At 67.1% G+C, this 115,343-nt stretch carries 88 protein-coding genes and 4 tRNA genes (1 of these 92 running past the window's edge); 50 read left to right on the forward strand and 42 right to left on the reverse strand.

What is annotated here, in order from left to right:
- Positions 1–136 precede the first annotated feature (136 nt).
- Genes ACEN98_RS16745 through axe2C form a run of 3 tightly spaced genes read left to right on the forward strand, consistent with a single transcriptional unit; the run spans position 137 to position 3,725 of the window.
- Entirely contained in the window at positions 137–1,465 is a 1,329-nt protein-coding gene (locus ACEN98_RS16745; RefSeq protein WP_413386008.1) for a glycoside hydrolase 5 family protein, read from the forward strand.
- A complete protein-coding gene (locus ACEN98_RS16750; RefSeq protein WP_413386009.1) occupies positions 1,465–2,679 on the forward strand; it encodes a glycoside hydrolase family 27 protein in 1,215 nt (404 codons plus the stop codon). The genes ACEN98_RS16745 and ACEN98_RS16750 overlap by 1 nt, the downstream gene beginning before the upstream one ends.
- Positions 2,679–3,725: a bifunctional acetylxylan esterase/glucomannan deacetylase AxeC2 gene (gene axe2C / locus ACEN98_RS16755; protein ID WP_413386010.1), complete on the forward strand. Its 1,047-nt coding sequence runs from the start codon at positions 2,679–2,681 to the stop codon at positions 3,723–3,725. Before ACEN98_RS16750 ends, axe2C begins: the two co-directional genes overlap by 1 nt.
- 300 nt (positions 3,726–4,025) lie before the next feature.
- Here axe2C and ACEN98_RS16760 read toward each other — a convergent pair whose 3' ends face one another.
- Positions 4,026–4,526 carry an Lrp/AsnC family transcriptional regulator gene (locus tag ACEN98_RS16760; RefSeq protein ID WP_036230990.1) on the reverse strand — a complete coding sequence of 167 codons (501 nt, stop codon included), beginning with the start codon at positions 4,524–4,526 and terminating at the stop codon, positions 4,026–4,028.
- A 304-nt stretch (positions 4,527–4,830) separates the two neighbouring features.
- Here ACEN98_RS16760 and ACEN98_RS16765 point away from each other — a divergent pair, with 304 nt between their 5' ends.
- The 3 genes from ACEN98_RS16765 (at position 4,831) to ACEN98_RS16775 (ending at position 11,300) form a co-directional block, all read left to right on the forward strand.
- Positions 4,831–8,379 carry an indolepyruvate ferredoxin oxidoreductase family protein gene (locus ACEN98_RS16765; RefSeq protein WP_413386011.1) on the forward strand — a complete coding sequence of 1,183 codons (3,549 nt, stop codon included), beginning with the start codon at positions 4,831–4,833 and terminating at the stop codon, positions 8,377–8,379.
- Between the two features lie 99 nt (positions 8,380–8,478).
- Positions 8,479–10,056 carry a S41 family peptidase gene (locus ACEN98_RS16770; protein ID WP_413386012.1) on the forward strand — a complete coding sequence of 526 codons (1,578 nt, stop codon included), beginning with the start codon at positions 8,479–8,481 and terminating at the stop codon, positions 10,054–10,056.
- 455 nt (positions 10,057–10,511) lie between these two features.
- Positions 10,512–11,300 (forward strand): glycosyltransferase family 2 protein, encoded by a 789-nt coding sequence (locus ACEN98_RS16775; RefSeq protein ID WP_413386013.1) that lies wholly within the window; start codon positions 10,512–10,514, stop codon positions 11,298–11,300.
- Positions 11,301–11,303: 3 nt separating this feature from the next.
- Here ACEN98_RS16775 and ACEN98_RS16780 read toward each other — a convergent pair whose 3' ends face one another.
- The 4 genes from ACEN98_RS16780 to ACEN98_RS16795 form a co-directional block, all read right to left on the reverse strand.
- Positions 11,304–11,456 (reverse strand): hypothetical protein, encoded by a 153-nt coding sequence (locus tag ACEN98_RS16780; protein WP_413386014.1) that lies wholly within the window; start codon positions 11,454–11,456, stop codon positions 11,304–11,306.
- 63 nt (positions 11,457–11,519) lie between these two features.
- The gene (gene ttcA / locus ACEN98_RS16785) at positions 11,520–12,443 is read right to left on the reverse strand and encodes a tRNA 2-thiocytidine(32) synthetase TtcA (protein WP_413386015.1); all 924 of its coding nucleotides are present in this window, start codon (positions 12,441–12,443) and stop codon (positions 11,520–11,522) included.
- Positions 12,440–12,838, reverse strand: coding sequence for a dihydroneopterin aldolase (locus ACEN98_RS16790; RefSeq protein WP_056134732.1), 399 nt, complete (start codon positions 12,836–12,838; stop codon positions 12,440–12,442). The genes ttcA and ACEN98_RS16790 overlap by 4 nt, the downstream gene beginning before the upstream one ends.
- Positions 12,839–12,873: 35 nt before the next feature.
- Positions 12,874–13,695 (reverse strand): SDR family oxidoreductase, encoded by an 822-nt coding sequence (locus ACEN98_RS16795; RefSeq protein ID WP_413386016.1) that lies wholly within the window; start codon positions 13,693–13,695, stop codon positions 12,874–12,876.
- A gap of 42 nt (positions 13,696–13,737) precedes the next feature.
- On the opposite strand from ACEN98_RS16795, the gene ACEN98_RS16800 reads away from it, so the two are divergent.
- The 4 genes from ACEN98_RS16800 to ACEN98_RS16815 all read left to right on the forward strand — a co-directional run bounded on the left by ACEN98_RS16800 (position 13,738) and on the right by ACEN98_RS16815 (position 19,432).
- The gene (locus ACEN98_RS16800) at positions 13,738–14,886 is read left to right on the forward strand and encodes a class I SAM-dependent methyltransferase (protein WP_413386017.1); all 1,149 of its coding nucleotides are present in this window, start codon (positions 13,738–13,740) and stop codon (positions 14,884–14,886) included.
- A 142-nt stretch (positions 14,887–15,028) separates the two neighbouring features.
- Positions 15,029–16,051 (forward strand): J domain-containing protein, encoded by a 1,023-nt coding sequence (locus ACEN98_RS16805; RefSeq protein ID WP_413386018.1) that lies wholly within the window; start codon positions 15,029–15,031, stop codon positions 16,049–16,051.
- Positions 16,052–16,201: 150 nt separating this feature from the next.
- On the forward strand, positions 16,202–17,836 hold the full coding sequence (locus ACEN98_RS16810) for a tetratricopeptide repeat protein (RefSeq protein WP_413386019.1): 1,635 nt from the start codon (positions 16,202–16,204) through the stop codon (positions 17,834–17,836).
- A 6-nt stretch (positions 17,837–17,842) separates the two neighbouring features.
- A complete protein-coding gene (locus ACEN98_RS16815) occupies positions 17,843–19,432 on the forward strand; it encodes an HDOD domain-containing protein (RefSeq protein WP_413386020.1) in 1,590 nt (529 codons plus the stop codon).
- Here ACEN98_RS16815 and ACEN98_RS16820 read toward each other — a convergent pair.
- The gene (locus ACEN98_RS16820; RefSeq protein WP_413386021.1) at positions 19,398–22,637 is read right to left on the reverse strand and encodes an EAL domain-containing protein; all 3,240 of its coding nucleotides are present in this window, start codon (positions 22,635–22,637) and stop codon (positions 19,398–19,400) included. The two genes, ACEN98_RS16815 and ACEN98_RS16820, sit on opposite strands and share 35 nt — an antisense overlap.
- A gap of 203 nt (positions 22,638–22,840) precedes the next feature.
- On the opposite strand from ACEN98_RS16820, the gene ACEN98_RS16825 reads away from it, so the two are divergent.
- The 13 genes from ACEN98_RS16825 to rpoC all read left to right on the forward strand — a co-directional run bounded on the left by ACEN98_RS16825 (position 22,841) and on the right by rpoC (position 37,213).
- Positions 22,841–22,925, forward strand: a tRNA-Tyr gene (locus tag ACEN98_RS16825).
- A 40-nt stretch (positions 22,926–22,965) separates the two neighbouring features.
- Positions 22,966–23,039, forward strand: a tRNA-Gly gene (locus ACEN98_RS16830).
- Positions 23,040–23,050: 11 nt separating this feature from the next.
- Positions 23,051–23,125 (forward strand) — tRNA-Thr (locus ACEN98_RS16835).
- A gap of 81 nt (positions 23,126–23,206) precedes the next feature.
- Positions 23,207–24,397 carry an elongation factor Tu gene (tuf, locus tag ACEN98_RS16840; RefSeq protein WP_160406738.1) on the forward strand — a complete coding sequence of 397 codons (1,191 nt, stop codon included), beginning with the start codon at positions 23,207–23,209 and terminating at the stop codon, positions 24,395–24,397.
- Between the two features lie 176 nt (positions 24,398–24,573).
- Positions 24,574–24,649 (forward strand) — tRNA-Trp (locus ACEN98_RS16845).
- Positions 24,650–24,686: 37 nt separating this feature from the next.
- Positions 24,687–25,073: a preprotein translocase subunit SecE gene (secE, locus tag ACEN98_RS16850; protein ID WP_056128720.1), complete on the forward strand. Its 387-nt coding sequence runs from the start codon at positions 24,687–24,689 to the stop codon at positions 25,071–25,073.
- A gap of 2 nt (positions 25,074–25,075) precedes the next feature.
- Complete coding sequence (gene nusG, locus ACEN98_RS16855; RefSeq protein WP_413339960.1) at positions 25,076–25,690, forward strand: transcription termination/antitermination protein NusG; 615 nt, start codon at positions 25,076–25,078, stop codon at positions 25,688–25,690.
- Positions 25,691–25,931: 241 nt separating this feature from the next.
- On the forward strand, positions 25,932–26,363 hold the full coding sequence (gene rplK, locus ACEN98_RS16860; RefSeq protein ID WP_036239070.1) for a 50S ribosomal protein L11: 432 nt from the start codon (positions 25,932–25,934) through the stop codon (positions 26,361–26,363).
- 1 nt (position 26,364) lies between these two features.
- Entirely contained in the window at positions 26,365–27,060 is a 696-nt protein-coding gene (gene rplA, locus ACEN98_RS16865; protein WP_056128713.1) for a 50S ribosomal protein L1, read from the forward strand.
- 340 nt (positions 27,061–27,400) lie between these two features.
- A complete protein-coding gene (gene rplJ, locus ACEN98_RS16870) occupies positions 27,401–27,925 on the forward strand; it encodes a 50S ribosomal protein L10 (RefSeq protein WP_056128711.1) in 525 nt (174 codons plus the stop codon).
- A 51-nt stretch (positions 27,926–27,976) separates the two neighbouring features.
- Positions 27,977–28,351, forward strand: a complete 375-nt coding sequence (rplL, locus tag ACEN98_RS16875; RefSeq protein ID WP_056128709.1) for a 50S ribosomal protein L7/L12 — start codon at positions 27,977–27,979, stop codon at positions 28,349–28,351.
- 283 nt (positions 28,352–28,634) lie between these two features.
- Positions 28,635–32,744 carry a DNA-directed RNA polymerase subunit beta gene (gene rpoB, locus ACEN98_RS16880; RefSeq protein ID WP_413386022.1) on the forward strand — a complete coding sequence of 1,370 codons (4,110 nt, stop codon included), beginning with the start codon at positions 28,635–28,637 and terminating at the stop codon, positions 32,742–32,744.
- A gap of 221 nt (positions 32,745–32,965) precedes the next feature.
- Positions 32,966–37,213: a DNA-directed RNA polymerase subunit beta' gene (gene rpoC, locus ACEN98_RS16885; protein ID WP_413386023.1), complete on the forward strand. Its 4,248-nt coding sequence runs from the start codon at positions 32,966–32,968 to the stop codon at positions 37,211–37,213.
- Between the two features lie 81 nt (positions 37,214–37,294).
- On the opposite strand, the gene ACEN98_RS16890 is transcribed toward rpoC, so the two are convergent.
- The 7 genes from ACEN98_RS16890 to ACEN98_RS16920 form a co-directional block, all read right to left on the reverse strand.
- Entirely contained in the window at positions 37,295–38,230 is a 936-nt protein-coding gene (locus tag ACEN98_RS16890; RefSeq protein ID WP_413386024.1) for a hypothetical protein, read from the reverse strand.
- A gap of 52 nt (positions 38,231–38,282) precedes the next feature.
- Positions 38,283–38,681 (reverse strand): hypothetical protein, encoded by a 399-nt coding sequence (locus tag ACEN98_RS16895; protein ID WP_413386025.1) that lies wholly within the window; start codon positions 38,679–38,681, stop codon positions 38,283–38,285.
- Positions 38,678–39,508: a CsgG/HfaB family protein gene (locus ACEN98_RS16900; protein ID WP_413386026.1), complete on the reverse strand. Its 831-nt coding sequence runs from the start codon at positions 39,506–39,508 to the stop codon at positions 38,678–38,680. Before ACEN98_RS16900 ends, ACEN98_RS16895 begins: the two co-directional genes overlap by 4 nt.
- Entirely contained in the window at positions 39,505–39,930 is a 426-nt protein-coding gene (locus ACEN98_RS16905; protein WP_413386027.1) for a curli assembly protein CsgF, read from the reverse strand. The genes ACEN98_RS16900 and ACEN98_RS16905 overlap by 4 nt, the downstream gene beginning before the upstream one ends.
- 21 nt (positions 39,931–39,951) lie before the next feature.
- Positions 39,952–40,359, reverse strand: a complete 408-nt coding sequence (locus ACEN98_RS16910) for a CsgE family curli-type amyloid fiber assembly protein (protein WP_413386028.1) — start codon at positions 40,357–40,359, stop codon at positions 39,952–39,954.
- 119 nt (positions 40,360–40,478) lie between these two features.
- Entirely contained in the window at positions 40,479–41,096 is a 618-nt protein-coding gene (gene yfcF, locus ACEN98_RS16915; protein WP_413386029.1) for a glutathione transferase, read from the reverse strand.
- A gap of 120 nt (positions 41,097–41,216) precedes the next feature.
- Positions 41,217–42,221 (reverse strand): zinc-dependent alcohol dehydrogenase family protein, encoded by a 1,005-nt coding sequence (locus ACEN98_RS16920; RefSeq protein ID WP_413386030.1) that lies wholly within the window; start codon positions 42,219–42,221, stop codon positions 41,217–41,219.
- 97 nt (positions 42,222–42,318) lie between these two features.
- On the opposite strand from ACEN98_RS16920, the gene ACEN98_RS16925 reads away from it, so the two are divergent.
- Together ACEN98_RS16925 and ACEN98_RS16930 are read left to right on the forward strand one after the other, a co-directional pair.
- Positions 42,319–43,212 carry a LysR family transcriptional regulator gene (locus ACEN98_RS16925; RefSeq protein WP_413386031.1) on the forward strand — a complete coding sequence of 298 codons (894 nt, stop codon included), beginning with the start codon at positions 42,319–42,321 and terminating at the stop codon, positions 43,210–43,212.
- Positions 43,209–43,754, forward strand: a complete 546-nt coding sequence (locus tag ACEN98_RS16930) for a cysteine hydrolase family protein (RefSeq protein ID WP_413386032.1) — start codon at positions 43,209–43,211, stop codon at positions 43,752–43,754. Before ACEN98_RS16925 ends, ACEN98_RS16930 begins: the two co-directional genes overlap by 4 nt.
- Here the strand turns inward: ACEN98_RS16930 and ACEN98_RS16935 are convergent.
- From ACEN98_RS16935 to ACEN98_RS16960, 6 genes are all read right to left on the reverse strand, one after another.
- A complete protein-coding gene (locus tag ACEN98_RS16935; RefSeq protein ID WP_413386033.1) occupies positions 43,751–44,482 on the reverse strand; it encodes an Imm52 family immunity protein in 732 nt (243 codons plus the stop codon). The genes ACEN98_RS16930 and ACEN98_RS16935 overlap by 4 nt on opposite strands.
- Positions 44,479–45,072, reverse strand: coding sequence for a restriction endonuclease fold toxin 5 domain-containing protein (locus ACEN98_RS16940; protein ID WP_413386034.1), 594 nt, complete (start codon positions 45,070–45,072; stop codon positions 44,479–44,481). Before ACEN98_RS16940 ends, ACEN98_RS16935 begins: the two co-directional genes overlap by 4 nt.
- Positions 45,072–45,407: a hypothetical protein gene (locus ACEN98_RS16945; protein WP_413386035.1), complete on the reverse strand. Its 336-nt coding sequence runs from the start codon at positions 45,405–45,407 to the stop codon at positions 45,072–45,074. Before ACEN98_RS16945 ends, ACEN98_RS16940 begins: the two co-directional genes overlap by 1 nt.
- The gene (locus ACEN98_RS16950) at positions 45,400–45,891 is read right to left on the reverse strand and encodes a DUF4123 domain-containing protein (RefSeq protein WP_413386036.1); all 492 of its coding nucleotides are present in this window, start codon (positions 45,889–45,891) and stop codon (positions 45,400–45,402) included. The genes ACEN98_RS16945 and ACEN98_RS16950 overlap by 8 nt, the downstream gene beginning before the upstream one ends.
- A gap of 1 nt (position 45,892) precedes the next feature.
- A complete protein-coding gene (locus ACEN98_RS16955) occupies positions 45,893–46,303 on the reverse strand; it encodes a PAAR domain-containing protein (RefSeq protein WP_413386037.1) in 411 nt (136 codons plus the stop codon).
- A gap of 65 nt (positions 46,304–46,368) precedes the next feature.
- Positions 46,369–46,659 (reverse strand): hypothetical protein, encoded by a 291-nt coding sequence (locus tag ACEN98_RS16960; protein ID WP_413386038.1) that lies wholly within the window; start codon positions 46,657–46,659, stop codon positions 46,369–46,371.
- Positions 46,660–46,779: 120 nt separating this feature from the next.
- Between ACEN98_RS16960 and sodC the strand changes: the two genes are divergently transcribed.
- Positions 46,780–47,310, forward strand: coding sequence for a superoxide dismutase [Cu-Zn] SodC (gene sodC / locus ACEN98_RS16965; protein ID WP_413386039.1), 531 nt, complete (start codon positions 46,780–46,782; stop codon positions 47,308–47,310).
- A 4-nt stretch (positions 47,311–47,314) separates the two neighbouring features.
- Here the strand turns inward: sodC and ACEN98_RS16970 are convergent, their stop codons facing one another.
- Positions 47,315–47,791, reverse strand: coding sequence for a DUF1348 family protein (locus ACEN98_RS16970; RefSeq protein ID WP_413386040.1), 477 nt, complete (start codon positions 47,789–47,791; stop codon positions 47,315–47,317).
- A gap of 141 nt (positions 47,792–47,932) precedes the next feature.
- Here ACEN98_RS16970 and ACEN98_RS16975 point away from each other — a divergent pair, with 141 nt between their 5' ends.
- The 4 genes from ACEN98_RS16975 to ACEN98_RS16990 all read left to right on the forward strand — a co-directional run bounded on the left by ACEN98_RS16975 (position 47,933) and on the right by ACEN98_RS16990 (position 53,178).
- Entirely contained in the window at positions 47,933–48,493 is a 561-nt protein-coding gene (locus tag ACEN98_RS16975; protein ID WP_413386041.1) for a TetR/AcrR family transcriptional regulator, read from the forward strand.
- Positions 48,494–48,664: 171 nt separating this feature from the next.
- On the forward strand, positions 48,665–51,280 hold the full coding sequence (locus ACEN98_RS16980; RefSeq protein WP_413386042.1) for an ATP-binding protein: 2,616 nt from the start codon (positions 48,665–48,667) through the stop codon (positions 51,278–51,280).
- Between the two features lie 64 nt (positions 51,281–51,344).
- Complete coding sequence (locus tag ACEN98_RS16985; protein ID WP_413386043.1) at positions 51,345–52,349, forward strand: hypothetical protein; 1,005 nt, start codon at positions 51,345–51,347, stop codon at positions 52,347–52,349.
- A 130-nt stretch (positions 52,350–52,479) separates the two neighbouring features.
- On the forward strand, positions 52,480–53,178 hold the full coding sequence (locus ACEN98_RS16990; protein ID WP_413386044.1) for a LamG-like jellyroll fold domain-containing protein: 699 nt from the start codon (positions 52,480–52,482) through the stop codon (positions 53,176–53,178).
- 8 nt (positions 53,179–53,186) lie between these two features.
- Here ACEN98_RS16990 and ACEN98_RS16995 read toward each other — a convergent pair whose 3' ends face one another.
- Both ACEN98_RS16995 and ACEN98_RS17000 read right to left on the reverse strand, forming a co-directional pair.
- Complete coding sequence (locus tag ACEN98_RS16995; protein ID WP_413386045.1) at positions 53,187–55,463, reverse strand: M28 family peptidase; 2,277 nt, start codon at positions 55,461–55,463, stop codon at positions 53,187–53,189.
- Between the two features lie 27 nt (positions 55,464–55,490).
- Entirely contained in the window at positions 55,491–56,159 is a 669-nt protein-coding gene (locus ACEN98_RS17000; protein WP_413386046.1) for an energy transducer TonB, read from the reverse strand.
- 260 nt (positions 56,160–56,419) lie between these two features.
- Here ACEN98_RS17000 and ACEN98_RS17005 point away from each other — a divergent pair, with 260 nt between their 5' ends.
- From ACEN98_RS17005 to ACEN98_RS17030, 6 genes are read left to right on the forward strand one after another with little or no spacing between them, the layout of a single operon-like run.
- Entirely contained in the window at positions 56,420–57,070 is a 651-nt protein-coding gene (locus ACEN98_RS17005; RefSeq protein ID WP_229412145.1) for a response regulator, read from the forward strand.
- Between the two features lie 44 nt (positions 57,071–57,114).
- Positions 57,115–58,074: a hypothetical protein gene (locus ACEN98_RS17010; RefSeq protein ID WP_413386047.1), complete on the forward strand. Its 960-nt coding sequence runs from the start codon at positions 57,115–57,117 to the stop codon at positions 58,072–58,074.
- Entirely contained in the window at positions 58,071–59,654 is a 1,584-nt protein-coding gene (locus ACEN98_RS17015; RefSeq protein ID WP_413386048.1) for an ATP-binding protein, read from the forward strand. The genes ACEN98_RS17010 and ACEN98_RS17015 overlap by 4 nt, the downstream gene beginning before the upstream one ends.
- Positions 59,655–59,714: 60 nt before the next feature.
- Positions 59,715–61,403: a M14 family zinc carboxypeptidase gene (locus tag ACEN98_RS17020; RefSeq protein WP_413386049.1), complete on the forward strand. Its 1,689-nt coding sequence runs from the start codon at positions 59,715–59,717 to the stop codon at positions 61,401–61,403.
- 18 nt (positions 61,404–61,421) lie between these two features.
- A complete protein-coding gene (locus ACEN98_RS17025) occupies positions 61,422–63,098 on the forward strand; it encodes a PQQ-dependent sugar dehydrogenase (protein ID WP_413386050.1) in 1,677 nt (558 codons plus the stop codon).
- On the forward strand, positions 63,068–63,235 hold the full coding sequence (locus tag ACEN98_RS17030) for a hypothetical protein (protein ID WP_413386051.1): 168 nt from the start codon (positions 63,068–63,070) through the stop codon (positions 63,233–63,235). The genes ACEN98_RS17025 and ACEN98_RS17030 overlap by 31 nt, the downstream gene beginning before the upstream one ends.
- Before the next feature lie 187 nt (positions 63,236–63,422).
- On the opposite strand, the gene ACEN98_RS17035 is transcribed toward ACEN98_RS17030, so the two are convergent.
- The 3 genes from ACEN98_RS17035 to ACEN98_RS17045 all read right to left on the reverse strand — a co-directional run bounded on the left by ACEN98_RS17035 (position 63,423) and on the right by ACEN98_RS17045 (position 67,153).
- Entirely contained in the window at positions 63,423–65,231 is a 1,809-nt protein-coding gene (locus ACEN98_RS17035; protein WP_413386052.1) for a DUF885 domain-containing protein, read from the reverse strand.
- A 108-nt stretch (positions 65,232–65,339) separates the two neighbouring features.
- Positions 65,340–66,473 carry a branched-chain amino acid ABC transporter substrate-binding protein gene (locus ACEN98_RS17040; RefSeq protein WP_413386053.1) on the reverse strand — a complete coding sequence of 378 codons (1,134 nt, stop codon included), beginning with the start codon at positions 66,471–66,473 and terminating at the stop codon, positions 65,340–65,342.
- Positions 66,474–66,667: 194 nt separating this feature from the next.
- On the reverse strand, positions 66,668–67,153 hold the full coding sequence (locus ACEN98_RS17045) for an Lrp/AsnC family transcriptional regulator (RefSeq protein WP_413343381.1): 486 nt from the start codon (positions 67,151–67,153) through the stop codon (positions 66,668–66,670).
- A 152-nt stretch (positions 67,154–67,305) separates the two neighbouring features.
- Between ACEN98_RS17045 and ACEN98_RS17050 the strand changes: the two genes are divergently transcribed.
- The 3 genes from ACEN98_RS17050 to ACEN98_RS17060 all read left to right on the forward strand — a co-directional run bounded on the left by ACEN98_RS17050 (position 67,306) and on the right by ACEN98_RS17060 (position 79,277).
- Positions 67,306–69,228, forward strand: a complete 1,923-nt coding sequence (locus tag ACEN98_RS17050) for an aminotransferase class V-fold PLP-dependent enzyme (protein ID WP_413386054.1) — start codon at positions 67,306–67,308, stop codon at positions 69,226–69,228.
- 159 nt (positions 69,229–69,387) lie between these two features.
- A complete protein-coding gene (locus ACEN98_RS17055) occupies positions 69,388–77,583 on the forward strand; it encodes a GH36-type glycosyl hydrolase domain-containing protein (protein WP_413386055.1) in 8,196 nt (2,731 codons plus the stop codon).
- Positions 77,584–77,639: 56 nt separating this feature from the next.
- Complete coding sequence (locus ACEN98_RS17060; RefSeq protein WP_413386056.1) at positions 77,640–79,277, forward strand: CehA/McbA family metallohydrolase; 1,638 nt, start codon at positions 77,640–77,642, stop codon at positions 79,275–79,277.
- Here ACEN98_RS17060 and ACEN98_RS17065 read toward each other — a convergent pair.
- Entirely contained in the window at positions 79,274–79,849 is a 576-nt protein-coding gene (locus ACEN98_RS17065) for a TMEM165/GDT1 family protein (RefSeq protein ID WP_413339035.1), read from the reverse strand. The two genes, ACEN98_RS17060 and ACEN98_RS17065, sit on opposite strands and share 4 nt — an antisense overlap.
- Before the next feature lie 93 nt (positions 79,850–79,942).
- On the opposite strand from ACEN98_RS17065, the gene ACEN98_RS17070 reads away from it, so the two are divergent.
- Complete coding sequence (locus ACEN98_RS17070; protein WP_413386057.1) at positions 79,943–81,565, forward strand: serine hydrolase; 1,623 nt, start codon at positions 79,943–79,945, stop codon at positions 81,563–81,565.
- A 113-nt stretch (positions 81,566–81,678) separates the two neighbouring features.
- Here the strand turns inward: ACEN98_RS17070 and ACEN98_RS17075 are convergent, their stop codons facing one another.
- Both ACEN98_RS17075 and ACEN98_RS17080 read right to left on the reverse strand, forming a co-directional pair.
- Positions 81,679–82,593, reverse strand: coding sequence for a hypothetical protein (locus tag ACEN98_RS17075; RefSeq protein WP_413386059.1), 915 nt, complete (start codon positions 82,591–82,593; stop codon positions 81,679–81,681).
- Complete coding sequence (locus tag ACEN98_RS17080; RefSeq protein ID WP_413386060.1) at positions 82,593–84,158, reverse strand: trypsin-like peptidase domain-containing protein; 1,566 nt, start codon at positions 84,156–84,158, stop codon at positions 82,593–82,595. Before ACEN98_RS17080 ends, ACEN98_RS17075 begins: the two co-directional genes overlap by 1 nt.
- A 373-nt stretch (positions 84,159–84,531) precedes the next feature.
- Between ACEN98_RS17080 and ACEN98_RS17085 the strand changes: the two genes are divergently transcribed.
- The 10 genes from ACEN98_RS17085 to ACEN98_RS17130 all read left to right on the forward strand — a co-directional run bounded on the left by ACEN98_RS17085 (position 84,532) and on the right by ACEN98_RS17130 (position 97,283).
- Complete coding sequence (locus tag ACEN98_RS17085) at positions 84,532–86,169, forward strand: TldD/PmbA family protein (protein WP_413386061.1); 1,638 nt, start codon at positions 84,532–84,534, stop codon at positions 86,167–86,169.
- A 17-nt stretch (positions 86,170–86,186) separates the two neighbouring features.
- Positions 86,187–87,524, forward strand: coding sequence for a TldD/PmbA family protein (locus tag ACEN98_RS17090; protein WP_413386062.1), 1,338 nt, complete (start codon positions 86,187–86,189; stop codon positions 87,522–87,524).
- Between the two features lie 152 nt (positions 87,525–87,676).
- Positions 87,677–89,314 carry a TldD/PmbA family protein gene (locus tag ACEN98_RS17095; protein WP_413386063.1) on the forward strand — a complete coding sequence of 546 codons (1,638 nt, stop codon included), beginning with the start codon at positions 87,677–87,679 and terminating at the stop codon, positions 89,312–89,314.
- Between the two features lie 5 nt (positions 89,315–89,319).
- On the forward strand, positions 89,320–89,940 hold the full coding sequence (locus ACEN98_RS17100) for a DUF4159 domain-containing protein (RefSeq protein WP_413386064.1): 621 nt from the start codon (positions 89,320–89,322) through the stop codon (positions 89,938–89,940).
- A gap of 75 nt (positions 89,941–90,015) precedes the next feature.
- Positions 90,016–90,939, forward strand: coding sequence for an AAA family ATPase (locus ACEN98_RS17105; RefSeq protein ID WP_413389053.1), 924 nt, complete (start codon positions 90,016–90,018; stop codon positions 90,937–90,939).
- A gap of 3 nt (positions 90,940–90,942) precedes the next feature.
- Entirely contained in the window at positions 90,943–91,827 is an 885-nt protein-coding gene (locus ACEN98_RS17110; RefSeq protein ID WP_413386065.1) for a DUF58 domain-containing protein, read from the forward strand.
- A complete protein-coding gene (locus ACEN98_RS17115) occupies positions 91,824–92,693 on the forward strand; it encodes a hypothetical protein (protein ID WP_413386066.1) in 870 nt (289 codons plus the stop codon). The genes ACEN98_RS17110 and ACEN98_RS17115 overlap by 4 nt, the downstream gene beginning before the upstream one ends.
- The gene (locus ACEN98_RS17120) at positions 92,677–94,671 is read left to right on the forward strand and encodes a hypothetical protein (RefSeq protein ID WP_413386067.1); all 1,995 of its coding nucleotides are present in this window, start codon (positions 92,677–92,679) and stop codon (positions 94,669–94,671) included. The genes ACEN98_RS17115 and ACEN98_RS17120 overlap by 17 nt, the downstream gene beginning before the upstream one ends.
- Positions 94,668–96,182 carry a hypothetical protein gene (locus ACEN98_RS17125; RefSeq protein WP_413386068.1) on the forward strand — a complete coding sequence of 505 codons (1,515 nt, stop codon included), beginning with the start codon at positions 94,668–94,670 and terminating at the stop codon, positions 96,180–96,182. The genes ACEN98_RS17120 and ACEN98_RS17125 overlap by 4 nt, the downstream gene beginning before the upstream one ends.
- Positions 96,183–96,254: 72 nt before the next feature.
- On the forward strand, positions 96,255–97,283 hold the full coding sequence (locus tag ACEN98_RS17130; protein ID WP_413386069.1) for an MBL fold metallo-hydrolase: 1,029 nt from the start codon (positions 96,255–96,257) through the stop codon (positions 97,281–97,283).
- On the opposite strand, the gene ACEN98_RS17135 is transcribed toward ACEN98_RS17130, so the two are convergent.
- The 14 genes from ACEN98_RS17135 to uca all read right to left on the reverse strand — a co-directional run.
- Positions 97,264–98,583 (reverse strand): hypothetical protein, encoded by a 1,320-nt coding sequence (locus tag ACEN98_RS17135; protein ID WP_413386070.1) that lies wholly within the window; start codon positions 98,581–98,583, stop codon positions 97,264–97,266. The genes ACEN98_RS17130 and ACEN98_RS17135 overlap by 20 nt on opposite strands.
- Positions 98,576–99,673, reverse strand: a complete 1,098-nt coding sequence (locus ACEN98_RS17140) for an NAD/NADP octopine/nopaline dehydrogenase family protein (RefSeq protein WP_413386071.1) — start codon at positions 99,671–99,673, stop codon at positions 98,576–98,578. Before ACEN98_RS17140 ends, ACEN98_RS17135 begins: the two co-directional genes overlap by 8 nt.
- Before the next feature lie 102 nt (positions 99,674–99,775).
- Positions 99,776–100,288, reverse strand: a complete 513-nt coding sequence (locus ACEN98_RS17145) for a GNAT family N-acetyltransferase (RefSeq protein WP_056329139.1) — start codon at positions 100,286–100,288, stop codon at positions 99,776–99,778.
- Between the two features lie 40 nt (positions 100,289–100,328).
- Positions 100,329–101,099: a methyltransferase domain-containing protein gene (locus ACEN98_RS17150; protein WP_413386072.1), complete on the reverse strand. Its 771-nt coding sequence runs from the start codon at positions 101,097–101,099 to the stop codon at positions 100,329–100,331.
- Entirely contained in the window at positions 101,099–101,479 is a 381-nt protein-coding gene (locus tag ACEN98_RS17155; RefSeq protein ID WP_413386073.1) for an energy transducer TonB, read from the reverse strand. The genes ACEN98_RS17150 and ACEN98_RS17155 overlap by 1 nt, the downstream gene beginning before the upstream one ends.
- A 231-nt stretch (positions 101,480–101,710) precedes the next feature.
- Positions 101,711–103,042: a sensor histidine kinase gene (locus ACEN98_RS17160; RefSeq protein WP_413386074.1), complete on the reverse strand. Its 1,332-nt coding sequence runs from the start codon at positions 103,040–103,042 to the stop codon at positions 101,711–101,713.
- Positions 103,039–104,373 carry a sigma-54-dependent transcriptional regulator gene (locus ACEN98_RS17165; protein WP_413386075.1) on the reverse strand — a complete coding sequence of 445 codons (1,335 nt, stop codon included), beginning with the start codon at positions 104,371–104,373 and terminating at the stop codon, positions 103,039–103,041. Before ACEN98_RS17165 ends, ACEN98_RS17160 begins: the two co-directional genes overlap by 4 nt.
- 24 nt (positions 104,374–104,397) lie before the next feature.
- Entirely contained in the window at positions 104,398–105,633 is a 1,236-nt protein-coding gene (locus ACEN98_RS17170; RefSeq protein WP_413386076.1) for an ABC transporter permease, read from the reverse strand.
- A 12-nt stretch (positions 105,634–105,645) separates the two neighbouring features.
- Entirely contained in the window at positions 105,646–106,956 is a 1,311-nt protein-coding gene (locus tag ACEN98_RS17175; protein ID WP_413386077.1) for an ABC transporter permease, read from the reverse strand.
- 10 nt (positions 106,957–106,966) lie between these two features.
- A complete protein-coding gene (locus ACEN98_RS17180; protein ID WP_413386078.1) occupies positions 106,967–107,683 on the reverse strand; it encodes an ABC transporter ATP-binding protein in 717 nt (238 codons plus the stop codon).
- Positions 107,684–107,703: 20 nt separating this feature from the next.
- Positions 107,704–109,011 (reverse strand): efflux RND transporter periplasmic adaptor subunit, encoded by a 1,308-nt coding sequence (locus ACEN98_RS17185; protein ID WP_413386079.1) that lies wholly within the window; start codon positions 109,009–109,011, stop codon positions 107,704–107,706.
- A gap of 304 nt (positions 109,012–109,315) precedes the next feature.
- A complete protein-coding gene (gene atzF, locus ACEN98_RS17190; RefSeq protein WP_413386081.1) occupies positions 109,316–111,088 on the reverse strand; it encodes an allophanate hydrolase in 1,773 nt (590 codons plus the stop codon).
- Positions 111,089–111,107: 19 nt separating this feature from the next.
- On the reverse strand, positions 111,108–111,977 hold the full coding sequence (locus ACEN98_RS17195) for a TorF family putative porin (protein WP_413386082.1): 870 nt from the start codon (positions 111,975–111,977) through the stop codon (positions 111,108–111,110).
- A 32-nt stretch (positions 111,978–112,009) separates the two neighbouring features.
- On the reverse strand, positions 112,010–115,343 hold the 3' portion of the coding sequence (uca, locus tag ACEN98_RS17200) for an urea carboxylase (protein ID WP_413386083.1). Its footprint extends 275 nt past the window's final position; the window shows 3,334 of its 3,609 coding nt (coding positions 276–3,609); its start codon lies off the right edge, out of view; the stop codon is at positions 112,010–112,012.

Consider the following 115,343-nt stretch of genomic DNA (forward strand, 5'->3'; position numbering starts at 1 on the left):
GACCTGCCGGCGTCCACGCTGGACGTGCGCGGCCGCCAGCGCAAGTAAGCATCACCCCCCTGCCGCCCACCGCCCGGTGGGCGGCGCATGATCCCACACAATGACGTTCCCCAAGGAGCGCGAGGAGACTACGACCATGCAACGCAAGTTCGGCAACATCGCTTTGGCCGCCACCCTGCTGATGGCGGGTGCGACCCAAGCGGCACAAGCGGCAGACAACAGCGGCTTCGTGGCCGTCAAGGACAGCCATTTCGAACGCAACGGCCAGCGCTACATGATCGCCGGTGCGAACTTCTGGTATGGCGGCTACCTCGGCGCGCCGGCGGGCGTGGGCCAGCGGGCCCGCCTCGTCAAGGAGCTGGACCGCATGAAGGCGCTCGGCATCAACAACGTGCGCGTGCTGGCCGTGTCGGAGAAGACGGCAATGAAAAGCGCCGTCAGCCCCGCCACGACGAGCGCGCCCGGGCAGTACGACGAGCAGCTGCTGCAAGGCCTCGACTTCATGATGGCCGAACTGGCAAAGCGTGACATGACGGCCGTGCTCTACCTGAATAATTTCTGGCAGTGGTCCGGCGGGATGACCCAGTACTTGAACTGGTTCACCGGCTCGCCCGCGCACGATCCCAACGTGAGCAAGGACTACGAACGCTACATGGCCGAAAACGCGACGTTCTACACGAACGCCCGCGCCCAGGCCGAATACCGCAACGTGATCGCGAAGATCGTCCAGCGCACGAACACGGTGACGAAGAAGGCTTACCGCGACGACCCGACGATCCTGTCGTGGCAGCTCGCGAACGAGCCGCGCCCCGGCAACAGCAAGTCGACGCCGCGCGAAAAGGCGACGTACGTGAAGTGGATCGCCGAGACCGCCCACTACATCCGCTCGCTCGATGGCCGCCACATGGTCAGCACGGGCAGCGAGGGCCTGGCCGGCTCCGCGCAGGATGCGCAGCTGTACCTGGACGCGCACCGCACGCCGGACATCGCCTACCTGACGTACCACCTGTGGCCGACGAACTGGGGCTGGTTCGATCCGAAGAAGCCCGACGCCACGTGGGACGGCATGATGGAGAAGGCCAGCCACTACCTGAACGTGCATGTCGACTACGCGAAGAAGCTCGGCAAGCCGATCGTGCTGGAGGAGTTCGGCCTGAACCGCGACGGCGGCTCGTTCGACATCAAGGCGTCGACCAAGGTGCGCGACCGCTTCTATGACGCAGTCTTCACGACGCTGGAGAAGCGCGCGGCAGCGGGCGATCCGGTCGCCGGCTGGAACTTCTGGGCGTGGGGCGGTGCGGGGCGTGCGGCCAATGCGGATTACTGGTGGAAGCCGGGTAACGATTTCGTCGGCGATCCGCCGCAGGAAGAGCAGGGCCTTTATTCCGTGTTCGACAGCGATGCCAGCTCGCTCAAGTTGATCGCGGAGCACGATAAACGCCTGAAGACGATTGGAGCAAAATAGTGAAACGTAGTGCCTCCCTGATCCTTGCCGCCACCATCGCGGCGTCCCCGGCCGCGGCCTGGGCGCAGAAATTCGACGGCCTCGCGGCCACCCCGCAGATGGGCTGGAACAGCTGGAATAAATTCGCCTGCGACATCGACGAAAAACTGATCCGCGAGACCGCCGATGCCATGGTCAAGCTGGGCCTGAAGGATGCCGGCTACCAGTACATCAACATCGACGACTGCTGGCACGGCGCGCGCGACGCGCACGGCGACATCCAGGCGGACCCGCAGCGCTTCCCATCCGGGATGAAGGCGCTGTCCGACTACGTGCATGCGCGTGGCCTGAAGCTGGGCATCTACTCGGACGCCGGCGACAAGACGTGCGGCGGCCGTCCCGGCAGCCGCGGCCACGAATACCAGGATGCGAAGACGTATGCCGCCTGGGGCATCGACTACCTGAAATACGACTGGTGCGAGACCAAGGGCCTGAACGCGGTCGGCGCCTACACGACGATGCGCGACGCGATCCGCGCGGCCAACCGCCCGATTCTCTTCAGCATCTGCGAATGGGGCGACAACAAGCCGTGGGAATGGGCGGCCGACGTCGGCCACTCGTGGCGCACGACGGGCGACATCTATCCGTGCTGGGATTGCGAAAAGAGCGCCGGCTCGTGGTCCGCATGGGGCGTGATGCGCATCCTCGACATGCAGGCGGGCCTGCGCAAGCACGCGGGGCCGGGCCACTGGAACGACATGGACATGCTGGAAGTCGGCATGGGCATGACGGAAGACGAGGACCGCGCGCACTTCTCGATCTGGGCCATGATGAATTCGCCGCTCATCCTCGGCAACGACCTGCGTTCGATGCCGGACTCGGTCAAGAAGATCATCGGCCGCCGCGAAGTCATCGCCCTCAACCAGGACCCGCTGGGCGTGCCGGCGCTGCGCTTCTGGAAGCAGGGTCCCGTCGAACTGTGGGCCAAGCCGCTTGCCAACGACGAGTGGGCGTTCATGGTGCTGAACCGCGGCGAGTCCGCGCTGCCGCTGCACTATGACTGGAAGCAGAACGCCATCGCCGACGACCTGTCCAAGCGCGAAGTCGACTTCAAGAAGGCGACCTGGCACTGGACGGATGCGTGGACCGGCAAGACGGGCGACACGAGCAAGCGTCTCGACGCGACCGTGCCGTCGCACGGCGTGCTGCTGCTGCGCCTGAAGAAGGGGGCCTGATGCGCCGGCCGCTGGTTGCCGCGCTGCTGGCTGTGTGCGCGGCTGCGGCGGCCGCCGGGCAGACGATACCCGCCGCCGATACGCATGTCGCGCGCATGGGCCGCACGGTGGCGGAAGCCGATGGCACCGTGCGCTTCGGCTATCCCGGCGTGACGTTGTCCCTGGTCGTCGACGGCACCCGGCTTGCCGTCGATGCGGCGGGCACTGCCAGCAGCCTCGTCGACGTCATCGTGGACGGTAAACCCGCCGGCACGTTGCATCTGGCGCCGCAGGTGCAGTCCTATGACGTCTTCAAGGGCGCGGCGCCCGGCTCGCATCGCGTCGAACTCGTGCACCGCAGCGAGACTTGGCTGGGCGTGGTGTCCATCGCGCGTTTCACGGCCGATGGCCGGTTCCTGGCCGCCCCCACGCTGCCCAGGCGGCGCCTGCTCGTGCTGGGCGATTCCGTCACGTGCGGCGCCGACATGGAGCGGGGCGCCGGCGACAAGGACACGCCCGGTTGGTGGAATCCACGCCTGTCCTACGGCATGCTGGCCGCGCGTGCGCTCGACGCGCAGGTGCAGCTGGTCTGCTATGGCGGCCGGGGTCTCGTGCGCAGCTGGAACGACCGGACCGACGAGTTCCAGCTGCCGGCGTTCTACGACCTCGCCATCGCCGATGCCGCGCATCCGGTGCGATGGAACCAGGCCGATTACGCTCCGGACCTGATCGTCATCGCGATCGGCACCAATGACTTCAATCCCGGCATTCCGGAGCGCGCGGCGTATGTCGATACGTACGCGGCCTTGTTGCGCCGCGTGCTGCGCGACCATCCGCACGCCCAGATCGCGCTGACGGAAGGCGTGCTGCTGAATGGCGACAAGAAGGCGGCGCTGATCGGCTATCTGAAGGAAGCGATGGGCCGCGTGGGCGACAGGCGCGTGCACCTGCTCGCACCGGTGGCGTACCAGCCCGGTGACGCCGTCAATGGCCACCCGACGACGGCCCAGCATGCGGCCATGGCGGCGGAGATCCTGCCGCAACTGCGGCGCATCGCCGGCTGGTAGGCCCAAAAAAAATCCGACGGACCGGGACAACACCCGGTGCATCGGAAAGAGAGCCGGACCACACCGGCTGGAGACGAACCGGCCGCCCCTGAAGCGACGGCCGGGCCGAGACCAGATCGAGATTACCGACGACGTGCGGCAGGGTCAAACGCGTCGGCGCAGGAAGCCTCGAGTTTCGCGCTTATTACTAAACAGAAGGCTTGCCGACGTTATGCCCGAAGCACCCGTTGGGTGGGCGGCCTCCGCCCACGCGTGACGCTCGCGGTGCGTTGGCGTCGCGCGTGGGCACGAGCAGGCCCGTCAAACGATGGGCAGCGCCGTCGTTTCCTTGATGCGCTGCAGGGCGAAGCTCGACTTGACGTCCAGCACGGCCGGGTGGCGCAGCAAGGTGCTCATCATGAAGCGCGAGAAGTGGTCCATGTCTTCCACGTGCACGCGCAGCAGGAAATCCATCTCCCCCGTCATCGCATAGCAGGCCACCACTTCCGGCCAGGTCGACACGGCCTGGGCGAATTCGAAGCGCGGCGACGTGGCCGGCACGCGCGCGTTCGCCGCGCCTTCGCTGTGCTTTTCCAGGCGGACATTCACATAGGCCAACAGGCCCAGGCCCAGCTTGTCGGGATCGAGCAGGGCGACATATTGCCGGATGACGCCGGCCTCTTCCAGCCGCTTGATGCGCCGCAGGCAGGGCGACGGCGACAGGCTGACGCGCTCGGCCACGTCCTGGTTCGACAGGCGGCCATCCGACTGCAGGATTGCCAGGATTTTGCGATCGGTTTTATCCAGCTCGATTTTTGACATGAATTCTCCACGGGACTCGCGTACGTCGCAATTTTATTGCGCAAATCGTCCGGCGGGGGGAATTCATTGAAATTTAATGCTGGGGGTGCGGGTCTATACTGGCCCGACACGACGCGGGGCCGTTATTTGACGCCGCGCGCACGACAACCATGTAGGGTGGGCACCCCTGTGCCCACGCGAACGCCGGCATGACGCAAACGTCACTGTGCCCACGCGAACGCCGGCATGACGCAAACGTCACGCGTGGGCACAGGGTGCCCACCCTACGCTGCAGCGACATATAAAACAAACGTTGGAGACACGCATGAACGCCCCCCTGGACCGCAGCCAGCTGGAACCGCTATCCCCGCACGAGATCACGCTCGACGACAAATGGACGCTCGAGCGCGGCCGCGCCTTCATGACCGGCACCCAGGCGCTGATCCGTCTGCCGATGCTGCAGCGCGAACGCGACCTGAAGGCCGGCCTGAACACGGCGGGCTATATCACCGGCTACCGGGGCTCGCCCGTCACCCAGGTCGACCAGACCGCGTGGAAGGCGAAGAAACACCTGGAATCGCACCACGTCCAATTCCACCCCGGCATGAACGAAGACCTCGCGGCCACCGCCGTCTGGGGCACGCAGCAGACCAATCTGTTCAAGGATGCGAAGTACGACGGCGTGTTCGCCATGTGGTACGGCAAGGGCCCGGGCGTGGACCGCTGCGGCGACGTCTTTAAACACGGCAACAACGCGGGCTCCGCGAAGAACGGCGGCGTGCTCGTGCTGGCGGGCGACGACCACGCGGCGAAATCGTCGTCCACGGCGCACCAGTCCGACCACATCCTGCATCACTGCGGCATCCCCGTGCTGTACCCGTCGTCCGTGCAGGAATACATCGACTACGGCCTGCATGCGTGGGCGATGAGCCGCTACAGCGGGCTGTGGGTATCGATGAAATGCGTGACCGACATCATCGAATCGGGTGCCGTCGTCGACCTCGACCCGGACCGCGTGCAAACCATCCTGCCGACCGACTTCGAGATGCCGCCGGGCGGCCTGAACATCCGCTGGCCGGACGCCGTGCTGGACCAGGAAGTGCGCATGAACCACTACAAGTGGTATGCCGCGCTGGCCTATGCGCGAGCCAATAAACTCAACCAGATCATCTGGGACAGCCCCCAGCCCAGGATCGGCATCATCACCGCGGGCAAAAGCTACCTCGACACGCGCCAGGCGCTGGCGGATCTCGGCATCGACGAGCAGGCCGCGCGCGACATCGGCCTGCGCGTGTATAAAGTCGGCATGACGTGGCCGCTGGACTCGGTCGGCGTGCACGAATTCGCGCGCGGCCTGGACGAGATCCTCGTCGTCGAGGAAAAGCGGCAGGTGCTGGAATACGCGCTGAAGGAAGAGCTGTACAACCTGCCGGACGGCGAGCGTCCGCGCGTCGTCGGCAAGTTCGACGACGCCGGCGAGTGGAGCGTCAAGAACCGCTCCGGCCAGGGCGACTGGCTGCTGTCGGCGAACTACGAGCTGAATCCGGCCCAGGTCGCGCGCGCGATCGCGTCGCGCATCTCGCACTACTGCGCCGGCCATCCGGTCGCGGAGCGCGTAAAGGAACGCATCGCCTTCCTCGAAGCGAAGGAACTGATCCTCAAGAACATCCCGAAGGCGAACCCGGAAACGGACCGCATCCCGTACTTCTGCTCCGGCTGCCCGCACAACAGCTCGACGAAGGTGCCGGAAGGCTCGCGCGCGATGGCGGGCATCGGCTGCCACTACATGGTGCTGTGGATGGACCGCGAGACGTCCACGTTCACGCACATGGGCGGCGAAGGCGTCACGTGGATCGGCCAGGCCCCGTTCACGGGCGAGAAGCACGTGTTCGCGAACCTCGGCGACGGCACCTATTTCCACTCGGGCGTGCTGGCGATCCGCGCCTCGGTCGCGGCCAAGGTCAACATCACGTACAAGATTCTCTACAACGACGCCGTCGCGATGACGGGCGGCCAGGTCGTCGACGGTCCGCTCGACCCGGCCAGGATCAGCCGCCAGCTCGCGGCCGAAGGCGTGACGCCGATCATCGTCGTCACCGACGAACCGGACAAATACCCGGACGATTATCCGTGGGCCGAAGGCGTCACCGTGCGCCACCGTGCGGAACTGATGGACGTGCAGCGCGAACTGCGCGAGATGCCGGGCGTGTCGGCCATGATCTACGACCAGACCTGCGCGTCGGAAAAGCGCCGCCGCCGCAAGAAAGGCACCTACCCGGACCCGGCCAAGCGCGCGGTGATCAACGAAGCCGTGTGCGAAGGCTGCGGCGACTGCTCGAAGCAGTCGAACTGCCTGTCCGTCGAACCGCTGGAGACGGAACTGGGCCGCAAGCGCCAGATCAACCAATCGTCGTGCAACAAGGATTTCTCGTGCGTCACCGGGTTCTGCCCGAGCTTCGTCACGGTCGAAGGCGGCGGACTCAAAAAGCCGAAGAAGACCGCTGCCGAAGCGGCGCCGCCGTCGCTGCCGATGCCGAAGATTCCTGCGACGACGAACCCGTTCGGCATCCTCGTCACCGGCGTCGGCGGCACGGGTGTCGTGACGGTCGGCCAGATCCTCGCGGTGGCCGCCCACGTCGAAGGCAAGGGTGCCCTCGTGCTGGACATGAGCGGCCTCGCGCAGAAGGGCGGTCCGGTGATGTCGCACGTGCGCCTGGCGGACCGCCAGGGCGATTTGTACTCGACGCGCGTCGGCACCGGTAACGCGGACCTCGTGATAGGCTGCGACCAGATCGTGACGGCCAGCCGCGACGCGCTGTCGCGCATGGGCGAAGGCCGCACGTGGGCCGCCGTCAACGGCACCGGCGCCACGACCGCCGCGTTCATCAAGAACCCGGACTGGCAATTCCCGGCCGAAGGTTCGCGCGGCGCCATCGTGCAGGCTTGCGGCGAAGGCAACGTCGACTTCATCGACGCCGGCCACATCGCGACGACCTTGATGGGCGACGCCATCGCCACCAACATGTTCATGCTGGGCTACGCGTTCCAGAAGGGCCACGTGCCGCTGCAGGAAGCGTCGATCGTGAAGGCGATCGAGTTGAACGGCGTGTCGGTCGCCTTCAACAAGGCCGCCTTCAACTGGGGCCGCACGGCGGCGCATGACCTGCCGTCCGTGCAGAAGCTCGTCGCGCCCGCGAAGGTGATCGAGTTCAAGCGCGCGCAGACGCTCGACGAGCTCGTCAAGCGCCGCGTCGAACTCTTGACCGCGTACCAGAATGCCGACTATGCGGCGCAGTACAAGGCCTTCGTCGACCGCGTCCGCGCCGCCGAGGAAAAGCTGGGCAAGGGCACGCGCCTGACGGAAGCCGTCGCGCGCTACCTGCACAAGCTGATGGCGTACAAGGACGAGTACGAAGTCGCGCGCCTGTACACGGATCCCGCGTTCATGGCCAGGATCGACGGCATGTTCGAAGGCGACGTCACACTGAAATTCCACCTGGCGCCGCCGCTGTTCGCGAAGAAGGACAAGGACGGCCACCTGGTAAAACAGGAATTCGGCCCGTGGATGATGAAGGCGTTCGGCGTGCTGGCGAAGCTGAAGGGTTTGCGTGGCACCGCATTCGATCCGTTCGGCCACACGGCCGAGCGCCGGATGGAACGCGCATTGATCGGCGAATACCGCGCCACCATCGAGGGCCTGCTGCCCAGGCTGACGGCCGACAACCTGGCGCAGGCCGTGGCCATCGCGAGTATCCCGGAGGACATCCGCGGCTTCGGCCACGTCAAGGAGCGCAACCTCAAGGTAGCCAAGCGCAAGGAAGCGGAACTGGTATCTGCCTTCCACGCGGGCGGCACCGTCACCCGCGCCGCCTGATGCTGTTCTTTTGACACGACGCCGCCTGCCGGATTCGGCAGGCGGCGTTGTTACAGTTGGATGTATTTGCGCGTAGCGGCCGGGTCTATAATCGGACGCATGAAATCGCTTTCTACCGCTGCTTCGCCGACCCGTTTTTCCCGTCTGTTCGCTTGCGCTTTTGCCACGCTCGTCACGCTGTCCGGCTGTGGCGGCGGCGGGGGAAGTCCAGGCATCGGCGCCTCGACGCCCGTCGCCGGCAATCCCGGCACCGGGACGACCACGCCGCCGACCACGACGCCCACGCCACCGGCCGTGACCCCGGACCCGATCCCGTCCGACTACATCAGTTACCAAGACCTGTGCGCCGCGCCACGCACGGGCGTCGACGCCGAGGGCCATGCGTTCCCGGACCGCCAGGGCACGCTGCAGGACGAGATGAAATTCCTGCGCGGCTGGACCGACGCGACTTATCTCTGGTACAGCGAGATCCCGTCGACGGTCCGCATGGCCGACTACACGAACACGCTCGACTATTTCGCAGCGCTCAAGACGCCCGCGCTGACCGCGTCGGGCAAGGACAAGGACCGTTTCCACTTCACCTACACGACGGCGGAATGGGATGCGCTGACCAATGCGAGCCAGGATACGGGCTATGGCCTGACGTGGTCCGTCAACTCCACGACGGCACCGCGCACGTGGATCGCGGCGATCATCGAGCCGGGGTCGCCCGCGGCCGCCGCCGGCATCCAGCGGGGCGACCTGCTGACGGCCGTCGACGGCATCGACTTCATCAACACCGCCGACGAGGCGCAGATCGAACGGCTGAACGAGGGCCTGTCGCCGGACACCGCGGGCGAGCGCCACACGCTCACGATACGCCGCGGCGACACCACGATGGACATCGCGCTGACGTCCGCCGTCGTCACGACGACGCCCGTGAAAAACGTGAAAGTGATCGACACGCCGAGCGGCAAGGTGGGCTACCTGAGCTTCGAGGACCACAATGCCGTCTCCGAACTGCAGCTCGTGAATGCGTTCACGAGCCTGAAGAACCAGGGCGCGGCGGACCTCGTGCTCGACATGCGCTACAACGGCGGCGGCTTGCTGTACGTCGCCAGCGAACTGGCGTACATGATCGCGGGACCGGCCACGGCCGGGAAGACGTTCGAGCGCGCGCTGTACAACGACAAGACGGCGCCCGATGCCCCGATCCCGTTCCGCAACACGGCCTACGGCTTTTCCGCGCCGCGCAATATGGCGTTGCCCTACCTGGGCCTGAAGCGCGTGACCGTGCTGACGACGTCCGACACGTGCTCGGCCAGCGAAGCCGTCATCAACGGCCTGCGCGGGGTGGACGTCCAGGTCGATATCATCGGCGCCACGACCTGCGGCAAGCCCTACGGCTTCCTGCCGGCGGACAACTGCGGCACGACGTATTTCACGATCCAGTTCCAGGGCGTGAACGCGAAGGGCTTCGGCGATTTCGCCGACGGCTTTGCGCCGACCTGCGCCGTGTCCGACGACATGGCGCACGCGCTGGGCGATCCCGCCGAGGGCATGCTGGCCGCCGCGCTCGCGTACCGCGCCACCAATGCCTGCCCGGCGGCGTCGACGGCGCGGGCGCGTCGCGTGCCGATGCACATCGCGCGGTCGCAGTTGAAGGAGATCGCGATTTATCCGCCGCGCACACGCTAAACACCTTGACTCATCAATGACAGGATCGTAGGGCGGGCACTCCTGTGCCCACGCGTGACGTACGCATCATGTTGGCGCGACGCGTGGGCACGGGGTGCCCATGGCGCTGTAACCGTTCGACCTCTTTCATATCCATTTGTCGGCGGCAGATGCTTGCAGTCTGATCCTGCGCAAGCGCCGCCGATTCCGCTGCAACCGTCGCGCACGGCGCCACTCTGAACCCATGTGTTTCGTTCGCTGGAGGGCGCCATGGACAAGGAATTCAGTTTTGCAACTAACCGGCGTGCCGCGCATGCACCGCGCGCCCGGCGAACGCGCGCGCGCGGCGGGGGCTGAGCATGGGCGCCACGGTCGTCCGGGCCAGCTGCTGCCTCGTCTGCGGCGGGGCGGCACCGGACCGGATCGAACATCTGCTGCTCAGCCTCACGACGGCCTGTCCGCACCTGCGGATCTACGTGGTCGACGATGATCAACAGCCTGCGCTGGCCGCGCTGGCCGGACGCTACGGGGCGCACTACCGCCCGCAACGGGACTGGCCCCGCCAGGCGCGCGCCCATAACCGCATCCTGCGTGAGGCCGCGGCGGCGGGCAGTGTCTATCACCTGCTGCTTGCACCCGACATCGGCTTGCCGCTCGACGCGGTGGCCCGGATGGTCGCCTATATGGAGCAGCATCCCGACGTGGGCCTGCTGGCGCCGCGGGTGCAGGATGTGGACGGGCGCCTGCAGCCGCTGTGCAGCCTGCTGCCGGGGCCGCTGGAACTGCTGCTGGGACGCTGCTTTCCGCTGCTGCGCCGCTCCAGCGGCAGGCTGGCGCGCTACCAGCTGCACGCGGGCGGCTACAGCCGGGTGATGGAGGTGCCGGTGCCGCCGGGCTGCTGCCTGCTGATGCGCGTCGAGACCGTGCTGCGCGCCGGCATGTTCGACGAACGCTTCCTGCAGCGGTTCGACACCGTCGACCTGGCGCGCCGCACCGCATGCATCGCGCGCACCGTGTTCGTGCCGCATGTCACGGTGTTGCGTCACCCTGCGCGCGACCCGGCCCAGGCAAGCGCGCGCGGCTGGCGCAGGCGGTCGGCTGCGCTCTGGTGGCGGTGCGTGTCGGCGTGGCGCTACTTCGACAAGTGGGGCTGGCTGCGCGATACCGAGCGCGACCGCATCAACGCCCGCGCGCTGCGCCAGCTCGGCCAGGCGCGCAGGCAGCCGGACGGCGCGAGCCCGGCGGGCACCGATGTCGCGGGTTGACGCTCAGCCGTGCTGCAGCGGCCGGCGCGCGTACCAGCCGAACGCGAGGATCAGCAGGTAGCACAGCGCGGGCACGGCCAGTGCGAGGCGCAGGCCGGCGGCGTCGGCGGCGTAGCCCGTGATCAAGGGCACGATGGCACCGCCGACGATGGCCACGCAGATCAGGCCCGAGCCTTCGGCCGCGCGCTCGTCCAGGCCTTCCGACGCCGGCGTGCAGTATTACAGCGGCTGCAGCGGAATGGTCCCCGTCGCCGGCGTCGAGCACGGTTCCTCGTCGAACGCGATGTCGCCGGCCGGATTCGCCACGCCGTCCGCCTTCAGGTCCGTGAAGCCGAACATCTCGCGGTCCATCAGGTGCGACGGCACGACGGTCGACAGCGACGAGAAGATGTTTTCCACACGGCCCGGATATTTCTTCTCCCAGTCGCGCAACATCGCCTTGATCTGTTTTCTCTGCAGGTTTTCCTGCGAGCCGCACAGGTCGCACGGGATGATCGGGAACGCCTTCACTTCCGCATAGCGTTCGGTGTCCGCTTCCTTCACATAGGCCAGCGGGCGGATCACGACGTGCTTGCCGTCGTCCGAGACGAGCTTGGCCGGCATGCCCTTGATCTTCGCGCCGAAGAACATGTTCAGGAAGAAGGTCTCGAGGATGTCGTCGCGGTGGTGGCCCAGGGCGATCTTCGTGCAGCCCAGCTCGTCCGCCACGCGGTACAGGATGCCGCGCCGCAGGCGCGAGCACAGCGAGCACGTCGTCTTGCCTTCCGGGATCAGGCGCTTGACGATGCTGTACGTGTCCTGGTTCTCGATGTGGTACGGGATGCCCAGCTTTTCCAGATAGGCCGGGAGCACGTCGGCCGGGAAGTTCGGCTGTTTCTGGTCGAGGTTGACGGCGACGATGTCGAAGTGGATCGGGGCACGCTCGCGCAAGGTCATCAGGATGTCCAGCAGCGCATAGCTGTCCTTGCCGCCGGACAGGCAGACCATGACCTTGTCGCCGTCCTCGATCATGTTGAAATCGCCGATCGCCTGGCCGACGAGCCGGCACAGCCGCTTGTGCAGCTTGTTGTTCTCGTAGGCCTGCTTCTCGGCCTTTTTATCAAGCGCGTCCGCCTCGGGACGCGCCAAGGTCACTTCATTCATGCTTCATCCTTGATCTGGAACACTTCGACGCCGACGCCTTCGCAGTCGGGATACACGTCGGGCTTCATCGTCGACACGCGCGCCGCGCGCACGTTCGGGTGCGCCAGCATCGCCTTCACGACGTCGTCGCACAGGGTTTCCTGCAGGTGCACGTGGCCCTGCGCCATGCGCCTGGCGATGGTCTCGCGCATGAAGTCGTAGTCGACCACTTCGTGCAATTGATCGTCCTTCGGCGTCGACAGGGCGAGCGGGATGTACAGGTCGACATTGATCAGGACGCGTTGCTCGCCCTTCTTTTCGAACTCATGGACACCGATGTTGATCATGACTTCGTAATTGCGCAGGAACAGCCTGCGGCAATCGCGCAGTTGCGGGTAGAACAGGGCGGACAACATAGGAAACCTTCGAAATAAGAGGGGACGGGGTTGATTCAGTCTTCAGTCAAAAACATCACGTCGCGCGCCAGCGGCATCAGGTGCTGGCCGCCGTCGACGAGCAGGGTGGTGCCGGTCAGCGCCTTCGCATTGGCCGCGTAGCACACGGCGTCGACGATGTCCTGCGGCGTGGACGAGCGTCCCAACGGCGTGACCTTGTGCGCGCGCTCGAAGCCGTCCGCGCTCTGGTCGCCCGAGACGAGCGTGATGCCGGGCGCGACGCCGACGACGCGCAGTGCCGGTGCCAGCGCCTGGGCCAGCATCGTGGTGGCCGTCTGCAATGCCGCTTTCGACAGCGTGTACGACAAAAAATCCGGGTTGAGATTGTACAGTTTCTGGTCGAGCAAGTTGATCACGGCGGCCTGGCCGCCGTCCGGCACCAGCGCGTGCAATGCCTGCGCGAGCAGCAGCGGCGCGCCCACGTTGCACTGCATGTGGGCGGCCAGCAGGGCCGGAGAAAAGGCGTCCGGCCTGTCGTATTCGAACAACGACGCGTTGTTGACGATGCAATCCAGTCCACCCAGCAGGTGCGCGGCCTGGCCGGGCAGGGCGCGCACGGCCGCCTCGTCGGCGAGGTCCGCATGCAGCGCGACGGCGCGCCGGCCCAGGGCGCGGATCGCCGCGACGACCTCGTCGGCATCCTGTGCGGACTGGCGGTAGTGCACGGCGACGTCCCAGCCGGCTTCGGCCATGCCTAGCGCGATGGCGCGTCCGATGCGCCGGCCGGCGCCCGTGACGAGGGCCACGCGCGCGCGTCCCGCGTGCGGGCGGTCCGAGGGTGTGCCAACTGAGTCAGGAGTCGAATTTGTCTGTGTCATCGTGGTTTGTGGGTCGCTGCCAATTCTCGCTACAATGGCCGGATGTCCTTACCTCTTCCCTCCAGCGACGCGCTGGCCGCGTCCCAAGCCCTGCAGCGCATGATCGCTGCCGAGATCGCCGACCAGGGCGGCGCCATCCCGTTTTCGCGGTTCATGGAACTGGCGCTGTACGCGCCGAATCTCGGCTATTACAGCGGCGGTGCGGCGAAGCTGGGCCGCGATGGCGATTTCACCACGTCGCCCGAGATCAGCCCGCTGTTCGGTGCCACGCTGGCGCGCGCGGCAGCCGCTATTATGGCCCAAAGTGCCCCTGACATTATCGAATTCGGCGCCGGCACGGGCAAACTCGCCCATGACGTCCTGACGGCGCTGGCCGAACTGGGCGTGCGCGTCGACAGTTATACGATCATCGAACTGTCGGGCGAATTGCGCGCGCGCCAGCAGGAAGCGCTGAAGGATTTCTCGCAGGTGCGCTGGACGCACGATTTCCCGGTGGCGTTCCGCGGCGTCGTGCTCGCCAACGAAGTGCTGGATGCGATGCCGGTCGAGCTCGTCGTGCGCGACGGCGGCCGCTGGCTGCGCCAGATGGTGACCGTGGAAGACGGCCGCTTCGCCTTTGCGCCCGCAGAGCCCGACGCGGCGCTGCTCGACCAGATCGGCCGCCAAATTCCCGACGCCGACACCTTGCAGGACGGCTATTTGACCGAAGTCCACCCGGTCGCCTGCGGGTTCATGCGCTCGCTGGCGCAGATGTTCGAGAAGGGGAAAGGCGCCGCGCTCCTGGTCGACTACGGTTTCCCGGCCCACGAATATTATTTCGACGAGCGCACGAGCGGCACGCTGATGTGTCATTACCGCCACCATGCGCACCCGGATCCGTTTTATCTGCCGGGCCTGCAGGACATCACGGCGCACGTCGATTTCACGGCGATGGCGCTCGCGGCCCACGGTGCCGGGCTGGACGTGCTCGGCTACATGAGCCAGGCGGCCTTCCTGCTGGCGGCGGGCATCGGCGAACTGCTGCTGAAGACGGACCCGGAAGATGCGTTGCGCTACCTGCCGCAGTCGAAGGCCGTGCAGAAGCTCGTCTCGCCGGCGGAAATGGGGGAATTGTTCAAGGTGCTCATCGTCGGCAGCGGCGTCGCCCTCGACCCCGCCATCGAGCGCGCCGATCGCAGCCACAAGTTGTGATACTGACATCTTGCGCGGTGGATACAAACCCGGCTATGCTGTAATGCCGCCCGTACGGCAGGCTGTCCTTTGCCTCTGCCGTTACAGAACGAATCGGCTAATATTGAAGCAGCTGGCGCCTTGTGCAACCCGACCCTGACCCATGGCCAAGATCCATACCCATTATGACAACCTGAAGGTGTCGCGCCACGCACCGCAGGAAGTCATCCGCGCGGCCTACAAGGCCTTGAGTCAGAAATATCACCCCGACAAGAATCCGGGCGACGAGCGCGCCGCCCGCATCATGGCCATCGTCAATACGGCCTACAACATCCTGTCCGATCCCGTGCGCCGCAAGGAACACGACGAGTGGATCGCGTCGGAAGAGTGGGAAGTCGAGTGGCTGGAAAGCTCCCATGGCGAGGATGGCCGCGAGAAGCCGCGCGGCGACGGGCACTGGGAACCGCGCCAGGTCGCGGCGCCGTCGCGCTGGCGCGTACTGCGCGACCCGCGCTGGTGGGGCCTCATGCTCGCCTCCTTCGCGGGCGGCGGCGCGCTGGCCATCGTCCTGCTCGATCCCCCCAGGATACTGCCGAGCGTACCGAGCGCGCTGGCCTGGCCCGGCAAAGCCCAGCCCACGGCTGCGGCGCCCGCATCCGCATCGGCCTCCGCGTCGGCATCCGCCTCCGCATCCACCCCGAACACAGCGCCGGACCCGCTCGGCAGCGACACCAGCGCCGACGGCTGGGCACGTCCCGCCGGGCAGGCCGATGTGCCGCCCGACATCAAGGCCCTCGGCGTCACCCAGTTGATCGTGCCGGCCCGCGCGCCCGATTGCGATACCGACCTGCAGACCCAGGTCGCGCCGACGGGCGATCCGTGGCCCGCGCAGTCCGGCTACATCGACGGTTATCCGCTCGGCAACCAGGGCGACGAGATGCAGGTATTGGTCGACAACAGCAACAATCCGTCGCCTGTGCTGGTCAAGATCTACGACCTCGACCGCCGCTCGAACGTGCGCCACGCCTACGTGCTGGGCCGCGCCAAGTTCCTGATCGATAAACTCGCGGCCGGCAAGTACGAAGTCCGTTACCAAAACATCATGATCGGCGGTGCCCGCCCCGAATGCGCCCCCGGCCACCGCGCGCCGCTGCGCCAGGCCGCCGCACGCCAGCCCGGCGCCTGATAACCGAAAGTGTGGTTTTTCGCGACATTTCACCAGTTTGATGGGGGGTGAAATTCAAGAATTTTGTTCCCTGGACGTAATATACTCGGTAGACCACACGGGCCCATGCAGCCCGCCAGCCCATCGCAGGCACACACGGAAAACCGGGACATGAACGAACTTGACGGCCTCAACGCCCTGATCATCGAGCCGCACGCCGGGATGCGCTCGACGATCCACAACATGCTGAACATGTGCGGCCTGAGCAAGATCGACCACGTCGGCAGCTCCAACCAGGCCGTCAAGCACCTCGGCCTGAAGCAGTACGACCTGATCCTGTGCGAATACGCGCTGGAAGGCGGCCAGGACGGCCAGCAACTGCTCGAGGACGTGCGCCACCACAAGCTCATGCCGCTGTCGACCATGTTCTTCATGGTCACGGCCGAAGGCGATTACGGCAAGGTCGTCAGCGCCGCCGAACTGGGCCCCACCGACTACGTCCTGAAACCGTTCACGGCCGACCGCCTGCTCGAACGCATCGCGCGCGGGCTGGAACGGAGAAATGCGCTGCTGCCCGTGTACGACCTGATGGAGGCGGGCAGCCAGCGCGAGGCGATCGCCGCCTGCCTCGACGGGGAAGAACGCCATCCGCGCTACCTGGTCGACTTCATGCGCCTGCGCGCCGAACTGCACATGTTCCTCGGCGAGCCGCACGAAGCGGAGCCGCTCTACCGCCAGCTCGTCGAGACCAAGGCCATCGCCTGGGCGCGCCTGGGCCTGGCCAAGACGCTGTTCCTGCGCGAGCGCTACGACGAAGCGCGCGCGATGCTCGAAGAGCTCGTCGACGCCAACAAGAACTTCGTCGACGCCTACGACTGGCTCGCGCGCACCCACGAGGCGGCCGGCGCGCTCGATGCGGCGCAGGCCGTGCTGACGGAGGCAGTGGCCGTCTCCCCGCACGCGGTGCGCCGGCTGCGCAAGCTGGGCGAAACGGCGCTGGAGGCGGGCGACCACGACACGGCCGAGAAGATCCTCAAGCAGGTCGTCAGCAAGGCCAAGTATTCCGAATTCAAGGACCCGCAGGACCACGTGCGCCTCGTGCAGACGCTCGTGCGCAAGGGCGACCCGGTGCAGGCCGCGGCCGTCATCCGCGACCTGGACAAATCGATGGCGTTCCAGAAGCACACGCCGCTGTGCAGCGCGATCGCGTCGAGCCTCGTGCACGAATACACGGGCAACGAGGCGCGCCTCGCGGAATCGCTGGCGGCGGCCCTCGCGGCCAGCCAGGACGCGCCGGATCTGCGCCCGGAGATCAAGCTGGAACTGGCGCGCACGTGCATCGAGAACGGCATGGAGGAGGGCGCCGCCGAGATCGTGCGCGACGTGATGCGCAATGCGCAGAACGGCGCCGCGGTGGCGCGCGCGATGGCCGTGTTCGAAAACGCGGGCCAGGCCGAGACGGCGCAGAAGCTCGCCATGGAAAGCCGCCAGCAGGTCGTCGACCTCGTCGCCACCGGCGCCGCCAAGGCGAAGAGCGGCGACTACAAGGGCGCCGTCGTGCTGATGCAGGAAGCGGCGACCAAGCTGCCGGACAATCCGCAGGTCGTGTTCAACGCCGCGCTGGCGATCCTGAAATGCCTGGACCACGACGGCTGGGACGAGCGCCTCGGCCAGCAGGCCCTGGGCTACATCGCCGGCGTGCGCCGCCTCGATCCGGTCAACCCGAAGCTGCCGGCGCTGGCCGGGCTGCACCAGCAGATCCTGAAAAAATACGACAAGGGTCCGCGTCCGAAAAGGGCCGGCTAAGCGATCATGATTCCTGCAGTCGGGAGCCCCGCTTCCAATCCCAACACGAACGCCGCGCCGTTCCAGCCGACGGACGGGGGCCGCCGCGTGCGCGCCGCGCTGCTGCAGAAGGTCTGCGGCGACGACGACATGTTCGCGCTGGGCAGCGCCATCGCGCGCGTCGTGCAGATGGCGACCTCGGAAGACCAGGGCACCCACGATCTCGCGCACTATGTGCTGTCCGACGTCGCGCTCACGCAGCGCATCCTGCGCCTGGCGAACACGGTCCGCTACCGCACGGCGGCCGGCACGGCCGTCACGACGGTGTCGCGTGCCATTTCCCTGCTGGGCTTCGACAACGTGCGCACGGTCGCGCTGGCGATGCTGCTCGTCGACGCGCTGGCCAGCAGCGACCATGCGTACAGCGTGCGCATGGAACTGGAAGCGTCGCTGTGCGCGAGTCTCGTCGGCCGCGAAATGGCGCGCCACAGCTTTTACCAGGGCGCGGAGGAAGCGTCGATCAGCGCGCTGTTCAAGAATCTCGGCGCGCTGCTGGTCGCGTCGCACGAGCATGACCGCTACCGCGAGATCCAGGCCCTCCTCGCCACCGGCAAGCACACGCCCGCACAGGCCGCGCAGATGATCCTCGGCTGCGGCTTCGACGCGCTGTCCGAAGCCGTGCTGGGCGAGTGGATGATCCCGGCCGTGATCATGCACGCCCAGCGCCCGCTGGAGGCAGGGGCGCTCAAGCTGGCCGTCAACCGCGGCGAATGGATGCGCCAGGTGGCGTCGTTCAGCCTGGACGTGGCGCGCCTGATGGGCAGGACCCCCACGCCGTCCGACACGCCGGAAGCGCAGGCGCTGCTGGCGCGCTACGGCACCGCGCTGAACCTCGGCGCGGCCGAGCTGGACGAGTTGTTCGAGACGGTCGCGTTCGAAATGACGAGCCTCCTGCAGAGCATGAATTTGCAGCCCATGCCGCGCCGCGCGCCGCAGGAAGACAAGGGCGGCCTGCCCAACGTCCTGCTGCTGGCGACCCTCGGCGGGGAAGAGGAAGAGCAGGGCACGTACCCGAGCGGCAAGCCGAAGAACGCGCGCGACCTGCTGCTGGCGGGCGTGCAGGACGTCACCCAGATGCGCGCGTCCGGCCGGCACAAGGTCAACGACGTCGTCATGGCCGTGCTGGAGACGCTGTACACGGCGCTGGGCTTCCGCTTCGCGACGGTCGTGCTGAAGGACGTGCGCGCCGGCCAGTACCGGGCCCGCGCATCGTTCGGGCTCGCGCAGGCGCGCGTGCAGGAAGGCTTCACGTTTCCGCTGGCGCCCGCCGGAGAAAAGAGCGCGCGCGATCTGTTCTATCTGGCGATGGAAAACGACGCCGACCTCATGATCTCGGATGCGCGCGGCGCCAAGATCCGCGACCTGCTGCCGGCCTGGCACAAGGCGTTGCTGCCCGACGCGCGGAGCTTCATCGTGCTGCCGCTGGTGGTGGGCAAGGTGCAGCTGGGCCTGTTCTATGCCGACCGCACGGAGCTCGCGCCGGAAGGCGTGCCGCCCGACGAAACGGCCCTCATCAAGGCGCTCAAGGGCCAGGTACTGGCTGCGCTCGCGCCCTGACGAATTCCCGGAATTCGCGCGCCGGCATCGGCCGCCCGAACAGGTAGCCCTGCGCTTCGTCGCTGTTGCGGTCGCGCAGGAAGCCCCATTGCGCGTGGGTTTCCACGCCTTCCGCGATCACGCCCAGCCCGAGCGCATGGGCCAGGCCGATGGTCGCGTCGACGATGGCGGCGTCGTTCGGATTCGTCTCGATGTCGCGCACGAAGCCGCGGTCGATCTTGATGCGGTCGATCGCGAACAGCTTCAGGTAGGCCAGCGACGAATACCCCGTGCCGAAGTCGTCGATGGCCAGCTTGAAGCCGCGCGCGCGCAGCTGCAGCAGCAGGCTGCGCGTGTTTTCCGGGTCGCGCATGGCGGCCGTTTCCGTGATCTCCAGTTCCATCCGCGCCGGGTCGATCGCGTGCTCCGCGAGCAGCTCGTCGAGGCGCGACAGCAGGGCGCCGCCGCTGAACTGGCGCGCCGACAGGTTCACGGCCAGGCGCAGGTGGTCCATGCCGTCGTCGCGCCACTCGGCCAGCAGGGCCATCGCGCGCGCCAGCACCCAGTCGCCCAGCGGCAGGATCAGGCCCGATTCCTCGGCGATGGGGATGAAGCGCCCGGGTTCGACGCTGCCCAGCTCCGGGTCGTGCCAGCGCAGCAGCACCTCGGCGCCGATCACGCGTCCCGTCTCGAGCTCGACCTGGGCCTGCAGGTGGACGTCGAAGCCGCCGTTCTCCAGCGTCGCCCACATGCGGTTTTCCAGCAGCAGGTGTTCGTGCGTGGCCGCGTTCATGGCGGGCGAGAAGAACTGGAAATTGCCGCGGCCTTCGCGCTTGGCCGCGTACATCGCCATGTCGGCGTGGCGCAGCAGCGTGTCCGCATCGTGGCCGTCCTCGGGGAACAGGGCCACGCCCACGCTGGCGCCGCTGTGCGCCGTCGTGCCGGCCAGGCGGTAGGGCTGCTGCAGCGAGGCCACGAGGCGCACCGCCACCGCGCTCACGCTGTCGGGGGAAAGCGGGCCGCACAGCACGATGATGAATTCGTCGCCGCCGAGGCGGGCGAGGCTGTCGACGTCGCGCAGCAGGTCCTTCATGCGCGTGGCCGCGCCCACCAGCAGTTCGTCGCCCGCCTGGTGGCCGAGCGAATCGTTGATCTTTTTAAAATGGTCGAGGTCGATGAACAGCACGGCCAGCGGCTGCCGGTTGCGGCGCGCCTGGGCGAGCTGCTGCTCCAGGCGCATGCCGAGCGCATGGCGGTTCTCCAGGCCCGTCAGCGGGTCGTGGTGGGCCAGGCGGTGGATGCGCGCCTGCGCACGCTGCTGCTCCGTCAGGTCGCGCAGGATGCACACGTACAGGCGCTCCCCGGCCAGGTCGACGATGGACACCGCCACCGCGAGCGGCAGCGGCTCGCCGCGCGCGTTCAGGCCGTCCAGCTGGCGTTCGTCGGGCCTGCTGTCGGCCAGGCGCGCCAGCAGGCCCAGGCTGTCTTCGTCGCCATGGCCCGGCACCAGCGTCGTGAACGCGAGGCCCGGCAGGTGATTCGGCGGGTAGCCGAACAGCGCGGTCGTGGCGCGGTTGGCCGACAGCACCGTGCCGCGCGCGTTGACGGTAACGATGGCGTCGGCGGCATTGTCCAGGATGGCCTGCAGGCGCGCCGTGCGCTCCGCCACCTGGGCCTCGATCTGGGCGCGCTCGCCGCTGACGATCAGCATCAGCGCGCCCAGCAGCGCGGCCAGCAGCAGGCCGGTCGTGATCACGATCCAGCTCGCGAGTCCCCGTTCGCCTTCCATGTAGGCGGCCGTGGGCGTGAAGCGCAGTTGCAGGGTGCGGCCGCCGTACGTGAGCGGCACGGTGTAGTCGCCGCTGACCACGTGCCGGCCGGGGGTGCCCACCAGCGCGATGGGCGGGCCGCGGCCGGTCGTATCCGCCAGGCTGATGTCGAAGCCCGAGAAGCCTGCGCGCACGACCGCCTGCCGCACGAAAGCATGGGCATCCAGGATCAGGGCCAATACCCCCAGCGGCGGCCGGCCGGGCGCGCCGACCGAGCGAAACAGGCCGATGCCGTTGGCGCCGTTGGATGCCAGCTCGACCGGCCCCGTCGCGATCGGGCGTGTGCCGGCCAGCGCGCGCGACACCGCTTCCGTGCGCCCCGGCGCCGTCAGGTAGTCCATGCCGCGGATGCTCGCATTGGACGGGGGCCAGGTGTACAGCAGGGGCAGGTATTGCGCGCGCGGACCGGCCGGATGCAGGCCCTGTGTCCGGGTCACGTCGCGCACGCCGGCGAACGCGGCGTCGACGTGCGTGCGCACCCACGTTTCGAACGCCGCGCGTTCGGCCAGCGTGACGGGCACCAGCCAGTTGATGGCGGCGATCTCCGGCCGGCCGTCGACGTAGCCGCTGGCGATGTTCAGGAACTTGGCGGGATCCATGAACCGGTCTTCCGCCGCAAGCGTGCGCGAGAACGTGCCGACGAAGCGTTCGTGCTCGCGCAGCTCGGCCTGCAGCTCGTCGGCCACCTGCTGGGCCTTCAGGCGGTAGGCCTGCAGGTATTGCTGGTGTTCCCACCGCACGGTCTGCTCGTAGGCGGCCATGACGACGCCGGCCGCCAGCAGCAGCGGCAGGGCGACGAGGCGCGCCCGCCGGCGCCACAGTCGGCGCGGCTGGCCGCACACGATCCAGACGAGCGGGGCGGCCAGCAGGACGCCCACGGTGTCGCCGGCCCACCAGTTGATCCAGTTCGGTGCCCGTTCGGCCGCCGTCACCACGTCCAGCCGGTACAGGGCGGACACGTTGGCGGTGGCGTTGATCAGGCAGAACATGGGTGCCAGCGCAAGGAAACGGGCGACGTCGCGCGCCGTGCCGAGGGCCGGGTCGACGAAGCGGCGGAACCAGCGGGCGCCCAGCCAGGCCTGCACGAGCGAGCCCAGCGTGGCGACCGTCGTCGCGAGGACCGCGGTCGCGGGCGCGATGTCGGGGTCCATCCAGCCGTCGGGCAGGTGCGACAGGCACGCGCCGATGGCGACGCCGGGGAGGGCGCGCCAGCCGAACGTGACGCTCAAGGCGAACCCGACGCCGGCCGGCAGGTACACGGGTGTGGCATAGCCCGCGGGCAGGGCCAGCGCGCGGCTAAGGAGAAGGGTGCCGATATAGACGGCAATGGTCGCCAGGTTGGCCAGCCACAGCCGAAGCGCGTGCCCTTCGTGATTGCCGGTGCGATGCTGGTCCATGGGGCGCCTCTGACGTCAATACAGTGTACGCGCAAATGCATGGTTGGACCGCTCGGCAGGGATTCTTGCAAACAGCCCTTGCGGAGTTGTACTGCGGCCGTTACAATCACGCCCCGAAGCAACGACACTGTTTGAGTTTGATCGGTTCAAGCAAAACCAGTTGACGAAGTTGTTATCTTGCTTCATACTCTGCGGTTCTTCGCGGTGGGGTGGCCGAGTGGTTAAAGGCAGCAGACTGTAAATCTGCCCTCTCTGAGTACGCTGGTTCGAATCCAGCCCCCACCACCAAATGCGTTGATCGTGTAGTGAATCGAATTCGTGGTACCTCGCGGGTGTAGCTCAATGGTAGAGCTGAAGCCTTCCAAGCTTATGACGAGGGTTCGATTCCCTTCACCCGCTCCAGTTTCAAATCAGCCCTTGTAGCTCAGTGGTAGAGCACTCCCTTGGTAAGGGAGAGGCCACGTGTTCAATCCACGTCAAGGGCACCAGAATTTAAACGGCTGTCGGCTGTTTCGACCGTCAGGTGTGCCTGGTAATTTTCAATATCGTTAGGATCTTAGGAGTCTAGAATGGCAAAGGAAAAATTCGAACGGACCAAGCCGCACGTGAACGTCGGCACCATCGGTCACGTTGACCACGGCAAAACCACCCTGACGGCTGCAATCGCAACCGTTCTGTCGAAGAAATTCGGCGGCGAAGCCAAGGCGTACGACCAGATCGACGCGGCTCCGGAAGAAAAAGCACGCGGCATCACCATCAACACCGCGCACGTCGAGTACGAAACGGCCAACCGCCACTACGCACACGTCGACTGCCCGGGCCACGCCGACTACATCAAGAACATGATCACCGGCGCAGCGCAGATGGACGGCGCGATCCTGGTGTGCTCCGCTGCTGACGGCCCGATGCCGCAGACCCGCGAACACATCCTGCTGGCTCGCCAGGTGGGTGTTCCGTACATCATCGTGTTCCTGAACAAGTGCGACCTGGTCGACGACGCGGAACTGCTGGAACTGGTCGAAATGGAAGTGCGCGAGCTGCTCTCGAAGTACGAGTTCCCGGGCGACGACCTGCCGATCATCAAGGGTTCGGCTCGTATGGCGCTGGAAGGCCAGCAGGGCGAAATGGGCGAAGACTGCATCATCCGCCTGGCTGAAGCCCTGGACACCTACATCCCGACCCCGGAACGTGCTGTTGACGGCGCCTTCCTGATGCCGGTGGAAGACGTGTTCTCGATCTCGGGCCGCGGTACCGTGGTGACCGGTCGTGTCGAGCGCGGCATCATCAAGGTCGGCGAAGAGATCGAAATCGTCGGTATCGTCGATACGGTCAAGACGACCTGCACCGGCGTGGAAATGTTCCGCAAGCTGCTGGACCAGGGTCAAGCTGGCGACAACGTCGGCCTGCTGCTGCGCGGTACCAAGCGTGAAGACGTCCAGCGTGGCCAGGTTCTGGCCAAGCCGGGTTCGATCAAGCCGCACACCGACTTCACGGGCGAAGTGTACGTCCTGTCGAAGGACGAAGGCGGCCGTCACACCCCGTTCTTCAACAACTACCGTCCGCAGTTCTACTTCCGTACGACTGACGTGACCGGCTCGATCGTTCTGCCGGCCGACAAAGAGATGGTCATGCCGGGCGACAACGTGTCGATCACCGTCAAGCTGATCGCTCCGATCGCGATGGAAGAAGGTCTGCGCTTCGCAATCCGCGAAGGCGGCCGTACCGTCGGCGCCGGCGTGGTTGCCAAGATCATCGCCTAAGTAAATGTTGCAAGAGGCTCGCCCTTGAATGGACGAGCCGCTCGGCGGGCGTGGAGCGTCGCTCCACGAATTCCCCGCCAAGCTCCGGGCGGAACGATTCTGTTCCGCCCAACAATAGAGTGTTGCGCGAAATACCCAAGTAGCGTATAATGCTCGATTCAACTAGAAGTTTTTGTAGGGGCGTAGCTCAATTGGCAGAGCGTCGGTCTCCAAAACCGAAGGTTGGGGGTTCGATGCCCTCCGCCCCTGCCACCGAATTCGGTGCCAGGCACCCGAAAGTAAATTAAGTATGTCTAATCAATCCGTGCAAACCGTCGGCACCTCGAACGACAAGTTCAAGGTCGCGCTGGCAGTGGTTGCTACGATTGCAGGTGTGGTCGGCTTTTTCATTCTGAAAGGCCAGAACAAACCAGCCCTGATGTGCGCAGGCGCACTCGTGGCTGGTTTGGCTATTGCCGTCCTGCTGTTGTGGACTTCCGCGACCGGCCGCGATTTCCTGAGCTTCGCGAAGGAATCCGTACGTGAAACGAAGAAGGTTGTATGGCCTACCCGCAAGGAAGCGACCCAGATCACCGCCGTGGTGTTCGGGTTCGTGCTGGTGATGGCAATTTTCCTGTGGGGCACGGATAAGATTCTGGAATTTCTGATGTACGACGTGATCCTGGGGTGGAAATAATAATGAGCGATAACGTTCAGCAAGATAACGTGCCGGGTGACGCCCCGGCACAAGACGCTGGTGCGCCGCTGAGTACTCCGGTCAGCAACAAGCGCTGGTACGTCGTGCATGTCTACTCCGGCATGGAGAAGAGCGTGATGCGCGGCCTGACCGACCGCATCGAGCGCGGCGGCATGCAGGAACAATTCGGCCGCATCCTGGTTCCGACCGAAGAAGTGGTCGAAGTCAAGAATGGCAGCAAATCGGTGACCGAGCGTCGCTTCTTCCCGGGTTATGTGCTGGTCGAGATGGAAATGACCGACGAGACCTGGCACCTCGTGAAGAACACGCCGAAAGTCACCGGCTTCATCGGCGGCAAGAGCAACAAGCCGACACCGATTCCGGCGCGCGAGATCGACAAGATCATGCAGCAGGTCCAGGAAGGTGTCGAGAAACCGCGGCCCAAAGTGCTGTACGAAGTGGGCGAGCAGGTGCGGATCAAGGAAGGCCCGTTCACCGACTTCAACGGCTCTGTCGAGGAAGTCAACTACGAAAAATCGAAGGTGCGTGTGTCTGTCACCATCTTCGGCCGCGCGACTCCGGTGGAACTGGAGTTCGGGCAGGTAGAGAAAGTCTAAAACGCCGAATCGGAGCGTCGCAGCAGCAAGGCGGAATCCGATAAGAGGAGCTCCGCCAGGAAAAGGCACTCCGAGAAAGCGTAGCGAGCGGCGGCAGTTTCGGTGGGGGCGCCCAGCCTGAGAAGCGCAGCTGTACTTCAGTACAGCGAGCATCGCAGACCGAAAATGCAACGCGCAGTAGCTTGATCGGAGCGCCGGTATGGTGGAGCGCTACCACTCATAATCGACAAAGGAGCCTATCATGGCAAAGAAAATCGTCGGTTTTATCAAGCTGCAAGTGCCGGCTGGTAAAGCAAACCCGTCCCCTCCGATCGGCCCGGCCCTCGGCCAGCGCGGTCTGAACATCATGGAATTCTGCAAGGCCTTCAATGCCAAGACTCAAGGCATGGAACCGGGCATGCCGATTCCGGTCGTGATCACCGCCTTCGCGGACAAGTCGTTCACCTTCGAGATGAAGACCCCGCCTGCAACGTACCTGATCAAGAAATTCTCGGGCGTTACCAAAGGTTCGCCGAAGCCGCACACCGACAAGGTCGGCACGCTGACCCGTGCCCAGGCTGAAGAAATCGCAAAAATCAAGCAGCCGGACCTGACCGCCGCTGACCTGGACGCTGCTGTGCGCGTCGTGGCCGGCTCGGCTCGTTCGATGGGCATCACGGTGGAGGGTATCTAATATGGCCAAGCTGTCCAAGCGCGTCAAAGAAATCAAAGCCAAGGTCGACCGTAACAAGGCCTACGCTTTCGACAACGCCGTTGCAATCGTCAAAGAATTCGCAACCGCCAAGTTCAACGAGTCGATCGACGTCGCCGTGCAACTGGGCGTGGATCCGAAGAAGTCGGACCAGGTCGTCCGCGGTTCCGTCGTCCTGCCGGCTGGTACCGGCAAGACCGTGCGCGTCGCCGTCTTCGCACAGGGCGACAAGGCCGAGCAGGCTAAAGCCGCCGGCGCCGACATCGTCGGCATGGAAGACCTGGCAGAGCGCGTCAAGGCCGGCGACATGCCGTTCGACGTCGTCATCGCTTCGCCGGACACCATGCGTATCGTCGGTACCCTGGGCCAGATCCTGGGCCCGCGCGGCCTGATGCCGAACCCGAAAGTCGGCACCGTGACCCCGGACGTGGCTGGCGCCGTGCGCAACGCCAAGGCCGGTCAGGTCCAGTACCGTACCGACAAGGCAGGTATCATCCACGCCACGATCGGCCGCAAGTCGTTCAGCGACGAACAGCTGAAGACCAACCTGGTCGCGCTGATCGACGCTCTGAACAAGGCCAAGCCGGCTTCGTCGAAGGGTATCTACCTGCGCAAGGTCGCGATCTCGTCGACCATGGGCGCGGGCGTGCGTGTCGATCACGCTACCCTGGCTGCTTAATAGATGTAAACGTTTGGTGGGCACGGGGTGCCCACCCTACGGTTATCGATGGATCGTAGGGTGGACTCCCTGAGCCCACCATGCAGACCAGGAAAAGAATTAAGTCCTTGCAGAATATCGCGGGGCGGATCTTTGGGCTGGCGGACTGAACCCCGCCAGGCAATCAAAGACCGTTGGGCCGAAGGCAGCAGGTTGGGCCGGAGGTTAATAGATACACCCAACGCAGATGGCGAACCCGAACAAGTTTTGTAGTCGATGCTTTTGTCGTACTTCTTAACTTCGGACGCCGTGTTCGAACCGATGCGGGGGACGTCCCTCACATCATTTAAGGAGATTGACCGTGGGTCTTAATCTGAATGACAAAAAGGTCGTCGTCGAAGAAGTTAGCGCGAAAGTAGCAACCGCGCAAACCATCGTCGTCGCCGAGTACCGTGGCATCCAGGTTAGTGCTCTGACGAAACTCCGTGCAAATGCTCGTTCGCAGGGCGTGTACCTGCGTGTTCTGAAGAACACGCTGGCTCGTCGCGCTGTGGAAGGCACCCAGTTCGCACCCCTGGCCGACACCATGGTTGGTCCGCTGATCTACTCGATCTCGGACGACGCCGTGGCAGCCGCCAAGGTGCTCAGCGACTTCTCGAAGACCAACGACAAACTGGTGGTCAAGGGCGGTAACTACGCTGGCAAGAACCTGGATGTCGCTGGCGTGAACGCGCTGGCAAGCATCCCGAGCCGTGAAGTCCTCATCGCCCAGCTGCTGGGCGTCATGCAGGCTCCGGTGTCCGGCTTTGCACGAGTTCTGGCTGCAATCGCAGCACAAAAAGGCGAAGGTTCCGCAGCTCCGGCAGAAGCCGCAGCAGCAGAATAAGCAAGCCTTTTTGGTCAAGTACTAATCACAATCAAATATTTGGAGTTTCAAATGGCAATTAGCAAAGAAGAGTTCCTGGACGCAGTTGGCGCAATGTCGGTCATGGAACTGAACGACCTGGTCAAGGCATTCGAAGAGAAGTTCGGCGTGTCGGCAGCTGCAATGGCCGCACCGGCAGCTGGCGGCGGCGCCGCTGCACCGGCTGCTGAAGAGCAGACCGAATTCAACGTCGTCCTGACCGAAGTCGGCGCGAACAAGGTCGGCGTCATCAAGGCCGTCCGCGAAATCACCGGCCTGGGCCTGAAAGAAGCCAAGGACGTCGTTGATGGCGCACCGAAGACCGTCAAGGAAGCCCTGCCGAAAGCTGACGCTGAAGCCGCCAAGAAGAAGCTGGAAGAAGCTGGCGCCAAGGCTGAGCTCAAGTAATACATATGCAAAGGGCGCTGAATCAGCGCCCCGCGCCGGAGTCAAAGCGCGCAGATCCCCGCCGGAAGGTGGGGTATGCGGCTTTGGCTCTTTTGTCGTCCCTACGACAAAACAAGCAGTACCCTTAGGTTTTGGTAGCACCGCAGCACAGCATTATCGTAACACAGCAGCACAGGTTCCCAATCACCCGGCCGATTGCGGCGAGATTTGAGGCCTTGCATGTGGTGGCTTAACCACTGGCAATTCCTGAATTCTCATCCTTTCTGTCACTCACGGAGTGTCCATGCACTACTCATTTACTGAGAAGAAACGCATTCGCAAGTCGTTCGCGAAGCGCGCCAACGTTCACAACGTTCCCTACCTCCTCGCTACGCAGCTGGAGTCTTACGAGAATTTCCTGCAAGCGGATGCAGGGCCCTCCGTACGCAAGAACGAAGGTCTGCAATCGGCTTTCACCTCCATCTTCCCGATCGTGTCGCACAACGGTTTTGCGCGCCTCGAGTTCCTCTCCTACGTGCTGGGTGACCCCGCTTTCGACGTCAAGGAATGCCAACAACGCGGCCTGACCTTCGCGTCGCCGCTGCGCGCCAAGGTGCGCCTGGTGATCCTGGACAAGGAATCGCCGACCAAGCCCGTCGTGAAGGAAATGAAGGAACAGGAAGTGTACATGGGCGAACTGCCGCTCATGACCGCCAACGGTTCGTTCGTGATCAACGGCACCGAGCGCGTGATCGTCTCGCAGCTGCACCGTTCGCCGGGCGTGTTCTTCGAGCACGACCGCGGCAAGACGCACTCGTCGGGCAAGCTGCTGTTCTCGGCACGTATCATTCCTTACCGCGGCTCGTGGCTGGACTTCGAGTTCGACCCGAAGGACATCCTGTTCTTCCGCGTCGACCGCCGCCGCAAGATGCCGGTGACGATCCTGCTGAAAGCCATCGGCATGACGCCGGAGCAGATCCTCGCGAACTTCTTCGTGTTCGACAACTTCAACCTGCGCTCGGAAGGCGCGGAACTGGAATTCGTGGCCGAGCGCCTGCGCGGTGAAGTCGCGCGCTTCGACATCGTCGATCCGAAGACCGGCAAGACGCTGGTAACGAAGGACAAGCGCATCAACGCCAAGAACGTGCGCGACGTCGAGAACGCCGGCATCACGCACATCTCGGTGCCGGAAGACTACCTGGTCGGCCGCGTGCTGGCGAAGAACGTCGTCGACGGCGACACCGGCGAGATCATCGCCAACGCCAACGACGAGCTGACCGACGAGCTGCTGGGCAAGCTGCGCGACGCCAACATCGACGCGATCCAGACGCTGTACACCAACGACCTGGACCAGGGCGCCTACATCTCGCAGACGCTGCGCACCGACGACACGGCCGACCAGACCGCTGCCCGCGTGGCGATCTACCGCATGATGCGTCCTGGCGAACCGCCGACCGAAGAATCGGTGGAAGCGCTGTTCCACGGCCTGTTCTACAGCCCGGAACGCTACGACCTGTCGGCCGTCGGACGCATGAAGTTCAACCGCCGTATCGGCCGTGACGAACTGGTCGGCGACATGACCCTGTCGAACGAAGACATCCTGGCCGTGATCAAGATCCTGGTCGAGCTGCGCAATGGCCGCGGCGAAGTCGACGATATCGACCACCTGGGTAACCGCCGCGTGCGTTGCGTGGGCGAACTGGCCGAAAACCAGTTCCGCGCCGGCCTCGTGCGCGTGGAGCGCGCCGTCAAGGAACGCCTCGGCCAGGCCGAAGCGGACAACCTGATGCCGCACGACCTGATCAACAGCAAGCCGATCTCGGCCGCGATCCGCGAATTCTTCGGTTCGTCGCAGCTGTCGCAGTTCATGGACCAGACCAACCCGCTGTCGGAAATCACGCACAAACGCCGTGTCTCCGCACTGGGCCCGGGCGGCCTGACCCGCGAGCGCGCCGGCTTCGAAGTCCGCGACGTGCACCCGACCCACTACGGCCGCGTCTGCCCGATCGAAACGCCTGAAGGCCCGAACATCGGCCTGATCAACTCGCTGGCACTGTTTGCCCGCCTGAACGAATACGGCTTCCTGGAAACCCCGTACCGCAAGGTCGAAGGTTCGAAAGTCACCGACAAGATCGAATACCTGTCGGCGATCGAAGAAGGCCGCTACATCATCGCCCAGGCGAACGCGCAGATCAACGCAGAAGGCCAACTGGTCGACGAGCTGGTCTCGGCACGTGAAGCGGGCGAGACCATCCTCGTGTCGCCGGAACGCATCCAGTACATGGACGTGGCCCCGGGCCAGATCGTGTCGGTGGCGGCATCGCTGATTCCGTTCCTTGAGCACGATGACGCGAACCGCGCACTGATGGGCGCCAACATGCAGCGCCAGGCCGTGCCTTGCCTGCGTCCGGAAAAAGCCTTCGTCGGTACCGGCATCGAGCGCACCGTGGCGGTCGACTCGGGCACGACCGTGCAGGCGACCCGTGGCGGTATCGTCGATTACGTCGACGCCGGCCGCGTGGTGATCCGCGTGAACGACGAAGAAGCGCAGGCTGGCGAAGTCGGTGTCGACATCTACAACCTGATCAAGTACACCCGTTCGAACCAGAACACCAACATCAACCAGCGTCCGATCGTGAAAGTGGGCGATCGCGTGGCACGCGGCGACGTCATCGCCGACGGCGCCTCGACCGACCTGGGCGAACTGGCACTGGGCCAGAACATGCTGGTGGCGTTCATGCCGTGGAACGGCCTGAACTTCGAGGACTCGATCCTGATCTCGGAAAACGTCGTCAAGGATGACCGCTACACCTCGATCCACATCGAGGAACTGTCGGTCGTCGCACGCGACACGAAGCTGGGCCCTGAAGAAATCACCCGCGACATCTCGAACCTGGCGGAAAACCAGCTGGCTCGCCTGGACGAGTCGGGCATCGTCTACATCGGCGCCGAAGTGCAGGCCGGTGACGTGCTGGTCGGTAAGGTGACGCCGAAGGGCGAAACCCAGCTGACGCCGGAAGAGAAGCTGCTGCGCGCGATCTTCGGCGAAAAAGCGTCGGACGTGAAAGATACGTCGCTGCGCGTGCCGTCGGGCATGGTCGGTACCGTGATCGACGTGCAGGTGTTCACCCGCGAAGGCATCGTGCGCGACAAGCGCGCCCAGCAGATCATCGACGACGAGCTGAAGCGCTTCCGCCTGGACTTGAACGACCAGCTGCGTATCGTCGAAGGCGACGCGTTCCAGCGTCTGGAGCGTCTGCTGGTCGGCAAGACCGTCAACGGCGGTCCGAAGAAGCTGGCGAAGGGTGCCGTGATCGACAAGGCTTACCTGGACGACCTGGATAAATTCCACTGGTTCGACATCCGTCCGGCCGACGACGAAACCGCCAACGCGCTGGAGGCGATGAAGGAGTCGATCAACGAGAAGCGTCACCAGTTCGACCTGGCCTTCGAAGAGAAGCGCAAGAAACTCACGCAGGGCGACGAGCTGCAGCCGGGCGTGCAGAAGATGGTCAAGGTCTACCTGGCCGTCAAGCGCCGCCTGCAGTCGGGCGACAAGATGGCAGGCCGCCACGGTAACAAGGGTGTGGTCTCGCGTATCGTGCCGGTGGAAGACATGCCGTTCATGGCCGACGGTACGCCGGCCGACGTCGTGCTGAACCCGCTGGGCGTTCCGTCGCGTATGAACGTCGGCCAGATCCTGGAAACCCACCTGGGTTGGGCAGCGAAAGGCCTGGGCCTGCGCCTGGGCGAAATGATCAAGGCCAAGGCCGAGACCGAGCAGCTGCGCGCCTTCCTGGGCAAGATCTACAACGAAACGGGCAAGAAGGAAGACCTGGACAACTTCAGCGACCAGGAAATCGTCGAGCTGGCGCACAACCTCAAGAACGGCGTGCCGTTCGCGACCCCGGTGTTCGACGGTGCCCACGAAGAAGAGATCCGTCGCATGCTGGATCTGGCCTTCCCGGACGAGATCGCGGCCCACCTGGGCATGACCCCGTCGAAGAACCAGGTCACGATGTACGACGGCCGCACCGGCGAAGCATTCGAGCGCAAGGTGACCGTGGGCTTCATGCACATGCTGAAGCTGCACCACCTGGTCGACGACAAGATGCACGCCCGCTCGACCGGTCCGTACTCGCTGGTGACGCAGCAGCCGCTGGGCGGTAAAGCCCAGTTCGGTGGCCAGCGCTTCGGTGAGATGGAGGTGTGGGCACTGGAAGCGTACGGCGCATCGTACGTGCTGCAGGAAATGCTGACCGTCAAGTCGGACGACGTGAACGGCCGTACCAAGGTGTACGAGAACCTGGTCAAGGGCGACCACGTGATCGACGCAGGTATGCCGGAATCGTTCAACGTGCTGGTGAAGGAAATCCGCTCGCTGGGTATCGACATCGATCTCGAGCGCAGCTAAGACAGCAGCACGGCCGCCAGCCTTCGGGCTGGCCCGCGGCCCTGACATCGTCGTTCCCGCGCAGGCGGGAACCCAAGTTCGGCGAATCGCCGAAAGACTTGGATCCCGGCCTGCGCCGGGATGACGGTTTCAGGGCTGGTGGAGGCAGGCAAGCACTGGCGAAAATCAGTGAGAAGCTGGCGGTAGTAGTAGATACAGAATTCAATCACCCGGAGTGATAAATGAAAGCACTGCTCGATCTATTCAAGCAAGTTCAGCAAAACGAGAGCTTCGACGCCATCAAGATTGGCCTGGCGTCGCCCGAGAAAATCCGTTCGTGGTCGTTCGGCGAAGTCAAGAAGCCGGAGACCATCAACTACCGTACGTTCAAGCCGGAACGTGATGGCCTGTTTTGCGCGAAAATCTTTGGTCCGATCAAGGACTACGAATGCCTGTGCGGCAAGTACAAGCGCCTGAAGCACCGCGGCGTCATCTGCGAGAAGTGCGGCGTCGAAGTCACCCTGGCGAAAGTCCGCCGTGAGCGCATGGGCCACATCGAGCTGGCCTCGCCGGTCGCGCACATCTGGTTCCTGAAGTCGCTGCCGTCGCGTCTGGGCATGGTCCTGGACATGACGCTGCGCGATATCGAACGCGTCCTGTACTTCGAAGCATACGTCGTGACCGATCCGGGCATGACCCCGCTGAAGAAGTGCCAGATCATGTCGGAAGACGACTACGCCGCCAAGTACGAAGAGTACGGCGACGACTTCACCGCATTCATGGGCGCCGAAGGCATCCGTGAACTGCTGCGCTCGATCGACATCGACCGCGAAGCCGAAGCCCTGCGCGTCGAACTCAAAGAGTCGAAGTCGGAAGCCAAGATCAAGAAATACGCCAAGCGCCTGAAAGTGCTCGAGGCGTTCCAGCGTTCGGGCATCAAGCCGGAATGGATGATCATGGAAGTGCTCCCGGTCCTGCCGCCGGAGCTGCGTCCGCTCGTCCCGCTGGATGGCGGCCGTTTCGCCACGTCCGACCTGAACGACCTGTATCGCCGCGTCATCAACCGTAATAACCGCCTGAAGCGCCTGATGGAACTGCGCGCGCCGGAGATCATTACGCGTAACGAAAAGCGCATGCTGCAGGAAGCAGTGGACTCGCTGCTGGACAACGGCCGTCGCGGCAAGGCGATGACCGGCGCCAACAAGCGTCCGCTGAAGTCGCTGGCTGAAATGATCAAGGGTAAGGGCGGCCGCTTCCGTCAGAACTTGCTGGGCAAGCGCGTCGACTACTCGGGCCGTTCGGTCATCGTGGTGGGTCCGCAACTGAAACTGCACCAGTGCGGTCTGCCGAAGCTGATGGCCCTCGAGCTGTTCAAGCCGTTCATCTTCAACAAGCTGGAACTGATGGGTTTGGCAACGACCATCAAGGCCGCGAAGAAGCTCGTCGAGCAGCAGGAACCGGTCGTCTGGGACATCCTGGAAGAAGTCATCAAGGAACACCCGGTGATGCTGAACCGTGCGCCGACGCTGCACCGTCTCGGTATCCAGGCGTTCGAGCCGGTCCTGATCGAAGGTAAAGCGATCCAGCTGCACCCGCTGGTCTGCGCGGCGTTCAACGCCGACTTCGACGGTGACCAGATGGCAGTCCACGTCCCGCTGTCGATCGAAGCACAGATGGAAGCGCGCACGCTGATGCTGGCGTCGAACAACATCCTGTTCCCGTCGAACGGCGAACCGTCGATCGTCCCGTCGCAGGATATCGTGCTGGGTCTGTACTACGCGACCCGCGAGGCGATCAACGCCAAGGGCGAAGGCATGCTGTTCCCGGACGTGTCGGAAGTCATCCGCGCGTACGACAACAAGGAAGTCGAACTGGCGACCCGCATCACCGTGCGTATCGTGGAATTCCCGCGCAACGCCGAAGGCGGCTTCGACCAGACGCTGACCCGCTACGAGACCACGGTCGGCCGTGCGATCCTGTCCGAGATCCTGCCGAAAGGCCTGCCGTTCTCGGTGCTGAACCGCGCGCTGAAGAAGAAGGAAATCTCGAAGCTGATCAACACGTCGTTCCGCAAGTGCGGCCTGCGTGCGACCGTCGTGTTCGCCGACAAGCTGATGCAGTCGGGCTTCCGTCTCGCAACGCGCGCCGGTATCTCGATCGCCGTGGACGACATGCTGATCCCGGACGTCAAGAAGACCATGATCTCGACCGCCGAAGCGGAAGTGAAGCAGATCGAGCAGCAGTACGCCTCGGGTCTGGTCACCGCCGGCGAGCGCTACAACAAGGTCGTCGACATCTGGGGCAAGACCTCGGACGAAGTGGGCAAGGCGATGATGGACCAGCTGAAAGTGGAGCCGGTCACGAAGCGCGACGGCACGCAAGGCACGCAAGAGTCGTTCAACGCCATCTACATGATGGCCGACTCGGGCGCCCGTGGTTCCGCAGCCCAGATCCGTCAGCTGGCCGGTATGCGCGGCCTGATGGCGAAGCCGGACGGCTCGATTATCGAAACGCCGATTACCGCGAACTTCCGCGAAGGCCTGAACGTTCTGCAGTACTTCATCTCGACGCACGGCGCCCGTAAAGGTCTGGCCGACACCGCGCTGAAGACGGCAAACTCGGGTTACCTGACCCGTCGTCTGGTCGACGTGACGCAGGACCTGGTCGTGACGGAAGACGATTGCGGCACCACCAACGGCACGCACATGAAGGCGATGGTCGAAGGCGGTGAAGTGATCGAAGCCCTGCGCGACCGTATCCTGGGCCGCGTGACCGGTACCGACGTCGTCAATCCGGAAACGCAGGCGACCCTGTACGAAGCCGGCACGCTGCTGGACGAAGACATGGTCGAAGAGATCGAGCGTCTGGGCATCGACGAAGTCAAGGTCCGCACGCCGCTGAACTGCGACACCCGTTATGGCCTGTGCGCGAAGTGCTATGGCCGTGACCTGGGCCGCGGCATGCTGGTCAACTCCGGCGAAGCTGTCGGCGTGGTGGCAGCACAGTCGATCGGTGAGCCGGGTACCCAGCTGACCATGCGTACGTTCCACATCGGTGGTGCGGCATCGCGTGCGGCAGTGGCATCGTCGGTGGAAGCCAAGTCGAACGGTACGGTCCGCTTCACGGCGACCATGCGTTACGTGACCAACGGCAAGGGCGCCCAGATCGTCATTTCGCGTTCGGGCGAAGTGCTGATCACGGACGACCACGGCCGCGAGCGCGAGCGTCACAAGGTGCCGTACGGCGCGACCCTGGCTGTCCAGGACGGCATGGTGGTGAAAGCCGGCCTGCCGCTGGCAACGTGGGATCCGCTGACCCGTCCGATCATCACCGAGTACGCCGGTACGATCAAGTTCGAGAACGTGGAAGAAGGCGTCACCGTCGCTCGCCAGGTGGACGAGGTCACCGGCCTGTCGACCCTGGTCGCGATCGACCCGAAACGCCGCGGTTCTGGCAAGGTCAACCGTCCTCAGGTCAAGCTGCTCAACGCCGAAGGCCAGGAAGTCAAGATCGCCGGCACCGAGCACGCCGTGACGATCGGCTTCCAGGTCGGCGCACTGATCATGGTGAAGGATGGCCAGCAAGTGTCGGTGGGTGAAGTGCTTGCACGTATCCCGACCGAATCACAGAAGACCCGTGACATTACCGGTGGTCTGCCGCGCGTTGCCGAGCTGTTCGAAGCCCGTTCGCCGAAAGATGCCGGCATGCTGGCGGAAGTCACCGGTACGGTCGCATTCGGTAAAGAGACCAAGGGCAAGCAGCGCCTGGAAATCACCGACATGGACGGCAACAAGCACGAGTTCCTGATCACCAAGGACAAGCAAGTGCTGGTGCACGACGGCCAGGTGGTGAACAAGGGCGAGATGATCGTGGACGGCCCGGCCGATCCGCAAGACATCCTGCGCCTGCTGGGTATCGAAGCGCTGGCCCGCTACATCGTCGACGAAGTGCAGGACGTGTACCGTCTGCAGGGCGTGAAGATCAACGACAAGCACATCGAGGTGATCGTTCGCCAGATGCTGCGTCGTGTTCAGATCGTCGAAGCCGGCGACACCGACTACATCGTCGGCGAGCAGGTGGAGCGTTCGGAGCTGCTGGAAGAGAACGACCGCGTGACGGCCGCAGGCAAGCTGCCGGCGACCTACGAAAACGTGCTGCTGGGTATTACCAAGGCATCGCTGTCGACCGACTCGTTCATCTCGGCCGCATCGTTCCAGGAAACCACCCGCGTGCTGACCGAAGCGGCGATCATGGGCAAGCGCGACGGTCTGCGCGGCCTGAAGGAAAACGTCATCGTCGGCCGCCTGATCCCGGGCGGTACCGGTCTGGCATTCCACCGCGCCCGCAAGGAAAAAGAAGCGTGGGAAGCGGAAGAGCGCGCAGCGCTGCTGCAGCAGGAGAAGGCCAACATGGCTGCCGAGCTGCAGGCGATGGAAGACCAGCAGAACGCTGCGGCTTCGGTCGAACAGCATCATGGCGACGGCGAGTGATCGCGGAAATCTTAGCTTAATCAGCTAGTGAAAACGGCACCTCGAGGGGTGCCGTTTTTTTTTGCCTGTCGCCTGCCGGCCTCAGTGCTGGTAGATGTTGGTCCAGTTGCCCGAGCCCGTCTGGTTGACGTTGGCCACGTAGCCTTCGCCGGCCTGGCTGACCGTCGAGGTGTTGCTGCTGCCGATCTGCGCAATCGTGGCCGCGTTCCTGGCGCCGGTCTGGGTCAAGCTGGCCAGGTTGGTGTTGCCGATCTGGCGGATGTCGGCGACCTGGCCGTCGCCGGTCTGGCTGACGTCAGCGGTGTTGCCCGATCCCTCCTGCCGAAGCGTGAGCGAGTCATCCCAGCCATCGCGCTGGACCGTACTGGCGCTGTTCGAGGTGCCGGTTTGTACGATGGTCGGGCCGGCGGCGTAGGCACTGTCGGTGATGACCGATGCGATATTTCCATCGCCGGTCTGGGTGACCTTCGGACCGTAGTACACGCCGTCCCGCTGGATGACCGTCACCCTGTTGCCCGTGCCGGTCTGCGACGTCTGGGCACTCGTGTCGCCGCTGAGACTCTGTTCCACGCGGGCGACGTTACCGCTGCCGTTCTGGTCAACGACGACAGGGCTGGACGTGACGATGGCCTGCGTGATCGCGGCATCGTTCCCGTTCCCGCGCTGTGTGATGCTGGTGTCGAACCGACCGTACACCCTCACGCCGTCCTGCGTGATCCCTGCATTGTTTCCCGTGCCGTTCTGGCTGACCACGGCGGTCACGCCGCTGTTGGTGTCGCGCTGGAAGACGCCGCTGCTCGTGGCGCCGGGGCCGCCCACGTGGTTGTTGTTGCCAATCTGCGTGATCGATGCGGTCGTGAGCGGCCCTTGCGGGTCGTATGGTGTCAGGCCGACCTGTTCCGCGGCTGCGGTGTTGCCGCTGCCTTGCTGCGCGACCGTGATGGCCTGGCTCGATGCGACTTGGCACGCGCAGGCCAGGCCGACGCCCAGCGCGATGGTCGAGAGTGCGAGTTTCATGGAGTGCTCCTCGAAGTGGACAGGGGCGTTATCGAAAGCGATTCAGCGGCCCCTAATGCTGAACGATGGTGGCCGACTTGCCGTTGCCATACTGGGTGATGCGCGCATAGCCGTGCTGGCCGTACTGCTCGATGCGGGCCGTGTTCAACGCGCCCTGCTGGTCGATGCCGGCGTGGTTGCCTGCGCCCGCCTGCAGGATGCTGGCCGCGTTCCGCTGGCCGTTCTGCTGCACGACGGCCTCGTTGTCCAGGCCCGTCTGGAGCAGGCTGGCGTTGTTGTCGCTGCCCGCCTGCGACACCGATGCCCGGCCTGGCGCGGCGGGCATCGGTGTCGCGGCAATGACGGCGGTCGGCACGTCGAGTTCGGACGGTCCCAGGTCGCCCGCGCAGGCGCCCCCGAGGATGCCGCCGGCCAGCAGCAGGCCGCAGGCGCCGTGCCGCAGCGCGTTCATGGCGCTCTCCCTGCGGCGGCCAGGTAGCGCCGCAGCACCGGATCGGCCATCCCGGCGTCGTCCTGCAGCGTCCAGTTCCCGGCCCGGATGCCCTGCGCGATCAGGTGCACCACGGCGGCCTCGATCGCCTCGCCGACGCACAGCTGCGTCGGCTCGTTGCGGGTCGTGCCGGCCTCGAATTCCGCCAGGTCCTTCACGTTGACGAACTTGAAGACGCTCGGATGCAGCTCGTACGAATAAATGGTCTTGGTGGTCGACACGCTCTGCAGGATCTGGCCCCCGCGGATATCGACCGTGCGCAGGTTGACCGTCACCTGGTCGACCCGGTACTGGGTGCTCATCCCGATACCGAGGAAGCGCGCGCCCACGCCGCCGGTGCGCACGTTGCTCTCGTAGGCGACGACGCCGCCTTCGATCAGGACCGAGGCCGCGAGCAGGGGCGGCATCTGCACGGGCGGCGTGCCCGCCGGCTGCGGCATCTCCAGCGCGCGCACGATCTTGCGTTCGGTGAGCAGGTTCTGCAGGTTCTCGCGTTCCACCGGAATGAACCAGCCCGAGTCCTGCAGCGCGCGGATCAGCATCGACGACGCGCCCTGCGTCACCGCAGTGGAAAAGGAGCTGTCCGGCGCCGGCTTGTACTGGCCGGTCTGGTCGCGGATGCCGTACACCGCCACGGCGATCTTGCCCTTGGGCGGCGGCAGGGCCAGCAGGTCGCGCGTGACGGCGGTGGCGGGCGTTAGCCGGGCATTGTCCCGCACCGTCGAGGGCACATGGGCGCATCCGGCCAGCGCGCACAGCAGTGCCAACACGGCCAGCCGCGCGTTCATTGTCCCACCTCGAACGAGGTGACGGCGCCGGTCGCCTTGTCCGTCGTGGTCACGCGCAGCAGGCCGCCGCCCAGGTCGGTCACCGTGATGACGAAGTTCTCGGTCGAAAATGTCCCCGGCACGAGTTTGCCGTCCGACCCCATCAGCTTCGACGTCGCGGCGGACGCGAGCTGGCTCAGCATCATGCGTTCGAGCGTCTGGTTGAACTGTTCGAGAGGGGACTGGTTCAGCGGCGACGATCCGCCGAGGCCCGACAGGCCATGCTTGTTGGTCGCCGACGCCGCACCGAGCAGGCCCGGACCGTTGGAGGGCGCGCCGCCGAAATTCGGGTTGACCGGCACGTAGACCAGTTCGGAAGCGCACGCGGCGGCGCCCCAGAGCACGAGGCTGCAGGCGACAGGCAGGGACAGTCGGTGGGACATGGCTCACTCCTTCATGCGGGGTCAGAATTCGTCGGGCGCGAGGTCGGCATCGAGGATGAGCGTGCGTTGGCGCTCGATGTCCAGGACGGCCTGGTAGGCGCTCTCGGCGGCGTTTTCGCCCAGCGCCCTCAGCGCCGTGCGCGTGGGCGGCAGTTGCACCTGGAGCACCCGGCGCGGGCCGTACTCGACCCAGACCAGCGTGCCCCAGCGTGCCGACGGGCGCTCGCGGATGGCGATCGTGTAGCGGTCGCTGCCGGGCTTGTCGAGCCAGGCCGTGATGAAGGAACGGCAGAACTCATGTCCCGCCACCGTGATGGGCTGGCTTGTCACGATGCCCCAGCCGTCCGGGTCGGGGTCGCGCCCGCTGGCCTGTCCGGCGATGGCGCAGGCGGCGAGCAGGCATGCGAGGTGGCGGGCAATCCGGATCATCTGCAACCTTCATTGCTCAAAAGTTATAAAATAAGCAATATAGATAAGTGCAGTGTATCGATCGGACGAGCCCTGCCCATGACCACCGTCAGACCTCGAGGGGGCGCCGCATTGTTTGCTCAGAGCGGTGGACGCGGCAGATCGACCCATGCCTGGACCGACGCCCGCTCCCATTGTCTCTTCGCGTAGTCGGCAAGCCGCCCGGGCACGGCATCGCCGTTCAGGACGAGGCGATTCAGCATCACCGCGAGATCCACGTCCGCGATACACCAGGCATCGAACAGGTGCGCGCGGTCCTGGGACAACAGCGTCTCCGCGACCTTGAACAATTTTTGCGCGGCCTGCTGCGCGACGTCGGACAAAGGCGCATCGGACGGACGATAAAACAGCACTTCCGTCGTACGCTCCTGGCGGATGGGCAGCAGGTCGCTTCTCAACCACGCCTGGATTTGGCGGGCGCGCGCTTTTGCCTCGGGCTCGTCGGGATACAGGGCGGTACAGGAATACACCTCATCGAGGTATTCCGTGATTGCCGAGGACTCGGACAAGCGAAAGTCGCCGTCGACCAGCGTCGGCACGCGCTGTGTCAGCGATGTGGCGGCATAGTCCGCCGAGCGGTTCGCACCCGCCCCCAGATCCAGCGTTTGCATATCGAACGGAATGCCTTTTTCCTTGAGCCCGACAAACACGGACATGGCGTAGGGACTGGCATATTGGGCGTCGACGTAGAGAAGCATGAGGGTCCTTCGGCACCGTGGCCACTGTTGTTGGACAGAAAACGATAACACTAGATTATCTTTTTTGCACAGACACGGAACGCCATGCTCCGGATACCGGATTCGATTCCCGGTGGATGATCAATGCACGAACGCCAGCTTGCCGAAATGCCGCGAACCCGCTGCCAGCTCGGCATAAGCCGCGGCCGTCTCGTCCAGGCCGAACCGCCGGTCGACTACCGGCACGATCCGGTGCGCCGCAATCGCCCGCACGGCCTCGCCCAGGTCCGCCACCGATCCCGTGCTGTTGCCCACCACGCGCAAGGCCTTGCCGATGATGGAGAACAGGTTGACCGACGTCGCCGCGCCCGACAGGAAGCCGACCGTGAACACGGTGCCGCCCGTCGCCGCCGCGTGCAGCGAGCGTTCGAACGTGGCGTCGCCGACCGTTTCGACGACGAGGTCGGCGCCGCGCCCTTCAGTGATCGCCAGCACCGCCTTGTCCCAGTCCGGCGTCGCGCGATAGTTCACGAAGTGATCCGCCCCGAGCGCGCGTCCGCGCTCCAGCTTCTCATCGGATGACGACACGAGAATGACCGTCGCCCCGCTCGCCTTGGCGAACTGCAGCGCGAATATGCTGACCCCGCCCGTGCCGAGAATGACGACCGCGGAACCGGGCCGCACGGACGCCGAACGCACCGCATTCCACGCCGTCGTCGCCGCGATCGGCAAGGTCGCGCCCTGCACGAAATCGAGGTGACCGGGCAATCGCACGACACTCGAAGCCGGCACCGCCACGTATTCCGACAGCGACCCGGGCAGCGTGATGCCGCGCATGGCCGCGATCCGTTCCGGCCGCATCGGGCCGTCGAGCCAGTCCGGCATGAAGTGGGGAATGACCCGGTCGCCGATCGCGACATCCGTCACGCCCGCGCCCAGCGCGACGATGTCTCCGGCCCCATCGGCGACAGGCACCATCGGCAAGGTCGCGCCGGGGAAGCTGCCCGTCGCGACGGCGACGTCGATGTAGTTCAGCGCGGCCGCGCGCAGGCGGATGAGGACGTCGCCCGGCCCGGGTTGCGGATCGGGCGAGGAAACGCGGCGGAACGCGGTCAACGACGGTTCGACAAGCTGGATGGCATACATGGCGTTGGCTCCTGTGAAATGAGACGCCCAGTGTGATTGCCAACGGAAAAACGATAAACTCGGCTTTTCTTGCAACATTTCCAACCAGGACTTGCGAATGGATTTGCTGGACAGCATGAAGGTCTACGTGCTCACCGTCGACAAGGGCAGCCTGAGCGCGGCCGCGGACGCGTGCGGCATGTCGGCGACCATGGCCGGCAATCATGTGCGCGCGCTCGAGCAGCGGCTCGGCATGCAGTTGATGCACCGCACGACGCGGCGCCAGCACGTGACGGCATTCGGCGAGGAATACTATGCGCGCTGCAAGGAGATCCTGCGGCTCGTGGCCGAGACGGATGCCCAGGCGCACACGATGCGGCTCGCGCCCGCGGGCACGTTGCGCGTGAGTGCGCCCGTCACGTTCGGCACCGAGGCGCTGGCGCCGGTGCTGTCCGATTACCTGGCACTCTATCCGCAAGTGGATGTCGAACTGGATATTTCCGATCGCTTCGTGGACATGATGGAGGACGGCTACGAGGCCATCATCCGCGTCGGCCAGTTGCCGCCGGATGCGAACGTCGTTGCCCGGCCACTGGCGCCGTACCGGCTGATGTTGTGCGCGTCGCCCGACTATCTCGCGCGGCGCGGCGTCCCCGCGACCCCGGCCGACCTGGCCAGTCACGACTGCCTCGCGTTCGGCGCGGCCAGTATCAACCAGTGGCGCTTCCAGCACGACCACGACGTCTGCCGGGTGCCCGTCACCGGCCGCGTAAAAATCAACAATGGGCAGGCCTTGCGCACCGCGGCGCTGCACGGGCTCGGGATCGTGCTGCAGCCGACGATCCTGCTCGAGGCGGACGTGCGGGCGGGGCGGCTCGTCCAGCTGTTTCCCGAATACGGGTTGCCGGAGCGGCCGATGCACATCGTCTACCTGCCGGACCGGTATCGCTCGCCCAAGCTGCGCAGTTTTATTGATTTCATCGTTGAACGTTTTGGAGCGCCGAACCCATGACCGCACTGCTCATCATCGACATGCAAAAAGGCATGCAGAGCCCGACCTTGCCGCCGCGTAACAACCCGCAGGCCGAAGCCAACATCGCCCGCCTGCTGGCGGCGTGGCGGGAGCGCGGCGAGCCCGTCGTCCTCGTGCGCCACATCAGCCGCGCGGCGACGTCGGTCTTCGCGCCGGGGCAGAGTGGCGCCGAGTTCCAGGAAGCCTTTTCTCCGCTGGCGCACGAGCACGTCGTCGAAAAGAACGTGCCGGATGCCTTCATCAACACGGGACTCGAACGGTGGCTGCATGCGCGCGGCATCCGCGACGTCGTCATTGCCGGCGTGAGCACGAACAATTCGGTCGAGGCGACGGCGCGCACGGCCGGCAATCTCGGTTTCTCGACCGTCGTCGTGGCGGATGCCTGTTTTACCTTCGACAAGACGGATTTCGGCGGCACGTTGCGCAGTGCCGAGGAGGTCCATTTGATGGCGCTGGCGAACCTGCATGGCGAGTATGCAGAGGTGCGCGCGACCGACGAGGTCCTGCGTTTGGCCGCTTAGAACTTTGTGACGAATTCTCTATTGGTCGGGAGCAGGTCTTGATCGACCAGCCTGGTCTCGATCGCGTTCGCCTTTTTGATGTGCTCGGGATTTTGCACGTCGAAGGTTTCCGCTACGGTAATGATGAGGCTGCCTTGCTGGGCTTTACCTTTGTCATCCATGATCTTGATGACGTCAGCCGCTTCCGGAACCTGATGGGCATTGATCGCAAACGGTAGATAGAGCATCCAGCCTGCGCCAGGTCTGTCCGGGAAAACACTATTGTCCGAATAATCCGCTGGACCGACTTGGACAAGCATAGGTTTCCATATGCCGACGACATTACGAGTCAACTGGATAACATTTCGATAATCCTGCAGGGCTCCGACGTTTCGGGTTCGAAAACGCAAACGAGACGGAATCCGACCCGTGTCGTAACTGGTCGTATAGGTTGCGCCCTCGTCACCTTCTTTGCCGTTCCAAACACCTAAGCTTCTCAGATCTGTGGCAAGGTTATCCTTGTCAGCTTTGGCCATTGCAAGTGCTGCCATGCTTGGGCCGGTATCTGTGAATGCGCTGTTCAGTAATGCTTGCTCTTGCGTGTCGGCTGGTGGGTACCATTCATCAAGAGGAAAGCCAAGGCTCTGCAAGGTAACGGCAAGTTTCCACAAATCTGTATATTGCGACTCGATTGAAGGGAGGACCGATCCCGTTCTGAAGTTGCAGCTAATTGTAAGGTTATAGCTCATGGCGTGAGGAAGGTGACAATAGGGAGAAAGGACTCTCGAAATTGCTTCGCGAAATAAGCACGGCTCAGTGGCTGCATAAAATGCCAGTGCAATTCTGAAGGTGACGATGCGTCGATAACTTTGCATTGGCGTCCTGCTTCGTCGAGGATTTTTTGCAGGCCGGTGTATTCAAAGAAAAATTTTGGCTCCATGGCCGACTCAAAAAATTGGTCGTAAAGTGCCTTTGCCTCCAGCAGCAAGCATCCCTGTGACTTAAAGCCATCAAAATCGATGCCTTGAAAATTCCATTCTGTGTAGGGCGCGAAACCAGAAATACGGGCCTGATAAGCTCGCGATACCTCGGACATACTCCAGTTGCGCTTGACCAGCATACCGCCATCCGGCGGACACCTGTCACACCTATCTTTTGTCTTGGCATGCGTCCCAGCCTCCGCAATCGGCGCAGATTTGGCCTTGTCCGCAGATTCGACCTTGTTCTTGGCCGCCTCGTTGACAGCCACCGCGCCGGCACCGGCAACGGCGGCAACACCGAGCGCCCGCAACAGGGCGCCGCCGGCGGCTTCGAGGATGGGAACCGCGAGCGCTGCCATTAATTCTCCCTCAGTCTGGACTTCACCCACGCGATCATGTCGGCGAACCGTTGTTCTACCGGCTGGCCCGGTTTTCTGAGCCAGGCATCGATCGCCGGTTCACGATAAAAATTCGGGGCGAAGGCCTCGTAATAAAGAAACTGGGTAATCGCGCCGCCATCCTTGAAACCCAGCGCGACGGCGTGGGCATATGCGCGTTCAAGGCGGTCCGGCAAACCCCTGTCGCTTGCGAGTTCGGGATGTTCCCTGACGAAGTTCTTGCAGACTTGCTTGATGTACTGACGCTTTTCCAGCAGGTCCAGATGCGAGAGCTGTTCTTCGCTCAGTTTAAGCACGAGGCCCTCCCATGCATACTCTGCGGCCATCGTGGATGAAGTGCCATTCGTCGATGAGGTGGACGAACTCGGCGCGCTGCGCGTTGTTCATCGTATGCATCAGGTTGCCCAGCACGCGCGGATCGTAGAACCGCAGCAGTACCTTGCGGCCATCCGGCAGTTGCGCGTCGAGTTTGAGTTGCAGCAGTTGGCTCAGGCCTTCCAGATCGATCGCCGAGATCAGCCACGACACCGATGGCAGCGCTTGCTCAAGGTCGTGCAGCGACTGCAACTGGTCAGGCGCCCTGACGACGTCGATGAGCCACGGGCCGGCGTGAGCGAGAGGCTCATCTTCCGTACCGAGAAAAATAGGGCGATTGATGCCGCGCTGATGAACCAGACGCTGACCGGTATGCTGTTCATACTGGAAGCCGTCAACCAATGCATAGAGCCATAAGGCAGTGTCAGCCTGTTGAAGGGCCCGGAAGTGCTCGACGATATCCATGCTAGCTTCTCACTACCATGGCCGATCCTGCGGCAGCGGCTTTGGCGAGGCACTCCAGGCAGATGGTCGGCGCCTCCTGTGCAACCAGATGACTGCCCATGTCGGCGTTTGCGCTGGCAGCAGAAGCTGCGCCGTCGGGGCCGGAATGGTTGTCCCACCAGGCCGACGACTGGCCGGCGATCAGCGTCGCACCGCAGGCAGTCTTGTCGCCATGTCGCGCAACGGCCTGCCCGAAACCCGTCAGGTCGTCTGCGCCGGTGGTAATCGCAAACACGCCTTTGCACTTCGGGCATACCGTCAGGTCGCCCACGCGCGCGACGGCTTTGCCGTAGACCTCCCACGTCATGTCACCGCTGATGACGGTGCCGCCGTGACTGGTGCGATCACCCATGCGAGCCAAAGGTTTGCTCATAGATTTCCGCTAAGACAAATGTGAAATCGTTTAACGGTTGAATGGCAAATGCCAACCCGATGCGATCAATCCCGCCTGAAGCCCGACCTCACCCGCACGAGCACATCCGCAAACCGCTGCTCGACCGGCTGGCCGGGCCTTCTGAGCCAGGCGTCGATCGCGGGCTGGCGATAAAAATTCGGGGCCGTCGCTTCGTAGCGGAGGAAGCGGGCGATGGCATCGAGGTCGGTGAACCCCAGCACCACGGCGTGCGCATACGCGCGCTCGAGGCGGTCCGGCAGGCTGGCGTCGTGGGCCAGTTCCGGGTGGATGCCGATGATGGTTTGGCGGACTTCTGAGAGCAGGTTATCGGACATGACGTCTCCTCGGTCGACTCGCCATTGTTCCTGCCGCGCTCACGGGATCCGTTGCGTCAACTCAGCTAGTTATCGAATACACTATTCCCGCGACACATTCCCAACCTGAAAGGAGACGGTATGACCATCAAATCGCTCATCGCGCTCGCATGCGCGCTGACCGCAGCCTCCGGCGCCCACGCCGCCGCTCAACTGCAAGCCTCGATGACGCTCGTGGGCCCGGACGGCACCGGCAAACCGATCGGCGCCGTGACGATCGCCGAATCGAAGAGCGGTCTCGTGTTCACGCCGAATCTGACGAACCTGCCGCCCGGGGCGCACGGGTTCCACGTGCATGAGATGGCCAGCTGCGGCACGAACGAGAAGGATGGCAAGAAGGTGCCGGCCGGCGCCGCCGGCGGTCACTTCGATCCGGCCGGCGCCAAGCACCATGCCGGCCCGTCCGGCGACGGCCATCTGGGCGATCTGCCGCCGCTCGTCGTCGGGAACAATGGCGGGGCCAGCACGGCCGTGACGGCGCCGCGCCTGACCAAGCTGTCCGAAGTGAAGGGCAAGGCGCTGATGATCCACGCCGGCGGCGACAATTTCTCGGACCAGCCGAAACCGCTGGGCGGCGGGGGCGACCGCATCGCCTGCGGCGTCATCCAGTAAGGGATTACAACCCCAGCGCCGACAAGCCGGGGTGATCGTCCGGCCGCCGACCCAGCGGCCAGTGAAACTTGCGCTCGGATGCCTGGATCGGCATGTCGTTCAGGCACGCATAGCGCCGCCGCATGAGGCCCATCTCGTCGAATTCCCAGTTCTCGTTGCCGAACGTGCGGAACCAGTTGCCGGAATCGTCGTGCCATTCGTAGGCATAGCGCACGGCGATGCGGTTCCCCTCGAAGGCCCACAACTCCTTGATCAGGCGGTAGTCGAGTTCCTTTTTCCATTTGCGGTCCAGGAAGGGGACGATCTGCTCGCGGCCGGTGACGAATTCCGCGCGGTTGCGCCAATAGCTGTCCGGCGTGTAGGCCAGTGCGACTTTTTCCGGGTTGCGGCTGTTCCAGCCGTCTTCCGCCAGGCGGACTTTCTGGAGGGCCGTTTCGCGCGTGAACGGGGGGAGTGGGGGACGGGGTTCGATCGTGGACATGAAGGCTCCTTGTGTAAATGAGGTAGACAGGTCTGTATCGTAAGCGAAACCAGCCCGATGCGGCCCATCCATCCAGATAGTTGATGTAGACAGGTCTGTATCATATACTGGAGTCCCGCACTCCGCCCCGACCTGACGACCATGGCCCAGTCTTCCGCCCGCGACCGCATCCTCGATACGGCAAAACGCCTGTTCTACCGCGACGGTTTCCGCGCCACCGGCATCGACCGGATCGTCGCGGAATCCGGCGTGGCGAAGATGTCTTTGTACCGCCATTTCCCGTCGAAAGACGATTTGATCGCCGCGTTCCTCGACTGGCGCCATGACCACTGGACGTCGTGGTTCACGGCCGCCGTCGACGCCCGGCTCGCGCGCGGGGAAGGGCTGACTGCCGTGGCCGACGCGCTGGACGAGTGGTTCGCGCAAGACGACTTCCGCGGCTGCGCCTTCATCAATGCCGTCGCCGAGACGGGCGCGGCGGACGATCCCCGCCACCGCGAGCAGGCCGTGCGCCACAAGCGCGAACTGGAGCGCTATCTCGGCGGCGTGGCTGCACGGCTGGGACTGGCGGCACCGGACCAGGTGGCGGAAGAGGCGCTGCTGTGCGTGGAAGGCATGATCGTGAGGGCGCAGATGGATCCGGGCCCCGGGATCGTCGCCGCGGGCCGGCGCCTGCTCGCGCGGATCGAACGGGGTGCGTAACATTTTCCCATCTCTTTGTTACAATATTTCAATATGTGCACACGTTGGGCTCACGCCGCCTGCTATGATGGGTAGCTGAGCCGCTCCGGCTTGCCTCCGACTATCCACGATATGCCCTGGCCGTTCGATCTTGCATCCCTGGATGACACATCCGCCCGCAAGCCGAGCGACATGGAATTGCAGATGCGGCGCCACCGGTGGGAGACGACGCCCGTCGGTCCCGTCGCGCACTGGCCCTTCAGCCTGAAATTCGCCGTCCGCACGCTGCTCGATTGCCAGCTGCCGATGTACCTCGCCTGGGGCGACGCGTACACGCAATTCTTCAACGATGCCTATGTGCCGATCCTCGGCGCCAAGAAGGACGGGGCGCTGGGCGGCGACGTCCGTGAGACGTGGCCGGAGATCTGGCCGGTGATCGGCCCGATGTGGGCGGGCGTGCTGCAGGGCGAGCCGGTCGGTTCGAGCGACCTCGCCCTGACCATCAACCGCTACGGCTATTTCGAGACCTGTCACTTCGCCTATTCGTACAGCCCCGTCTGTGGCGACGACGGGAACCCCAAGGGCGTGCTGGTGACCTTCGTCGAGACGACGGAGACGGTGCTGGCCGAACGCCGCCGCGCCTTCCAGCTCGAACTGGCGGACATCCTGCGCCGCGAGACGTCGTCCGGTCCGCTGCTGCGGACGGCGCTGCGCCAGGTCGGTGCGTACGTCGACGATGCCACCGTGACGTATGCGGAGAGCCGGCCGGGCATGGATGCGGCCGTGATCCTGGAACAGTGGGACGGCGGCGCGCGCACGCCGCAGTCCGGCCGCACCGTGCCGCTGGCGGCGCTGGCGCTCGGCGTGCCGGAGCGCCTGTGCAAGGGCGAGACCGTGTGGTCGACGGATGGCGCGGCCGGAGACAAGGCGGGCATCGCGGTGCCGCTGATGGACGGCGACCGCCTGGCGGCCGTGCTGGCGCTGCATGCGCCGCTCGACGCGGGCCGCATCGGGGACGAGGTCCGCCTGCTGGAAGACGCCGCGCGCCGCATGTGGGAAGCGCTGCGCCGCATCCGCGCCGAGGAGGCGCTGCGCGAAGAGACGCGCGTGCTGGAACTGATGAAGAGCGCGACCGAGACGCTGGCGTCGACCATCGCCCTCGAGCCGCTGATGCAGGCCATCACGGATGCCGCCACGCAGCTCGTCGGCGCGGAATTCGGCGCGTTCTTCTACAGCAACAAGGATGACGACGGCGATGTGTATTCGCTGTACGCATTGTCCGGAGCGCCGCGCGCCGCATTCGAGCGCATCGGCAAGCCCCGTCCCACGCCCATGCTCGTGCCCACGTTCGACAGCAGCGCGCCGATTCGTAGCGACGACATCCGCGACGATCCGCGCTACGGCACCATGCTGCCGCATCGTGGCATGCCGGCCGGGCATCTGCCCGTCGTGAGTTATCTCGCTGCACCTGTCGTGTCGCGCTCGGGCGAAGTGATCGGCGGCCTGTTCTTCGGCCATCCGCAGCCCGCGATGTTCAGCGAACGCAGCGAAGAATTGATCGGCGCCTTCGCCGTGCAGGCCGCGATCGCGATCGACAACGCGCGCCTGTACGACATGGCCCAGCGCGCGGCCGAGGAGCGCGAGCAGCTGCTGTCCAGCGAACGCGCGGCGCGCGCGGAGGCCGAGCGCCACAACAAGATGAAGGACGAGTTCCTCGCGATGCTGGCGCATGAACTGCGCAATCCGCTGGCGCCGATCACGAGCGCGGCCCAGCTCCTGCGCCTGCCCGAAGTGAACGAAGGGTTGCGCCTGAAAGCCAGCAACATCATCTCGCGCCAGGTGCGCCACATGACGGAGCTCGTCGACGACCTGCTGGACGTCTCGCGCGTCACCCGCGGCCTCGTGAAACTGGAGAACGAGATCCTCGACCTGAACAAGGTCGCGATGGCGGCCGTGGAGCAGGCGCGCCCGCACATCGAGGAGCGCCAGCATCGCCTCACGGTGGAGCTGCCGGATGCGCCGGTGCCGGTCGAAGGCGACCGCACGCGCCTGATCCAGGTGCTCGTCAACCTGCTCAACAACTCGGCCAAGTACACGCCGCCGGGCGGCCGCATCGCCCTCGTCGTCACCATCGAGGACGGCGCGGCGCGGGCCGCGGTGCGCGACAACGGCACCGGCATCGACGCGCAGCTGCTGCCGCACGTGTTCGACCTGTTCACGCAGGCCGACCGCGCGCCGGACCGCTCGCAGGGCGGCCTCGGGATCGGCCTCGCGCTCGTGAAGAGCATCGTCCGCATGCACAACGGCCAGGTGGCCGCGCACAGCGCCGGACCGCAGCAGGGCACGACCATGACCGTCACCCTGCCGCTCGCGCAGGCCGAGGTGGGGCAGGTCGTGCGGTCGGGCGAGGGCAGCGGGGCGGCGCGGCCGCTCACGGTCACCATCGTCGACGACAACGGCGACGCCGGCCAGTCGCTCGCGGTGCTGCTGCGCGCGCACGGCCACGCGGTGCACGTGCACGAGGATGCGGCCGGCACGCTGGCGCATGCCGATCCCGCCACCGAAGTGTTCATCCTCGACATCGGCCTGCCCGATATGACGGGCTACGAACTGGCGCGCCGCCTGCGCCGCGACGCGCGCCACGCGCAAGCCGTCTACGTCGCGCTGACGGGGTACGGCCAGCAGCGCGACCGCGAGCTGTCGCGCCAGGCGGGCTTCGATCACCACCTCGTCAAGCCGGTCGAAATCGGCAAGCTGGCGCAGATCCTGGCAGGAAAGGCTTCGAACCAGCCGGCCATGGAAGGTTGACATCCGTTGTCATAACGATCAGTATGGGCCGCGCCTGACTTATCCCAACTTCATCCAGCCGACCGTGTCCCGCAAAAAGAACAGCCGTCAATGGGCCCGCCTGCGCATCCTGTGCTACGCGGGACTGGACCTGATGACGATCGTCCAGGATGCCTTCACCCTGGTGCGCGAACTCGTGCCGAATTCCTGCGCCGAGCTGGCGCTGCGCGTCGATCCGGCCGAGGCGTCGCCGCTGGCCGGGAACGACCCCGCGTACGTGTCGGTGCTGCCGCCGCCGAGCGGCTATGCGTACCGCGACCACGCCGGTTTCACGGCGAACGGCACGCCGGCATTGCACACGCTGCAGGTGCCGCTGTCGAATGCCGGCCGCCGGCTGGGCGAGATCACGCTGTGGCGCCACGACGGCGCCGCGTTCGACCGCCACGACGAGGAAGACCTGCAGCGCGTGGCGACGTATTTCGAGCACGTGCTGCGCAACGCGCCCGAACTGGCGGCCGGCAGCGCCGGCGTCGTCGAGGACGAGGCCATGCTGCTGGCCACCGTCGACGGCCAGATCCTGTACCTGAGCGATTCGGCCGGCGCGCTGCTCGACCAGCTGGCGGCGCAGGAACGCCAGGCTTTCAACCGCCGCACGTTGCCCCCGTTCTGCCTGCGCCTCGTGGAATCCGTCGCGCACGGCGACCGCTATCCGTGGCTGCTGCCGCTCGGAACCCTCGCCATGGCCGGCGGCGTGCTGGAGGCGCGCGCGCAGTGGATGAGCGCCGGCGGCGCGGCCGCGCTGCACGCCGAAGACCCGGCGTACATCCGCACGGTCGGCATCTTCATGAAATTCGTCGTGCCGCTGCCGCTGCGCATCTGGCGCGCCATCGGCTCCGTGGAGCTGTCGCCGCAACAGGCCGAGGTGGCGTTCTGGATGGGCGTCGGCGGCGGCCGCGAATCGGCGCGCGCCAACATGGAAGTCAGCGACGCCGTGCTGCGCGATTGCGTGAAGGCCGTCTACGAAAAATTCGGCTGCTCGTCCGAGGCCGGCCTGCTGGAACAGCTGCGTCCCACCGTCTCGCGGATGTGACCCCACCGGTGGGGCTGGGACCCGGCGTCCCATCTTCTTATCATGTCGTCAAGCTCGAAGCAGGGGCGCGGCACGGGCCGTGCCCCTTGCCTGCTTTCTCATCACAACATCAATAAACGGGAAACACGACATGAACTACCGCAGCATCCTCGCGACGCTGGCCCTGTGCCTGACCTTCGACGCACGCGCCGCGCTGATCCACCAATATGAATTCAACGGCAACCTGGCCGACACGCTGGGCGGCCCGGCCCTCGTCGCCAACGGCGGCAGCGTCGCCGCGGGCCGCTACGGCTTCGCCGCCAACCAGGGACTGCGCCTGCACGGGAACCTGGGCGCGACGTACACGATCGACATGCGCTTCCGCTTCGATACGCTGGGCTCCTGGCAGAAAGTGGTCGACTTCAGCGGCCTGCTGCAGGACTACGGTTTTTATACGTCCGGCAGCGGCTACGACCTGTACAACTACGGCGGCAGCTTCGGCCACCTGACGGCGAAGCAGGACACGCGCCTGACGCTGACCCGCGGCGCCGACGCCGCCTTCCGCATCTACCAGGACGGCGTGCTGGTGGGGACCGTGGCCGACAAGCAGGGCTATGCCGACTTCGCCGGCCACGACGCCAACTTCTTCCGCGACGACCGCGGCCTGAACGAAGCGGCCGCGGGCTCGGTGGACTTCATCCGCATCTACGACAACGTGCTGACGCAGGCGCAGGTCCACGCGCTGGTGGACCCGTCGCAGGTGCCCGAGCCGGCCGGCGGCACGCTGATGGTCATGGGGCTGTCGCTGCTGGGGCTGTCGATGGGCAAGGGACGGCGGCAGCGCCGATAACGGCACGCTCAGGGGAACCGCAGCACGTCGGCCGCCACCGTGGTCCCCGACAGCGGCAGCAGCGGCGGCAGGCCGGCGGGACGGGGCGGCAGGTCGCGGGCGGGCAGGCCGGGGATGCGTTCCTGGACGTACACGAGGAACGGCGGATCGCCCTGGAAGTCGAACGCGAAGCGCAGCGTCTCGTCGCCCATGCCGTGCAAGGCGAGATGCCAGCTGAAGCACGATTTCTCCGTCAGCACGCGGCCGTTGACGCTCGTGCGCCACGGGCACGCACCCTGCACGCGCACGACGATGTCGGGCGCGCGGTTGTTCGAGCGCAGCGTGAATTCCACGTGGCGCCGCCGGGGGCTGCGCTCGTCCTTGTCGATGACGAGGCCGGGCCACGCGATGCTGTCGTCCTTCTGCGCCGCCGCGTACCACACCGGATCCGCGTCGGGCCCGAACAGGTAGGGTAGCGGATACGGATGCATGGTGTTGGGGAAGACCTGGCGCGTCCACGCATCGAGCGGCCCGGCCGGATGCAGCCAGAACGCCTGCCAGCTCGGGGTGTCCTTGTAGTACACGAGCCGGTTCGGCGCCGGCAGGTCGGGCACCTGCGGCACGGCCGCATACGCCATGCCGAGCGAGACGCCGGCGCCGGCCAGCAGCGGCCGCACGAGCCAGCGCCGCGCGAGCGCATCGAGGGCCATGCCGCACAGCCCCGCCAGCAGGCACACGAGGCTCGAGGGCAGCACGAGCCAGGCCGGCGTGAAGAACGCGAAGCTCGCGCACACCGCCGGCAGCAGCAGGACGAGCGCCGGCAGCGCGCCGGCGACCGCGATGGCCGCGCGCCGGGCCGGCGCCCACGCGCGTGCGCCCGTGAGTACGAGCCATGCGGCCTGCCCGGCCAGCAGCGGCCACGCCAGCACGTAGCTGGCGCCGGGTGCGCGTACGCAGGTCGCGACGAGTGCGACGTCGGCGGCGAGCAGCACGCCCAGCGCCGTCGCCGCGACGCCGAGCCGCCGCTGCAGGCGCCGCTGCAGCGCGATGAAGACGGCGGCCGGCACCAGCATGAAGGCCGCCAGCTGCCAGCGCACGCCGCCGTCGTCGGCGAGGACGGCGGCCGGATAGCGGGCCTGCAGCACCGGCAGCGCCTCGCGGCACAGGTACGCGGCGAAGGTGGCGCAGATCGTGATGAACAGGACGCTGAACATGGCGTCGACGATGTCGGTCGCGGAGATGCGGTTGCGCAGGGCCGCGCGGCAGGCCCAGGCGCCCAGCGCGCAGCAGAGCAGCGCCAGCGGCCAGGTCAGCCGGGCATCGTAGTGGACCATGCCGGCGAGCGGCAGCGCGAAATACACCTGGCCGTGCGGGGGAGAAACCAGCGCCAGGTTGGCGTTGCCGAGGCGGCGCAGCAGCGCGAGCATCGTCTCGCCCTCGTGCTGCAGGCTCGCGCTGGACAGGCGCTGCGGCACGTCGTGCATGCCTTCCCGGCCCAGCGGTCCCTGCGTCGTCGCGAAGTGCAGCACGGGAAAGGCGCCCGTCGCCAGCGGTGCGGCGCCCCCGCTTTGCGGCAGGCGGTCGTACAGCTCGGCCATGAAGGACGAGCCTTGCGGTTGCGGCGCCGCACGCGCCCACGCGTCCAGCGCAAAACCGTCCGCGTGCGCCGCGTCGATCAATTCCAGCGGGCCGCGGTTGCCGGCATTGTCGAAGCGCAGGGCGACGCGCACCTGCTTCGCCCACGGGTGCGATTGCATGAAGGCGCGCGCGCCCATCGCCTGCACCGTGTCGGCGTCCGTGAAGACGAACAGCAGGTCGTTGTCGAGCGGCGGCCCGGCCTGGAGGACGCGCATGGTTTCCAGCAGCGCGGCGGCGGCCGCGCCGCCGTCGGCCGCGCCGGGTGTCGGCGCGGCGGAATCGTAATGGACCATGGCCAGCACGGCGCCATGGCGCGCGCCGCCCCGCTTGCGCACGACGATGTTGCGCGCGGTCGCCATCGTGCTCTGCCCATGCGACATCCAGTCCCACGACGTCGCGGACACGGTGTCGACCTGGACCTCGGGTTCGAGGCCGAGCGCGCGGATGCGCGCCAGCAGGTACTCGCGGGCGCGGGCGTTCGTGACGCTGCCGGCCGGACGCGGCGCCCGCGCGAGCACCTGCACGTGCGCCTGTGCGCGCGCCGCGTTGAACCCGGGGACGAACGGGCCGGTCGGCACCGGCGCCGCGCGCGGCTGCAGCATGAGCCAGGCGAGGAGGAAGGCCAGGCCGCAGGCCGCCCATACGGCCGGTCGAGGTACGTGACGCATCGTGCGTCTCCCTTTGATCGCCACCAACTAGTCGAGCTTCCAGACAAAGGCCAGCTTCGCCCATCCGGCTTCCGCGACGCCGTTGTTCGTGGCGGGCTTGAATTTGCACAGCGTCAGGGCATTGATGGCGGCGCGATCGAGGTCGCGCGACCCGCTCGATTGTTCGATGCGCGAGGAACTCACGCGGCCGTCGGCGCCCACGAGCAGCGCCAGGGTCGTGGTCCCGGTGTCGCCCCGGCGCGCGGCCGCGGCCGGATAGTCGGGCAGCGCGCAGCCATTGGCGTCCGCGAGCACCGCCGTGCGCATCTGGCCCGGGTTGGCGCTGGGCGTGGCCGGCGTGTCCGGCACGGGGTCGGACGGCATGGCCGGGAACGGCGACGGGTCGGATGCCGTGGTCGCCTGGATGGGACTCGGCACGGGCGGCGGGGCGACGTCCACCTCGACCTTCGGCACCACGACGTCCGGCGGCGCCAATTGCTGCGTGGGCTTCGGCGGCTCGGGCGGCGGTGGCGGCGTCGGGCGCTCCGGCTCGATCATGACGAGCACCTGTTCCGGCAGGCTGGACAGGGAAATCTTCTTCGTGTTGATGCTGTGGATGAACACGGCGCCGAGTGCCACGTGCAGGGCGGCGACGAGGACGAATTTCGCGGCTTTCGCATCGGGACGGTTGCCGCCCGGGAGACTCGTGAATTGCATGGCCATCCTCCTTGTTGTTGTACCGGCATTGCCGGAGGTAAAACGGAGTGAAGCGAAAAATCCATCGAACGGAATAAATATATGCTATTTGCTAGCAATCGGCAAAGCGATTTCATGGCAATGTATCATTCCACTTTATTGTCGTGGCCGTCTTGACAATTTGGAAAATGAATGCTTGCCGCCTCGCGCCCGGTGCTGTTGTGTGGAATAATCGTCTCTGTGCTTTCGCCTGAAAGCAGAAGTAGCCTGGAGAATCGAACGTGCAGAAAGAGCAAAAGCCGATCCGCGTGATGCTGGCGGACGACCACCCGATCGTGATGACCGGGTTCGCGATGTCGTTGTCGGCGCAGGGAATGGAAGTGGTGGGCCAGGCCAAGAGCCCGAGCGAGGCGGCCGCGATGTATGCGGAATTCAAGCCGGACGTGGCGGTGCTCGACATCCGTTTCGGTACCGAGCTGACGGGGATGGACGCGGCGCAGAACATCCTCCGGACCGACCCGAAGGCCAAGATCGTGTTCCTCAGCCAGTTCGACCAGGACAGCCTGATCAAGGAAACCTACCGCCTGGGCGCGCACGCGTTCGTGACGAAGGATTGCGACCCGGCCGACCTGGCCGATGCCGTGCGCCACGCGCACGCGGGCAAGCTGTATTTCCTGCCGCAGATCGCGGAGCGCCTGGCCAGCCTGGCCGTGCGCGGCGACGTCTCGCCGCAGTCGCAGCTGGACGAGCGCAGCCTGGAGATCTTCAAGCTGATGGCCGAGGGCCTGACCAATATGGAGATCGCCGAGCGCCTCAACCTGTCGACCAAGACCATCAGCAACATCAGCCAGTCCGTGAAGGAGAAGCTCGGCGTGCACCGGCAGGCGTACATCACCAAGCTCGCCGTCAAGCATGGCTTGATCGAGCCCTGACCCGTTTCGTTGCCGTGTTGTCGTCCGTGCTCCGGTTTGCAAACTTGGGTTCCCGCCTGCGCGGGACCGACGGTGCCTGCGTCCGCACGTCGTCCCCGCGCAGGCAGGGACCCAATGTGGCGCTGGCCGCCCTGATGTTGACGACGTCCGCGCACGCGTTCTCCACCCGCGACGTCAAGCCGGAACCCGTGCAGGGCTACCGCTTCCAGGTCGTCACGACGGACGACAGCGCCATCACGCGCCGCATCGTGGACGACATCACGCGCCGGCTCGTGCCCGTGTTCGCCGTGTTCCGCACCGAACTGGCCCAGCACCGGCGCATGCTGTACGTGACCGTCGGTCCGGCCGCGCTGCGCGAGGTGGCGCAACGCCGCTGCGACTGCGTCGTCGTCTCCACGTTCACGTCGAGCCAGGTCGTGCGCTCCATCCTCGGCACGCTGCCGCCCGCGCGCGCAGCAACGTTCACGGCCGTGTACGCGGAACCGGCGCCGGTCGACCAGCTGCGCCTCGTGGCGCTGCTGTACCGGCGTCCCGTGCGCGTGGCCGCCATCCTCGGTCCGGACACCGCCTTCCTCAAGCCGCTGCTGGAGGGCGAACACGTGAACGTGCTGGAGGGCGATTCGGACGAGGGCATCAACCGCCTGCTGGGCCAGATCGCGCAGACCGACGTGCTGCTGGCGCTGCCCGACAGCGCCGTCTACAACACGGAAAACTTCCGCAACATCCTGCTCTCGGCCTACCGCAAGAAGCAGGGCGTGATCGGTTTTTCGGCCGACATGGTCAAGGCGGGCGCGCTGGCGACGACGTATTCCGAAGTCGAGGACATCAACGCGCAGGTGGCCGAGATCGTGGCCAGCTACGTGGCCGGCGGCGAACTGCCGCCACCCCAGTTCCCGCGCTATTTCCACACCATCGTCAACGAGGGCGTCGCGCGCTCGCTCGACGTCGAGGTGCCCGACAACGTGCGCAACTTTGCCCGGCCCGCGCCGGCCCGCCAGCCATGAAACGCCCCGCCGCCTTCCGTGACGCCTCGCTGCGCGCCGCCAAGCTGCGCTCCGCCACCTTGCGGCCCGCGAAGCTGCGCCCCGGCGCGCTGCAGTTCTGGCGCGGCTGGAGCATCGGCCTGCGCATGGCCTTCATCACCATGCTGCCAGTGACGCTGCTGTTCACGTCGTTCGTCTGGTACTCGTGGTACGCGCATCGCGCCCAGGTCGACGAGGAACTGGCGGAACGCGGCCGCATCCTCGCGCGCGCGCTCGCGGAGACCAGCGAATACAACGTCATCTCGGGCAACCTGTCCGACCTGCGCCTGACCATCAATGGCCTCGTGCAGTCGGACAGCAGCGTGTACCGCATCGACGTCGTCGACATGAACGGCCAGAACACGGTGTTCGCCCTGTCCGAGCACCCGATCGAGGCGGAGGGCCGCTCGTTCGAGGCGCCGATCCGCAAGCAGGTCGTCTGGATCAACCTGTTCTCGGACAATGGCACGCCGCACGTCTCCGCGTCCAGCGACACCCGCCCGCCGACCCTGACGACGGAAGTCGTGGGCCTCGTGCGCGTGACGATGTCGCCCACGAACATGCTGGCCAAGCAGCTGCACCGCTTCCGCGTCGAGCTGGCGATGGCCGCGCTGGCGCTGGCCGCGAGCGGCGCGCTCGCGTACATCCTCGCGCGCAGCCTCACGGTCCCGCTGCGCGAGGCGATCTCCGTGCTGCGGCGCATCCGCGGCGGCAATTACCGCGTCCAGCTGCCCGTCACGACGGGCGGCGAGGTGGGCGAACTGCAGGCGTCGATCGGCGAGATGTCGGTGGCGCTGGACCAGTCCAAGCAGGACCTGGAAAACAAGGTGGCGGAGCGCACGCGCGACCTGCTCGCGTCGCGCAACGAGGCGCTGCGCGCCGACGCCGACAAGCGCAAGCTGATCCAGAAGGTCAACAGCATCATCGAGGAAGAACGCAAGAGCATCGCTGTCGAGATCCACGACGAGTTGAACGCGTCCCTGATCGCCGTGCGCCTGGAATCGCAGACGATCCAGCAGCTCGCGGCCAAGGTCACGCCGGGCGACGAGATCGACCAGATCCGCGCCAAGGCGCAGGCCATCACCAAGCTGGCGCTGGACCTGTACGCGAACGGCCGCCGCCTCGTGCGCCGCCTGCGTCCGGAAGTGCTGGACATGCTGGGCCTGCACGGCGCCGTCGAGGAGATGGTCAGCCACTACCGCAGCAGCTCCGGCGTGCACTTCGAATTCGAGTCCCAGGGCGACTTCTCGAAGATCGGCAACGAACTCGCCATCTCCGCCTACCGCATCGTGCAGGAAGCGCTGTCGAACATCATGAAGCACTCGCAGGCCGGCTTCGCGCGCGTGAGCCTCGCCCTGTCCGACGAGGACGGCGCGCTGCACATCGAAGTGCAGGACGACGGCGAAGGCTTCGACCCGGCCGTCGCGTCGGAAGGCATCGGCATCATCGGCATGCGCGAGCGGGTGTTCGCCCTCGGCGGCAGCATCCACATGCAGTCGCGCCCCGGCGAAGGCACCCTCGTCGCCATCACCCTCCCGCTCAGCGACGTGGCGACTGCCTGAAAGCAGTTAACTGGGGTAGAGTAGCGACCTCAGTCTTCCACTTGCTAGCAAACCACCACCATGCTCAACGCATTGCAGACGCCTTTCGAGAAGGGCAACCAGAATCAGACCACGACCTGGTCCGATTGCATCGCCTGGTACGACAACCTCGCGCACCAATACCCCCAGGTGCTGCGCTTTTCCGTGGTCGGGACCTCCGACGCGGGCGTGCCGATCCACGCCGGCGTGATCTCGGCCGACGGCGTGTTCGACCGCGCGCACATCAAGGCCGCGGGCCCTCCCGTCTTCTTCAACAACAACGGCATCCATCCGGGCGAACCGGAAGGCGTCGATGCGTGCATGGCGCTCGTGCGCGACCTGTGCCAGCAGCCGGACCGCCTCGCGGCATTGGGCAGGACCGTGTTCCTGTTCGTCCCGCTGTACAACGTGGACGGCGCGTTCAACCGCGCCAATACGTCGCGCGTGAACCAGGACGGCCCGGAGTCGTTCGGCTTTCGCGGCAACAGCCGCCACCTCGACCTGAACCCCGACTTCGTCAAGTGCGACACGCTGACGGCGCAGACGTTCAATAAACTGTTCACGGAATGGGACCCGGACGTGATGGTCGATACGCACACGTCCAACGGCGCCGACTACAGCTACACGATGACGCTGATCCCGACCCAGGCCGACAAGCTGGGCGGCGACCTCGGCACCTTCCTGCGCGACGAGATGCTGCCCGCGCTGTACGCGGAGATGGACAGGCGCGGCTGGCCCACGTGCCCGTACGTGAACCCTGTCAAGGACACCCCGATCGAGGGCATCGCCGACTTCCTCGAGACGGCGCGCTTCTCGACGGGCTATGCGGCGCTGCACGACACGATCGGCTTCATGCCCGAGACGCACATGCTGAAACCGTTCGCCGACCGCTATCACTCGATGCGCGCGCTCGTCGAGACGGCGCTGGACTTCACCGTCGCCCACGGCGACAGGATTGTGCAGATGCGCCGCGCCACCCGCGCGGCCGGCCGCACGCGCCGCGAATGGCCCGTGCACTGGGCGATGGACGAGGCGAATCCGTCCACGTTCCGCTTCAAGGGTTATGCGGCGAAGTACAAGGCCAGCGTGCTGGGCGACTACCAGCGCCTGTACTACGACCGCAACGAGCCGTTCGAGCGCGACATCGCGCACTACAACCGTTTCCCGGCCGACGTGGTCGTACCGGCACCGAAGGCCTACGTCGTGCCGCAGCAATGGCGCGAAGCGATCGAGCGCCTGCGCTGGAACGGCGTCAGGCTGGAGCGCGTGGATGCCGAGCGCACGCAGGAAGTCTCCGTGTACCGCATCGCGGCGCTGACGACGCGGCCGCACGCGTACGAAGGCCACATGTTCCACGACGACGTGCAGCTGGAGCGCGTGCGCGAAACCGTCACGATCCGCGCCGGCGACTACCTGGTCCCGCTCGACCAGGACCAGGCCCGCTACGCCGTCGAGACGCTGGAACCGCAGGCCCACGACAGCTTCTTCCGCTGGGGCTTCTTCAACAGCGTGCTGGAAAAGAAGGAAGCCTATTCGGACTACGTGTTCGAGGACGAGGCCGAGCACCTGCTGGCCGCCGAGCCGGAACTGGCCGCGAAGTTCGGCGCGTGGAAGGCCGCCAATCCGGGCCTGCTGAAGGACCAGGGCGTGGTGCTCGACTTCATCTTCGCCAACTGCGCGCGCTGGCGCGAGCCGGAGTGGCGCCGTTATCCGGTCTTCATGATCGACTGATTCACCTGGGGAGAAAAAATGAACTACAAGATCGCCGCCGCACTGGCGCTGCTGGGCGCCGCCTCCGCGGCGTCGGCCGCACCATCCGCGGGCCAGACCTATTTCGAACAGAACTGCGCCAGCTGCCACACGGCCGATGCCGCCATGGGCTCGCGCGCGGGTCCGCCGCTGTTCAACGTCGTGGGCCGCAAGGCCGGTTCGGCACCGGGCTACAATTACACGGATGCGCTGTCGAAGGCCGGCGCGGCCGGCAAGACGTGGACGCGCGCGGAGCTCGACGTCTTCCTGCGCGACCCGACGAAGGACGTGCCGGGCACCGCGATGCCGATCGGGATCGCGGACGCGAAAGCACGCGGTGCCGTGATCGACTATCTCGCCGCGCAAAGCGGCAAATCGGCGGCACCGAAAGCCGCCGCCGCGACGGGGGCGCGTACCGGCGCCTGGACCGACGACAAGCCGGGCGACGTGCACCACATCACGGTCGACCAGCTCGTCGCACCGTTTGCCAGCGAGAGCGCGGGCAATGGCCCCAAGCTCGCGAAGCGTCCGGACGGCGCGCTGCCGGCCGTGCCGAAAGGCTTCAAGGTCAGCGTGCTGGCCGACACGGGCAAGGCGCGCTACGCGCTGCGTGCGCCGAACGGCGACATCCTCCTGGCCGATTCGGGCAAGGGTGAAGTCCGCATCCTGCGCCTGTCGGCCGACGGCGCCAAGGTGGGCACGGACAGCGTATTCGCAACGGACCTGTCGCGCCCGTACGGCCTCGCGCTGTGGCCGGCCGCGAATCCGAAATACCTGTACGTGGCCAACGCGAATTCGGTCGTGCGCTTCCCGTACGCCGCGGGCGACCTGAAGGCGAAGAGCAAGCCCGAGACGATCGTCGAGAAGATCGTCGACGGCCTGGGCAACCACATCACGCGCTCGCTCGCGTTCTCGCAGGACGGCAAGACGCTGTTCGTCTCGGTCGGCTCGGCCACCAACGTCGGCGAAGGCATCGGCGCCACGCCGCCGCAGCCGCTCGCGCAATGGGAAGCCGCGCACGGCCTGGGCGGCACGTGGAACCAGGAGACCGACCGCGCCACCGTGCTCGCGTTCGACCCGGACGGCAAGAACCGCCGCAATTACGCGAACGGCTTGCGCAACTGCGTCGGCATGTTCGTGCATCCGGACACGGGCGACCTGTATTGCAGCGTCAACGAGCGCGACGAACTGGGCGACAACCTGCCGCCGGACTACGTCACGCGTGTGAAGCGCGGCGGCTTCTACGGCTGGCCATGGTACTACCTGGGCGCGCACGAAGACCCGCGCCTGAAGGGCGTCCGCCCGGACCTGAAGGACAAGATCACCGTGCCCGACACGCTGATCCAGGCGCACTCCGCGCCGCTGGGCATGACCGTGTACCACGCCCCGGCGGGCGCGAAGCACGCGTTCCCGAAAGAGTACGACGGCGACATCTTCCTGGCGCTGCATGGCTCGTGGAACCGCGGCATCCGCACCGGCTACAAGGTCGTGCGCGTGATGATGAAGAACGGCGCGCCGACCGGCCAGTACCAGGACTTCATGACCGGCATGGTGCTGTCCGACCGCGACGTGTGGGGCCGCCCGGCCGCGGTGACGGTGGCGGCGGACGGCGCGCTGCTCGTCGTGGATGACGGCGGCGGCGTCGTGTGGCGGATCGTCCCGGCGGACAAACCGTAAAGGCCGCGGCCACGGCGCTTGTCCTGACCGTTGGCGTCCAGGCGCAGGCCGACGTCCAGGACATCGAGGAAGCGGTCCGGATCACGCTCGCCGGCGTCGCCGTCGCCGTCACGTTCGTGGCCGGACACGAATCGTAGGGTGGGCGGCCCTCCGCCCACGCGTGACGCCAACACACCGCGAGCGTCCGCGTGGGCTCGGGCGCGTGACGCCAACACGCCGCAAGCGTCCGCGTGGGCTCGGGCGCGTGACGCCAACACGCCGCGAGCGTCCGCGTGGGCTCGGTGAGCCCACCCTACGTGAAATCACGGAACGCGTTCCGTGATTTCACTTGCTCTCGGCGATCCAGCGATCGACCTTCTTTTCCAGCAGCGCCAGCGGCAGCGTGCCTTCGCCCAGCACGATCTCGTGGAACTTCGGCAGGCTGAATTTCGGGCCGAGTTCCTTTTCCGCGCGCGCGCGCAGTTCCTGGATCTTCAGCGCGCCGATCTTGTAGCCCAGCGCCTGCGCCGGCCACGCCATGTAGCGCTCCGTCGCATTGCGCGCGTCCGCTTCCGTGTAGCCCAGCGTCTCGCGCATGTACTGGATCGACTGCTCGCGCGTCCAGCCCTTCGCGTGCATGCCCGTGTCGACGACGAGGCGCACGGCGCGCAGCATCTCGTCGTTCAGGTGGCCGAAGTAGTCCTCGGGCTTGTCGAACAGGCCCATCTCCTTGCCCAGCGTCTCGGCGTACAGCGCCCAGCCTTCCGTGAACGCGTTGTTGCCGCCGAACTTGCGGAAGTTCGGCAGGCCCAGCTCCTGCATCAGCGCGATGTGGAAGTGGTGGCCCGGCTGGCCTTCGTGCAGGAACAGCGTGACCATGCCCGTGCTGCCGTACTGCTTCGGGTCGTTCACGACGGACCAGAATACGCCCGGACGCGAGCCGTCCACGGCCGGCGGCGTGTAGTGGTCGGACGCGGTCGCGCGCGACAGTTCCGGTTCCAGGCGCAGGTCGAGCGGCGTCTTCGGCCGCAGCGAGAACAGCGCCGGCAGCTTCGCCTGCAGCACCGTGTTCAGGTGGCGGTAGACGTCGATGATCTCGCCCTCGGTCTTGAACGGCTTGTACTTCGCCTGCTCCGACACCCACACCGGCAGGCCGGCCGGCGGGCCGTCGTAGCCCATCTTCGGACCGATGCGCGCGAACTCGCCCTGGATGCGCGCGACTTCCCGCAAGCCGATCTGGTGGATCTGTTCCGGCTGCAGGTCGGTCGTCGTCTGGCTCGCGACGCGCGCGAGATACCAGTCCATCCCCTGCGGCAGCGCGCTCCAGCCCGTGCTCGTGCGGCAGGCCGGCAGGTAGTCGTGCTCGATGAAGTCGGCCAGGCGTTTCAAAGCCGGGTTCAACTTGCCGTCGATGGTGCTGCGATAGCTGGCCGTGAGTTTCTTTTTATCGGCGTCCGAAAAGCCCGCCGGGAAGTTCTTCACGGGCGAGTAGTAGATGCTGTCCTCCGCCTTCGCGGCCACCAGCTGCTTGAACTGGGGCAGGGCGGATTCCATGATCGCCTTCGGCTGCACGATCCCGCGCTTCATCCCTTCGCGCATGTTGGCGATGGCCTGGTCGATCCACGGGGCGAGCTGGTTCAGGCGGCTCAGGTAGGCCTGGTAATCCTTCACGGTGACGAGCGACTGCGCCTGCTGGCCGCTGCTGTAGTTCGCGAGCGTGATCGGCAGCGCGTCCATCTGGTCCAGCGGCAGCAGGTACTCGGGGAACGGCTCGAAGCGCAGCGCGGTCTTGAGCTCGTAGTCGAGGATGTCGTAGCTCGTCTGGTCGCGCTGGGACAAGCCGTCGCGCGGGATCGCGTGCAGGCGTTTCAGGTAGCCCTTGTATAGCGCGTACTGGTGGGCGATGTTCTTCGGTGCGATCGTCATGCCGATCTGGTCGGGGAAGCGGTTGTCGCCGCTTTCGCCGGCGGCGACGGGATCGAAGCGCGCTTCCGCGTCCCAGTAGTCGTCGGCCAGTTTGTTCAGCTGTTTCGATGCGGCGCTGGCGTTCGTGGCGCCGGCCGTGGGCTTGGCCGCGGTGTCGGCGGCGAGGGCCGGCGCGCAGGCGATGAGGCAGGCGGCGGCGAGGGTGCCCAGCTTGAGAGTCTGTTTCATGGATGTTCTATGTGATGACGAAAGTAGGGTGGGCGGCCCTCCGCCCACGCGTGGCGCCAACATGCCGCAAACGTCACGCGTGGGCACGGCGCGCCCACCCTACGGGATTTAATAATTGGCCAGCGGCGCCAGTTGCCCGCCCTTGAAGGTGTAGACCGTGACGGCCGTCTTCTTCAGGTTGCCGCTCGCATCGTAGCCGTACGTGCCGGCCACGCCCTGGTAGCTCATCGTGTGCAGCTGCTTGCCGACGGCCGCGGCGTCCGTCGTGTTCGCGGCCTGCATGGCGCGGGCGATGAACATCGTCTGGTCGTAGAACGCGGGCGCGTACACGTCCGGGTCGCGCTGGTAGCGCTGTTTGTATCTCGCCTTGAACGCGGGGCCGTTGGCCTGCTTGTCGAGCGTCGCGCCGGCCTGCGCGCACATCACGTTCTCGCCGACGGCATCGCCGCCCAGCTTGGCCATCTCGGGGCTGCACAGCGTGTCGCCGCCCAGCAGGCGCACGTTCGCCATGCCCAGCTGCTTCATCTGGCGCGCCATCGGTGCGCCCTGCGGCGCATAGCCGCCGAAGAAGATGGCGTCCACTTTTTTCGCGCGGAACGCGGTCAGGATGGCGGAGAAATCGCTCGCCTTGTCGTTGGTGAATTCGCGGCCGACGATGGTCACGCCCGAGGCGCGCGCCTGCTTCGCGAATTCGTCGGCGATGCCTTGGCCGAACGCGGTGCGGTCGTCGATCACGCCGACGGTTTTAATCTTGAGTTCCCTGGCGGCGTACGACGCCATCGATGCGCCCACCTGGGAATCGCTGGCGACGATGCGGAACACGTTCGGGTAGCGCGCCTGCGTGATCTTGGGACTCGTGCCCACGGTCGACATCAGGATGCCGGCATCGTTGTAGACGCGCGAGGCGGGGATCGCCACGCCCGAGTTGTACGGGCCGAGCACGAACTTGACGCCGGCGTCGGCGAACTTCTGCGCCACGCTCACGCCGGCTTTCGGGTCGCCCTGGTCGTCTTCCGACAGCAGTTCGAATTTCAGCGTCTTGCCGCCCACCTTGAGCCTTTGCGCGTTGAGTTCCTCGACCGCGAGGCGCACGCCGTTCTCGTCGTCCTTGCCGGCGAAGGCGTTGGAACCCGACAGCGGGCCGCTCACGCCGATGCGCACGACCTGGTCCTGGGCGCGCGCGGTCGTCCCGGTCGCGAGCAGGATCGCCGCCAGCGCCAGGGTTTTGATGGTTGATGCCATTCCGTTGTCTCCGTTGTTAATCAACGGCCGCCATCATCGCATGGGGATCTCAAAAAACCTACTGCGCGTTGCCCCGTCGCCCTGCGATGCTCCGCTACGGCGGACCGGCTGTACGTCCGTACAGCTGCGCTTCTCGGACAACGGTGCTGCCGCTCGCGACGGTTTTTTCGAGATCCCGCTGAAGTGTGCAAACTTCAGGCGGGCAGCCCGTGCGTGATCAGATCCAGCGGCAGCGCGGTGGTGCACTTGATCTGCTCCATCGAGAACGCGGAGGAGACGCCGGACAGCTGCGCGGTGCGGATCAGTTTTTTGTAGAAGCGGTCGTAGCCGTCGATGTCGGTCGTGACGACCTTGAGCAGGTAGTCGACGTCGCCGCTCATGCGGTGGAATTCCAGGACTTCCGGCAGCGCGACGACGGCGGAAGCGAAGCGCTCCAGCCATTTTTCGTCGTGCTCGTTGGTGCGCACACTGACGAACACCGTCACGGGCAGGCCGACCTTGTGCCGGTTGACGATGCTGACCCGGCTCTCGATGTATCCCTCTTCCTCCAGGCGTTTGACGCGTTTCCAGCAGGGGGTGCTGGAGAGCCCGACCTTTTCGCTCAGGCCGGAAATCGACAGCGTGGCGTCGGCCTGCAGGGCGGCCAGGATCGCGCAGTCGTATTTGTCGAGTGAATTCATCTTGTCCATCGCACGGTCTCTAGAATGTTCGTTCTTCAGGCCAGGAAAAATCAAAGATTCTTTAGTACGTCATTTTCGGCACCAAACCGTAACATATTACTCAACAATCGCGCTGCTGGCGCATTTATTTTTGGACTTTTAGCAATTATTTTATGGCCCCCGACCTCTACCTCGACGCAAACGCCACTTCGCCGGTCCTGCCTTCCGCGATCGCCGCCGCGGTCGAGGCGATGGAGGCCTCGTTCGGCAATCCGAGCAGCAGCCACGCCACCGGCCTGCGCGCCAAACGCATCCTCGACACGACCCGTGTGCGTGCCCGCCGCGTGCTCGGTGCCGGGCCGGGACGCGTGCTGTTCACGAGCGGCGCCACGGAAGGCATCCAGACCGCCGTGCTGTCGGCCCTCGTCGCCGTGCGCGAGCGCCGCGCGGCCGGGGAAGACTGCGGTGACCTGCTGGTCTATGGCGCCACCGAACACAAGGCCGTGTCGGAAAGCCTCGCGCACTGGAACCGCCTGCTCGGCACCGGGCTTGCCTTGCAGCCGCTGCCCGTCGACGCGGCCGGCCGCCACCGCCTGGACGTCCTGCGCGACCTGGCGCCGCGCGCGGCCATGGTCTGTACGATGGCGGCCAACAACGAGACGGGCGCCATCTCGGACCTGGACGGCATCGCCCGCGTGCTGCGCGCCAGCGGATCGACAGCCTACTGGATGGTCGACTGCGTGCAGGCGCTGGGCAAGCTGCCGCTGGATCTCGCGACCACGCGCATCGATTACGCGCCGTTCTCCGGCCATAAACTGCATGCGCCGAAAGGCATTGGCATCCTGTACGTGCGCGACGGCGCGCCGTACACGCCGCTGATGATCGGCGGCGGCCAGGAAGGCGGCCAGCGCTCCGGCACGGAAAACATGGCCGGCATCGCCGCGCTCGGCGCCGTGCTGGCCGCACTGGAAGAGGGCACGACGTTCCGCACCCACGCCGAGCTGGCCGCCATGCGCGACCGGCTCGCGGCCGCATTGCGCGACGCGTTTCCCGGCATCGTCTTCAACGCGCCGTTCGAGCACACCCTGCCGACCACGCTGAATGTCGCCGTGCCCGGCGTCTCCAGCAAGGACCTGCTCGACCTGTTCGACGCGGCCGGCGTGCGCGTCAGCGCGGGCTCGGCCTGTTCCGCCGCCAAGGCCGCGCCCAGCTACGTCCTCGACGCGATGGGCCTGCCCCTGTGGCGCAGCGGCGGCGCCGTGCGCCTGTCGATCGGGCCGCTCGCGGACGACGCATTCGTCGACGCCGCCTGCGCGCGCATCCGCCGCTGCGGAGACGCGTTGCGCACGTCGCCGCTCAGCGGCGGCAATCCCGGCGTGATGCAGGTCAGCGGCGACGGGCGGCATGGCTGGATCGTGTTCGATGCCGGGACCTGCGTCGCGATCGATCCGCCGCCGGGGCAGGTTGACCGCATCGCCGCGCTCGCGCGTGACGCGGGCCTGCGCATGGAGGAATTCGACGCGGCGGACCGCGCCACCGTCGCGCTGGACGACGGCAGCCATGCGCCCTGCATACCCATCGGCGGGGCCGTACTGGCCCGCCTGCCGGATGGCTGGCTGCTGGGCGAGGCGCAAGACGGCCGCTTGGCCCGCACGGCCGTGCGCCAGGTGTTCGGCGCCATCGATGCCGGCCGCCTGGCGCAGGTCGCACACGCTGCCGCCGTGATCTGCCACGGCACCGACGTCGATGGCCTGGCCTGTACGACGGTGAACGCGCTGCGTGCCGCCGGCGTGCCGGGCCAGCTGCACCCGGACGCGCTGGACGTCTTCCTGCGCCGCCACGCGGACGCATTGCTCGTCGACGTACGCGAAGCCGGTGAAACCGCGGCCGGCGCAATGACCTTGCACGGCCGCGCGGCGCACCACGTGCCGCTGTCGCGCCTTGCCGAGCATATGCCGGCATGGTTGTCCGATCCGGCACGGCCGATCGTGTTCGTCTGCCGCAGTGGGAACCGTAGCGCGAAGGCCGCCCTGTGCCTGTGCCGCGCGGGGCATGCGCAGGCGTGGACCCTCGTGGGTGGGCTCGCGCTCGCGTAGAACATACCGATCGTCAATGAGCGTTCGCTAACGCACAGTTTCGCGGCACCTGATTGCTTAGCATGGCGGCAGCCGTGCGCCCTCGTCTCACGCTTCATCCGAATGGTCGCGTCCCGCGTCAGCCGGCGGTCGATTGCGCACGCCACCACGAGGTTCCTGTTGAAAGAAGAAAAAGCGCTGCCGCCCGCAGCCGGCTTCGCCGATGACGACGCCCCGCTGCGCGCCGAACTGTTTTCCGCCGCCCAGATGGCCGTCCACGGCCGCCGCCTCGCCGCGCGCCATCAACTGGCCGACGCGCCGGGCAGCGACCGCCTGCTGGACCGCCTGGACGACAATGCCGCCGTCATCGCCGACGCCTGCGCCGGCCTCGCGCGCGCCGCCCGCGCGGGCGTGCGCCTGCCGCCGGCAGCCGACGCGCTGCTCGACCATGCCTGGCTGATCGACGACCACGTCCGCCTCGCGCGCCGCCATCTCCCCGACGACGACTGCTGCGCGCTGCCCTGCCTGCAGGACGCCGATGCGCCGGGCAACCCGCGCGTGTACCAGCTGGCGCTGGACGTGATCGCGCATGGCGACGGCCGGCTGGACGCGGAAAGCCTCGCGCGCTTCGTCGCGGCGTACCAGGAAGGCGCGCCGCTGGCGCTGGCGGAACTGGCGGCGCTGCCGGCCATGCTGCGCCTCGTGCTGATCGAGAACCTGCGCCGCCTCGCCGTGCGCCAGGCGGACACACGGCGCCAGCGCGTGCAGGCCAACCGCTGGGCCGACCGCATGACGGCGCGGGTCGAGGAGCGTCCCGGTGACCTGATCCTCGTCGTGGCCGACATGGTGCGCGACGTGCAGCCGATGAGCTCCGGCTTCGTGGCCGAACTCGCGCGCCGGCTGCAGGGACGCGGCGGCCCGCTCACCCAGGCCTTGCAATGGATTGCCACGCGCCTCGCGGACGAAGGCCGCACGATCGACCAGGCGATGCAGGCCGACGTCACGCAGCAGGCCGCCGACGACGTCTCGGTGACGAATTCCATCGCCAGCCTGCGCCTGCTGGGCAGCATGGACTGGCGCGAATTCACCGAGACGATGAGCGCCGTCGAGCAGGCGCTGCGCGGCGACCCGGCCGGCGTCTACGGCCGCATGGACGGTGCCACGCGCGACCATTACCGCCACGTGGTCGGGCGCCTCGCGCGGGACGCCGGCCGGCGCGAGATCGAAGTGGCGACGGAAGCGCTGGCGCTGGCGGCGGAAGGGCATGACGCGCGCCGGCGCCACGTCGGCTTTTACCTGGCTGGCGACGGGTTGCCGCAGCTGAAACAGCGGCTGAACCTGCGCCCCCGACGCGTGCGCGCGCTGCCGGCCTACCTGGGCGCCGTCGGCGCGTGCACCGCGCTGTTCGCGGGTGCCACCGTGGTCCATGCGGCGCAGGACGGCGCCAGTCCCGCACTGCTCGTCGCGATCGGCCTGCTGGGCGCCCTCGGTGCGAGCCGGCTGGCATTGGCCCTCGTCGACCTGATGGCCGCGCGGCTCGTCGCGCCGGCGCCGCTGCCGCGCATGGATTTCGGCGCCGGCATCCCGCTGGACGCGCGCGCCATCGTCGTCGTGCCCGCGCTGCTGTACGGCCGCGACAACGTGGCGGCCCTCGTCGAGTCGCTGGAAGTGCACTACCTCGCCAACCGCGATCCGCACCTGCGCTTTTGCCTCCTGACCGACCTGGCCGACGCGCCGCGGCAGGAGGTGTACGGCGACGCCGACCTGATCGAACAGGCGCGCGCCGGCATCGCCGCGCTGAATGCGAAGTATGGGAAGTGCCGGCCGTTCCTGCTGCTGCACCGCCAGCGCACGTGGAGCGAGGGCGAGGGCGCCTGGATCGGCCGCGACCGCAAGCGCGGCAAGCTGGAAGACCTGAACGCGTTCCTGCTGCGCGGCGAGCGCGCGCCGTTCGCCGTGATCGAGGGGCCCGTCGACGGCGTGGACGAGATCCGTTACGTGATCACCTTGGACGCCGGCACCGGGCTGCCGCGCGACGCCGCCCGCGCTTTCGTCGCCGCGATGGCGCATCCGCTCAATCGCCCCGTGCTCGATGATGGTGGCCGGCGCGTGGTGGCCGGTCACGGCCTGCTGCAGCCGCGTATGACGGCCGCGCTGCCGCCGGAACACGCGTCGCGCTATGAACGCCTGTGCGGCGGCGCACCCGGCATCGAGCAGGACCTGTTCGGCGAAGGCACGTTCGCGGGCCAGGGCATCTACGACGTGGCCGTGGCCGACCGCGTGCTGCGCGGCCGCCTGCCGGACGACCGGGTGCTGTCGCACGACCTGCTGGAAGGCAGCTACCTGCGTGCCGGCCTGCTGGGCGACGCCCACCTCGTGACGCCATGCCCGCCGCGCTACAGCGACGACGTCGCCCGGCGCCACCGCCAGATCCGTGGCGACTGGCAACTGGCCGGCTGGCTGCGCGACCGCGTGCCGAGGGCGGACGGCAGCCGCGAAGCGAATCCGTTGCCGCCGCTGGCGCGCTGGAAGCTGTTCGACAACCTGCGCCGCAGCCTCGTCGCGCCCACGCTGTGCATCCTGCTGGTGCTGTGCTGGGCGCTGCTGCCGGCGCCCGCGTTCTGGACCGCGGCCGTACTGGCCGTGTTCTTCGTGCCGTTCGCGCTGCGCACGCTCGTCGCCCTGGCCGACAAGCCGCACGACGTCGCCCCCGGCGCGCACCTGCGGTATTGCGCGCACGACGCGCGCATCGGCCTCTATCACGCGCTGCTGGACATGGCCTTCCTGCCGCACGAGGCCAGCTACAGCGTGGACGCGATCGCGCGCGGCGCGTGGCGCATGCTCGTGTCGAAACGGCTGCGCCTGGAGTGGCGCGCGCCCACGCTGTCGCGCTCCAGCACGGACATGGAGTCGAACTGGCGGAACATGTGGTTCGCGCCCGCGTTCGCGGTGGGCGTCGCCGTGCTGCTCAGCTTTGCGAATCCGCTCGCGCTGTTCGCGGCGGCGCCCCTGCTGCTGCTGTGGTTCCTGTCGCCCGTGCTCGCATGGTGGGTCAGCCTGCCGGCCGCGCGTCACGCACCGCACCTGGCGGATGCGCAGCGCCGCTTCCTGCGCACGACGGCGCGCCGCACGTGGGCATTCTTCGAAGACCACGTCACGGCGGAGAGCAACTGGCTGCCGCCCGACCACTTGCAGGAACACCCGGCCCCCGTCGTCGCGCATCGCACGTCGCCCGCAAGCATGGGCTTCGCGCTGCTGGCCAACATGACGGCCTGGGACTTCGGCTACGCGCCCACGGGCGATCTGCTGGCGCGCACGCGCGCGACACTCCAGACGATGGGCCGGCTGGAACGCCAGCGCGGCCACTTCCACGACGCGTACGATACGCGCACGCTGGAGCCGCTGTCCACGGCTATCGGCGGCAGCGGCAACCTGGCGGCGCACCTGCTCACGCTGGCCGCCGGCCTGGAGCGGCTGGCCGATGAGCCCATCGCCTCCAGCCGCGCACTGGACGGCATCCGCGACACGCTCGACGTCGCCGATGAACACGCCGTGCCCGCCGTGCGCGAGGCGATCGGCGCGCTGCGCCTGCACATCTCGCCGGAGCGCTGCCGCAATGCGGGCACCTTGCCGGGCCTCGCCGATTGCCTGCAGACGCTGGCGCGCGACGCCGAGGCGTTGTGCGCCGCCGTGCCGGACGACGCCGATCCGCAGCTGCGCGACTGGGCCGGCAGGCTGGCGCGGCAAACGGCGGCCGCGCAGGCGGACCTGCTGGCGATGGCGCCGTGGATGCGCGTCGTGCAGGAATACGTGATCGATTCGAGCCTCACCCGCATCCCGACAGTGCGCGAGCTGGCCGGCTTCGGCATGAAGGCGCCGGGCGAAGACTTGGAACCGGACGAGCGCACGCGCCAGCTGCTGCTGGCCGGGCTTGTCGAGGAAGGCAGCACGAACGCGCGGGTGCGCCTGCAGGAGATCGAGCAACTGGCCCGCGCCGCGCGTGCGTGCGCGGACATGGATTTCGGTCTGCTGGCCGACGCGGACACGGAATTGCTCGCATCGAATGCCCGCCTGGCCAGCTTCACCGGCATCGCGCGCGGCCAGCTGCCGCAGGAACACTGGACGGCGCTGGGCCGCCAGATGTGCCGCGCGTACGGCCACCCGGTGCTGCTGTCGCCGGACGGCGCGCTCGATGACTACCTGGCGCCGCTGCTGGTGATGCCGGCGTACCGCGACACGCTGCTGGACCGGACGTACCGGGGCATCGTCCGCGCGCAGGCGGAATACGGCCGCCGTCGCGACGTGCCGTGGGGATTTGCGGCATCCGGCTACAACGCGATGGACGCCGCGTTGCATTACCAGTACCGCGCCTTCGGCATACCCGAGGTGGGTACACGGCGCGGCACGCAACGGGTATCGGGCGAGGACCTCGTCGTCGCGCCGTATGCCGCGCTGCTGGCGCTGATGGTCGAGCCGGAGCGCGCGTGCGCCAACCTGGAACGCATGGCGCAGCTGGGCTTCACGGGCCGCTACGGTTTCTATGAAGCCGTCGACTACACGCCGGCACGGCGGCCCGCGGGCCAGGCCCATGCGATCGTGCGCGCGTTCATGGCGCACCACCAGGGCATGGGTTTGCTGGCGCTGTCCTGCCTGCTGCACGACCGGCCGATGCAGCGCCGCTTCGCCGCCGAACCGCAGTTCCTGGCCGCGTTGCCGCTGCTGCAGGAACCGGTGCCGCGCGCCGCCGCGGGGCGCCACGTGGAGGTCGACGACACGCGTCCGCGCGCACCCGACACCGCCACGACGGCGCGCACGGTGACGCAGCCGGATGCCGCGCCGCAGGACGTGCAACTGCTGTCCAACGGCCGCTACCACGTGCTGGTGACGGCGAGCGGCGCCGGCTACAGCGCGTGGCGCGACGTGGCCGTCACGCGCTGGCGCGCGGATCCGACCGCCGGCGACAGCGGCCATGTCTGCTACGTGCGCGACGTGGACAGCGGCGCCGTGTGGTCGAACACGTGGCGGCCCACGCTGGCGCGGCCCGAGCATGACGAAGCCCGGTTCTCCGAAGGCCGCGCGGCATTCCGCCGGCGCGACCACGGCATCGAACTGCACACGGAGATCGTCGTCGCGCCCGACGACGACGTCGAACTGCGCCGCCTGCGCATCGCCAACCGGACGGGCACGACGCGCACGATCGAACTGACGAGCTACGCGGAGGTGGCGCCGGCCACCGTGCAGATGGAGATCCTGGCGGAGCGCGACGCGCTCGTGTGCGCGCATGGGCAGGCATGGCTGCTGAACGTGATGACGGTGCACGGCGCGGACGCGCCCGCGGCCCAGTTCGGGACGGACCGCGCGCACTTCATCGGCCGCGGACGGAGCAGGGCGCATCCCGCCGCGCTGGAGGGCCGCGCGCCGCTGGACGGCCTGGACGGCGCCGTGTCCGATCCCGCGCTGGCGATCCGCCGCATCCTGACGCTGGCGCCGCACCAGGAAGCGACCGTCGACATCGTGCTGGGCGTGGCCGAGACGCGCGACCACGCGCTGCGCCTGATCGACAAATACCGCGACCGCCAGGTGGCCGACCGCGTGCCCGAACTCGCATGGACGCACGGCCAGGTCATGCTGCGCCAGTTGAACGCGAGCGAGGCGGACGCCCAGTTGTACGCGCGCCTGGCCGGCAGCGTGCTGTGTCCGCAGCCCGCGCTGCGCGCCGACCCGGCCGTCATCGCGCGCAACCAGTACGGCCGCGCCGACCTGGAAGCCCTCGGCATTCCGGGCGACCGTCCGCTCGCGCTGCTGCACCTGCGCGACGCCGCCAACCTCGGCCTCGCGCGCCAGGCGGTCCAGGCGTATGCGTGGTGGCGCGCGAAGGGACTCGCCGCGAACCTCGTGGTCTGGTGCGACGGCCCGGCGGCGCTGCAGGACGAGGTCATGCGGCTGCCCGGCGCGGGCGGCGTGTACGTGTGCACGTCCGAGCAGCTGTCGCTGGAAGACCGCATGCTGATGCAGGCCGCGGCGCGCGTGGTCCTGGCGGACGACCAGGGCAGCCTCGCCGAACAACTGCGCCGCGCGGCCGCGCGCAAGGCCGAGCTGCCGCCCGCGCTCGTGCCGACCGCCGCCCCGGGCCAGGACGAAGAGGCCGCGCAGAAACTCGTGCAGGACGGCGGCACCGGCGGCTTTACGGCCGACGGGCGCGAATACGTCATCCGTACGGACCCGGGCCGGCGCACGCCCGCGCCGTGGGTCAACGTGCTGGCGAGCCCGATGTTCGGCACGGTGATCTCGGAAAGCGGCCAGGCGTACAGCTGGAACCAGAATGCCCATGAATTCCGCCTGACGCCGTGGGACGACGATGCCGTGGCCGGCCGCGGCGGCGAAGTGTTTTATCTGCGCGACGAGCAGACGGGCGTGTTCTGGTCGCCGACGGCGCTGCCGGCACCCTCCGGCGCCGGCTACGTCACGCGCCACGGCTTCGGCTACAGCGTGTTCGAACACGCGGCGCACGGCATCCACAGCGAGCTGCTGACGTATGTGGCGCTGGACGCGCCGCTGAAACACATCGTGCTCAAGCTGCGCAACGACGGGGCCGCGGCGCGGCGCCTGTCCGTCACGGGTTACGTGGAGTGGGTGCTGGGCGAGCTGCGCGCGGACGCCGCGCCGCACGTGGTGACGGAGCAGGATCCCGTCAGCGGCGCGCTGTTTGCCCGCAACGCGTGGAACGGGGATTTCGCGGGCCGCGTCGCGTTCTTCCACCTCGATGCCGAGCACGTGGCGTTTACCTGCGACCGCGCGGAATTCATCGGCCGCGACGGCAGCCTCGCCAATCCGGCCGCGCTCGGGCGCACGACCTTGTCCGGCCGCAGCGGCGCCGCGCTCGATCCGTGCGCGGCGCTGCAGACCGTCGTCGACCTGGCGCCGGGAGAAGAACAGGAACTCGTGTTCATGCTCGGCGTGGGAGGACGCCGCAACCTGGACGCCACCGGCATGGTCCAGCGCCACAGCGGTGCCGTGACCGCCGCCGCCGACCTGGCGCGCGTGCGCGACTTCTGGGACGACACGCTGGGCGCCGTCCGCATCGAGACGCCGGAGCCGGCGTTCGACGTTCTCGTCAACGGCTGGCTGATGGTGCAGGCGATCGCATGCCGCATGTGGGCGCGCACGAGCCATGACCAGTCGGTCGGCGCGTACCGTTTCGGCGACCAGCTGCAGGATGCGATGGCGGCCGTGCACGTGCGTCCGGAACTGCTGCGCGACCACATCCTGCTGTTCGCCGGCCATCAGTTCGTCGAAGGCGACGTGCAGCACTGGTGGCATCCGCCGACGGGCCGCGGCGAGCGCACGCGCTGCACGGACGACGCCCTGTGGTTGCCGCTCGCGGTGCACCGCTATGTGGGCGTGACGGGCGACTACGCGCTGCTGGACGAGATCGCGCCGTTCATCGAAGGCCGCGCGCTCAGGCAGGACGAGGCGGCGTATTGCGACCTGCCCGAGCGTTCGCAGGAACAGGCCAGCATCTACGAACACTGCGTGCGCGCGCTGCGCCGTGCCCTCGTATTCGGGCCGCACGGCCTGCCGCCGGGGGCGGGTGGCGTTGGCGAGAGCGTCCGGCTCGGGTTCTTCCTGTACGACGTGCTGTGCCGCTTCGCGGAGCTCGCCGACCGCCGCGGCGATTACGGTTTCTGCACGACCTGCCGCAGCGCGGCCCAGGTCCTCGCGCACAACCTCGACGGCAACGCGTGGGACGGCGCCTGGTACCGGCGCGCGCATGGCGACGACAGCGCGAGCGGCATCGATGCGGCCACGCAAAGCTGGGCCGTGCTGTCCGGCGCGGCCGACCGGGACCGCGCGCGCATCGCGATGGAGGCGGTGGACGCGCATCTCGTGCGCGACGACGGCGGCGCCCAGGACACGCAGGCGGCGATCTGGGCGGCGATGGCGTTCGCGCACCTGGGCGACACGGAGCGCGCGTGGGCGCTGGCGCGCAGGCTCGTTCCGGCCGAGCACACGGCGCCGTACGTGATGACGGCAAGCTGGTACGCGGGCTCGGCCGGCTGGATGTATCGGTTGATCGTCGAATCGTTGCTCGGGGTGACGCGCGCCGGCGAAACCTTGACCTTGATGCCACGCCTGCCCGCCAACTGGGAAGGCTTCCGTCTACACTACCGCTACCGCGGCAGCCAGTACACGATCGCCGTGCGGCGCGCGGACGAGCCGCTGCTCCAGGTGGACGGGGTGGCGCAGCAGGGCAATACGATCGCGCTGGTGGACGACGGCCGGACGCACGAGGTGGAACTGCACGTGGCTTCCCGCCACGACGACATGCAAATGGATAAACCCTTAAATTTTGTCAATAAGTTAATGTCTAACTGACAATTTTATGAGTTGCGGATCAAGGCCGACATGCATGCAATTGCAAAAATTGCATCATGAAAACCTCGATCCCCACTCTCTCCCTGGTGCTGGCCGCGGCCGGCGTGTTCAACCCTTGGTTTGGCTCTGCGTCGGCCGCGACGCTCGAACACCGCGAGTTCGACGCGACCCTGCTCGCGCCGTACCGCGGCGACGTTCGCGATGCGCGCTCGTTCATCTTGTCGTTCAACTATCCTGGCCTGCACGCGCGTCGTCCCGTGACATGGCGCCTGGAACTCGTCGCGCCGTCTGGCCGCCGCGTCGCCCAATGGCAGGGGCGGCTCGCGCTGGGCGGTACGCCGCCGGGTGCACAGTCGCGTGTCGTGGCCGTGCGCTGGCCGGGCATGCTCGCCGGCCGCAAGCCCCCATCCGGCATCTACCGCGTGCGCCTGCATGCCGCCAGCGGCAGCGAGACGGCCGACCAGGCCTGGGACATCGCCGTCGGCACCGTGCCGGCGCCCGCGCTGCCCGCGTTTTCTCCGCTGCCGACGGGACGCGCACCCATGATGGCCATGCCGGCGCCGGGCGCGCTGCCGTACACGGTCTATTACGGCAACCTGCACAGCCAGACGCGCGACAGCGACGGCGGCGGCCCCGTCGACAACTGCCACGGCGCGCAGGATCCGCAGACGGCGCCCTACGGTCCGGATGTCGCCTACCCGTATGCGCGCAGGCACGGCCTGGACATCCTGATGGTCTCGGAGCACAACCACATGTACGACGGCTCGGACGGCACGAACCTCGATGCCGATCCCGCGCTGGCGAAGGCGCTGTACCACGCCGGCCTGAAGACGGCGCGCGATTATTCGGATGCGAACCCGGGCTTCCTCGCGCTGTACGGCATGGAATGGGGCGTGATCGGCAACGGCGGCCACCTGAACATCTTCGACAGCGACGAACTGCTCGGCTGGGAAAAGAACGGGAAGGGCGAGCTGCTTGCGGACACTCCAACGGCCAAGAGCGACTACGCTGCGCTGTACGCCCTGATGCGCCAGCGCGGCCTGACCGGCCAGTTCAACCATCCCGCGCCGACCGGCCAGTTCACCGTGAACGGCACGCCGCTCGCCTACACGCCCGACGGCGACGCCGTGATGGCCTTGTGCGAAGTGGTCAACAGCACCGCGTTCTCCGTCAGCGAGAACGAGGGCGAAACGCGGCGCAGCACTTTCGAACTGGCCTGCAACAAGCTGCTGGAAGCGGGTTACCACGTGGCGTTCAGCAGCAACCAGGACAACCACTGCGCCAACTGGGGCGCGTCGTACAGCAACCGCAGCGCCGTGCTGATCCCGAACGGCGTGCCGCTGACGCGCGCCAGCTTCCTCGAGGCCGTGCGCGCGCGCCGCGTGTTCGCGACGATGGACAAGGATGCGCAGGTGGTCCTCACCGCAAACGGCCACCTGATGGGCGAGCGTTTCGACAATACGGGTGCGCTGCGGCTGCAGGTCGCCTACGCCAGCGCGGCGGGCCGGCAGGCCGCGACGGTGGCGATCATCGAAGGCGTCCCGGGACGCAACGGCGACGTGAGCCAGCTGTCCGACAAGGCCGACGTCACGACGGCGCCTTCGCCGGGCGCGCATTTCTATTATGCGAAGGTGACGCAGGACGACGGCAAGATCCTGTGGTCGGCCCCGGTCTGGGTGACGCAGCAGCCCTAGAAGCCCAGGCTGCGTCCCGCGCCGAACAGGGTGGCGATGCCAAGCACGGCGAAGATCAGCGCCGCCAGGCCGTGCACCAGCTTGAGAGGCACACGTCCGGCGATCCGGTCGCCGAAGTACACGGCCGGCACGTTCGCGAGCATCATGCCGAGCGTCGTGCCGGCGACCACCGCCACGGCGGACGAGTAGCGCGCCGCCAGGGCGACGGTCGCGACCTGCGTCTTGTCGCCCATCTCGGCGACGAAGAACGCGAGCACGGTGGTCAGAAAAACGCCGAAGCGCGCCAGCGGCGTCTCGTCCTCGTCCACCTTGTCCGGCACCATGATCCAGGCGGCCATGCCGAGGAAGACGATGCCCAGCACCCAGCGCATGACGTCTGGGCCGAGCAGGCGGCTCACGAGCGCGCCGACGGCGGCGGCGAAGGCGTGGTTGGCGACGGTCGCGACGAAGATGCCGGCCACGATGGGCAGCGGACGGCGGAAGCGTGCGGCAAGGAGGAAGGCCAGCAACTGCGTCTTGTCGCCGATTTCGGCGAGGGCGACGATGCCGGTGGAAACGAGGAAGGCATCCATGGAAAGGCGGATCATAGCAGAGGTGTGGCGCCGACGCGAACATGCTATCCTGCCCCGCGCTTCCACCATCCGAGGAATCCAAGAGTGCAATCCATGACCCGCATCGCAGCAGCGATCCTGCTCGCTTTCTCCGGCGCCGCACTGGCGCAGACACCCGCCACCGCCCCCGCCGCATCTGTCATTACGCAGGATGCCTCAGCCCTGAACGCCCGGCTGGCCACCGACGTCGAACGCACGATGAAGCTGTTCGACGTGCCCGGCATCGCGATCGCCATCGTCAAGGACGGCAAGGTCGTCGCCACGCAGGGCTTCGGCGTGCGCAAGCTGGGCGCGCCGGACAAGGTCGATGCAAAGACGCTGTTCGAAGTCGCGTCGAACTCGAAGGCCTTCACGGCGGCCGCGCTGGCGATGCTCGTCGACGAAGGCAAGCTCGCGTGGGACGATCCGGTCACGCAGCACCTGCCGGACTTCCAGATGTACGACGCGTACGTCACGCACGAGATGACGGTGCGCGACCTGCTCACGCACCGCAGCGGCCTGGGGCTGGGCGCCGGCGACCTGCTGTGGTGGCCCACGACGAATTTCTCGACCGACGAGATCATCCACAAGCTGCGCTTCATCCGCCCCGCCACGAGCTTCCGCAGCAGCTATGCGTACGACAACCTGCTGTACATCGTGGCCGGCAAGATCATCGCGGCCAAGTCAGGCAAGACGTGGGGCGAGACGATCCACGAGCGCATCCTCGCGCCGGTCGGCATGGTCTCCACGACGACGAGCCTCGCGGAAAGCGCGGGCAATCCGGACGTGGCGAATGCCCACAGCAAGATCAACGACAGGATCGCGGCCGTGAAGGCGATGCCGGTGCCGAACGCCGTGGGCGCCGTCGGCATCAATACGAATGCCGAGGACATCGCGCGCTGGATGAACGTGCTGCTGGCGGGCGGCAAGGTGGGCACGGACGCGAACGGGAAGGAGATCCGCCTGTACAGCGCGAAGCAGGCGCGCGAGATGTGGACGGCGCAGACGCCGATGCGCATCAGCGAGCCCGATCCCAAGCTGGCCGCCACGCGCCCGAACTTCCTCGCGTATGGCCTCGGCTTCCAGCTGCGCGACTGGCAGGGCAGGCTGGTCGCGATGCACAGCGGCGCGCTGCAGGGCTTTTATTCGAAGGTGGTGCTCGTGCCGGATGCGAAGCTGGGCATCGCCATCCTGACCAATGCGGAAAGCGGCGGTTCGCTGAACGCGCTGCAGTACCAGCTGCTCGACCGCATGCTGAACCCGGCCGCGGCGACCGACTGGATCGGCATCGTGAAAGCCGTCGAGGACGAGAACCACGCGAAGGAACTGGCGCGCATAGGCAAGGCGAACGCCGCGCGCGCGGCGAAGTCGCAGCCGTCGCTGGCGCGCACGGCGTACGACGGCGAGTACCAGGATCCTTGGTACGGCATCGCGACAATCCGGCACGAGGGCAACCGGCAGATCCTGACGATGTCGCGCACGCCGGACCTGACGGGCGAACTGGAACACTACCAGTACGACACGTTCATCGTGCGCTGGAAGGAGCGCAACTTCAATGCGGATGCGTACGTCACGTTCGCACTGAACCCGGACGGGAGCATCGAGCGGATGCGGATGCAGCCCATCTCGACCGAGACGGATTTCAGCTACGACTTCCAGGATCTGAACTTCACGCCGGTGAAGAAGGCGGTGCCATAACTATCGACCTGCGGCCCATGAACCGTCGCCCCTGCGAAGGCAGGGGGCCAATTTTGCGTGCGCGGCTACTCAGATAAACTTGGGTCCCCGCCTGCGCGGGGACGACGGTATATTTAAATCGCCGGCACCGGCGAGTACCCTGAAATCGCCCGATACTTCCCATTCCCGTACCGAAGCACCTGCTTCTGGTCGATCGCCGCCGGCGGCCCCGCATACGACTCCGCGCGGCTGATCGCCCCCTGGTAGTGGATGGTCAGGTCGCCCGGCCCCTCATGCGTCGCGTCGATGCTCCAGCTGCTCTCGATCGCATAGCAGTCGTGCGTGTCCGGCGCACCGCCGTCGTCGCGTGCGATGGGGTCCTGCGCGTGCGGCTTCACGAGCGGAGCCAGGCGGCGCTGGCAATCCGCCGCGCTGTCGACGTTGATGCCGGACAGTGCCAGCTCCACGGCCGGCTCGCGCCGGACGGCGTCGCGGCCCACTTCGTACACGGCGAGCCAGGTGCCGCAGTAACCCTGCCAGCAACTGCCGTATTCCACCGCGACGGCCGGGCGGCGCGCGGCCAGCGGGACTTCGCGCACGGCGGCGGCACCGGAAAAGCCGCGCAGCGCGAAGATGCCCTGGCGTCCACGCACGCCCCACGTGCCGCCATGCTGTTCGAACTGGTAAGCAGCCAGTGCCAGCGGCGTCGCGTGGACGGCGCTGGAGCGGCCGTCGTCCCCGGCCGGCACGAGGCCCGCGATGAGGGTCAGGTGTGTGGGGTCCGTGCGCAGCACCAGTTTCGGTTCGACGAGTACGCGGTTCTGCCCCACGTTCCAGCCCGCGTAGATGCCGTGCCCGGTGCCGGGAAGCGGCGGCAAGGCCGCGCTGTGCACGCGGCCGGCCGCGCTCTCGCTCCAGCCGGGAAAGGCCAGCGCGGCCAGCTGGGCCGGCGTGGGTAACGGTTGCGCGGCCGCGGCCAGGCAGGGCACGCAGGCGGACAGCACGGCCGCGCCCAATGCGGCGCGGCGTAACGAAAGTGCAGACGCCATCAATTCTTCCTGCCGTTCCAGACGTCCAGCATGTCTTGCGAGCCTTGCGAGCGGATGCCGTTGTCCTGCAGGATGCCCTCCGTGGCGTCGACCATAGCCTGGCGCGGCAGGACCATCGTCTCGCCCAGGCGCTGGTCGAAGCGCAGCACGACGAGGTCGTCCTTCAGGTCGCGCAGCACGGCCACCAAATGGCGCAGGCTGCGTACCGGAACGCCGTTGATCGACTCGACGACGGAGCCGAAGCGGTTGCTGTAGCCCGTCACGAGCTTGTGCGGGAAGAACGGCGAGCTGATGACGACGAGTTCTTCGCGCTGCGCGTCCGGCTCGTCGCCGCGGCGCGTGACCAGCGGGCTGGCGTTGAAGCTGTAGGCGTTCAGCAGGTGCGCGTTGTTGCTGATGAAGGACAGGTATTCGGCCGTGGCGCGCGAGAACACGATCGGGCCGTACACGAAGTACGACGGATAGTCGCCGTCCAGCGGGGGAATCAGCAGGGGACGCGGGCCGTTCACCGGCACCTGCACCTGCATGGTCTTGCCGCCGCGGACGATGGTCAGCGGTACCTTGCCGTTCTTCGCGACCTGCTGTACGCGGTACTGGAAGCGCACGCGCAGGTTGGGCCCGAGCCTGACCATGCCCTGGTCGTCGATGGGGTAGTCGCCGATGCGCGTGATGACGTCCCATTCCTTCAGCGGATACGCGGCATCGCTGCGGTACGGGCGGTGCACGACGACGCCGTCGACCGACTTGTCCAGCTTGAGGTACTGGCGCAGGACCGGGTTCTCCAGCGTCTGGATATCGTCCAGCAGCAGCGGCTTGCCGTCGTAGCGGCCGTCGGCCACGTCGCGCAGGAACAGCTCCACTTCCTCGTTCGGGATCACGTAGCCGATGTTCTGGGCATTCGCCGCCACCGAGAACGCGAGGCCGACCATCTTGTCGCCGTCGATCACCGGACCGCCGCTGTTGCCGGGGTTGATGGGCGCGTCGATCTGCACGCGCAGGCCCGCGCTGCCGTAGCCGTAGGGGACGAATTCGACGCGCGAGACGATGCCCTTGGTGACGGACAGCGACGTGCCGCCCATCGGATAGCCATAGGCCATCACGGCTTCGCGCACGTCCGGCAGGACGCTCGTGCGCTTGACCGGGTGGTGCTTGTCGAAGAACGATTCGTCGTCCAGTTTCAGCAGCGCGAGGTCCATGCCGCGCGCGATGGCCACGACGGTGGCGCCGACCTTGTCGCCGTCCTGGCTCGCCTGCACCTGCACCTGGCTGGCGTAGCCGACGACGTGGGCGTTGGTGAGGATCCGGTTGCCCTCGATGACCACGCCCGATCCCGTGATCTCTTGCGGCGTGGCCTTGGTCCAGGGCTTGAACGGGTCCGGGCGGCGCAAGGTGCTGAAGATCTTGACGACCGAGTTCTCGACGGCAGGCGATACGGGCAGTACTGCGGTCGACGGTGCGGTAGACGGTGCGGTCGGCGGGGCGGTGGCCAAGCTGACTTCCTGGGCCTGGAGCGTGCAGCTGGCCAGCGCGATTGCGGCGGCCGCTGCAAGGCGAACGATCTTCATGGAATCCCTGTTTTGGTGTGCAAATGTGACATGCAAACGTTGCCGTCGCAATATACACGGTGCTTAACTGTAAAAATGCACGAATTCTCACGCGTAACCATTCAGTAACCTCGTGTTGTATCCAGGCGTAATGACGCATGCATATGCGAGGTGTCCGGCCCACCTGTCGCGGACACCGGGCGGACAGTCGCGGACACCGAAAAACGCCGGAACGCGTGCAAATCCGCCGCCTGCCACGTGGCATGAACATTGCCTATTCAAAACGTCAACTTGCTGCTAAGGTGCATCGGCTTCACGACCCCGCAGTAAAAAAAGGAGCGGCCCGCAATCCGGGCCGCTGACCAAAAAGAAGTGTGTGATTTCAGGAGAACCCATGGAACGCCGTACCTTCCTTAAAATCGGTGCCGGGACCGCCGGTGCCATGCTGGTACCCGTCTTCGGCAACGCCATCGCCGCCGAGGAGCTGCTCACCGCGATGCCCATCGCGGCCAAGAAGGCGCTGGCCGACACCGCGCTGAACGCCGCCACCAGGGCCGGCGCGAGCTATTGCGACGTGCGCATCGGCCGCTATCTCAACCAGTACATCATCACCCGCGACCTGAACGTCGAGAACGTGACGAACACGGAATCGGCCGGCGTCGGCGTGCGCGTGGTGTGCAACGGCGCGTACGGCTTCGCCGCCACCAACGACATGACCCCGGACGGCATCGCGGGCGCGGCGCGCCAGGCGGTGGCGATCGCCAAGGCGAACGCGAAGCTGCAGTCCGAGCCGGTCCGTCTCGCACCGGTCAAGGGCGTGGGCGAGGTGGCGTGGGCGACTCCGATCGTCAAGGACTGGCGCGCAGTGCCGATCAAGGAAAAGGCCGAACTGCTGATCGCGGCGAACAAGGCGGGCATGGATGCCGGCGCGAGCTTCATGCAGTCGATGCTGTTTCAGGTGAACCAGCAGAAGTACTTCGCATCGACCGACGGTTCGTACATCGACCAGGACCTGCAGCGCCTGTGGGCGCCGTTCTCCGCGACCGCGGTGGACAAGGCCAGCGGCAAGTTCCGTTCGCGCAGCGGCCTGTCGACGCCGGTCGGCATGGGCTACGAATACCTGGACGCCCGCAAGGAAGACAAGATCAAGGCGGCGGGCGGCGTCGCCACGCTGTACACGAAATCGTACGACATCGTCGAGGACGCGCGCGCCGCGGGCCGCGACGCCAAGCGCAAGCTGACCGCGAAGTCGGTCACGCCGGGTAAATATGACCTGATGCTGTCGCCGGAACACCTGTACCTGACGATCCACGAATCCGTCGGCCACCCGACCGAGCTCGATCGCGTGCTGGGCTACGAGGCGAACTACGCCGGCACCAGCTTCGCCACGCTCGACAAATGGGAGTCGAAGTCGTTCAAGTATGGCTCGCCGCTGGTGAACATCGTCGCCGACAAGACGACCCCCGGCTCGCTGGGCAACGTGGGCTACGACGACGAAGGCGTCAAGGCCAAGCGCTGGGACCTCATCAAGGACGGCATCCTCGTCAGCTACCAGGCCACGCGCGACCAGGCGCACATCATCGGCAAGGAAGAATCGGACGGCTGCTCTTACGCGGACAGCTGGAGCAACGTGCAGTTCCAGCGCATGCCGAACGTCTCGCTGCAGGCCGGGAAGAAGAAGCTCACGCCGGACGAGATGGTCAAGGACATCAAGAAGGGCATCTACATCGTGGGCGACGGTTCGTTCTCGATCGACCAGCAGCGCTACAACTTCCAGTTCGGCGGCCAGCTGTTCTACGAGATCAACAACGGCAAGATCGGCCAGATGCTGGAAGACGTCGCGTACCAGTCGAACACGCAGGACTTCTGGAATGCGTGCACGGCGATCTGCGACGAACGCGATTGGCGCATGGGCGGCTCCTTCTTCGACGGCAAGGGCCAGCCTCCGCAGATCAGCATCGTGTCGCACGGGTCGTCGACCGCGCGCTTCAACGGCATCAACGTCATCAACACCGCCCGCAAGATCGGCTAAGGCAGGGACCTACGACCATGACCATCCTGACCCAGGAACAGACCAAACACATCACCGACCGCGTCCTCTCGTTCTCGAAGGCCGACGAATGCATCGTCACCGTGAGCGGCAGCCGCAACGGCAACATCCGCTTCGCGCGCAACCAGGTCTCCACCGCCGGCCTCGCGGACGACACCAACATCTCGGTGACGGTCGCTTTCGGCAAGCGCCAGGGCACCGCGACCATCAACGAATTCGACGACAAGTCGCTGGAAAAAGTCGTGCGCCGCGCCGAGGACCTCGCGCGCCTGGCGCCGGAAAATCCGGAATTCATGCCGGCCGTGTCGAAGCAGGACTACAAGGCGTCGCAGACCTTCAACGCGAAGACGGCCGCCATCGATCCGGAATTCCGCGCGCAGACCGCGGCGTACGCGATCGAAGCCTGCAAGAAGAACAAGCTCGTGGCCGCCGGCTTCTTCACCGACGGTAATCAGGTCTCCAGCGTGGCCAACTCGAACGGCGTGTACGGCCACCAGCAGCAGACGAGCCTCGATTTCACCTGCACCGTGCGCACGGAAGACGGCCGCGGCTCCGGCTGGGTCAAGCGCTCGGCCACCGACGCGAACAGGTTCGACGCGCGCGAAGCGGCCGACGTCGCGATCGAGAAGGCGCTGCGCTCCGTCGACGCGAAGGCGCTGGAACCGGGCCGCTACACCGTGATCCTGGAACCGGCCGCCACGTCCGAGCTGCTCGGCTACATGCTGTTCGGCTTCGACGCGCGCCAGACCGACGAAGGCCGCAGCTTCCTGTCGAAGAAGGGCGGCGCCTCGCGCCTGGGCGACAAGCTGTTCGACCAGCAGGTCAACATCTGGGCCGACCCGTGGAACCCGGACGTGCCCGTGCTGCCGTGGGATACCGAGAATCTCATCGCGCGCAAGCGCATGGACCTGATCAAGGACGGCAAGGTCAATGCGCTGAACTACTCGCAGTACTGGGCCAAGAAGAAGGGCGTGCCGGCGACGGCCACGCCGGGCAACATCATCATGGCCGGCACGGACAAGTCGACGGCGGAGCTGATCGCCAACACGAAGAAGGGCGTGCTCGTGACCCGCACGTGGTACATCCGCATGGTCGATCCGCAATCGGTGCTGCTGACGGGCCTCACGCGCGACGGCACGTTCTACATCGAGAACGGCAAGATCAAGTACCCGATCAAGAACTTCCGCTTCAACGAGAGCCCGGTCACGATGCTCAACAACATCGAGGAGATCGGCAAGCCGGTCGTCATCGGTGGCGACGAGGTGCCGTTCCAGATGCTGATTCCGCCGATGAAGGTCCGCGACTTCAACTTCACGTCGCTGTCGGACGCGGTTTAACCCACGGCACGAGTAACGTCGTCCCCGGACTGGCCGTCCGCCTTGGCGGGGATCCAATTTCGTTTGCGGCATCGGCACACGTTGCGTGTTCGCACACATACCTTGGGTTCCCGCCTCCGCGGGAACGACGGTTTTGCGGTAATGGAGAATTCATGGAACGCCGTACCTTCCTCAAAATCGGTGCCGGCACGGCCGGCGCCATGCTGGTCCCCGTGTTCGGCAACGCGATCGCCGCCGAGGAACTGTTCAACCCTCTCGCGTTGAGCTTCAAGAAGTCGCTGGCCGATACCGCGATGGACGCCGCGAAAAAAGCGGGCGCCTCGTATTGCGACGTGCGCATCGGCCGCTACCTGAACCAGTACATCACCACGCGCGACCTGAACGTCGAAAGCGTGACGAATACCGAATCGACGGGCATCGGCGTACGCGTGATCGCCGCCGGCGCCTACGGCTTCGCCGCCACGAATTCCCTGACCCCGGATGCCGTCGCCGGCGCCGCGCGCCAGGCCGTGGCCATCGCGAAGGCCAACGCGAAGCTGCAGACGGAACCCGTGCAGCTCGCGCCCGTGAAAGGCGTGGGCGAAGTCGCGTGGGCCACGCCGATCAAGAAGGATTGGCGCACGGTCCCCGTGAAGGACAAGGCCGACCTGCTGATCGCCGCGAACAAGGCGGGCCTCGCGGCCGGCGCCAGCTTCATGACGGCGAACCTGTTCCAGGTGAACCAGCAGAAGTATTTTGCATCGACCGACGGCTCGTACATCGACCAGGACATCCACCGCCTGTGGGCGCCGATCAACGCGACCGCGGTCGACAAGGCGACGGGAAAATTCCGCTCGCGCGCGGGCCTGGCGCCGCCGGTCGGCATGGGCTACGAGTGGTTCGACGTGAAGCCGGCGCACAAGGTGCGCGCGGCCGGCGGCGTGGCCACGCTGTACAACGGCGGCTACGACATCGTCGAGGAAGCGAAGAACGCGGGCCGCCAGGCGCGCGAAAAGCTCACGGCGAAGAGCGTGGACCCGGGCAAGTACGACCTCGTGCTGGCGCCGGAAAACCTGTTCCTGACGATCCACGAATCCGTCGGCCACCCGACGGAGCTGGACCGCGTGCTGGGCTACGAAGCGAATTACGCCGGCACGAGCTTCTGCACGCTGGACAAGTGGGAGTCGCGCAACTTCAACTTCGGCTCGAAGATCGTCAACTTCACGGGCGACAAGACGGCGCCGGGTTCGCTGGGCGCCGTGGCCTACGACGACGAAGGCGTGCCCGCGAAGCGCTGGGACATCATCAAGGACGGCATCCTCGTCAACTACCAGGCCACGCGCGACCAGGCGCACATCATCGGCGAAAAGGAATCGCACGGCTGCTCGTACGCGGACAGCTGGAGCAACGTGCAGTTCCAGCGCATGCCGAACGTGTCGCTCGTCCCCGGTACGCAGAAGATGACCCCGGACGAGATGGTCAAGGACGTCAAGAAGGGCATCTACATCCTCGGCCGCGGCTCGTATTCCATCGACCAGCAGCGCTACAACTTCCAGTTCGGCGGCCAGCTGTACTTCGAGATCAAGGACGGCAAGATCGGCCGGATGCTGGAAGACGTGGCGTACCAGTCGAACACGCAGGACTTCTGGAATGCGTGCACGGCGATCTGCGATGAGCGCGACTGGCGCATGAGCGGCTCCTTCTTCGACGGCAAGGGCCAGCCGAGCCAGGTCAGCGCCGTCTCGCACGGCACGTCGACGACGCGCTTCAACGGCATCAACGTGATCAACACGGGCCGCAGGATCGGCTGAACAGAATGGCGACGTACGACTTCTACTTCACGCGGCTGACGTACGAGTCGGGCGACTGGGACGTGGACCAGCGCATGCCCAGCAACGTCCTGAACTCGCTCGTCGAGTACACGACATTGCGGGTGGATACCGCCGAGCGCATCGTCGCCCTGGCGGATCCAAAGATGCTCGAAGCGCCGTTCTGCTACCTGGCCGGACACAAGCTCGTGCAGTTCACGCCGGCCGAGCGGCGCAACTTCGAGCGCTACGTGAAGGGCGGCGGCTTCGTGTTCGTGGACGACTGCAACCACGACATCGACGGCCTGTTCGCCAAATCCTTCGAGGCCGAGATGGCGCGCATCTTCGGCCCGAAGGCGCTGCACAAGATCCCGAATAATCACCGCCTGTATTCCAGCTTCTTCCACTTCGACGGTCCGCCCAACACGTCGGTGGAGCTGAACGGCTGGGGCGACGATCTCGTGCACGAATACCTGCGCGCCATCGAGGTGGGTGGCCGCATCGGCGTGCTGTACTCGAACAAGGACTACGGCTGCGAGTGGGACTACGACTTCCGCAACAAGCGCTGGCTCGCCGTCGACAACACCCGCTTCGCGGTGAACATCATTCAATATGCGTTAGGAGCGTAGCAAGTGGCTGAAGCTGCATGGACTGAGAACGAGATCGCCGACCTGGCGGCAAAGGTGGACGCGCTCAAGGCGAGCATGGGCCGCGTGATCATCGGCCAGCGCGACGTGATCGACCTGCTGGTGACGTGCCTGCTGGGCGGCGGCCATGCGCTCGTCGAGGGCGTGCCGGGCCTCGGCAAGACGCTGCTCGTGAAATCGCTGGCGCAGGCGACCGACATGCAGTTCCGGCGCGTGCAGTTCACGCCCGACCTGATGCCGTCCGATATCGTCGGCACCGAGATCCTGGAAGAAGACCAGGCCACGCGCCAGCGCGTGTTCCGCTTCCAGCCGGGCCCCGTGTTCACGCAGGTGCTGCTCGCCGACGAGATCAACCGCGCGCCGCCAAAGACGCAATCCGCGCTGCTGGAAGCGATGCAGGAACGCAGCGTGACGTTCGCCGGCCAGACCCACAAGCTGCCGAAACCGTTCTTCGTGCTCGCGACGCAAAACCCGATCGAACAGGCCGGCACGTATCCGCTGCCGGAAGCGCAGCTCGACCGCTTCCTGCTGCGCATCGACGTCGGCTACCCGAGCGAAGACGAAGAGATGATGATGGTCGGCGCGACGACGCACGCCGGCCTGGCAGATGCCGATCCCGCGATGGACCTGGAGACGCTGCTGCGCCTGCAGCTGCTCGTGCGCGACATCGAGATCTCGGAGTCGATGCTGCGCTACGCGACGCGCCTCGTGCGCGCCACGCGCCCGGCGGATTCGCCCGTCGAAGCGATCCGCAAGCACATCGGCTGGGGTGCCGGCCCGCGCGCCGGCCAGGCCCTCGTACTGGCATCGAAGGCGCGCGCGCTGATGCACGGCCGCCTCGCCGTCACGCGCGACGACGTCAAAGCCATGCTGCTGCCCGTACTGGCGCACCGCGTGCTGCGCAACTTCGAGGCCGAGGCGGACGGCATCGCCATCGCGGACATTCTCGCCGCGCTGCACGCCGGCATCCGGGCCGAGTAAAACGTGCTGTCTTCATCGTCGCTGATCGCGCACGCGGCCAACCTCGACCTCGTGGTGCGCCACGTGCTGGCGGGGCTCGGCCACGGCATCCACGCCGGCCGTGAGCGGGGCGCCGGCGTCGAGTTCTCGGAATACCGGGCCTATGCGCCCGGCGACGAGTGGCGCCGCGTCGACTGGAAACTCCTCGCGCGCGCCGATCGATATTATGTGCGCGAGGCCGAGCGCGACAGCCACGTCGCCGTCTGGCTCGTGCTGGATGCGACCGCGTCGATGGCGGAACCCAGCCGCAGCATCGAAGGGCTCACGAAACTGCAGTATGCGCGCGTGCTGCTCGCGTGCGTGGCCGCCATCGCGCAACGCCAGGGCGATGCGTTCGGCCTTGTCGTGTGCCGCGGCGAGCGCGCCGACTTCACGCCGGCCGCGCGCGGACCGCGCCAGCTGCAGCGCGTGCTGGCGCGCCTGAACGGCGTCGAGGCGGGCGGCGTGCTGCCCGGCGCCGACACCCTGCGCGCCAGCCTGCATTTTTCCCGCGCGCCCGGCGTCGTGTGCGCGGCCAGCGACTTTCTCGACTGGCCGTCCCCGCTGTCCGACGCGCTGCTCCGGCTGCGCCGCATGCGCCACGACGTGCGCGCCCTGTGCCTGCACACGCAGGCCGAGGTGGATGCCGCGTTCGACGCGACACCGGCTTACCGCGACCCCGAGCACGGCGGCGCCGTCTACCGCTTCGGTCGTGACGTGAAGGAAGCGTACGTTCGCAACCGTGCGGCGCACTTCGACGAGGTCGTGCGCGCGTGCCGCAAGAACGACGTGCCACTGGTCCAGGCGCGCATCGAGCAGGCGCCCAGTGATGTCCTGCGGGCGTGGTTACGGAGGGCGCAGGCCGCATGAACGGAATGAGCTTGTGGTGGTGGGCGCTGCCGGTCGTGCTGCTGCCCATCCTGTGGCACCGCCAGAAACGCGAGCAGGCGAAGACGGCCTTCCTTGCCTCGGCACGCTTCCTGCCGGCGGCGGAACCGAAACAGCAGCGCGTGTGGCGCTGGCACGACGTGATCCTGCTGGTGCTGCGCTGCTTGCTGCTGGTGACCCTGATCGCGCTGCTGGCCGACCTCGTGCTGGCGTGGCGCGGGGACACGGTGCTGGTCGTGCCGGGGACGCCGCCGGCGGTCGTCGACAAGGAGGCTGGGCAGCGCATCACCTTGCCCGATCGCGATGCGGTGACGTGGCTGCACGCGCACGAGCGCGAATTCGAACCGGGTGCGCGCCTGGTCGTCGCCGGCGACGCCGTCATGCCGGCCGTGCTGCCGCGCTTCCGTCACGCCGTCGAGTTGCGCACGGTGGCGGCGCCCGCGGCACCGGTCGAACGTCACGTCGCCGTCTTCAGCGACCGTGCCGACGCGTGGCACCGGTTGTTCGCGGCGGCCGAGGGCGTGTGGCATATCGTCGTCGATGCGGCGCCGGGCCCGCGCACGGAGCTCGTCGTGTGGGACCGACCCGACGCGCCGCCGCCCGGCCTGCGCGCACCGCTGTGGCGCGCAGAGCCACCGCGCGATGCCGACGGCGCACGCGCCCTGTTCGCCGCGTGGCAGCGCCGGTATGTCGGCGTACAACCCTACACGGCGCCCGCGCAGGCGCTCGAGCCGGACGCCGCTGCGCCGGCCGGCCCGGCGTCCGGCGCGCTGCGCCACTGGCTGGGTCTCGCGCTCGTCGTGCTGTTCGCACTTGAAAGGATCGTGACCCATGTCCGGCGCCGCTGATCTCGCGCGGCGCTTGTGGCGCGCCGCATTGCTGCGCCGGGCCGGCTTGTGGGTCGTTGGCGCGCTGCCATGGCTGCTGCTGCGCTCCGGCCCCGGCCTGCTGGCGTGGTCGGCGTTCTGCGCGTGGGACGGCCTGCACCTGCAACGCCACGTGGCGCATGGCTGGACGCACTGGATCGACGGTGCCGTGCCCGAGATGGAAGACAGCGCCGCGCTGCTGGCGCAGGAACCGCAAACGCAAATGCCCGTCGCGCGCCTGCAGCGCGAGCGCCTGCTGAAGCGCATCGATGCCGCGCTGCCGCCACGCCGCGTGCGCGCCATCGTGGCCGCGCACGTGCCGTTCGGCTGGACGTGGTTGCTCGCGAATCTCGCGCTCGCGGGGCTGGCGTGGGGTTCGACCTTGCTGCCGCATGCGGCCAGTCCGCAAGCTGCCGCCCATGCGGCCGGCCGTCCGGTAGCGGCAGCCGCGGCGCACGCGGGGCTGGTCTTGAAACTGGCGCCGCCGTCGTACACGGGCGTGGCGCCATGGGAGTCTCCGCCGAAGGATGCGCAGGTGCCCGAGCAGACCGCGGTCGAATGGTGCCTGGACGATCTACAGAAGGCAGATGAAACCATCGAACTGAGCGACGGCCAGACCCTGCACGCGGGATCCGCTTGCGCGCGCTGGACGGCGACGGAATCCATCTTCTGGCGCTGGCGCGGCACGCGCTACACCCTGAAGGTGATCCCGGACCAGCCGCCGGACATCGCCGTCACGCAGCCGAACGACATGACGAAAGACCTGTCGCGCGATGCGAAGAGCGCAGCCATCGCGGTGACCGTCACCGACGACTACCGCGTCCAGCAGGCCACGCTGCACCTCACGCTGGCGCGCGGCAGCGGCGAAAACATCCGCTTCAGCGACCGCGAACTGCCGCTGCCCGCGTCGAGCGACCCGCGCCGGCGCAGCTGGACGAAGGACTGGCTGCTGACGGACCTCGGCATGGAGCCGGGCGACGAGCTGTACTTCTTCGTGCGCGCGAGCGACAACGCGGCGCGGCCGCACACGGTGCAGTCGCCCACGGTCACGCTGCGCCTGCCCGCGCCGCCGTCGGAACAGGCGGACGAGACGACGGCGCTGCCCACGCTCGTCAAGCCGGAAAGCCTGCGCAGCCAGCGCCAGGTGATCATCGACACGGAGCAGCTGGTGGCGGACATGCGGTCGAAAAAGATGCGCGACGATGAAGTGCGCGAGCGCAGCGAAAGCATCGCGTCCGACCAGGCCGCGCTGCGCCGCCGCTACGGCCAGTTCCTCGGCGAGGAATCCACGCTGTTCGGCAAGGACGACGACCATGACGATGATCATGGTCACGGCGCGGGCGCCAAGCTCGACGTGCTGCACGAGTTCGGCCACGCGCACGATTCGGTCGAGAACGCGACCCTGTTCGACGACGCGACGAAAAAGCTGCTGCGGCGCGCGCTGTCCGCGATGTGGGATGCGGAAAAGGCGCTGCGTGCCATCACGCCGAAGACCGCGCTGCCGCCCGAGTACAAGGCGCTGGAAGCGGTCAAGGAATTGCAGCAGTCTGAACGCATCTATCTGCACAAGACGGCGTTCGCCCCGCCGGCCATCAAGGAGGACAAGCGCATGAGTGGCGACATGGCCGGCGCGGCCAGCTACAAGCGGGCGCAATCGGACGCCGCGGAGATCGTCCCGGCGAACCTGCGCGACCTCGTGCAGGCGCTCGGCGGCGACGGTCCGCTGCCCGCGCTGTGGACGCGCACGGCGCACGACTGGGTACGCGAACGGATCACGGACGACGAGCAGCGGCTCGCGGCGCAGCGGACGATCCAGGACGTGGCCGACGGCAAGCCGGCCGCGCGTGCGCAACTGGCCGCGTGGCTGCGCGGGGGCGTGACGGATGCACCGGTGCTGCTGCAGGCGCGGCCCGTCGTCGAGACGCCGTTCGCGAAGGCGCTGCGGGGAGGCGAACGATGAGCGCCGTCGCCGCTGTCGTCATCGGCGTGCTGGCCGCGCTCGCGTATGCCGCGCGCCGGCGCTGGATCGATGCCGTGCTCGCGCTGGTCGCGGGCGTGGCGCTGGCGGGTACGGTCGGCGAATTCGCGTTGCCGGGCGAGGCGGGGGCCACGCTGACGGTCGATGCGGCCGACCCGCCACGCACGCTGGCCGGCGTGCGCACGTTGCGCCTGTCCGGCGACGGCCTGCGCGCGGCCGAATGGGACGACCTGCCGGCCCGTCCGCTCGACTGGAAAAAGCCGGATACGCCGGCCATCGATCTCGACTTCCCCCGCACGATCGCGCTGGGCCGCGTGTTCACGTTGAAAGTGCACCGCTCGTGGTCCGCGCCCGGCCGCCTGCAACTGCTGGCGGAGAACGGTCAAGTACTGGCCGAAGCGAAGGGAGACACGGACCTCGCCGTGCAATGGCTGCCGCCCGTCGCGGAACGGCTCGTGTTGAAGGCGCGCCTGCAGGACGCCGCGGGCAAGGTCGTCGACGAAGGGCCCGTGCCGTTCACGGTGACGGATCCCGCGCCGCTGCAGGTGCGGGGACGGTTCGGCGCGCCGTCGTTCGACCTGCGCGTGCTGGACGACCTGCTCGCGGCCAGCGGCGCCGTCATCGACTGGCAGGTCGAACTGGGTAAAGGACTGGAACGTGCCGAGACGGCGCGCGCGGAGATGGACAAGCCCGAGCTGGAGATCGTCGACGCGGCCTGGTTCGAGCGGGCCGGCGCCGCCACCCGCGCCGCGCTGCTGGCGCGCGTGGCCGGCGGTACGCGGCTGCTCGTGCTGGGCGCGAATGCGCGCGATGCCGGCACGTGGGCGCGCAGCGTGCAATTGCCGCTGGCGCCGCAGCCGGCCAACAAGACCATCGGCACGGTGCTGCCGACGGCGTCCGGCGGCTTGAATCCGGCCGGCGAGCATGCCGGCGAGTGGACCGGCAAGGACGGCTTGTGGACGCGCGACTGGAAAGACGGCCGCATCGCCTGGCTGGGCGTGGGCGACTGGCACCGTCATGCGATCGCGCAGCCGCGCCAACTGGCGCTGTGGTGGCAGGACGTTCTCGACCGCCTGCGCGTGCAGCGCCGCGCGGACGTCGCATGGCTCGATCCGGAGGAGATGCCGCTGCCGCACCGGCGCCTGGCAGTCTGCGCGCGCGGCGTGAGCGGCACCGTGACCATCGCTGAGTTGAAACAGACGCTCGCCTGGCAGCGCCGCCCGGAACACGTGGATGCCGCCTGCGTGGCCGTGTGGCCGACGGCCAGCGGCTGGCTGCATGTGCAGACGGGCACGAACGACGGCCAGGTGTACGTGTATGCGCCGGGCGACTGGCCATTGTGGCAACGCAGCGAACGCCGTGCCGCGACGGAGAAGTATGCGGCGCGTACGCCGGCGCCGGTCGCACCGGGCACGCGGCCGCTGCCCGTGTGGCCGTTCGGCGTCGTGTTCGCGCTGGCGATGCTTGGCTTGTGGTGGCGCGAACGGCGCTGAATTTGCCAACCCTTCGGCAGGATTTTTGGGAACGTGCGATGATCGTTCATCGTCCTTCGAGCCACTGCCGCCATGTCTGAATCCGCCCCACGCCACCCCGACGGCCGTTTCCGCAACGTCGTCCCGCGCCGCCGCCAGGGCATCATGGAGATGCTGGCGCTGTTCTGGAAAGTGTCGACGACGAAGCCGAAGACGGCGGTTCCCGACCAGCCGCTGCCCGTGCAGCCGGTGACAAGGGCCGACATCGAATCCGCGCCCGACGCGAGCCTGTGGCGCCTGGGCCATTCGACGATGCTGTTCAAGCTCGCCGGCCGCTACTGGCTCACGGACCCCGTGTTTTCCGAGCGCGCGGCGCCGGTGCAGTGGGCCGGTCCGAAGCGTTTTCACGCGCCGCCGATCGGCATCGAGGCGCTGCCGCGGCTCGCCGGCGTGATCCTGTCGCACGACCATTACGACCATCTGGATTACGACAGCATCAAGCGCCTGATTCCCAAGACTGACCAGTTCATTACGCCGCTCGGCGTGGGCGACCGCATCGTGCGTTGGGGCGTCGACGCGGCGAAGGTGCGCCAGCTCGACTGGTGGCAGTCGACCGACGTGGAAGGGTTGCGCCTGACGGCGGCGCCGTCGCGGCATTTCTCGGGCCGGAGTCTCAGCGACGGCGACCGCACGTTGTGGGTGTCGTGGGTGATCGAGGCGGCGGGACTGAAGCTGTTCTTCAGCGGCGACACGGGCTACCACGACGACTTCAAGACCATCGGCGAGCGTTTCGGCCCGTTCGACGTGACGTTCGTCGAAAACGGCGCCTACAACGAGATGTGGCCCGAGGTGCACATGCTGCCCGAGGAGACGCTGCAGGCGCACCTGGACCTGCGCGGGCGCTGGCTGGTCCCCGTCCACAACGGCACGTTCGACCTGGCGCTGCACCCGTGGTACGAACCGTTCGAGCGCATCGCCGATCTTGCGCGCGCGGCCGGCGTGAAGCTGGCGACGCCGATGATGGGCGAGCGCCTCGCGCTCGCGCAGCCGCAGGAAGGCGCCGACTGGTGGCGCGAGGCGATGCCCGCGCCGGCCCTGCCGCTCACGCACCCGGCGCGCTGACCACCAGCTTGCGCTTGCCGTTCGGCGCCAGCGGGATGTCGCTTTCTTCCTGCAAGGTGATGTCGAACCGGTCGCCCCAGCGGCGCCGCTGGGCGTCGAGCAGGAAGGCGCGCTGGGCGGCGTCGAGCGGGCCGTGGCGTCCCACCACCGCGAGGACGATTTCGCCGGGCCGCCGCTGGCGCACCTGGTACAGGCGCACGACGTCCCACGTGGCTTCGTCGATGACGATGGAGAGGCCGGGGATGCGGTTGCCGGCGCGGTCGATCAGGAATTCCTGCGCGCGCCCGTCGATGGCGGCGCAGCGGCCGCTCGCGTCGATCACGCCGTAGTCGCCGGTGCGGTAGCGGATCAGCGGCATCACGTCGTTCCACAGCGAGGTACCCGCGATTTCCGCGCGCTCGCCGTCCCAGCGGTTTTCCGACCAGCCGTACAGCGGCTGGAAGCGATAGTCCGCGCCCGCAAGCCCGGTGCACGTGGCGAAGGCCAGGTTCGTGCGTTCCGACAGGCCGTAGTTGAGCGAGACGGGGCAATCGAACAGCCGGCGCAGCGCCGCCAGTTGCGCGGGCGTGACGGGCTCGGACGCCAGCAGCACGGCGCGCACGCGGAAACCCAGGTCGCCCGGATCGAGCAGTTCGGCCAGCGCCGCCGCGGAGCTGGGATACGCATGCACGTAGTCCGGGCGGAAGCGGTTGAGCGCATCGAGGATGGCGGCGCGGTGCGCGGCGCCGACGTGGTAGGGCGACAGCATCAGGCGGTTGCCCGCCACGCGCACCGGCGGCTCGTGCGCGTGGCGGCGCGCGTCGGCGCCGATGCGCAGGATGCGCGATTTGTCGAACGAGAAGCCGAAGCGCCCCCACTCGTGCGCAAAGAAGGCTTTTTCGATGTCGGCCAGGCGCTTGTTGCGCCACATGCCGATGCCCTGGCCGGACGAGCCGCCGCTCGTCGCGTACAGCAGCCGGCGCGGATCGAGGCGGCTGTCGAGGAAGTCGCGCTGCCGCGCCATCACTTCGTCCTTGGTCAGCCAGGGAAAGGCGGCCAGCACCTCGGCGAGCGGTTCGTGCGCCGCCTCGGCGGGGCTGACGCGCACGGTGCGGCGGTAGTGCGGCACGTGCGCGAGCGCGTGCACGAGGATGCGGCGCAGGCGGCGGCGCGCGAGTGTATCGACGGCCGCGGCGTCGCCGGCGAGCAGCGCGCGCAGGCGGAAATAGTCCGGGTGGTACAGCAGGCGGGCAGGAAGATACGGGCGCCACGCGTAATAGCGGCGCGCCAGCCAGCCGTACAGGGCGGCGCGCTCAAGCATCGAGCAGGCGCCGGAAGTCGGCCGGCGACGCGTCGCCGAGCCCGAGGCTCGCCAGGGTGCGCGCGTCGGACTCGCTGTGGAAGTCGCGGTCGAGCAGGCCTTCGGCGATCACGATCAGCGCATCCGCCACCGGCGTCGGCACGTCCATCAGGCGCCCGATCGAGGACAGCAGGGCGAGGCCCATCGGCACGTCTTCCGTGATGAAGCGCGTCTCCATGCTGGCCGGTCCTTTCGGGCCGCCTTCCCGCGCGTAGCGGCGGAACACGGCCAGCGCGGGTTCGTCCAGGTCGTCGGCGTTGCGGAAGCGGCACTCGTCGAAATACGGCGACGGCCGCCCGCCCGTGGCCGCGATGACGGCGTTCTTTTCCGCGTCGAGCCGCGCCAGCAGGCGCAGGACCGAGGGCGTGAACGCTTCGCGGTACATCCAGAATTCGCCTTCCGCGTATTCGATGCGGCTGGCCGACAGCAGCGTGCCGATCGTGTGGACGACGAGGTTAGGATTGTGCAGCGCGGATTCGACCACGTTGGTGCGGGTCGCGACATACGTCGGGAACAAACGGGCCGCGCGGGCCAGACCTTCGGCCGCGCGGGTCCGCGGCACGAAGGCCAGCGCGTTGCGCACGTTGCGGAACAGGATGTCGACGGTGCCCGGGGCGACGAGGCGCGCGTCGTACGGCAGGCTTTCGCCTTCCGCCAGCAGGAACCCGGCGCGGGCCTGCCAGGGCAGGAAGTGGAACGACCCCAGGTAGCCGGGCGCCAGCAGCACGAGCGGGCGGCCGTCGAGCCGGGGGCCGATCAGCGCGGCGACGTGCGGGTGGCACTGCGTCTGCGTGGTGACGACGACGGCGTCGGGCGCGATGTCGAAGGCTTCGTCCGGATCGCGTGTGGCGAGCGCCAGTGCGGCCGTGCGCGGTGTGCCGGCGCCGGCCCTGCCGTTCACCGTGATCGTGCGCGTTGCGGCGACCGCGTCGAAGTTCTCGTCATGCAGCGCGCGCGACGTCTTGAGCAGGGCGACACGGTGACCGTCCAGCGCCAGCAGGGCCCCGAGCGCGCAGCCGGCATTGCCGGCGCCAACCATTAACACGTTCATGCTTGAGCCTCATCAGAATCGTCGATGACGTTTCATGACAATGCCCATTACACTTTTGGTTGAGTTGCGCTGGCTCAGTCGTATGCGCCGCGCATGAGGGAACTATTTGCGGTAGCGGTAGGTCTGGAGGGGGCCGTCCGGGAAGCTGACGGTTTCGGCGGCGATGGCCCCGGCTTTCAGTGCGACGCGGCGCGACGCCTCGTTGCCGGGCTTGATCAGGCTGATCAACGACGTCATGCCGAGCGTGCCGAACGCGACGTCGCGCACGGCCCGCGCCGCTTCCGTGGCGAGACCGCGTCCGCGCAGCGCGGGCACGATCATCCAGCCCAGTTCCGCTTCGTCCCACCCGGCCGGATGGAACAGGCCGACGCGGCCGACGAAGCTGCCGTCGGCGGGATCTTCGAGCATCCACGCGCCGTAGCCGCGCATCTGCCAGTGCCCGATCAGCATGGCGAGGTGCAGCCAGGCGTCCGTCCGGTCGAGCGGGCGGCCCTGGCCGATGTAGCGCATCGTGTACGGGTCCGCATGCAGGGCGGCGAATGCCCCCGCGTGGCGGGCTGCCGGAACGACCAGTTGCAGGCGCGCGGTGCGCAGGAGCGAGATGTCGGTGGCCATGCCCCATGCTAGCCCGAGCCGGGCCGGGGCCGGCGCACGATCAGCCGGCGTGGTCGCGCATCCACTCCTTCAACCCGTTGACCCAGCCCTTGGCCGGCAGGTTGTAGCGCCGCTTGATGTCGGCCGCGCGCTCGTACAGCACGGCGAAGTCGATCTGCGGCGCGTCCCTGAACGCGACGACGACGATGTTGGCGTCGTGGACCTCGGGCAGCCAGACGACGGCGTCGAACGCGTCCCGCATCGCATCGAGGTTCTTGTCGTAGTTGGAAAAATCGCCGAACACGTTGGCGGTCATGATGCCGCCATCCTTCAGGCAGGCGGCGCACGCGGCGTAGAACTCGGGCGTATCGAGCACAGGGCCGCGCGCTTCCTCGTCGTACAGGTCGACCTGCAGCACGTCCACCGTGCCGTGGTTGGCGTCGTCCATCACGAAGTCCAGCGCGTCCATCTCGCGCACGTCCAGGCGTTCGTCGTCGGGTCCCAGGCCAAAGTGTTCGCGGCAGATGGCGATCACGTTCGGATTCAGCTCGACGGCAGTCACGCGCGCCTGCGGAAAGCGCTGGTGGCAGAACTTCGTCAGCGCGGCACTGCCGAGGCCCAGCTGCACGATACGGCGCGGATTCGGCAGGAACAGCATCCACATCATCATCATCTGGACGTATTCCAGTTCGATCGCATCGGGGCGCGCCAGCCGCATCGAGCCCTGCACCCACGAGGTGCCGAGGTGCAGCGAGCGCACGCCTTCGAATTCGGTGATCGTGGCTGGCGGGTGGCCGGGCTGGGCGAAGCGGGGATCCCTGGCGTTGGTCATTACGGCAGCGACCACGCGTACTGGACGGGCTGCCACGCCGCGACCGTATGGCCATTCTTCAGCGCGGGCTTGAAGCGGCACAGCCGGAGCGCGGCTTCGGCGGCGTGGTCGAGGATCGCGTAACCGCTCGACTTGAGCAGGCGCGATTCGCGCACGGTGCCGTCGCTGCCGACCAGGAAGGCCATCATCGACACGCCGCTCATGCGCGCCTGCAGCGCTTCCTGCGGATAGACGGGCGGCGCGCAATGCTGGCCCGGCACCTGCTGCTGCGGCGGTTGCTGCGGCTGCGCGGGCGCGGAGGCCGTACGGGTGGCAGGGGACTGGACGCAGCCGGCCAACAGCGCCAGCGCGGTCATGCAAAACAAAGGTAGTCGGATCATTCTTCGCGTACTCCAACGTCGACGAAACCGGGAGTATCGCACGATCGTGCGCTTTCGCGGCAAATTCGGGGTCACAGCACATTATAAATGGTCGATACGCTCAACGTCGCCTATTGTGCGGGTAAGTACGAGGAACGGCGATCAATGCGCGGGACGGCGCCGGAAGAAAGGGACCTGACCCCAAATCTGAGCAATTTCCTAAAACCGGGCTCTGACCCCGAAGTGTCGAGTTCAGGCGGGCAGGATCAGGGTGACGGCCAGGCCGCCGCCCTCGCGGTTGCCGAGGGTGATGCGGCCGCCGTGGGCTTCGGCGATTTCGCGCGCCAGCGCCAGGCCGAGGCCCGTGCCGCTGCGCTTCGTCGAGTAGAACGGGACGAGGGCGTTCGTCAGCACGGCGTCGTTCATGCCCGTGCCGCGGTCGAATACGTCGATGCGGACCACGTCTTGCACGCGCCGTACGTGCAGTTCGACGTCTTCCGGGCGCGAGCCGGATTCGTGGGCGTTCTTCAGCAGGTTGAGGAGCGCCTGCTCCATCTGCGCGCGGTCGATGTGCGCCGGAGATTCCGGCAGTTCGCCGCCGAGGCGGAACGCCACCTGGTCCGCCAGGCCGGCCACGAAATCGGACCACGCGATCGTCTCCAGGCGCGGCGCCGGCAGCTTGGCGAAGCGCGCGTAGCCGAGGATGAAGCTCTCCAGGTGGCGCGTGCGTTCGCCGATGGTCTGCAGGATCTGCGGCAGGCGCTCCGTCTGGCCGCGCCGCACGAGTTCCGTGCCGGAGTGCGCGAGTGACGCAAGCGGCGCCAGCGAGTTGTTCAACTCGTGGCTGATGACGCGGATGACTTTTTTCCACGTCTGCACTTCCTGGCGCCGCAGCTCGGCCGTCAGCTGGCGCAGCAGCAGCAATTCGTGGCGCCGGCCGTTCAGGCTGAAGTTGCGGCGGGCGAGGTGATAGACCTCTTCCTCTTCGCCGTCGCCGGCCGTGAACAGGCCGTCGCCGCCGCGCGCCAGTGCTTCCACGAGGGCCGGCGTTTTTTGCAGCACGTCGTGCAGCGCGTGGCCTTCCAGCTTATGCCCCTCGAACAGCAACTGGCGCGCCGCCACGTTCGCGTAGACGACAACGCGTACATTGCGGTCGGCGGCGCCCGGCGGCTCCGTCACGAGCAGCATGGCGACGGGCGTGTTCTGCACCATCGTGTCGAGCAGCAGTTCGCGCTGCACGAGGTCCAGTCTCTGCTCGCGCAGCACTTCGCCCAGCGCGTTGTGGGCGGCGATGAGGTCCGACAGTTCGTCGTTCTGCGGCCAGTGCAGGCTGAACGAAAAATCGCCGTCGCGGTAGCTGGTGACCGTGCCTTCCAACGCGCGGAACAGCGACAGGATCGGCTGCACCTGCGAGCGCAGGGTGATGATGGATATCGGCACGACGCACAGCAAACAGATGCCCAGCACCGCGAGCGGACGGCCCGGCAGCAGATGGTCGAGCGCCAGCGCGATGATGATCCCGACCGCCAGCAGCGTGCCGACGAGGGCCGACCAGCGCGTGACGAGCGACAGCCGGAATTTCATACGGTGCGGGCGATGCCCAACCGCTCCATGCGGCGATACAGGGCCTGGCGCGACAGCCCGAGTTCCGCCGCCGCCTGCGCGATCACGCCGCCCGCGCGTGCGAGCGCCTGCGTGATGGCGTCACGGTCCGGCTCCGCGTCGAGCGCGACATGGGCCGGCAGCGGCAGGCCGAGGTCAGGCGCCTTGATCACGTCGCCCTGGGCCAGCAGGTTCGCACGCGCCATCACGTTCTTCAGCTCACGCACATTGCCAGGCCAGTTGTGCGCGAGCAGCGCGGCTTCCGCGCCCGGATGCAGGGTCTTGCCGCGCGGGAGGAAGCCGTGCGCCAGCGGCAGGATGTCGCCGGGACGCGCGGCCAGTGCCGGCAGCTTCAGTTCGATCACGTTCAGGCGGTAATACAAATCTTCGCGGAAGGCGCCGGCGCGGATCATCGCCGCGAGATCCGCGTTCGTCGCGCTGATCACGCGTACCTTCACCTGGCGCTCGCGGTTGGAGCCGAGGCGTTCGAAGCGCCCCGTCTCCAGTACGCGCAGGAGTTTCATCTGCCCGGCCAGCGGCAGGTTGCCGATCTCGTCGAGGAACAAGGTGCCGCCGTCGGCCGCCTCGAACTTGCCTTCGCGCGCCTTCGAGGCGCCCGTGTACGCACCGGCATCGGCGCCGAACAGCTCCGCCTCGATCAGTTCCGAGGGCAGCGCGCCGCAGTTCAGCACGACGAACGGACCGTCGCGGACCATCGAATTGGCCTGGATGATCTCGGCGATGCGTTCCTTGCCCGTGCCGTTCGGCCCCGTGATCAGGACCGGCACGTCGGCGCGCGCCACCTGGCAGGCGAGGCTCAGCACGCGTTCCGTCGCGGGGTCGGCCCACACGAGGCCGCGCAGGTCGAACTGCTGTTCCAGTTCGCGCCGCGCGCGGCGTTCGCGCTGCAGGCGCTGGCCCAGCGCGCGGTTGGCCTGTCCCAGTTCGATCAGGTTCGTCACCGTCGCGAGCAGGCGGTCGTCGTTCCACGGCTTCGACAGATAATCGGCCGCGCCGGCCTTGATCAGGTCGACGGCCGCGTCCAGGTGCGTCCACGCCGTCAGCAGGATCACCGGCAGGTCCGGATACAGCTTGCGGATCTCGCGGAACAGCGCCACGCCTTCCTCGCCCGACGTGGTGTCGGCCGTGAAGTTCATGTCCTGGATGACGAGATCGACGGGCTCGCGCGCGAGGAGGGCAAGCCCTTCCTCGGGCGAGGCGGCGCGCAGCGAGGCGATGTCGTGCAGCGAAAACAGGACGTCGAGCGCGATGCCGACGGCGGCGTTGTCATCGATGATCAATACGGTAGGCATGCCCGCTAGCATATCACTGCCGGGTCACACGCTGCGCGTCGCGGTGGCCGGCGAAATGCTGGCCGCGCGCCATGCCGGACCGTAGGCCGCCGCCACGCCCAGCAGCCAGAAGCCGAGGGCGCCGAACACGAGATAGCCGGCCGGCAGGCGCGCCATCTCCAGCTTGCTGACGAGGAGCTGGTTCAGCGCGAGGCCCAGCGCCACGCCGCCGAACACGCCGGCGCTCGTGATCATGAAGTTCTCCGTGATGAAGTAGCGCAGGATGTCGGTCTTCCTCGCGCCCAGCGCGCGCCGCACGCCGATCTGCTTGCGGCGCTGCGTGACCCACAGGCTGGCCATGCCGACGATGCCGCTGGCGGTGATCAGCAGGAGCAGCACGCTCACCGTGACGAGCATCCACTGCAGCGCGACGTCGGCGCGGTAGCGGTCCTTGCGGTCGTCGTCGACGGTCTTCATCTTCGTGATCATCGGCGTGGCCGACGACTTGCGCAGCGCGTCTTCCACTTCCTTCATCACCCGGTCGCGCTGGCCCGGTTCGGTACGGATCGCGTACAGGACCACCGGTTCGCTGCCGTACAGGCGCGCCGGCATGATCACCGACTGCTCGCCCCGTTCGCCGACTTCGCCGTGGGCGCTCATCAGGGCCTGGACGACACCGACCACCTGCACGCCGCGGGCATCCTTGCCGGTGCCGAAGTACATCGTCTTGCCGACGGCCGGCTGCTCCGGCCACAGTTTGTCGGCCAGCGGTTTCGTCAGGATGACCTGGGGCGGCGGTTCGGCCGTCGTGTCCTCGTTCACGTCGAGGAGCTCGGCCGGCAGGAAGTCGCGGCCCTCGACCAGCTTCAGGCCGAAGGTCTGCACGAGCGAGTCGCCGGAAACGAACTGCGAGGCGACGGCGCTCGGCTTGTCCTGGCGGTCGTTGACGGCCACGCTCGTGTTGCTGCCGCTGCGCGACAGCGGCATCTGGCTGACGTGGGCGACCGACGCGACGCCGGCCACGGCGCGCAGCACGGCGGTCTGGCGCTTGATGTTGGCCAGCCGCTGCTCCGGCGTGTCGTTCGACAGGTTGCGCACCGTGATGTAGAACGTCGAGTGCTCGTCGGCCAGGCCGGACGGCCGCGCGGCGACGGCGCGCCGCTCGTTGACGATGTGGGCCGCGTTGGCCAGGATCGCGAGGCTCAGGGCGACCTGCAGCGCGACGAGGATCGGGCCGGTCTTGTTGCGCAGCAGCGCGGACAGGATGGGGCGGATTTCCATGGCGGTTCTCCTTTACTGCGATTTCAGCTGGATGGCGGGCGTGACCTGGCAGGCGCGCCAGGTCGGCAACAGGCCGGCGAGGACGGCGGCGCCGACCGACATCACGAAGGTCGCGATCAGCATCTCCCAGTCCATGTGGGCCACGGCGGCCGTCTGCTTGCCCTGCATGGAGATCAGGGCCAGCGCGCCGAACGCGAGGACGAGTCCCAGCACGCCGCCGACGAGGCCCACGACGCCGGTCTCGATGAGGAACTGGCGGAAGATGTCGGCACGCGAGGCGCCCAGCGCGCGGCGCACGCCGATCTCGGACGCGCGCACCGAGAATTTCGCCAGCAGCAGGCCGACGGTGTTCACGAGACACAGCACGAGGAAGCCGAACGCGAGCCACGTCTGCAGCTTGCTGTCCTTGCCGACGACCTTCGTGAACACGAGCCACTCGGGCACGTCGTACAGGCGGTTCACGGCGTTGCGCTTCAGGCGGCCCAGCTTGCGCTGGTCGGCCGCGTAGTTGTCGAGCCAGGCCTGCAGGTCGGCGCGGTCGCTCGCCGCCGCCGTTTCGAACCACACCGTGATCCACGTGCACTCCGATGCCAGGCGCGCGGCGAACCCGGCGCCCGGGTTGCCCGAGCAGCTCATGCTGCCGTTGTGCGTGACTTCGTGGCGGATCGACGTCGTGAACGGGATGAAGAATTCCTCGCCGGCGCCGTAGCGCACGCCGCCGTTCAGGCGATAGAAGCGCGGCAGCGGCATCCAGTTGTCGATCACGCCCACGACGGTGAACGGGAAGCCCATCAAGGTGACGCGCTGGCCGACCGGGTTGGCGTCGCCGTACAGTTTTTCGGCGATCTCGCGGCTGAGGACCACGACGTCGGCGCCGCGCGCCTCGTCCTGTTCGGTCCAGGCCTGGCCGTGGAGGAAGGGCACGTCGAACATGGCGAAGAAGTCGCGCGTGGGCGCAAGGCCGGACAGGTTGAACGGCTGGATGTCCGCGCGCGGCGGCTGGATCGGCGCGGCGACCCCGTACAGCGCCGTGCGGCGCACGCCCTGGCCGCCCTTGACGAGGTTGACGGCGTCCTTGTAGCTGATCTGGATGTCGTCCGGATCCTCGCCCGGCGTGTAGCCCTCGACCGGGCCGTTGTCGATCAGCGGCACGAACAGCCGGCTGCTCTTCTGCGGAATCGGGTCGCTCGACATCATGTGCAGGATCGTCAGCGTCGACACGCTGGCGGCCACGCCGACGGCCAGCGTCAGTACCATCAGCGCGGTGAGGGCAGGGTTGCGGCGCAGGCTGCGCACGCCAAGCCTGAAGTAATAGCCGAACATGGTGCGCTCCTTATGCGGTGACCGTGGCGGACTTCGTGTCGACCAGCGTCGGTGCGCGGCGCACGAGGTCCGACACCTGGCCGTCGATGATGTGCACGTTGCGCGTGGTGCGCACGGCCAGTTCCGGATCGTGCGTGACCATCAGGATCGTCGTGCCAGCCGCGTTGATTTCTTCCAGCAGTTCCATCACGCCGCGCGCCATCTGCGTATCGAGGTTGCCGGTCGGTTCGTCCGCCAGCAGCAGTTTCGGCGAGCCCGCGAGCGCGCGCGCGATGGCCACGCGCTGCTGCTGGCCGCCGGACAGCTCGGCCGGATAATGCTTCATGCGCGACGCCAGGCCCACCTTGGCCAGCGCGTCCTCGATGCGCTTCTTGCGCTCGGCCGCGTTGAAGCCGCGGTAGCGCAGCGGGACGTCGACATTGTCGTACAAATTCAGGTCGGGAATCAGGTTGAAACCCTGGAAGATGAAACCGAGCTTTTCGTTGCGCAGGCGCGAGCGGGCGTTGTCGTCCAGGCCCTTCACGTTGACGCCGTCGAGGATGTACTCGCCGGACGTGAATTCCTCGAGTAGGCCGGCGATGTTGAGGAAGCTCGTCTTGCCCGAGCCGGACGGGCCGGTCACGGTGACGAACTCGCCTTCGCGGACTTCGATCTCGAACCCGCGCAGCGCGTGCGTCTCGATCATGTGGGTGCGGTACACCTTGCTCAAATTGGTCATGCGCAGCATGGCTGTTCCTTTGGGTTGGGTTACTGATTGATCGAGATGCGTTGCGCGTTATTGAAGGCGTCGGTGCCGGCCACCACCACTTTGTCGCCCTGCTTCAGGCCCGACACGATTTCGACGGCCGACATGCTGGTGGCGCCCATGCGGATCGGCGTGCGCGTGGCGATCCCGTCGCGCACGACGTAGGCATAGCGTCCGCCCTCGCTCTCGACGAACGGGCCGCGCGCCACCATCAAGACGTTCGGCTTTTCTTCGATGAGCAGGCGCGCCGTCACGCGCTGGCTCTGGCGCAGGCCCTTCGGCTGCTCGCCGTCGAAGCGCACGCGCGCCAGCACCATGCTTTTCACGACTTCCGGCGACAGCGCCGACAGCTTGCCCGTCGCCGTGCCCGAGGGCAGCGTGACCTCGGCGTTCATGCCCAGGCCCAGGTCGGCCGCATACGTCTCCGGCACCTCGATCTCGACCTCGAGCTTCGACAGGTCGACGAGCGTCATCAGCGGCGCGTTCGCGGCGACGACCATGCGGTCCTGCACGTTCAGGGTGCCGATGAAACCGTCGACGGGCGCGCGCACGGTCAGCTCGTCGACGCGGCGCTGCGCTTCTTCCATCGACAGGCGCGCGCGTTCCAGGTCGTTCAGCTTCGTCTTGATCGCGAGCGCGACGTCCTCGCCTTCCAGCAGCGCGGCCTGCGAGGCGTGCTTCGCGCGGATCTGCGCGGACTGCACCGCGTCCTTCGCCTTCTGGTAATCGATCTTCGCGATGATGCCGAGCTGGCCCACGCTGTCGTAGCGCTCCAGGGTGCGCTGGGCGGACAGGCGGTCGATCTCGGCGGTGTCGGCCTCTTTCTGCGCCAGCAGCTTCTGCTTGCGCGACAGGATCTGCTGGCGCGCCACCTCGGCCTTCAGGCCTTCGTACGCGGACGTCTCGCGTTTCAGCACGTCCGCCAGGTCGGGCGATTCGAGCACGGCCAGCACTTGCCCCTTCTTGACGGTGTCGCCGGCCGCTACCTTCAGGTTGACGGTGGCGGGCGCCTTGGCATACAGCGTCGGGCTGACGGCGGCGACGACGCGGCCGTTGACGGAGGCGTCGCGCACGAGCGTGCCGCGCGTGACCTCGGCGATGCGCAGGCGCGACGCGCTGACGGACGCCTCGCTGCCGCGCCACGTCGACACGAGGCCGGCGCACAGTGCGGCCACCAGCACGGCGCTGCCGACCCAGAGCGCGCGGCGCTTCAGCTTGTGGCCCGGGGGCGGGGCGATGACGGCGTCTTGTTGGGATGTATCGCGGATCATGATGTGGACACGGGTTGTGGACAGTGCCTGTATTTGCATGATCCATGCCAGCCGCTAAGCCATTGATTTCATTGGCGTGGACAGCGGACACGGTGGCGTCCGCGACTGTCCGGGGGCAGTGTGGACGGACAGTGCGGACGGTCTTGATGTCCGGACAGATTCAGGGATTCGGGGTCAGAGCACATGTTCTGAAGTCGAGCCGTCGACTTGGCCGACATTGCCAGCCCATAGCGAGGTAAAAGACAGGCGTTGGCGAAGACGCCAAAAAATAATGTGCTCTGACCCCGAATTTGCTGACCCCGAATTTGGGAAATTTCCAAATATCGGGGTCTGACCCCGGTGGTCAGGCTGCGCGTCGTGACAGGTACGCGCGCCACCCGCCGAACACGCTGATGTCGGTGGCGCCCGCGATGGCGGCCGGCTCGCAGATGAAGCCCTTGACCCAGCCGCCGTCCGCCAGTTCGAGCGAGCCGATGCCCAGCGGCGCCGGGATCTCGGCCACGAATTCGCCGAAGCGGCGCAGCGGCAGTTCCCACACTTCGACCTCGATCGCCGCGCCGTCGCGGTCGACCCGCGCCAGGCCCGGCTTGGGCGGCGTCGTGCCCGGCAGCGCGTACAGGCGGTAGTGCGGCGCCGTGTGCGTGGCCGCCACCTTGCGCGCGCCCCGTTCCAGCAGCTGCCAGTTCAGCGGCTGGCCCGCCAGGTGCGCGCCGACGACCGCCACCTGCACCGTCGGTTCGGCGAACGGCAGCGGGTCGGCGGCCAGCGCAGCGGCCTCCGCGCCGCCCAGCAGCGCCGCGGCGGCCGTCGCGAGCAGGTGGTCGCTGCCGGTGGAGCCGATCAAGGTGACGCCGGCCGGCAGGCCGTCTGGCCGCGCCGCCCCCGGCACGGCCAGCGCGGCCATGTCGAAGAAGTTCACGAAGTTCGTGTAATACCCCAGTTGCGCATTCAGTTCCACCGGGCGTTCCAGCACGTCGGCGATGCGCGGCATGGTCGGCGTCGTGGGCACCAGCAGGAAGTCGTAGCCCGCGAGGCTGTCATCGGCCGCGCGGCGCAGCGCCGCCAGCCGGTACTGGCCCTTGAACGCATCCGTGGCGTCGTACTCCCTGGCCTGCTCGATGATGCCGGCCACCACCGGATGCGCGGCGTCCGGCTGCGCGTCGATGAACGCGCCGACGGCGGCGTGACGCTCCGCGACCCACGGGCCCTGGTACAGCAGGGCGGCGGCGTCGCGGAACGGCGTGTAGTCGACGGTGCCGAACGTGCAGCCGGGGAGGTCGCGCAGGCGCGCCAGGGTCGCCTCGAATGCGGCTTGCGCGGCCGCGTCGCCGAAGAATTCCAGCTGCGCGGGCACGGCGATGCGATAGCCGCGCCGGCGCACGCCCTGCGGTGCAATGCGGCGCGAATACGGGTCGAGCGCATCATACCCGGCCGCGGCCCGCACCACTTTCCACGCGTCGGCCACGTTGGCCGCGAACACGGAGACGCAGTCGAGCGTGCGGCACGCCGGCACCACGCCGCGCGTCGAGAGCAGCCCGCGCGTGGGCTTGAGGCCGACGATGCCGTTCAGGCCCGCCGGCACGCGGCCGGAGCCGGCCGTGTCCGTGCCGAGCGCGAAGCCGGCCATGCCCAGCGCGACGGCGACGGCGGAGCCGGAACTGGAGCCGCCCGACACATAGGCCGGATCGACCGCGTTGCGCACGGCGCCGTACGGCGAGCGCGTGCCGACGAGGCCCGTCGCGAACTGGTCCAGGTTCGTCTTCCCGACCAGCAGGGCGCCGGCCGCGACGAGTTTTTCCACCACCGGCGCGGATGCGTCCGGCACGTAGGCGTAGGTGGGGCAGGCGGCCGTGGTGGGCATGCCGGCCACGTCGATGTTGTCCTTGACGGCGAACGGGATGCCCAGCAGCGGCAGGCGCGCCAGCGCGGCGGCGCCTTCGGCCGCCAGCACGGCGTCGAGCGCGCGGGCCTGTGCGCGCAGCGCGGCGTCGTCCACGCGGCTGATCCAGATCTCGGGGCGGTCCGCGGCGGCGATGCGGGCCAGGACCTGCTCGATGCAGCGGCTGGGCGTCGATGCGCCGCCCAGGTAGCCGGCGTGGATGTCGGTGATCGTCATGGTGTCTCGCATAAGAGGGTCAGAAGGCGTAGCCGAGGGTGGCCAGCAGGCGGTTGCCCTGCTTGGCGCCGTAGCGGTTGTCGCCGCCGAGCAGGCCTTGCAGGCCCCAGGTAAAACCGGCGCCGAGCGGCTGCGTGAAGCCGACGGTCAGGTGACGCCAGCCGCCCGACGCCGGCGCGCCGCCCGCGAAGCAGCCGTTGACGATGAAGCTCGTGCCGGCCGCGCAGCGCGTGCCGGTCAGCGTGTCGACCGTGCCCAGGTAGCGGCCTTCCTTGTGGTACGTGTAGAAGCCGAGCGTGGCGGACAGGGTGATGTCGTGCGGGAGCGGCTGGCTCGCGGCCAGCGTCCAGTAGGTGTCGCCCCGGTTGCCCCAGACGACGTCCTTGAGCAGGGTCTGCGCCGTCACGCTGAACGGGCCGTAGCTGGCGCCCAGCTTGGTCTCGAATGCGTTCGCGTGCTCGCCGTTGACGTAGTAATAGCCCGTCAGGCCGACGGTGTAGCCGATGTCGCCCACCTTGCCGTTGTAGCCGCCGTAGACGTCGTTCTCGATCGATTTCTTGTGCTGGAAATCGGCGATGCCGCGGTCGGCATACGATTCGCCCAGGCGTTTGTACGAGTAGTTGATCTGCGACGCCCAGTAGCCGAGGAAGAAGCCGGACGGATCGTTCCAGTCCACGCCCCATTGCAGCGCGGGCTGGTCCGACTCGGGCGCGTCGGCGCCGGCGTTGCCCAGGCCCGGCAGGCCGGGGCCATAGGTCGAGCTGACGCCGCGCAGGATGTATTTGCTGACCAGGTCGACGTGGCCGGTGAACGCGGGCGCGTCGTCGGCCCAGGCGGCGCCGGAACACAGCAGGGTGGCAATGGCGAGGATGATCTTCTTGTCGTGCATGCGGGACTCCTTGTAGGGGATGGGTTGCGGATTCAGGATGCGGCCGTGAAGACGGCGATGCGCTGGCCGGCGGCGACGGGCTTGCCCTCGGCGACGAGCCATTCGTCCAGCACGCCGTCGGCGGTGGCGACGACGGGGATTTCCATCTTCATCGATTCGAAGATCGCCAGCGTCTCGCCCTCGCGCACGGCGGCGCCGGGCGGCACGACGATCTTCCACACGCTGCCGGGGACCACGGCGGACAGGTACTGGCTGCCGTCGGGCAGGTCGGCCAGCGCGCCCGCATCGAGCGTCGCTTCCTCGCTGACCCATTCGGCCTGGCCGCTCGTACGCCACCGTTCGCGCTCGGCCTCGAACGCGGCCTGCTGGCGCGTCTTGAACGCGGCGATGGCGTCCGCTTCGCGCGCCAGGAACGCGTTGTAGTCGGCCAGCGAGAACGTCGTTTCCTCGATGCGCACGTCGAAGCGGCCGAGCGGGAAGTCGCGCCGGTGCTCGAGCAGGCGGTCTTCCGTCACCTCGTAGAAGCGGATCTGGTCGAAGAAGCGCAGCAGCCACGGTTTGCCGTCGCGGAAGCTGGCCGTCTGGCGGTAGCGGTTCCACATCTGCACCGTGCGGCCGACGAACTGGTAGCCGCCCGGGCCTTCCATGCCGTACACGCACAGGTAGGCGCCGCCGATGCCGACCGCGTTTTCCGGCGTCCATGTGCGCGCCGGGTTGTACTTGGTCGTCACGAGGCGGTGGCGCGGATCGACGGGCGTAGCGACCGGCGCGCCCAGGTAGACGTCGCCCAGGCCCAGCACCATGTAGCTCGCCTTGAACACGACGTCGTACACGTCGCGGATCGAGTCCAGCCCGTTGATGCGGCGGATGAATTCGATGTTGCTGGGGCACCAGGGCGCGTCCGGGCGCACGGTCGTCTCGTACTTCTGGATCGCGAGGCGCGTCTGCGTGTCGTTCCAGGCGAGCGGCAGGTGCACGATGCGCGACGGGACCACCATGTCCTCCACGGGACCCTGCGCCGCCAGCAGCGCGCCGATCCGCTCCAGCAGGCGCGCGGCGCCCAGGCGGCGATGGTCGAAGTGGACCTGCAGCGAGCGGATGCCGGGCGTGAGGTCGACGACACCAGTCAGGCGTGCATCCTCCAGTGCGCACATCAGCGCATGGACGCGGAAGCGCAGGTCGATGTCCAGCGCGAGGTCGCCGAATTCCACCAGCAGGTAGTCGTCGCCGGCGCGGCGGAACACGACGCGCGTACCGTCCGGCAGCGCTGCTTCGCCCGCGATGGCCGGCTGGGCCAGGCCTTGCGGCGACGCTGGCGGTGTCCACACGGGCGCCGCGTCCGGCCGCTCGAACACGGCGTCCAGCGCCGCGCGCAGGGCCGCCGCCTCGTCGACGGACACGCGGTGGAAGCGCACCGTGTCGCCCGGTTTCAGCTGGCCCATCTTCCACAGGTCGCTCGACACGATCACGGCGGGGCACACGAAGCCGCCCAGGCTCGGGCCGTCCGGGCCGAGGATCACGGGCATGTCGCCGGTGAAGTCGATCGAGCCGATGGCATAGGCGTTGTCGTGGATGTTCGACGGGTGCAGGCCCGCTTCGCCGCCGTCCGTGCGTGCCCAGCGCGGTTTCGGGCCGACGAGGCGCAAGCCGGTGCGGCTGGAATTGAAGTGCACCTGCCAGTCCGTGCCGAAGAACGTGACGATGTCGTCGTCGGTGAAGAAGTCCGGTGCGCCGTGCGGGCCGTAGTGGACGGCGATGTCCCAGTGGTGCGCATAGGCCGGGATCGCGGCGGGTGCGAGTTCGCGCGTGAACGCCGGCACGGGCTTCAGCTTGAGCATGTCGCCCGCGCGCACGGCGCGGCCGCCGTGGCCGCCGAACTGGCCCAAGGTGAACGTGGCGCGGCTGCCGAGGTAGTCCGGCACGTCCAGGCCGCCCGCGAACGCGATGTACGCGCGCACGCCCGCGCCGCGCACGCCGGCGAAGCGCAAGGTTTCGCCGGCGGCGACGGCATGCGCGCGCCAGTTGGCGAGCTCGCGTTTGCCGTCCACTCCGGTGACGCTGGCCCCGAGGTCCGCGCCGGCCAGCGCGATCGTGCATGCGCAGTTGAAGCGCAAGGTCGCGCCCTGCAGGGTCATCTCCAGCGTGGGTGCGGCGATGTCGTTGCCGAGCAGGTGGTTCGCCACGCGGTGCGCGTAGGCGTCCATCGGCCCGGACGGCGGGATGCCGACGGCCCACAGGCCCAGGCGGCCCGGGTAGTCCTGCACCGTCGTCTGGATGCCGCCGTCCAGCACTTCCACGGTCTGCGGCGCGAAGTCCATCGCGGCCAGCATCTGCGTGATCTGGCGGCCGGCGACGAAATCGTCGTAGCGCAGGATGCGCGCGAGGTAGGCCAGGTTGGTTTCGATGCCGTCGATGCGCGACGTCTCGAGAGCGCGCACGAGCTGGTCGACGGACGCGGCCCGGTCGTCCGTCTTGACGATCAGCTTGGCCAGCAGCGGGTCATAGTAGGGACTGACGGTGACACCGCGCTCGACCCACGTGTCCACGCGCAGGCCGGGCGCGAAGTCGACGGCCGTCAGCACGCCGGAACACGGTTGAAAATTGCGCGCCGGGTCTTCGGCATACACGCGCAGCTGCATCGCGTGGCCGTGCGGCACCAGGGACGCCTGCTCCGGCAGCGTGAGTTCGCCGGCCGCCGCGCGGATCATCCATTCGACGAGGTCGACGCCGAACACTTCTTCCGTCACGCCGTGCTCCACCTGCAGGCGCGTGTTCACTTCGAGGAAGTAGAACGCGCCCGTGTCGGCGTCCAGCACGTATTCGACGGTGCCGGCCGACAGGTAGTCGATCGCTGCGCCCAGGCGCACGGCGGTGGCGGCCAGCGCGTGCCGCGTGCCGTCCGACAGGCCTGGCGCGGGCGTTTCCTCGATCACCTTCTGGTTGCGGCGCTGGACGGAGCAATCGCGCTCGCCCAGCGACACGACGTTGCCGCGGCCGTCGCCGAAGATCTGCACCTCCACGTGGCGCGCGCGCTGCACGAATTTTTCCAGGTAGATGCCGCTGTTCTTGAAGTTGTTCTCGGACAGGTGGCGCACGGACGCGTAGGCGCCGGCCAGTTCGTCGTCGTCGCGGCACAGGCGCATGCCGATGCCGCCGCCGCCAGCCGTACTTTTCAGCATGACGGGATAGCCGATGCGGCGCGCTTCCGCCAGCGCTTCCTCGACGCCGTCCAGCAGGCCGGTCCCCGGCAGCAGCGGCACGTCGGCCTTCTGCGCCAGTTCGCGCGCCGTGTGCTTCAGGCCGAAGTCGCGCATCTGCTGCGGCGTGGGGCCGATGAACACGATGCCGGCGGCGGCGCACGCTTCC

Source organism: Massilia sp. CT11-137, from assembly GCF_047302885.1.
GTDB classification, from domain to species: domain Bacteria; phylum Pseudomonadota; class Gammaproteobacteria; order Burkholderiales; family Burkholderiaceae_D; genus Telluria; species Telluria orientalis.

Excerpts from the sequence above, each read along its gene's own strand:
- ACEN98_RS16745 (WP_413386008.1), top strand. The coding sequence starts at position 137 with ATGCAACGCAAGTTCGGCAACATCGCTTTGGCCGCCACCCTGCTGATG.
- axe2C (WP_413386010.1), top strand. The coding sequence starts at position 2,679 with ATGCGCCGGCCGCTGGTTGCCGCGCTGCTGGCTGTGTGCGCGGCTGCG.
- ACEN98_RS16760 (WP_036230990.1), bottom strand. The coding sequence starts at position 4,526 with ATGTCAAAAATCGAGCTGGATAAAACCGATCGCAAAATCCTGGCAATC.
- ACEN98_RS16765 (WP_413386011.1), top strand. The coding sequence starts at position 4,831 with ATGAACGCCCCCCTGGACCGCAGCCAGCTGGAACCGCTATCCCCGCAC.
- ACEN98_RS16770 (WP_413386012.1), top strand. The coding sequence starts at position 8,479 with ATGAAATCGCTTTCTACCGCTGCTTCGCCGACCCGTTTTTCCCGTCTG.
- ttcA (WP_413386015.1), bottom strand. The coding sequence starts at position 12,443 with ATGAATGAAGTGACCTTGGCGCGTCCCGAGGCGGACGCGCTTGATAAA.
- ACEN98_RS16790 (WP_056134732.1), bottom strand. The coding sequence starts at position 12,838 with ATGTTGTCCGCCCTGTTCTACCCGCAACTGCGCGATTGCCGCAGGCTG.
- ACEN98_RS16795 (WP_413386016.1), bottom strand. The coding sequence starts at position 13,695 with ATGACACAGACAAATTCGACTCCTGACTCAGTTGGCACACCCTCGGAC.
- ACEN98_RS16800 (WP_413386017.1), top strand. The coding sequence starts at position 13,738 with ATGTCCTTACCTCTTCCCTCCAGCGACGCGCTGGCCGCGTCCCAAGCC.
- ACEN98_RS16805 (WP_413386018.1), top strand. The coding sequence starts at position 15,029 with ATGGCCAAGATCCATACCCATTATGACAACCTGAAGGTGTCGCGCCAC.
- ACEN98_RS16810 (WP_413386019.1), top strand. The coding sequence starts at position 16,202 with ATGAACGAACTTGACGGCCTCAACGCCCTGATCATCGAGCCGCACGCC.
- ACEN98_RS16815 (WP_413386020.1), top strand. The coding sequence starts at position 17,843 with ATGATTCCTGCAGTCGGGAGCCCCGCTTCCAATCCCAACACGAACGCC.
- ACEN98_RS16820 (WP_413386021.1), bottom strand. The coding sequence starts at position 22,637 with ATGGACCAGCATCGCACCGGCAATCACGAAGGGCACGCGCTTCGGCTG.
- tuf (WP_160406738.1), top strand. The coding sequence starts at position 23,207 with ATGGCAAAGGAAAAATTCGAACGGACCAAGCCGCACGTGAACGTCGGC.
- secE (WP_056128720.1), top strand. The coding sequence starts at position 24,687 with ATGTCTAATCAATCCGTGCAAACCGTCGGCACCTCGAACGACAAGTTC.
- nusG (WP_413339960.1), top strand. The coding sequence starts at position 25,076 with ATGAGCGATAACGTTCAGCAAGATAACGTGCCGGGTGACGCCCCGGCA.
- rplK (WP_036239070.1), top strand. The coding sequence starts at position 25,932 with ATGGCAAAGAAAATCGTCGGTTTTATCAAGCTGCAAGTGCCGGCTGGT.
- rplA (WP_056128713.1), top strand. The coding sequence starts at position 26,365 with ATGGCCAAGCTGTCCAAGCGCGTCAAAGAAATCAAAGCCAAGGTCGAC.
- rplL (WP_056128709.1), top strand. The coding sequence starts at position 27,977 with ATGGCAATTAGCAAAGAAGAGTTCCTGGACGCAGTTGGCGCAATGTCG.
- rpoB (WP_413386022.1), top strand. The coding sequence starts at position 28,635 with ATGCACTACTCATTTACTGAGAAGAAACGCATTCGCAAGTCGTTCGCG.
- rpoC (WP_413386023.1), top strand. The coding sequence starts at position 32,966 with ATGAAAGCACTGCTCGATCTATTCAAGCAAGTTCAGCAAAACGAGAGC.
- ACEN98_RS16890 (WP_413386024.1), bottom strand. The coding sequence starts at position 38,230 with ATGAAACTCGCACTCTCGACCATCGCGCTGGGCGTCGGCCTGGCCTGC.
- ACEN98_RS16895 (WP_413386025.1), bottom strand. The coding sequence starts at position 38,681 with ATGAACGCGCTGCGGCACGGCGCCTGCGGCCTGCTGCTGGCCGGCGGC.
- ACEN98_RS16900 (WP_413386026.1), bottom strand. The coding sequence starts at position 39,508 with ATGAACGCGCGGCTGGCCGTGTTGGCACTGCTGTGCGCGCTGGCCGGA.
- ACEN98_RS16905 (WP_413386027.1), bottom strand. The coding sequence starts at position 39,930 with ATGTCCCACCGACTGTCCCTGCCTGTCGCCTGCAGCCTCGTGCTCTGG.
- ACEN98_RS16910 (WP_413386028.1), bottom strand. The coding sequence starts at position 40,359 with ATGATCCGGATTGCCCGCCACCTCGCATGCCTGCTCGCCGCCTGCGCC.
- yfcF (WP_413386029.1), bottom strand. The coding sequence starts at position 41,096 with ATGCTTCTCTACGTCGACGCCCAATATGCCAGTCCCTACGCCATGTCC.
- ACEN98_RS16920 (WP_413386030.1), bottom strand. The coding sequence starts at position 42,221 with ATGTATGCCATCCAGCTTGTCGAACCGTCGTTGACCGCGTTCCGCCGC.
- ACEN98_RS16925 (WP_413386031.1), top strand. The coding sequence starts at position 42,319 with ATGGATTTGCTGGACAGCATGAAGGTCTACGTGCTCACCGTCGACAAG.
- ACEN98_RS16930 (WP_413386032.1), top strand. The coding sequence starts at position 43,209 with ATGACCGCACTGCTCATCATCGACATGCAAAAAGGCATGCAGAGCCCG.
- ACEN98_RS16935 (WP_413386033.1), bottom strand. The coding sequence starts at position 44,482 with ATGAGCTATAACCTTACAATTAGCTGCAACTTCAGAACGGGATCGGTC.
- ACEN98_RS16940 (WP_413386034.1), bottom strand. The coding sequence starts at position 45,072 with ATGGCAGCGCTCGCGGTTCCCATCCTCGAAGCCGCCGGCGGCGCCCTG.
- ACEN98_RS16950 (WP_413386036.1), bottom strand. The coding sequence starts at position 45,891 with ATGGATATCGTCGAGCACTTCCGGGCCCTTCAACAGGCTGACACTGCC.
- ACEN98_RS16955 (WP_413386037.1), bottom strand. The coding sequence starts at position 46,303 with ATGAGCAAACCTTTGGCTCGCATGGGTGATCGCACCAGTCACGGCGGC.
- ACEN98_RS16960 (WP_413386038.1), bottom strand. The coding sequence starts at position 46,659 with ATGTCCGATAACCTGCTCTCAGAAGTCCGCCAAACCATCATCGGCATC.
- sodC (WP_413386039.1), top strand. The coding sequence starts at position 46,780 with ATGACCATCAAATCGCTCATCGCGCTCGCATGCGCGCTGACCGCAGCC.
- ACEN98_RS16970 (WP_413386040.1), bottom strand. The coding sequence starts at position 47,791 with ATGTCCACGATCGAACCCCGTCCCCCACTCCCCCCGTTCACGCGCGAA.
- ACEN98_RS16975 (WP_413386041.1), top strand. The coding sequence starts at position 47,933 with ATGGCCCAGTCTTCCGCCCGCGACCGCATCCTCGATACGGCAAAACGC.
- ACEN98_RS16980 (WP_413386042.1), top strand. The coding sequence starts at position 48,665 with ATGGAATTGCAGATGCGGCGCCACCGGTGGGAGACGACGCCCGTCGGT.
- ACEN98_RS16990 (WP_413386044.1), top strand. The coding sequence starts at position 52,480 with ATGAACTACCGCAGCATCCTCGCGACGCTGGCCCTGTGCCTGACCTTC.
- ACEN98_RS16995 (WP_413386045.1), bottom strand. The coding sequence starts at position 55,463 with ATGCGTCACGTACCTCGACCGGCCGTATGGGCGGCCTGCGGCCTGGCC.
- ACEN98_RS17000 (WP_413386046.1), bottom strand. The coding sequence starts at position 56,159 with ATGCAATTCACGAGTCTCCCGGGCGGCAACCGTCCCGATGCGAAAGCC.
- ACEN98_RS17015 (WP_413386048.1), top strand. The coding sequence starts at position 58,071 with ATGAAACGCCCCGCCGCCTTCCGTGACGCCTCGCTGCGCGCCGCCAAG.
- ACEN98_RS17020 (WP_413386049.1), top strand. The coding sequence starts at position 59,715 with ATGCTCAACGCATTGCAGACGCCTTTCGAGAAGGGCAACCAGAATCAG.
- ACEN98_RS17025 (WP_413386050.1), top strand. The coding sequence starts at position 61,422 with ATGAACTACAAGATCGCCGCCGCACTGGCGCTGCTGGGCGCCGCCTCC.
- ACEN98_RS17035 (WP_413386052.1), bottom strand. The coding sequence starts at position 65,231 with ATGAAACAGACTCTCAAGCTGGGCACCCTCGCCGCCGCCTGCCTCATC.
- ACEN98_RS17040 (WP_413386053.1), bottom strand. The coding sequence starts at position 66,473 with ATGGCATCAACCATCAAAACCCTGGCGCTGGCGGCGATCCTGCTCGCG.
- ACEN98_RS17045 (WP_413343381.1), bottom strand. The coding sequence starts at position 67,153 with ATGAATTCACTCGACAAATACGACTGCGCGATCCTGGCCGCCCTGCAG.
- ACEN98_RS17050 (WP_413386054.1), top strand. The coding sequence starts at position 67,306 with ATGGCCCCCGACCTCTACCTCGACGCAAACGCCACTTCGCCGGTCCTG.
- ACEN98_RS17060 (WP_413386056.1), top strand. The coding sequence starts at position 77,640 with ATGAAAACCTCGATCCCCACTCTCTCCCTGGTGCTGGCCGCGGCCGGC.
- ACEN98_RS17065 (WP_413339035.1), bottom strand. The coding sequence starts at position 79,849 with ATGGATGCCTTCCTCGTTTCCACCGGCATCGTCGCCCTCGCCGAAATC.
- ACEN98_RS17070 (WP_413386057.1), top strand. The coding sequence starts at position 79,943 with ATGACCCGCATCGCAGCAGCGATCCTGCTCGCTTTCTCCGGCGCCGCA.
- ACEN98_RS17075 (WP_413386059.1), bottom strand. The coding sequence starts at position 82,593 with ATGGCGTCTGCACTTTCGTTACGCCGCGCCGCATTGGGCGCGGCCGTG.
- ACEN98_RS17080 (WP_413386060.1), bottom strand. The coding sequence starts at position 84,158 with ATGAAGATCGTTCGCCTTGCAGCGGCCGCCGCAATCGCGCTGGCCAGC.
- ACEN98_RS17085 (WP_413386061.1), top strand. The coding sequence starts at position 84,532 with ATGGAACGCCGTACCTTCCTTAAAATCGGTGCCGGGACCGCCGGTGCC.
- ACEN98_RS17090 (WP_413386062.1), top strand. The coding sequence starts at position 86,187 with ATGACCATCCTGACCCAGGAACAGACCAAACACATCACCGACCGCGTC.
- ACEN98_RS17095 (WP_413386063.1), top strand. The coding sequence starts at position 87,677 with ATGGAACGCCGTACCTTCCTCAAAATCGGTGCCGGCACGGCCGGCGCC.
- ACEN98_RS17100 (WP_413386064.1), top strand. The coding sequence starts at position 89,320 with ATGGCGACGTACGACTTCTACTTCACGCGGCTGACGTACGAGTCGGGC.
- ACEN98_RS17105 (WP_413389053.1), top strand. The coding sequence starts at position 90,016 with ATGGGCCGCGTGATCATCGGCCAGCGCGACGTGATCGACCTGCTGGTG.
- ACEN98_RS17115 (WP_413386066.1), top strand. The coding sequence starts at position 91,824 with ATGAACGGAATGAGCTTGTGGTGGTGGGCGCTGCCGGTCGTGCTGCTG.
- ACEN98_RS17120 (WP_413386067.1), top strand. The coding sequence starts at position 92,677 with ATGTCCGGCGCCGCTGATCTCGCGCGGCGCTTGTGGCGCGCCGCATTG.
- ACEN98_RS17125 (WP_413386068.1), top strand. The coding sequence starts at position 94,668 with ATGAGCGCCGTCGCCGCTGTCGTCATCGGCGTGCTGGCCGCGCTCGCG.
- ACEN98_RS17130 (WP_413386069.1), top strand. The coding sequence starts at position 96,255 with ATGTCTGAATCCGCCCCACGCCACCCCGACGGCCGTTTCCGCAACGTC.
- ACEN98_RS17135 (WP_413386070.1), bottom strand. The coding sequence starts at position 98,583 with ATGCTTGAGCGCGCCGCCCTGTACGGCTGGCTGGCGCGCCGCTATTAC.
- ACEN98_RS17140 (WP_413386071.1), bottom strand. The coding sequence starts at position 99,673 with ATGAACGTGTTAATGGTTGGCGCCGGCAATGCCGGCTGCGCGCTCGGG.
- ACEN98_RS17145 (WP_056329139.1), bottom strand. The coding sequence starts at position 100,288 with ATGGCCACCGACATCTCGCTCCTGCGCACCGCGCGCCTGCAACTGGTC.
- ACEN98_RS17150 (WP_413386072.1), bottom strand. The coding sequence starts at position 101,099 with ATGACCAACGCCAGGGATCCCCGCTTCGCCCAGCCCGGCCACCCGCCA.
- ACEN98_RS17155 (WP_413386073.1), bottom strand. The coding sequence starts at position 101,479 with ATGATCCGACTACCTTTGTTTTGCATGACCGCGCTGGCGCTGTTGGCC.
- ACEN98_RS17160 (WP_413386074.1), bottom strand. The coding sequence starts at position 103,042 with ATGAAATTCCGGCTGTCGCTCGTCACGCGCTGGTCGGCCCTCGTCGGC.
- ACEN98_RS17165 (WP_413386075.1), bottom strand. The coding sequence starts at position 104,373 with ATGCCTACCGTATTGATCATCGATGACAACGCCGCCGTCGGCATCGCG.
- ACEN98_RS17170 (WP_413386076.1), bottom strand. The coding sequence starts at position 105,633 with ATGGAAATCCGCCCCATCCTGTCCGCGCTGCTGCGCAACAAGACCGGC.
- ACEN98_RS17175 (WP_413386077.1), bottom strand. The coding sequence starts at position 106,956 with ATGTTCGGCTATTACTTCAGGCTTGGCGTGCGCAGCCTGCGCCGCAAC.
- ACEN98_RS17180 (WP_413386078.1), bottom strand. The coding sequence starts at position 107,683 with ATGCTGCGCATGACCAATTTGAGCAAGGTGTACCGCACCCACATGATC.
- ACEN98_RS17185 (WP_413386079.1), bottom strand. The coding sequence starts at position 109,011 with ATGCAAATACAGGCACTGTCCACAACCCGTGTCCACATCATGATCCGC.
- atzF (WP_413386081.1), bottom strand. The coding sequence starts at position 111,088 with ATGACGATCACCGACATCCACGCCGGCTACCTGGGCGGCGCATCGACG.
- ACEN98_RS17195 (WP_413386082.1), bottom strand. The coding sequence starts at position 111,977 with ATGCACGACAAGAAGATCATCCTCGCCATTGCCACCCTGCTGTGTTCC.